Genomic DNA, 114938 nt, shown 5'->3' with positions numbered 1-114938 from the left:
GTGCAGCAGATCACCGGCGTCAACACGATCATGTACTACGGCACCCAGATCCTCACCGAGGCCGGCTTCGCCTCGGACAACGCACTCACGGCGAACATCGCCAACGGTGTGATCTCGGTGCTCGCCACCTTCGTCGGCATCTGGCTGCTGGGGCGCGTCAGCCGTCGCCCGATGCTGATGACCGGGCAGCTGGGAACCACCGCGGCGCTGCTGCTGATCGGTGTCTTCTCCCTGACCATGGAGTCCGGCGCCGGGCGTGCCTTCGCGGTGCTGGCCATGACCATCACCTTCCTGGCCTTCCAGCAGGGCGCGATCTCGCCGGTGACCTGGCTGATGCTCTCGGAGATCTTCCCGACGCGGATGCGGGGCTTCGGAATGGGCGTCGCGGCTGTGGTGCTGTGGCTGACCAACTTCGTCATCGGGCTGGTCTTTCCCTCCCTGGTCTCCGGGATCGGGGTCTCGAACACCTTCTTCCTGTTCGTGGTGTTGGGCCTGTTCTCCTTCGCCTTCGTGAAGCTCTACGTCCCCGAGACGAAGGGGCGCACCCTCGAACATCTCGAGGACGAGCTGCGCGCCCGCTTCTCCTGATCTCTTCTCCCCTCTTCTCTCCCACTCTCCCTCCCATCACCGTCCCCCGGGGCGCGGCCGAGACGGCGCCCCGGGGGACGTGGAAAGGAATCCCCATGACAGTGCGTGTAGGGGTCATCGGTGCCGGGATGATCGGCCAGGAGCACATCCGCCGGCTCAGCGATGCCGTCGCGGGCGCCCGGGTCACGGCGGTCACCGACATCGACGGCGCCCGGGCGGACGAGACGGCGGCCCAGGTCGGCGCGGTCACGTTTCCCGACGGCCCGGCGCTCATCGCGGCGGACGACATCGACGCCGTACTCGTCACCTCCTGGGGCCCCACCCACGCCGAGCATGTGCTGAACGCCGTCGCGGCGGGCAAGCCGGTCTTCTGCGAGAAGCCGCTCGCGACCAGCGCGGAGGACTGTCTGCGCATCGTCGAGGCCGAGCGCGCGCACGGCCGGCGGCTGGTCCAGGTCGGCTTCATGCGCCGCTACGACGCCGGATACCGGCAGCTGAAGGAGGTGCTGGACGGCGGCTCCATCGGTGCCCCGCTGATGGTGCACTGCGCCCACCGGAACCCCACCGTGCCGGACTCCTACCACTCCGCCATGGCCGCCCAGGACACGGCCGTGCACGAGATAGACGTACTGCGCTGGCTGCTGGAGGACGAGATCGTCTCGGCCCAGGTGGTCACCCCGCGCTCGACCAGCAAGCGGTTCGCGCACCTCAAGGACCCGCAGATCATGCTCTTCGAGACCGCGAAGGGCGTGCGCATCGACCTCGAGGTGTTCGTCAACTGCCAGTACGGCTACGACATCCAGTGCGAGACCGTCGGTGAGGACGGGCTGGTCCGGCTGCCCGACCCGGCAGCCGTCGGCGTTCGTACCGCCGGACGGCACGGCACCGCCGTGCTGCAAGACTGGAAGGGCCGGTTCGCCGACGCGTTCGACACCGAGTTCCGCGAGTGGGTCGCCTCGGTCGAGGCGGGCGACGAGCCCACCGGTCCGTCCGCCTGGGACGGTTACGCCGCCACCGTCATCACCGACGCCACGGTCCGGTCCCTCGAATCGGACCAGCAACCCGTCACCGTCGACATGAAGCCCCGCCCCGCTCTCTACGGAGGCCTCGCGTGAAGATCACCCTCGACCCCTACATGCTCCGCTCGCTGCCGCTCGACGAGATGGTGCGCACCGTCGCCGAACTCGGCTACGAGTACATCGAGTTGTCGCCGCGCGACGACTTCATGCCGTTCTTCCTGCACCCTCGCGCGGACGACGACCGCGTCGCCCAACTGAAGGACTCGCTACGGCGGCACGGCGTCAAGCTCTCCTCGGTGCTGCCGCTGTACAAGTGGTCCTCGCCCGACGAGACCGAGCGGCAGACCGCCGTGCGGCACTGGAAGCGGATGATCGAGATCACGGCCGAGCTCGAATGCCCGCTGATGAACTCCGAGTTCAACGGTCGCCCGGAGCGCGCCGCCGAGAGCGAGGCGGCCTTCTGGCGCTCGATGGAGGAGCTGCTGCCCGTCTTCGAACGCGAGGGCATCGCGCTGAATCTGGAGGCGCACCCTGACGACTTCTGCGAGGAGAACGCCCCCGCGGTCGACCTCGTCCGGGCGCTCAACAAGCCCTGGGTGGGCTACCTCTACTGCGCCCCTCACTCCTTCCACCTCTCGGGGCCCGCGCAGACCGGTGCGGACATCGCGGCGATGCTGCGCTACGCGGGCGAAAAGCTCCGCCATGTACACATCGCCGACACCTTCAACCACAAGGGCTCGTCCGGGCTGCGCTACATCCTCAACCCTCCGGGCACCCCCGCCCGTATCCACCAGCACCTCGACATCGGCCAGGGCGAGGTCGACTGGGACGCCTTCTTCGGCACCCTGCGCGAGCTGGGTTTCGACGGCGTCGCCACCGCCTGTGTCTTCGCCTGGGAGGAGCGCGCACGCGAGTCCTCGGCCCTGATGCTGGAGCGTATCTCGAAGGAACTCATCGGCTGAGCGGCGACCGGGCACCCGGTCCGATGAACGCCTGTCGTACCCGATCGAGTGGAAAACAGAAAGCGGCACGCAGGCCCGGCCGTGCCCTCGCTAATCTGCTGCCAAGAAGGGGACAGGGCCGCAGGGGGCGAGAGGGCACGGTGGGGGAAAAGCATGCGCCGCATGGGACAGGTATTTTGGCCGAATTCCGTCGCGGCGGAGTACGAATGCCGGGGGTATTGGCGCCGCCAATTGCTGGGGGACCTCCCGAAGAAGTGGGCGGCGCGGCACGGCGACCGGGTCGCGGTGGTGGACGATCACCGCTCACTGACCTACGCGGAACTGGCCGCGATCACGGAGAGGACGGCGGCAAGGCTGCTGCGGTCGGGCCTGCGTGACGGCGACAACCTGGTGCTGCAGCTCCCCAACAGCTGCGAGTTCGTCGCACTGCTGCTGGGCTGCATGCGCGCGGGGATCGCACCGGTCATGGCGCTCCCGCAGTACCGCGAACACGAACTGGTCCACCTGGTCCGCACCACGGACGCCGCCGCGATCGCGGTGGCGGGCCAGGACCGGGGGTGCGACTACGAACAACTCGCCCACCGGGTCGCCGAGATGAGCGATCGGCGCTGCCGGGTCCTCGTCGCGGGCGAGCCGGGGCTGCCCGCCTCCGTCTCCCTGCGCCCCGCTCTCGAACGCCGTCCCACCGCGGCGCGGGAGGAGGCCGACGGCACCGGCACGCCGCCGGACCTGCCGTCTCCGCTGCCCGACGATCTGGCGCTGCTGCTGCTGTCGGGCGGCACGACGAGTGGTGCGCCGAAACTGATCGGACGCACGCACAACGACTACGAGTACAACTTCCGCCGTATGGCCGAGCTGTGCGGCTTCGACGAGCGCACCGTGTATCTGGCGGTCCTGCCCGCCGGGCACAATTTCACGCTCGGCTGCCCCGGCGTGCTCGGCGCCCTGTCGGCCGGCGGCAAGGTGGTGCTGGTCTCCTCGCCCGCCCCCGAGGCCGCTTTCGCGGCGATCGACAGGCACGCGGTGACCGCCACCGCGCTGGTGCCCTCCCTCGCCCAGCGGTGGCTCGACAGCGTAGCGGGAACCCGCTCCGACGCCTTTGGCCTCGCCCTCGTCCAGGTGGGCGGGGCGCGGTGCCCGGAGTCCGTGGTCACCGGGCTCCAAGGGGCGTTCGGCTGCACCGTGCAGCAGGTGTTCGGCATGGCTGAGGGCCTGCTGAACTGCACTCGGCTCGACGACCCGGCCCGGATCGTGCGCGGCACCCAGGGCCGTCCCATCAGCCCCGGTGACGAGATCAGGGTCGTCGATGCCGAGGGCAGGCCGGCTGAGCGGGGCGAGTTGCTGACCCGGGGGCCCTACACACCGCGCGGATACTTCCGCGGGGGCACGCACAACAGCCGCAGCTTCACGGCCGACGGCTGGTACCGCACCGGTGACATCGTGCGCCGGCACCCGAGCGGCAATCTGGTGGTCGAGGGCCGCACCAAGGATCTGATCAACCGGAACGGGGAGAAGATCTCCGCGGCGGAGGTCGAGGACCTGGCGTGCCTCATCCCCGGCGTGCGCGCGGCCGTCGCCGTACCGGTGCCCGACCCGGCCACCGGGGAACGCCTCGGACTCGGCGTCGTACTGCGGCACGGCAACGGGCTCGACCTGGACCAGGTGAGAACCTTCCTCACCGGAAAGGGCGTCGCCAGGTTCAAACTCCCGGAATATCTGCATGTTCTGCCGGAGATCCCGCTGACACCCCTCGGCAAGCCCGACAAGAAAAAGGTTCGGGACTTTCTCCTCGCCGACCGGTCCGTCGAAACGGTGTGAGCCCGACCAACAAGGAAAGAGAGACGGACTTGGCCGCAAGGTCTCGTTACGAGGAATTTGGTGCCGAGTTGTCGGCGGACCCGTTGTCGGCCGCCGTGGGCCTGGTCCGGTCGAATCTTTTCGACCGGTACCTGGTGTACGAGAAGAACGGCGTCTTCACCGTGGCCGGAGGAATCGCCGGTCAAGTGGTCGCCGACCCCACCCGGATCCGGGCCGTGTGGCAGGACACCGAGACCTCGCTCCCCTGGGACGCCAAGGATCTGCGTCCGTTGGCGGGACTCCTCGACTCGCTGCCGGTGGCGGACTGGCGGGTCTACGGGTGGGCCGCCTTCGAGCTCTCCTACCCGCGTGCGGGCATTCCCGTGCCCCCTTCCGCCGACCCGCTCCTGCACCTGGTGCTGCCCAGGGTCGAGGTGTCCTTCGGCCCTGGGCGGGTGCGGGGGCGGGCGTTGGACGCCGTGGAGCGGGAGAAGGTGCTGGAGCAGCTTCTGGAGTGCTCCGGCGCGCCGCCCGGTGGGGACGACGGCGCCGAAGCGGTGCAGCCCCGCCGCCTGGGGGTCGAGGGAGACGACGCGGCCGCCTACCAGGAGGCGGTACGTCAGGCGGTGGAGCACATCGAGCAGCGCCGGCTGCAGAAGGTCATTCTCTCCCGCGTGCTGCCCGTGGACTTCGAGGTGGACCTCGTCGGCACATACGCCGCCGGGCGGCGCCGCAACACACCCGCACGGTCCTTCCTCTTCGACTTCGGGCAGCTGCGGGGCGCCGGATTCAGCCCCGAGACGGTGGCCGAGGTCTCCCCCGAGGGCGTGGTGACCACCCAGCCGCTGGCGGGTACGCGGGCCCGCTCCGACGTCAGAGAGATCAACGAGCGCCTGCGGTCGGACCTGCTGCGCAACGCCAAGGAGATCTACGAGCACGCGATCTCGGTCAAGGCGTCCTTCGAGGAGCTGCAGCACGTGTGCGACCCGGCCAGTGTGCGGGTGAACGACTTCATGTCCGTCAAGCAGCGGGGCAGCGTCCAGCACCTGGGCTCCCGCGTCACCGGCGACCTGGCGGCGGAACGCACCGCCTGGGACGCGTTCGCCGCGCTCTTCCCCGGCATCACGGCGTCCGGCATCCCGAAACCCGCCGCCTACCGGGAGATCCGGCAGCACGAGCCGTCCATGCGCGGACCCTACGCGGGCGCGGTGCTCACAGCCGGGGCGGACGGCGGCCTGGATGCCGCGCTCGTGCTGCGCAGCATCTTCCAGCGCGACGGGCGCACCTGGCTGCGGGCCGGCGCCGGAATCGTGGAGCAGTCCGATCCGGCCCGGGAGTACGAGGAGACCTGCGAGAAGTTGCGGAGCGTGGCGGGCTGCCTGGTGCCGCAGCCCTCCTCCGCCGTACTGCTCGGCTGAGCTGCCCCGTTCCGGGCGGAAGCCCGTACCCGGCGGGAGGTCGCCGCCGGGTACGGGTCTCAGGCGTAGACCTGCTCGACGAACTCGGCGAGTTGGTCGTCGCTGAGGTGGTGGGCGAGATCGGTCTCGCTGATCACGCCGACCAGGCGCTTGTTCTCGTCGATGACCGGCAGGCGCCGGATCTGGTGGGTCTCCATCTCGCGGAGGACCTCGTTCACATCCGCGTCCGCGCTGACCCAGCGCGGGGTGCCCTCGCACAGGTCCCCTGCCGTGACACGTGAGGGATCGCGTCCCGCCGCGACACAGCCGACGACGATGTCACGGTCGGTGATGATGCCGCACATCCGCTCGTTGGGGTCGTTGGGGTCGCTCACCGGCAGGGCACCCACATCGAGTTCACGCATGAGCTGGGCGGCCCGGTCGAGGGTCTCGGTGGCGGGCACCCACCGGGCGCCGGGGTGCATGATGTCGGCTGCGGTGGTCATGGCGTTCTCCTGTCGACGCAGTTCAGCCCTTCGATTCCGCCCCTCGTCCATCGTGGCCGCCGTGGCCGGATTACGCCATTCGGTCTCCGTGTGCCGTGCTCAGCCGTCGGTGCGCGCGGCGCCCGGCGCCCCCGCGCGCAGGCCGTCCATCACCAGGTCGAGGAGGCGGTCGGCGCGCGCCTGCCAGTCGTCGTGGGGGCCGATCTGCCACAGTCCGGCGATGGCGAGGAGGAAGTCCTGCGGTGTCACTCCGGGGCGGATGGTGCCGGCCCGCTCGTTCGCCTCCAGGAGGCTGGTGACCGCCTGGGTCACCGGTGCGTGCCCGAGTCCGGCCAGTGAACCGCATGTGCTGGTGGCCGCGCGCAGCGCGTCGGCGAGGCCCGCCTTGGCCAGGGCGTACTGGGCGAGCCGGTCCATCCACTCGCGCAGCGCGCGGTCCGGCGGCCGGGTGCGCAGCAACTGCTCCGCCGCCTCGGCCACTTGCTGGACCTCGTAGCGGTACACCTCCAGCACCAGCGCCTCCCGGCTGGGGAAGTTGCGATAGAAGGTGCCCTGGCCGACGCCTGCCTTCTTGGCGATGGCGCTCAGGGGGGCGTCCGCCGCGCGGGTCAGCTCCGTCAGTGCCACTTCGAGGATGCGTTCGCGGTTGCGTTGCGCGTCCGAGCGCAGCGGGGTGTCGGACCTTTGGTGCCGCACTCGTCCTCCTCCTTCCGCCCCGGCGCGGAACTGGGTGCGCTGCGGCGTGTACGGGAACTCTTGCGAACCGGACAACTGTCCGCTACGTTCGTGCCCCGTAGAGTGGACTGTTGTCCGGTTTTCTTGCACCCAACCATAGCGGCGGACGTCCGATCGGCGGGCCGCCGCTCGCCCAGCTTTTCCGTACGCGCCGATTTCCTCCCCCGCATTTGCGAAAGAGGCTGCTCATGGCCCCAGCCACCGCCAGCGCGATCACTTTGACCATCAACGGAGAGCACCACACGCTGACCGTCGATCACCGCACCAGCCTGCTCGACGCCCTGCGCGAGCGCCTCGACCTGACCGGCACGAAGAAGGGCTGCGACCAGGGGCAGTGCGGAGCCTGCACCGTCCTGGTCGACGGACGCCGCATCGTCTCCTGTCTGCAACTGGCGGTCGCGGCGGAGGGCCGCGCCGTCACCACCATCGAAGGGGTCGCGGACGGTGAAGGGCTGCACCCGGTGCAGCAGGCGTTCCTCGACCTCGACGGGTTCCAGTGCGGCTACTGCACTCCCGGCCAGATCTGTTCGGCGCTCGCCGTACTCGACGAGCACGCGGCGGGCTGGCCGAGCGCCGCCACCGACGACATACGTCCCGAGGCGGGACCCCCGGAACTGACGCCCGAGGAGATAGGAGAGCGGATGAGCGGCAACCTGTGCCGCTGCGGCGCCTACGTCTCGATCGTCCAAGCGGTGGCCCGGGCCGCCGAGAACACGACGGGGTCCGCCGCGGGCGGGACCACGAAGGAGCCTGCCGCGTGAGGGAGTTCAGCTACCAGCGCGCCACCGACGTCGACGGTGCCGTCGCCCTGCTCGACGCCGACCCGGACGCGCGCTATCTGGGCGGCGGTACCAACCTCGTCGACCTGATGAGGACCGGGGTCGAGCGCCCGGGCCGTCTCGTCGACGTACGCGAACTGCCGCTGGACAGCATCGAGTCCACCGACGACGGCGGACTGCGCATCGGCGCCACGGTCACCAACAGCGAGCTGGCCGCCCATCCTCAGGTTCGCCGCCGCTACCCGGCGCTGGCGCAGGCCGTGCTGGCCGGGGCCTCCGGGCAGCTGCGCAACATGGCCACCGTGGGCGGCAACCTCCTCCAGCGCACCCGCTGCGCCTATTTCACCGACACCTCCCTCCCCTGCAACAAGCGCGCCCCCGGCACCGGCTGCTCGGCCGCCACCGGCGAGCACCGCAACCACGCGATCCTCGGGGCCTCCGCGCACTGCGTGGCCGTGCACCCCTCCGACATGGGTGTCGCACTGGCCGCGTTCGACGCCGTCGTCTCGTACGAGACCGCCGAGGGCAGCGGGCAGGTGGCTCTCGCCGACTTCTATCTGCCGGTGGGCGACACACCGCACCGGGAGACCGCGCTGCCGCCCGGCGCGCTGATCACCGCCGTCACGCTGCCGCCTGCTCCGGTCGCCGCGCACTCGCGCTACCGCAAGGTCCGCGAGCGAGCCTCCTACGCCTTCGCCATCGGCTCCGCAGCCGCCGCGCTGGAGGTGGCCGACGGTGTGGTCCGCGAGGTGCGGCTGGCCTTCGGCGCCGTCGCCTCCCGGCCGTGGCGGGCCGGCACCGCCGAGCGGGTGCTGAGCGGGCGGCCGCCCGTCGCCTCCGTGTTCGCCGAGGCCGCCGACGCGGAGCTGGCTGCCGCCCAGGTGCTGGAGCAGAACGCCTACAAGGTGCCCCTGATACGCAACCTCGTCGTCGCCCTGCTCACCGAACTGGCCGAGGAGACCACCCGATGACCACCACGGCACAGCCCACGGCCACCACCGCGCGGCACCGCTCCGTGGGTGTCGCCCACACCCGCGTCGAGGGCCGGGACAAGGTGACCGGTGCCGCTCGCTACGCGAGCGAACAGCCCTTCGCCGACCTGGCACACGGCTGGCTGGTGCTGTCGACCGCGGCACGTGGCCGTATCCGCGCGATCGGCGAGGAAGCGGTGCGCGCCATGCCCGGCGTCCTGGCCGTCCTCCACTCCGGCAACGCGCCACGCGTGATGACCGACTACGTCTCCCTGCTCGGCCCGCCCGACCCCACCAACGCGCTGTTCCAGCACGACCGGGTACCGCACATCGGCTGGCCGGTGGCGCTGGTGGTCGCCGAGACGCCCGAGCAGGCCCGGGAAGCCGCCGAAGCGCTCGTGGTCGAGTACGAGGTGGAACCCCACGACGTGGCCTTCCACGCCGACCGGCCCGACAGCTACGTGCCCGACGACGGCAACGCGGTGCTGACCAAGGGGGACCTGGAGGCCGAACTCGCCGCCTCCGCCGTGGTGCTGGACGCCACTTACACCACCCCCGAGCAGCACCACAGCGCCATGGAGCCGCACGCCGCCACCGCCCGGTGGGACGGTGGACGACTCGATGTGCTCGACGCCAATCAGGGCGCCATGTGGGTCGCGGACGAACTCGCGAAGATGTTCTCCCTGGACCCGTCGTCGGTCCGGGTGCGCTCGGAACACATCGGCGGCGCCTTCGGCTCCAAGGGCCTGCGGCCGCACCAGGTGGCCGCGGTGATGGCGGCGACGGTGCTGCAGCGTCCCGTGCGCGTCGCACTGACCCGGCGCCAGACGTTCGCGGTCACCGGCTATCGCAGCCCCACCGCGCAGCGGATGCGGCTCGGCGCCGACCCGGACGGGCGGCTGCGCGCGTTCGGCCACGAGGCCCTCAACCTCACCTCGACGCTGCGCCCCTTCGTCGAGACGAGCGCCGCGCTCGGACGCGTGCTGTACGACGCCCGGGCGCACCACACCGCGCACCGGCTCGTCGATGTGGACATGCCCACGCCGACCTGGATGCGGGCGCCCGGCGAGGCACCGGGTTCGTTCGCGGTGGAGTCGGCCCTGGACGAGCTGGCCGAACGGCTCGGTATGGACCCGATCGCACTGCGCGCCCGCAACGAGCCGACCGTCGGCCCGCTGTCCGGGCTGCCGTTCAGCAGCCGCGATCTGCTGGGCTGCTTCGAGGAGGGAGCCCGCCGGTTCGGCTGGGCCGAGCGCGATCCGCGCCCCCGCCTGCGCCGCGAGGGACGATGGCTGCTGGGCACCGGGACGGCCGCCGCCACCTACCCGTCGGGGGCCGCGCCCTCCACGGCGTCCGTGACGGCCGAGGCGGACGGCACCTTCACCGTGCGGATCTCCGCGGCGGACGTGGGCACCGGCGCCCGTACCGCCCTCACCCTGATCGCCGCGGAGGCGCTGGAGGTCGAGCCCGAACGCGTGGCGGTGCGGATCGGCGACAGCGACTTCGGGCCCGCCTGGGTCGCCGGGGGCTCGATGGGCACCCGCTCCTGGGCGCTGGCCGTCACCTCCGCCGCCGCTGAGCTGCGTGGCCGACTGGCCCTGGGCGACGGGGAGATCCCGCCGGAGGGCATCACGGCGCACACGGACACCGCGGGGCTGCTCGCCGAGCTCGCCAAGAAGGAGCGGCACTCCTTCGGCGCGCAGTTCGCCGAGGTCGCCGTCGACCCGGCCACGGGTGAGATCCGGGTACGCCGCATGCTGGGCATCTTCGCGGCGGGTCGCATCATCAACCCGCTCACCGCCCGCAGCCAGCTCGTCGGCGGTATGGTCTGGGGCCTGTCCATGGCCCTGCACGAGGAGGCGGTCCGGGACCCGGCCTCGGGCAGCCACATCGGCGCGGACCTCGCGGGCTACCACGTCGCCGCCAACGCCGATGTCCCCGTGATCGAGGCGGACTGGATCGAGGACCCGGTCCCCGACGACCCCGTGGGGCTCAAGGGCATCGGGGAAATCGGCATCGTGGGGGTCGCGGCGGCGATCTCCAACGCGGTCTGGCACGCCACCGGCGTCCGCCACCGGGACCTGCCGCTGCGACCGGATCGCGTACTGCGCGCCGAGGAGGCCCGGACCGGCGCCTGAGGACGGCGCCGAATCGCACGCCGCCTCCCGTCCGCAGCAGTGCGGACGGGAGGCGGCCGCATCCCGCTCCCGGTCAGCGGGACCGCTCGGCCCCGCTCGGCTTCCCGGTCCGGGCGAAGGCCGCCGACCGGAGCACCTCCACCAGGGCCGCCACCGTCGGACGATGCTCCGCGGCCGACCGGACGACCACGACGATGTGACGCTCCATGGCCTCGCGCAGCCCGATGACATCGAGCCGCGAGGCCCGCAGCCGCAGCATCAGGTCGGTCACCACGCTCACCCCCACACCCGTCTCGACCAGGGCCAGGGTCGCGGCGGTGTCGGTCACCTCGTGCAGCACCCGTGGCTCGAAGCCCGCCCGGCGGCAGGCGGTGAGCACGGCGCGCCCGTAGTAGCTGTCGGCGGACGGCAGGATCCACCCCTCTTCCCGCATCTCCGCCAGGGAGGCCGTCTTCCGGCCGGGCATGGCGCCGGCCGGAACCGCGAGGGAGAACCGCTCCCGGGACAGCGGCAGTACGCACAAGGACGGATCACGGGGAATGGGAACGTCGGGGTAGTCCAACCCGAGCGCCAGATCCACCGCGCCGCCGGCCACCGCGTCGTACACGTCGTCCACATCCATGTCCCGGCTGCGCACGGTCAGCCCGGGATGCACCTCCCGGGCACGGCGCAGCGCCGGGGGGAGGATCTCGGCGGCGGCCGTGGTGAACAGCCCGATCCGCAAGGTCCCCGAGATCTCGGTACGGGTGCGCTCCAGCGCCTCGACGGCCTCGGCCTCCGTGGCCAGGATGCGCTCGGCGTGCGCGGCGAGGGTCAGCCCCGCGTCGGTCAACTCGACCCGGCGTCCCACTCTCCGCAGCAGTTCCATGCCCGTGGACTTCTCCAGGGCGGCGATCTGCTGGGACACCCCGCCCGGCGTGTATCCCAGGGCCTTCGCCACCGCGGTGACCGTTCCCTGCCGGGTCAGCTCCACCAGCGATCGCAGTTGCGCGCTCGTCCACTCCATATAGAGACCGTAAACGGATCGGCGCAGGAACTGTTCATGGACGTCAACGTTCGGGCTGCTGCACGATGTGGGGCAGACAGCTGATCAGCACCGCCTCGCACTGACAGCCACGCCGCGTCCGGGCCCCGCCACGCGTCCGCCCGTCGCCGGCCGTCGGAAGGGATCGGCCCATGCCCTCCTCCGCTCTCCGCACCGTTCCGCACTCCGCCGATGTCGTGATCATCGGCGGCGGTGTGATGGGTGCAAGCACCGCCTTCCACCTCGCCGAGGCCGGGGTACGCGACATCGTCGTACTCGAACGCGGCGAGGTGGGCTGCGGCAGCTCGGGCAAGCCGATCGGTGGCGTACGCGCCCAGTTCTCCGACCCGCTCAACATCGAGCTGGGCCACCGCAGCCTGCACGCCTACCGGAACTTCCGCGCCCGCCCCGGCGCCGACATCCGGCTCGACACCGTCGGCTATCTGTTCCTGCTCACGACGGAGGAACAGGTGGCCGACTTCGAGTCCGGGGTCGGCGTCCAGAACGGTCTCGGCGTGCCCAGCCGTATGATCGGCCCGCGGGAGGCGCAGCAGTTGTGCCCCTGGCTGAGCACTGACGGCCTGGTGGCCGCCGCGTACTCCCCCACCGACGGCCACGCCCGTCCGGGGCTCGTCGTTCGGGGCTACGCGAAGGCCGCCGCCGACACCGGCGTCACCTTCGCCACGCACACCGAGGTCACCGGTATCGACACCGCCGGCACCCGGGTGGCCCGGGTGCACACCAGCAACGGGGCCATCGCCTGCGGCACCGTCATCTGTGCAGCGGGGGCGTGGTCCCGGCAGATCGGCGACATGGTCGGCGTCAGCCTCCCCGTACGGCCGGTGCGACGGCAGCTGGCGTTCAGCGCGCCGCTCGTCCCGCCCGCGCCGCGCATCCCCTTCACCATCGACTTCTCCTCCACCGCCTACTTCCACAACAGCGACGACGGACTGCTGTTCGGGCTCGCCGACCCCGATCAGCCCGAGGGCTTCGACACCACCTGGACCCCGGAGTGGCTGGAGCTGTTCCGCGCCGCCGTCCGCCGCCGCGCCCCCGCACTGGCCGACCTGGGGACCGTCGGCGGATGGGCCGGTCTGTACGAGAACACCCCGGACCACAACGCGCTGATCGGCCGCTCCGGCGAGCTCGACAACTTCCTGTACGCCACCGGCTTCTCCGGACACGGCTTCCTGCAGGCGCCCGCGGTGGGAGAAGTCGTGCGGGACCTGTATCTGGAACGCCGGCCGTTCGCCGACATCGGCCCGTTCAGCGCAGACCGCTTCCGTTCCGGCGCCGAGGCCCGTCCCGAAGCCCATGTGGTGTGAACCCGGTGCCCCCTCCCTCCGCGGCGCCCAGCGCGTTGTGCGATGCGAAAGGCCGAACAATGTCAACGCTCAGCCAGTGGCGGCTCCGGGCCGCCTTCGCCGACCGGCTCTCAAAGATGTACGGGCGGGAGGTGCCCGCCTACACCACGCTCGTGGACGTCTCGCGCGAGGTCAACGAAGACGTGCTGCGCGCACAGGGTGCCGACGCCGAACGCCTGGGGTCCATCAGTCGGGTGACCGCCGAGCGCCACGGCGCGATCCGCGTCGGCACGCCCCGGGAACTGCAGCAGGTCGGCCGGGTGTTCGCGGCGCTCGGTATGCACCCTGTCGGCTTCTACGATCTGCGCGAGGCCGCCACCAGTGCCGTCCCCGTCGTCTCCACCGCCTTCCGGCCGGTCGAGCGCGAGGAGTTGGCCCGCAACCCCTTCCGGGTCTTCACCTCCATGCTCACCCCGGCCGACCCCCGCTTCTTCGACCCCGACCTGCGCGCCCGGCTGGAGGCCTTCCTCGCGGGTCGTGAGCTCTTCCCACCGGAACTGCTCGCGCTGGCGGACCGCGCCGCCGCCGAACGGGAACTCCCCCAGGAGGACGCCGAGCGCTTCCTCCAACTCGCCGTCGAGGCCTTCGAACTGTCCCCGGAGCCGGTCGACAGGTCGTGGTACCGGGCCCTGGAGCGCATCTCCGCGGTCGCCGCGGACATCGGCGGAGTGCGCAGTACCCACATCAACCACCTCACTCCGCGCGTCCTCGACATCGACGAGCTGTACCGCCGGATGACCGAGCGCGGTATCGAGATGATCGACACCATCCAGGGGCCGCCCGCGTGGCGCGGGCCGGACGTCCTGCTGCGGCAGACCTCCTTCAGGGCCCTGGCCGAACCCCGCGCGATGCGTACCCCGGACGGCAGCGTCATCAGCGGCGCCCTGCGCGTGCGCTTCGGGGAGGTGGAGGCACGCGGCATCGCCCTCACCCGCGAGGGCCGCGCCCGCTACGACAACCTGCTCGGACTGGTCGACGAGCGGAGCGCCCAGTCGCCCGGAGAAGCACGCGCGGACATCGCCCGCACCGTGTGGGAACAGCACATGCCCGACACCGAACAGGAGCTCGCCGCCCAGGGGCTGGCCTACTTCACCTACCGGGTGGCCGCCGACCGGCCCCGCGACGGCAGCCCTCCCCCGAACAGCGTCAGCGAACTGGTGCGGCAGGGCCGGGTCCGCGCCGAGCCCATCGTCTACGAGGACTTCCTGCCCCGCTCGGCCGCCGGCATCTTCCAGTCCAACCTCGGTTCGGAAGGCACCCGGGACAACGAGCAGCAGGGAGCAGCCTACGACGCCGACTGGCTCTCCGGGGCCGTCGGACGCGACGTTCTCGATCCCTACGCGCTCTACGAGCAGCAGCAGAACCGCTCCCTCGCCCAGGTGGCGAGCGAGTTGGGGCACGACGGTGCCCTCCTTCGCCCTGTCCCTCCCCTCCACCCCCAAGGATGACCATGACCAGCGACAGCCCCGCCCTGCCCACCACGCACGAACTGCGGGCCCGCGCGCTCGCCGGCCTCGGCAACCTCGGCGTCACCGTTCCGGAAGGCGGTGACTTCCACGCGCGCACCCCCCTCACCGGGGAGAATCTCTTCGGGCTGCAGGCCGCCACCGCGGGCGACGCCGAAGCCGCCGTGGCCGATGCCCACGCCGCGTTCCTCACCTGGCGCTCCACGCCCGCCCCGCGCCGCGGTGAACTGGTGCGCCGACTGGGCGAGCTGCTGCGCGAGCACAAGAGCGACCTCGCCGACCTCGTCACCATCGAGGCGGGCAAGATCCGGTCCGAAGCCCTCGGCGAGGTCCAGGAGATGATCGACATCTGCGACTTCGCCGTCGGCCTGTCCCGGCAGCTGTACGGCCGCACCATCGCCTCCGAGCGGCCCGGCCACCGCTTGGCCGAGACCTGGCACCCGCTCGGCGTGGTCGGTGTCGTCTCCGCCTTCAACTTCCCCGCCGCCGTGTGGTCGTGGAACACCGCCGTCGCCCTCGCCTGCGGTGACACCGTCGTGTGGAAGCCCTCCGAACTCACCCCGCTGATCTCGCTGGCCTGCGACCATCTGCTGTGCCGTGCGGCCGACGAGGTCGGCGCTCCCCGCGATGTGCACCGGCTGCTGCTCGGCGACCGGGCCGTCGGCGAGCGGCTGGTCGACGATCCGCGCGTCGCCCTCGTCAGCGCCACCGGCTCGACGCGGATGGGCCGCGAGGTCGGCCCCCGGGTCGCGGCCCGCTTCGGCCGCAGTCTGCTGGAGCTCGGCGGCAACAACGCGGCGATCGTCGCCCCGTCCGCCGATCTCGATCTCGCCGTCCAGGGCATCGTGTTCGCCGCGGCGGGCACCGCCGGCCAGCGCTGCACGACGCTGCGCCGCCTCATCGTCCACCGCGACATCGCCGAAACACTCGTCGAACGTCTGGTCGCCGCCTACCGCAGGCTTCCCATCGGTGACCCGTTCGACGAGAACACCCTGGTGGGGCCGCTCATCTCCACCGCGTCGCTGGACGCGATGAACAGCGCCCTCGCCCGCGTCCAGGCGCAGGGCGGCAAGGTCCTCGCGGGCGGCAACCGGCGGCTGTCCCAGGCAGCGCCCCGTGCGGCCTACGCCGAACCGGTCCTCGTCCGCGTCGACGAACAGACCGATGTCGTACGGGAGGAGACCTTCGCACCGATCCTCTACGTCCTCACCTACGACACCCTGGAGGAGGCGATCGAGCTGCACAACGACGTCCCCCAGGGCCTGTCGTCCAGCATCTTCACCCGCGACCAGCAGGAGGCCGAGATCTTCCTCTCCGCGGCGGGCTCCGACTGCGGCATCGCCAATGTCAACATCGGCACCTCAGGCGCGGAGATCGGCGGCGCCTTCGGCGGAGAGAAGGAGACCGGCGGCGGACGGGAGTCGGGCTCCGACGCCTGGAAGGCCTATATGCGCTCGGCCACCAACACCATCAACTACTCCAGCGAACTCTCCCTCGCCCAGAATGTCAGCTTCCTGTGAGCACCCGTGCGCAGCAGCCGCGCCTCGAGATGGCAGGCTGAGCGGCGGACGGCACCGGGGAAGCGGACGGCACCGAGGGGGAAGAGTTGCCCGCACTGCGCCAGGCCCAGGTCGGCGACCACGGCACGATCGTCGATTGCGTACAGCGGTGGTGGGGAGACTCACGCACCCCGCAGCAGGCCCGCGAACTGTCGCTGCTGCTCCCCAAGCTGTTCTTGCAGTTCTTCTCCCGCACCAGCCTGGTGCTGGAGGACGACACGGGTATCCGGGGCTTCCTCGTCGGCTTCCATGCCGCCGACAACGACGAGGAGGCCTACATCCACTTCGTGGGTGTGGATCCGCAGCTGCGGGGTCAGGGCATGGCCCGCACGCTCTACACGGCGTTCTTCCACCGCGCCGCCGAGGCAGGCAGGACTCAGGTGCGGGCCATCACCTCGCCCGCGAACACCGGGTCCATCGCTTTCCACCGCGCACTGGGCTTCACCGTGGAAAGCGGGGACCGCGAGGTCGACGGTCTGCCCGTGCACAGCGACTACGACGGCCCCGGGCAGGACCGGGTGTGCTTCCGCAGGACGCTCGGTTCCTGACCGCCCCGACCGCTGCCCCTGTCCGCGGGCTCGGCGGTGCCGGATCGGCGCCGCCGAGCAGCCCCTCGGGCCGGTCGGTACGGCAGCGCCGGGGCGGCTGCCCACCGCAGCGACCTGCGCGCATACCCTGGCGGCAGCCCACCGCACCTCCAGGACGTCAGGAGCGTTCATGAGCGCCACCCCGCACGCCACTTCGTCCCGTACCGCTGTTGTCACCGGCGCGAGCAGCGGTATCGGCGCCGCCACCGCGCGCCGGCTGGCGGCGTCCGGCTACCGGGTGGTGCTCACAGCACGCCGCGCGGACCGCATCGAGGCGCTGGCGGCGGAGCTCGACGACGCGGGTCACCAGGCGGAGGCGTACGCCCTGGATGTGACGGACCGGGCGGCGGTCGACGAGTTCGCCGGGCGGTTCAGCACGCTGCACGTCCTGGTGAACAACGCGGGCGGCGCGCTGGGGGCCGACCCTGTGGCCTCCGGCGACCCGGACGACTGGCGGGCGATGTACGAGACGAACGTCCTGGGCACGCTGCACGCCACCCAGGCGCTGCTGCCCGCACTGACCGCGAGCGGCGACGGCACGGTCGTGGTGCTCTCCTCCACCGCCGGGCACGCGACGTACGAGGGCGGGGCCGGTTATGTCGCGGCCAAGCACGGGCAGCATGTGCTCGCGGAGACGCTGCGGCTGGAGATCGTCGGCGATCCGGTACGGGTGATCGAGATCGCGCCCGGCATGGTCAGGACCGACGAGTTCGCGCTGACCCGCTTCCGCGGGGACGAGGAGAAGGCAGCGAAGGTGTACGCGGGCGTGGCCGAGCCGCTGACCGCCGACGACGTCGCCGACACGATCGTCTGGTCCGTCACACGCCCCAGCCACGTCAACGTCGACCTGCTGGTGGTCCGCCCGCGCGCCCAGGCGTCCAACACGAAGGTGCACCGGGAGCCGTGACACCCGGGGCGGAACCGGCCCGGGTCACGCGATCCCGCTCAGCGCGGCGCCCCGAGCCCGTCCGGTCCTTGCAGCCGATCCGGTCCTCCGAGCCGCAGCATCACCTTTCCGCAGCCCGCCGCGGGGTCGGCCGCGACGGCCAGGGCCCGGGCGCCCTCCGCCAGATCGAAGCGGTGGCTGATGACCGGGGTGACGTCGAGACCGTCCCGCATGGCCGCCAGGGCGTCGTCGATCTCCTCCACGAAGCGGTAGGAACCGCTCCAGGTGATCTCACGGGTCACCAGATCGCCGAGCACGGCGGGCGCCGGAGTGCCGGGCAGATTGCCGACCTGGATCAGATGTCCGCCCCGCGCGGTTGCCCGCAGCACCGCTCCGAGCGCCCCGGGCGCGCCGGACGCCTCGAAGACGACCTCCACGTCCTCGGGGAGCTCCTGGCCCTCGGACAGATCGCGGGTGTCGTGGGCGCCCATCGCACGGGCGACCTCCAGCGCGCCCTGGGCCACATCGGCGGCGGTCACATGGGCGGCTCCGGCGTGCCGTAGCGCGGCGACCAGCAGGGAGCCGATCGGCCCCGCCCCGTTGACCAGCACGGCGCGGTCCCGCAGCGCGGGAGCCCGGCGGACGGCGTGCACGGCGACGGCCAGCGGTTCAGCGAGGGCGCCGTGTTCGGTGGAGACGCCCTCGGGCAGCGGTCGCAGCTGTGCGGCGGGCACGGTGCGGTATTCGCTGAAGCCGCCGTCGGTGTGCGGGTCGAAGGCGGCGGAGCCGAAGTACCGCACGTGGGGCAGCAGGTTGGTGCGGCCCGCCAGCCGCTCGGGGAGACTGGTGTCGCCGACCGGCTGGGCGGGGTGCACGGTGACGGGAGTCCCCTCGGTGATCCGGGCACCGCCGGTGACCCCGGGTCCGACGGCGGCGATCCGGCCGGCTACCTCGTGCCCGAGTACCAGGGGATGGACGAGCGTGGCGGTGCCGGAGGCCCCGTGTCTCCAGTAGGCGATGTCGGAGCCGCAGATGCCGCCCCACTCCAGTGCGAGCAGTACTTCGCCGGGGCCGGGAGCGGGCACGGGCCGCTCGTCGACCCGTACGTCACCGGGTCCGTGGACCACGACGGCTTTCATACGGCGTCCTCCGCGCGGACCAGGTCGCGACCGCGGGTCTCGGGGGCGAGCAGGGCGGACAGCAGGGTGATGAGGGAGTAGACGACGAGCATGACGGCGATCGGCCACCAGCTCCCGGTCGCCGCGGTCAGCGCGGCGGCGAGCACCGGGCCGATCGCGGTCGCCAGGACGCCGCCTATCTCCTTGGCCACCGCCAGCTGGGTGAAGCGGGTGCGGGAGCCGAAGAGTTCGGCCATGGTGACGCTCTCCAGCGAGAACAGGCCCAGGACGCCGATGTTCAGCGCGAGGATCATGCCGAGTGTCAGCGCGACGGTGTTCCCATGGGCGATCATCAGCATGAGCGGGAACGCCAGCACGATGGTCAGGCCGGACAGCGCGACGTAGACGGGCCGGCGGCCCCAGCGGTCTCCGGCCATGCCGATCAGCGGCACGGTGACGAAGCCGAGCAGCGAGCCGTAGAGGATGGCGTCGGTGGGCACGGAGCGGTCGACGGCCAGGGTCCCGGCGATATAGCCCACCAGGAAGGTCTGTATCAGACCGGAGTTGCCGGCCTGGCCGAAGCGCAGGCCGAGCGTCAGGAAGAAGGCCCGGCCCTTGCGCTGCCGCAGCCCCGCCTCCAGCGTGGCCGCCGCGCCACCGGCGGGCTGTCCGGCGTACGCGGGCTGCGGGCTCTCGTCCCTGCCGGCGGGCTGCTCATCGCGGCTCGTGGGCTGCTCGGCGGCTGCGGAGCGCGATCCGCCGCTGTCGAGGGCCACTCCGTCGACGACGTCGGGGCGCTCCTCGAAGACCGGGCTCTCCTTGAGGTTGCGGCGCAGCCACAGGGCGAACAGCAGCGGGAGGAAGCTCAGCAGGAACGGCAGCCGCCAGCCCCAGGAGAGCAGTTGGTCCTCGGACAGCACGGCCAGCAGCACGGCCCACAGCCCGGACGCCGCCAGAGTGCCGGTGTTGGTGCCCAGCGACGCCAGCGAGGCGACCAGACCACGGCGGCGGACCGGGGCGTACTCGGCGAGCATGACGGTGGCACCGGCGATCTCGGCACCGGCGCCGAACCCCTGGACCAGGCGCAGGGCCACCAGCAGGGAGGGAGCCAGCAGTCCGATCTCGGCGTAGGTGGGCAGCGCGCCGATCAGCGTCGTGGAGGCGCCCATCATGAGGATGGTGAGGACCAGGACCTTCTTGCGGCCGACCCGGTCGCCCATCCGGCCGAAGTAGACGGCGCCGACCAGGCGGGCCACGTAGCCGACGCCGTAGGTGGCCATGGCGGCCAGGAGGCCGAACGCCGGGCCGGCGCCCGGGAAGAAGATCTTGTTGAAGACGATCGCCGCGGCCAGCGAGTAGAGCTGGAAGTCCATGAACTCCATCGCTGTGCCCAGCCATCCGGAGACGGCGGCTCTGGTCAGATCGCGGGTCGTTCGCTGCACACGACCGGTGCCCGCCGGCTCGGTTGCGGCGCTGTGCGTCATCGGAACTCCGTCGTTCGTCGAGGCAAGTGGGGAGGGGGACGTATGTCCGGCGTTCGGGTCAGACCTCGATCCGGCCGACCCGCAGCGCGGGCAGCCGGGCCGCGACGGCGCCGGTGAGCGCGGTGTCGTCGGCGAGGTCGGCGGCGCCGAGCGCGGTGAGCAGGGCGCGGACGGTGCCGGTGGGCTCCGGGTGGCCGCGCCAGCAGTCGGCGAGGGTTTCGGCCGCGGGGTCGGCGGCCTGCCGGTCCGGGTGGGTGGCGTACACCCAGCCCGCGAGGGCGACTTCGAGGAGGGGGGTGGGGGTGCCGGCCGCACGCAGTGTGCGCAGCGCGGGCAGCCAGCGTTCGGGGAGCTTGAGCGAACCGTCGGTGGCGATCTGCCGCAGTTGGTGGTCCATGGCCGGGTTGCGGAAGCGGGTCACGAGTTCGGCGGCGTAGGCCACCGGATCGGGCCCGCCCGGCGGCAGGGTGGGGGCCAGTTCGGCGCACAGGCCGCGCACCAGCGGGGCGCCCCAGTCGGTGTCCAGCGCTTCGGCGACGGTGGTCCGGCCGGCCGCGGACCCGAGGTAGGCGAGTGCGGAGTGGCAGCCGTTGAGCAGCCGGAGTTTGGTGAGCTGGTAGGGGGTGGTGTCGGGGACGAACAGCGCGCCGTCCAGCTCCCAGGGGGGCCGGGGTGCGGCGAAGGAGTCCTCCAGTACCCAGCTGCGGTACGGCTCACCGGTCACGGCGGCCGTGTCCCGCTGTCCGAGCGCCTTGGCCGCGCGTGCCAGGTCGGTGTCGGTGGTGGCGGGGACGATCCGGTCGACGACCGTGCCGGGGAAGGCGACGGCGGTGGCCATCCTGTCGAGTACGGTCCGCCGGTCGGGCCAGCCGCTCGCGGCGATGAAGTCCCGTACGGCGGCGCCCAGTACGGCGCCGTTGTCCGCCATGTTGTCGCAGGAGACGACGGTCAGGGGCGCCGCACCGGACCGCATCCTGGCGGCCAGCCCGGCGGCCAGCCGCCCGACCACGGTGGACAGCCGCTCCGCAGAGCTCCCGGCCCCGATCCCGGCTCCGGCTCCGGCCGCGGTGCGTTCCAGGTCCGCGGCGATTGCCGGTGCCGCCCGGTCCAGGACGGGCCCCTCGCGGGGGTCCCGTCCGGCCAGGCGGTGATAGCCCTTCTCGGTGACGGTGAGGGTGACGACCGTGACCTCGGGATCGGCGAGCAGCGCGTCGACCCGCGCGGCGTCCTCGGTCATCACCAGTGCGCCGGTCAGCGCGGCGACGACCCGGGTGGCGGCGCCGTCCGGGCGGCGCTCGGTGAACGAGTACAGGAGGTCCTGTTCGCGCAGTGCCCCGGCCGCCGCGGGCGAGCGGGGCGCGACCGCGGTGATCCCCCAGGGCTCCCCTGAGCGGGCGGCCGCCTGCTCGGTCCATACGGCCTGGTGCGCCCGGTGGAAGGCACCGAGCCCGAAGTGGACGACGCGGGTGCGCAGCGCGTCCGGGTCGATGGCGGGACGGCACTCGTGCGGAAGCCGGTGCAGGGTCGCCCGGCCGAGACGGGGCGGCGCCGCCCGGTCGGTGCGGTCGGAGGCGGTCACCAGTCGTGGACCGATCCGTCGAGGCGGCGGGCCACCGGTAGATAGCGCTGTTCGTACGGGAAGCGGGCCGCGGCGGTCTCGTCGTACTCCACTCCCAGGCCCGGTTCCTCGGAGGGGTGCAGCATGCCGTCGGAGAAGGTGACGCCGCCCGGGAAGACCTCGGCCGCCTCCTCGGGGTGGCCCATGTACTCCTGGATGCCGAAGTTGGGCACGGCCAGGTCGAGGTGGACGTTGGCGCTGAGACTGACCGGGGACAGGTCGGTGGCCCCGTGCGACCCGGTGCGTACCTGGTAGAGGGCGGCGAGGTCGAAGATCCGGCGCAGATGGGTGATGCCTCCGGCGTGCACGACGGTGGTGCGTACGTAGTCGATGAGCTGCTCGGTGATCAGCTGCTGGACGTCCCAGATCGAAGTGAGCACCTCCCCGACCGCGACCGGCGTTGTGGTGTGCTGCCGGATGAGGCGGAAGGCTTCCTGGTTCTCGGCCGGTGTCGGGTCCTCCATCCACATCAGCCCGACGTCCTCGACGCGCTTGCCGAAGCGGGCGGCTTCCATCGGGGTGAGCCGGTGGTGGACGTCGTGCAGGAGGTGGAAGCCGAGGCCGAAGCGTTCGCGTACCGCCTCCAGATAGGTGGGGGCGAAGCGCAGATACGCCTCGGTGTCCCAGGGCTGCTCCTGGGGCAGCGCGGTGGCGGCCGGCTCGTAGAGCCTGCCCTTGCGCACCCCGTAGGTGCCGCCGACGTCGGGGACGGCGGCCTGGGCCCGGACCGCCTTGTAGCCGAGTTCGAGGAAGCGTTCGACATCGTCGAGGAGGGCGGGGACGTCGGTGCCGCTGGCGTGCGAGTAGACGAGGACGCCGTCGCGGGAGCGGCCACCGAGCAGCTGGTAGACGGGGAGCCCCGCGGTCTTGCCCTTGATGTCCCACAGGGCCGTGTCGACGGCGGAGACGGCGGTCATGGTGACCGGTCCGCGCCGCCAGTAGGCGCCCTTGTACAGGTACTGCCAGATGTCCTCGATACGGGCCGGGTCCTTGCCGATCAGCAGGGGGGCGACATGGTCGCGCAGATACGCGGCGACGGCCAGCTCCCGTCCGTTGAGGGTGGCGTCGCCGAGGCCGGTGACCCCGTCGGTGGTGGTGATGCGCAGGGTCACGAACGTGCGTCCCGGGGAAGCGACGAACACCTCGGCGTGCTCGATCTTGCTCACGGCGTCCCTTCTCCTTCAAACGGCCGGGTGAAGCGGCCAATGGTCGGGCAGGACTTGTATACAAGCACTTGTCGGCCAGATGGACAAGAGGTGCACCCCGCTCACCTGTGCTTCTGTCCGGGCCCGACGGGCGCACCCTCCCGATACGATGGGCCGCATGGCTGACTCGAACCGGCGGACGACCAGCCGGCGCGCCCTCTACAACCGGCTGCGCCGGATGGTCCTGACCCTGGAGCTCCCCCCGGGCGCCGCCCTCTCCGAGAACGAGTTGGCGGCCTCCCTCGGGGTGAGCCGCACCCCGGTCCGGGAGAGCTTGATCATGCTGGCCCAGGACGGGCTGGTGCAGATCTTCCCCAAGATCGGCTCCTTCGTCTCCCGGGTCGACCCGGCCCAGGTCGCGGACGCCCAGTTCCTGCGCGAGGCGGTCGAACTGGCCGCGCTGGAGGACCTGCCCGCGGAACTCGACCCCGGCGTCGTCGCCGAACTGCGGGACAACCTGGAGCACCAGCGCGGCCCCGAGCTGGATCTGGAGGAGTTCTTCACCCTGGACGAGGCGTTCCACCAGGGCCTGCTGCGGTTGAGCGGCCACGCCAACGCCTGGACGACCGTCGCCGCCGCCAAGGGGCACCTGGACCGCGCCCGTCGGCTCGGGCTCCACGAGCACGCCTCCTCGGCCGCGTTCGCCGACCAGCACACTCAGATCTTCGAGGCGGTCCTCAGCGGCGACACGGACGGCGCCCGCACGGCCATGCGCACCCATCTGCGCGCGGTCTTCAGCGACATCGAACGCATCCGCGCCCACTCCCCCCAGCTGTTCGCCAGCGACCCGGGAGCCGTCCCGGTCCGGCGCAGCGTCGCCGTCTGGGAGTGAGCGGCCCGCCGGGCGGGGAGCACCGGCACCGCAGGCCGCTCGCGCCGCGGCGGGCCGCAGCGCGCCGAGCAGACCTCAGCAGTGCCGTGCCGCCTCGCAGAAGGCCGGCGGGATGCTGCGCGTCTCGATGGTGACGCCTCCGCGCAGGCGTCCCCCGGCGATGGCGGCGGCACCGAGGGCGACGTGCACCCACATGTTGAACTGGATCTCCTTGGCCACCCGCAGCCGGCTGTAGAGCAGGTCGGCCCACCAGTCACCGGCGCGGGACCACGCTTCGACCTCGAACCGCAGCTCGTCCCCGGCCTCGCGGGCCGCGAACTGGATCTGTCCCGCCTCCAGGTGTCCGCGCAGCGTGCCCAGCCGGATGGTGACCGGGTCGCGGTGGAGCACCCGGACGGGCCCGTCCCAGGGGCCCGGCATCTGCACCCGATACTCGTCGCCGGGGCGCGCGGGCCCCTCCTCGCCCCGCGTCTTGTGGAAGACCGCCACGGTCGAGGGGGCGGGCCGGTTCAGGTCCGCGGCCATGGCGCCGATCAGCGCCTCGGGCCCCAGCCGGGCACCGTGGATGCGGACGCTGAAGCGGCGGTGGAACATCGGGCCCACGCCGTCGACGAGGCGCTTGGTGAGCTCGTCGACGAATGCGCTCGGCAGCGGCGGCGGCAGATCGTCGGCGTCCCCCTCCACCTCGCTGCGGTGCAGCGCGGTCACCCGCCACATGTACTCCCAGGAGACCAGCAGGACACCCACCGGGAAGCGCAGGAGCGTGCCGATCCGCCGTCGCGGTGACGGCTTGCCCGGCAGCCTGGCCGGAGGCCCGTCCGAGCCGTTCCGGACGGGGCCGCCGGCTCCCAGCCGCATCCGACCCTGTAGGGACATAACACCTATGACACCATGAATGGGGCATAGGTGCGTACTGGTGATGCCCGCACTCCCAGCTCAGGAGGTCGGCGTGCTCTTCGAAAAGCTGATGTACCGGACCGGGCTGCGCAGCGCGCATCTGCAACTGCTGTCGATGGGATCCGTCGGGCTCTGCATCGTCTTTTGGATGCGCGCCGCCAGCTTCGACCAGGACGAGCGCGGCAACGCCGAGCGCCGCGCCCTGTTCGTCGGCCTGTGGGCACCCACGCTGTGGAACATGAGCCAGTCCATGGCGGAGCTGGAGCAGGGGCTCCTCACACAGCCGGACGGCCGCCCCCGACGGGGCAGCGGGCATGCTGCGTGAACGACGGCTGTACCGCGCGTCGGCTGTCGCCGCACTGCACACGCTGTCCGACCGCAAGGTCAACTACGGCCCGCTGACCGGGAACCGGGTGCCCACCTGGGACTCGGGCTGGCACGTCGACTCGCTCTGCCGGCTGTTGGCCCACGAACCGGCCGGTGACCCCGTGCGGGGCGGCCCCTGGGAGATCGCCTGCCGCCTGGTGCGCGACTACCAGTTCGCGGAACCGGCGATCCTGCGCGCCCTGTACCGCACCGACTCCGCACTGCTCGGCCGCGACATGCTCCTGGAAGGCCGGTTCGCCGGGCTCCGGTTCGACATGGGCGTACGGGTGACGTCCGTGATCGACGAGACGCACGGCAGCGGCGAGGCCGCGTCGCGGGTGTGGGGGTGGGCCTACCGGACCCTCCAGGGCCACCTGGAGCAGGGTGAACTCACCTACAAGGTCGTCAAACACCTGCGGACAGGAGCCGTGGAGTTCCGCATCTCCGGCTACTCACGGCGCGCGCCGATGGCGAACCCCGTCGTCCGGGCCGGCTTCGCGGTGTTCGGACGCGGGACGCAGCTTCGCTTCTACCGCGCCAGCGCCCGGCGGCTGCGGCGGCTGCTGCACGCGGAACTCCACGGCGCGCCACCGCTGACGGCCGAGATCCTTCCCGGATACGACAACATCGCCCTCGCGCCCACCCCCCGGCCGCACCTGTCCCCCGGCACCTGACGGGGACGCCGCCGGGTGACGGCCGGAGCTTCTTACTGAGGGGTAGGCACGGCATTTCGCTTGTTATACAGTCCGTCTAACAAGAGGCGTGCGGCGTCTCGGGACGCCGCATCACGCCCGTGGCCAGTCGGGAACGGCCCGCTATCCGAACCGAGGAGTCGCAGCATGGCAAGCAGCACCACCCGGCCGGACATTCCGCACCTCGCCGAGGAAGACGGCGTCGCCCGACGGCTGTTGGACTCCTCGGCGACGCTGTCGTACGACCCGCAGACCGAAGTCGACTGGGACACGCCGTTGGATGAGGACTTCCACGGCACCAGCCCGGAGTGGAGCACCCTGTTCGGCACCGCCTACTGGGCGGAGCTGACCGACGCGCAGCGCAAGGAGCTCACCCGGCAGGAGGCCGCGTCGGTCGCCGGTACCGGCATCTGGTTCGAGATGATCCTGCAGCAGATGATCCTGCGGGACATCTACGCCAAGGACCCGTCCGACGAGACGGTGCAGTGGGCGCTGACCGAGATCGCCGACGAGTGCCGGCACTCGATCATGTTCGCCCGTGGAGCCAAAAAGCTCCGGGCGCCCGCCTATCAGCCGCGCCGCGTCGCCCGTGAGCTCGGCCGGGCCTTCAAGACCCTCGCGTTCGGGGAGGCCGCCTACGCCGCGATCCTCGTCGCCGAGGAAGTCCTCGATGTCATGCAGCGGGACTGGATGCGGGACCAGCGGGTCGTGCCGTTCGTCCGCACCATCAACAACATCCATGTCGTCGAGGAGTCGCGGCACATGAAGTTCGCCCGCGACGAGACCCGCAAGCGGCTGGCGAAAGCAGGGTGGCTGCGCCGTCAGATCAACGCCTTCGTGATCGCCGTCGCCTCCTACGTCATCGTCACCAGCATGGTGAACAAGAAGGTGTACGCCCACGCCGGGCTGGACGAGAAGCGCGCGCTCGCCGAGGCGCAGGCGAACGAGCACCACAAGTCCATGCTGCGCTCCAGCTGCGCGGGGCTGATGGAGTTCCTGGCCTCGGCCCGGCTGCTGACCAGGCCGGCGCTGGTCTTCTACAAGCGCGCCCATCTGATCTGACCCGGCCCGCCGCAGCCCGCCCGGGCACCGCCACCGCGCGCCCCGACACCGCCCGCCCACCACTGCACGCCGCCCACAGAACTGGTCCCATGACGTACGCCATCAGTCAGAACTGCTGCAACGACGCCACCTGCGTGTCCGTCTGTCCGGTCAACTGCATCCACCCCGCCCCCGGCGAGCCGGGCTTCGGCAGCACCGAGATGCTCTACATCGACCCCGCCACCTGCATCGACTGCGGCGCCTGCGCGGACGCCTGCCCGGTGGACGCGGTCTTCCCCGTCGAGAGCCTCACCGGTCCGCAGCAGGCGTACGCCGAGATCAACGCCGCCTACTACGCGGACGCCCCGACACCGCAACCGGCGGCCGACAGCCCCATCTTCCACTCCTGGGACGAGCCGGCCTTTCCCCGTACCCTGCCCGCCGACTTCACCGCGCCCCGGGTCGCGATCGTCGGTACCGGTCCGGCCGGCATGTACGCCGCGGAGGATCTGCTGCTGCACACCGCCGCCGAGGTCACGCTCCTGGACCGGCTCCCGGTGGCCGGTGGGCTGGTGCGGTACGGCGTGGCGCCCGACCACCCGGCGACCAAGCGGATCGGGGACGCCTTCGCCCGGTTCCACGACCATCCGCGGGTGCGGATGCTGCTGGGCGTGGACGTGGGCAAGGACATCACCGCGGACGAGCTGTCCGCCCACCACGACGCCGTCGTCTACGCGGTGGGCGCCCCCGGCGACCGGCGGCTGGGCATCCCCGGCGAGGAGGCGACCGGCTCCCTGCCCGCCACCACCTTCGTCGCCTGGTACAACGCCCACCCCGACGTCCCCGCCGACGCGGTCGACCTGTCCACCGAGCGCGTCGTCGTCGTCGGAACCGGCAATGTCGCCCTGGACGTGGCACGCATCCTGCTCACCGACCCGGAGGAGCTGGCCGGCACGGACATCGCCGACCACGCGCTCGACGCGCTGCGGGCAAGCGCCGTGCGGGAAGTCGTGCTGCTGGCGCGCCGAGGCCCCGAGGACGCCGCCTGCACCCGGCCCGAACTCCTCGCCCTCACCCAACTGCCCGGTATCGAGTTGGTCGTCGACGACCACGACCCGCGTACCGGCCCGGCGATCGACGCAGCAGGTCCACGGGACAAGGCCGCCCTGCTGCGGGAACTCCCGCGCGAGCAGGTGGACTTGTCCGGGCCGGTGCCGACGGGCGGCCGCCGGCTGATCTTCCGCTTCCACTCCGCGCCGCTGGCGGTGCAGCACGACGGCGGCACGGACCGGACGAGTCCGGGCGTGGTCGGCGTTCGCGTCACCGGAAGCGCCGGTGGGACCGGCATCCGCACAGGGATGCTGCTGCGAGCCATCGGCTACCGCGGCGCGCCGCTGCCCGGGCTGCCGTTCGACGAGGACAGCGGCACGGTCCCGCACGACAAGGGCCGGGTGACCGGCCGGACCGGCAGCTATGTCGTGGGATGGATCAAACGCGGCCCCACCGGGGGCATAGGTACCAACCGCGCCTGCGCCGCCGAGACCGTCACCACCCTGCTCGGTGACGCGGCCGACGGTCTTCTTCCGGCACCCGCCCACTCGGGAAAGGCGTTCCGGCGCCTGGCGCGCCGCCGCAGCCGCCATGTCGTCGACGCACGCGGGCTGGCCGCCATCGACCGCGCCGAGCAGGCCCGCGGCAGCCGGACCGGCAGACCGCGCAGCAAGCTGGCCACCGTCCCCGAACTCGTGGCCGCCTCGAAGACCCGCCTGCCCCTTTCCCGCTGACCGCATCAGGACGGCCGCCTTCAGGGCCGCCGAGTTCCGCAGCGGAGCCCACGGGGCACCGACTGAGCCGTAGGCTGGCGAACCGTGACCGCAGAGATGGATCTCTCCGCCCTCCCCCGGGAGGAGTTCGCCTTCCCCGGCCCGCTCCGCGACCGGCTGGTAGCGGCGATTCTCGCCGGCCGGAAGACGGCCACGACAGGGCTTCTGCGGGCGTACGAGGCTGCGGACGAACCGCTGCCCGAGGTGGGCCGCCGCGCCGTCGTGGTCGACTCCGACGAGCGGCCTGTCGCCCTCATCGAGGTGACGGCGGTACGTGTCGTGGGCCTCGGCGACGTCGACACCGCACACGCCCTCGCCGAGGGCGAGGGCCACGGCACCCTCGCGGAGTGGCGCGCAGCCCACGAGAGGTTCTGGCACGGGAAGGAGATGCGCCGTGAGCTGAACGACCCGTCGTTCACCGTGGACGAGAGCACGCCGGTGGTACTGGAGCGGTTCCGGCTGGAGCGGGACCTCAGGCTCGCCACCTCGGACGGAGAACGTCGAAAGAGCACATCGGGATGACAGCGGGCCCGCTTCCGGCCTTTGGCGACAGTGTGCGGCGACGAAGGTCGGAGCCGGTGGGAGCCGCTTCGCCGACCGTCACTCGATCGGCAGAGGCACACGAAACGGCGACCGGCGGCTGCGTGGCGAGCCGAGCCGCGCGCAGGTGGTCTGAAGCAGACTGGTGCCATGGGCAACCTCAGCTCGCCGGAACCATCCGGAACACCGGGAACACCGGAGGCGCCCGCGCGGCGCTTCCCCCCACGACCGGAGAGCGTGACGGCGGCCCGGCACTTCGCACGGGCCGCCTTGGACGGTCTGGCGTCCCAGGTGGTGGACACCGCTGAGCTGCTGCTGAGCGAACTGGTGACCAATGCCGTACTGCACGCCCGCACCGAAGTGGAGGTGTCGGTCTCCCGCTCCGCCGATCGGGTCCTGGTGCGGGTCGGTGATCACCTGCCGTCCCGGGGAGTGGTGCCGCAGGAGCACCGGCCGTATCCCAGCACGGGGCTGGGGCTGGTCGTGGTGGAGGAGCTGGCGTCACGCTACGGGGTCGACACCGGTGAGGGGCGCAAGACGGTGTGGTGCGAGCTGGGCCCCACCGACCTGTCCGCACCGCCCTCCAGCTGGCAGGCCGCGACGCCGCCCGCCGGCCCCCACGACACAGTGACGCTGGTCGACCTGCCGGACGCCCTGTTCATGGCGTCCCGATATCGCCGCCACGCCCTGCTGCGCGAGCTGACCCTCGCCGTCTTCGCCGGAGCGGATCTCGGCGTACGGCCGCAGGAGCTGGAGACGGCGCACGACATGAGCAATGTGCTCAGCGCCTGTGTGACGGCCGCCCGGGAGAACCAGCCCTCCGACGCGGACATCCGCTCCCTGCAGGTGTCGGTGCCGGCGGACGCCACGCCCGCGCTGTTCACACTGCGGCGGGTACTCGGGCTGGCCGAGGAGGCGGCCCGCGACGAGCGGCTTCTCACCCGGCCGCCCCTCCCGCAGAATCGCATCTTCCACCAGTGGCTGTTCGACCAGATCACCAGTCAGCTCGCCGGTGGGCAGCCCACCGCCTGGACGGTGGTACCCCGCGAGCCGGGCGCCAGCCCCTCCGAGCTGGCGTCGTGGGACCCCCGCCAGGTGCGGGACAGCAGGGTCCCGACCGTCGCCGCCGACGAGGAGGACCGGATCCTGGCGGCGAACGACCCGGTGGCGGACATGCTCGGCTGGCAGCCCGACGAGCTCGTCGGGCAGCAGCTGACGGTGCTCATTCCCGAGCACCTGCGGGAGCGCCACCTGGCGGCGTTCACATCACTGCAGCTCACCGGCCAGCCCCGTATCCTCGGCCGCTCCGTACCCCTGCCCGCCCTGCACCACGACGGCAGCCTGGTCCCCGTGCGGCTGCTCATCCAGACCCAGGAGACGGTCGACGGGCGCACCGTGTTCGTCGCCCAGCTCTCGCCGCGCGCGGCCGGCCCCTCCGGTCCCGCTCCCCGCAAGGAACGGACGCCCGCGCCCTCGGAGTCGGCCGACCAGTACGAGCAGGCCGACCAGTACGAGCAGGCAGCCGCGGAGCCGGTGGCGGTGGGGAGCGGCGAGGGCGACGTCTCGGCGCTGGAGCGGCTCTCCCTGCTGTCCGGCACCCGCAGCGCGCTGAGTGGTACCTCGGATCTGTTCGAGGGGCTGCGGAAGGCGTGCCGCATCCTGACCCAGCGGCTGGCCGACTGGTGTGCCCTGGATCTGCTGGACGAGCGCGGCCTCGTGGACCGCGTCTGTGTCGCCCATCGCGACCCCCGGCGGGTGACTCCCGATGTCCGGGAGGGCCGGCTGCCTCCGGTGACGGAGGCGGCGCGGGGAGCGCTGGCCCGGGTGTTGCGGGGTGCGGGGCCGTTGCTGTTCACCGAGATCCCGGCGGCACATCAGGCACAGAACCCGTTGGACGCCCGCCACCTGGAGCTGTTCGAACAACTTGGCGGAAGCAGTGCTGTGGTCGCCCCGCTACGGACCCGGCGGGAGATCCTCGGCGCCCTGACCGTCGCCCGTGGCGAGGGCAGAAGGCCGTTCACCGAGGAGGATCTGCCCCTGGTCGACGACCTGGTCCGCAATCTCGCCCTCGGTGTGGACAACGTCCGCCTCTATCAGGAAACCCGGGACATCGCCGAACGCCTCCAGCACTCCCTCCTGCCCGCGCTGCCGGACATCCAGGACCTCCAGCTGGCCGCCCGCTACGCCCCCTCCTCCAGCACCGCCCAGGTCGGTGGCGACTGGTACGACTGCTTCGTCGTCCCCAACGGCGAGACGGCGCTGGTCATCGGGGACGTCGCCGGACACGACCTCGACGCGGCCATCACCATGAGCCAGCTGCGCAGCATGCTCCGCGGGATCGCCGTCGACCGCCAGGAGCCGCCCGAAGCGGTGCTCCGCCGGTTGGACCTGGCCAACCACAGCCTGTACCGCGAGGCCACCGCGACCTGCGTCTATGCTCTCGTCAAGAGGTCCGAGCGCGGATCCTGGGAGCTGAAGCACTCCTCCGCCGGGCATCTGCCGCCGCTGCTGACCACCGCGGACGGGGAGACCCGCTACCTGGAGAACGGGGCGGGCCTGCTGCTCGGTATGGACCCCGAGCAGCGCCGCCCCACCGCCGTCGATCCGCTCCCCGCGCATTCGACGGTGCTGCTCTACACCGACGGTCTGATCGAGCGACGCGGCGAATCCCTCGGCGACGCCATGGCCGTGCTGCGGCAGCACACGGCCGCTCTGGCACACGAACCCCTCGATGTCTTCTGCGACGAGCTGCTCATCGGGCTCGGCGCCGACAGCACCGACGACATCGCGGTCCTCGCCGTCCGCCCCACCCCGCGGGACTGAGGACTACGGCAGATAGCGGGGAGGCCGCCAGGCGTCGAGCCGCCGCTCCACCGCGGCGCCCAGCGCCAGGAGTTCGGCGTCCTGATGGTCACCGGCCATCAGCAGCAGGCCGACGGGCAACTTGTCCACGGACCCGGCGGGCACCGACAGAGAGGGGTATCCGGCCACCGCCGCCGGGGTGGAGGACGGGATCACATCGTTGTCGCCCCGCGCGCAGTCGGTCGTCCAGGCGGGCGGGTTCGTCGGGGCGGCGATGGCGTCGAGGCCGTGGTCGGCCATGGTCTCGTCCACGGAGCGCCGGGACAGGTCGGTCAGTTCGGCGCGCATGGCCCGGTACTCCGGGTCGGTGGTGCCGGGCGCTGCGAGGGCCTGCTCGAACAGCTCCTGACCGGCGAAGCAGGTCTGCTCGGCCGGGTGGTCGCGGTTGAACTCGATCAGTTCCGCGAGGTTGCGCGGCCCCTGGCGCGTGGCCAGATAGGCGTTGATGTCGCGGTGGAACTCGCTCAACAGCGCCGGGAATTCGAGCTCCGCGAGCCGCTTCTGGTACGGCGGCGTCACCTCGACGACCTCGGCCCCCGCGCGGCGCAGCTTCTTGGCCGTACGGGTCATCAGAGCGTCCACCTCGGCCCCGAGCCGCGGCAGCCGCCACAGCCCGATCCGTTTGCCGTGCAGCCCGCCGGGGCGCGTCGGCTCCGCTTGGAGACCGCGAAGGCCGGCGTGGCGTGCGGTGTCGTCCTCGCTGAGCACGGCAAGGGTGAGGGCGGTGTCGATCACGTTGCGGGCCATGGGTCCCGCGGTGTCCTGCTCCGCGGAGATGGGGACCACCCCCGCCTGGCTGACCACTCCGAGGCTGGGCTTGTGACCGACCACCCCGTTCATCCCGGCCGGACACACGATCGAGCCGTCCGTCTCGGTGCCGATCGCCACCTGTGACAGCGAGGCCGCGAGCGCGGCGGCCGAACCGGAGGACGACCCGCACGGGTTACGGTGCAGCGCGTACGGGTTGCGGGTCTGGCCTCCCACCGCGGACCAGCCGGATGTCGGCTTCGCCGCCCGGAAGTTCGCCCACTCCGACAGATTGGTCTTGCCGAGGACGACCGCCCCCGCCTTGCGCAGCCGGGTCACCAGCGCGGCATCGCGGTCCGGGGGAGCGCCGGCCAGCGCCAGCGACCCCGCCGTGGTCGGCATGTCGCGGGTGTTCACGTTGTCCTTGAGCAGCACGGGTATACCGTCGAGCGGACCGCGCGTGCTGCCGCGGCGATGTCTGGCGTCACTGGCAGCCGCCTGCCGCATGGCTGCGGGATTGGTGTGCAGCACCGCGTCGATCTTCGGGTCGACGGCCTTGATCCGGCGCAGATAGGCGCTGGTCAACGCGGAGGAGGTCAGCGAACCGTCCGCCATGCGGGCCTGCAGCTGCGGGATGGTCACCGTGTCGAGGTCGACTCCGGGCAGCCGAGGCGAGCCGGTCGCCGCCGGTGCCCCGCCGCCATCGGGCGCGGCGGCCTCCGCCCGCGGATTCGGCGCGCCGGTCAGCGTGGAGCCCGCGAGCAGGGCGGCGATCAGCGTGGCAACGCTCCTCTTCCTCATGGAAATCAGCCGACTACATCCCAAGGCCCCGCGCAAGGAGGCCGTACCGGCCACAACGGCCCGCCGGGTCCCTCCAGTTGCGTCCTGTCAGCCGGCGTGCCAGCCGGACCAGCGGCCGACCGCGATGGCCACGACCGGCCCTGCGGGTGGACGCGAACCGTACTGCTGCGGGTACTTCTCCCCCAGCAGGCGCACGTACCGCGCGGAGGCCGACGATACGTCGGCGGTCGGCAGCACCTCGGCCGTGCCGTCGGCGCGTGCCCACCACAGGAGGTCCCAGTCCTCGTCGTAGTGGTCGGCGAGGAGGCACACCTGGGGGTGGGCTTCGATGTTGGCCAGCCGCTTCAGCCGGGCCGTGCGCTTCGGTTTGTGGTCGACGGCGAACACCACCGTGTCACCGGTCACGGCGAACACCACGGGAACCAGGTGCGGACGGGTGGAGCCGTCGATCGTCGCGAGGTGGGCGACCCGGGCCCCGGCGAACCGCTCCCGGGCCCGGCTGTCCGTCATCCCGGGCACGAGTGCTCCGGCCGGCTCAACGGAAACGCCCGGCGACGTCGGCGAGCTGGTCGAGGTAGGAGAGCGTGTCGGCTTCCGGCTTCGTCGGCAGGTAGAACAACACACGCTCCACATCGAGCCGGGTGTACTTCTCGATGACCTCCGGCTTCTTCGACACCGCGTAGACGGTCACCGGAACGTCGCGGCCGGCGATGTTCCGCATCCGGTCGATCTGCGGCCCCAGTTCCTCGGGCGGCACGCTGTTGGCCAGCCAGGCGTCGCCGAGGGCGGCCACCCGTTGGAAGGCGCCCTCGCCGCCGCCCACATAGATGGGCGGGTGGGGCCGCTGGACGGGCTTCGGCCAGGAGTAGACGGGCTCGAAGTCGACGAACTCGCCGTGGAACTCCGCCTTGTCCGCCGTCCACAGCTCGCGGATGGCCCGCAGCCGCTCGTCCACGAGACGGCCCCGGGTGCGCGGGTCCGTGCCGTGGTTCTCCATCTCCTCCCGGTTCCAGCCGACGCCGACCCCGAAGACGGCCCGCCCGCCGGACACCAGGTCCAGGGAGGCCACCGCCTTGGCCGTGGTGATCGGGTCCCGCTGGGCCACCAGCGCAACGCCGGTGCCCACGAGGAGCCGTCGCGTCACCGCCGCGACCGCGCTGAGCGCGACGAAGGGATCCAGCGTGCGGTAGTAGATCTCCGGCAGATCGCCGCCGCCGGGATACGGCGTGCGGCGAGCCACCGGGATGTGTGTGTGCTCGGCGATGAGCAGGGACTCCAGCCCCCGCTCCTCGACGGCGCGTCCCAACGCGGCCGGCGCGATGCCCTGGTCGGTGAGGAAGGTCGAGACACCGAACTTCACTGCGGCTCCTTCGGTTCCGGGAACGTGCAGGGACTCTTCCGGGAGGCGGTTGCACGGCCCCGGCCGAGATACCCCGCTCGGGCCCTGTGCAACATCCCGTGCGTCCGAACGGCGTACCGATCGGGCCCGCCCGGGCGGCGCCGCCCCGCTGCGGCACCGGACGACGCCTCGGCAGTCGGGACCGCGACCGTACGCGCTGCTAGGCGAAGCGCGCGGTGTCGCCCGCGCCGGCCCGTACGATCTGGGCAGCGCCCTCGGAGAAATCGACCACGGTGGTCGGCTCGGTGCCACAGTCACCCGAGTCGACCACGGCGTCCACCACATGGTCGAGCCGTTCCTTGATCTCCCAGCCCTGGGTCATCGGCTCCTCCTCGTCCGGCAGCAGAAGGGTGCTGGACAGCAGCGGCTCGCCGAGTTCGGACAGCAGCGCCTGGGCCACGACGTGGTCGGGGATGCGGACTCCGACCGTCTTCTTCTTCGGGTGCAGCAGCTTGCGGGGCACCTCCTTCGTCGCGGGGAGGATGAAGGTGTAGCGGCCCGGGGTGGCCGCCTTGATCGCGCGGAACACGTCGTTGTCCACGTGCACGAACTGGCCGAGCTGCGCGAAGTTCTGGCACACGAGGGTGAAGTGGTGCCTCTCGTCGAGGTTGCGGATGGAGCGGATGCGGGACATGCCGTCGCGGCTGCCCAGCCGGCACCCCAGAGCGAAACAGGAGTCCGTCGGATACGCGATGAGCGCGTCGGCCCGGACGCTGTCGACCACGGTGCTGATGGTGCGCCGCTGCGGGTTGTCGGGGTGCACGTCGAAGTACTTCGCCATCCGCCGAGCCTAAACCGAAGCCGCGCCGGACAGGTCCCGGGTCAGCTCTGGGCGGTGGGACGGACGACGATCTCGTTCACATCGACGGTGTGCGGCTGCTCGACGGCGAACGCCAGGGTCCGGGCGACGGCCTCGGGTGGGATGGCGATCCGGTCCCGGGCCTGCGAGATCTCGGCACGGATGTGTGGGTTCGTCGACGCTTCGGCGAACTCGGTGTCCACCATGCCCGGCGAGACCGTCGTCACCCGCAGCGCGTCGCCGGCTTCCTGCCGCAGCCCCTCGCAGATGGCGCGCACCGCGACCTTCGTGCCCGCGTAGACGGCCATGGCGGGAACGACGCGGAACGCCGCCGTGGACGCGGTGGTGATGAAGTGTCCGGAGCCCTGCGCGCGGAAGACCGGCAGTGCGGCGCCGATACCGTGCAGCACACCCTTGATGTTGACGTCCACCATCCGGTCCCATTCGTCGACGCGCAGATCGTCCAGCGGGGAGACCGTCCCGATCCCCGCGTTGCTGATCAGTACGTCGAGCCGGCCGAAGCGCTCCGCGGCCAGGGCGACCAGGGCCTGCAGATCAGCACGCCGGGTGACGTCCGTGCGGAGCTGCACGGCGCTGCCGCCCGCCTTCTCGATCCGGGTCACCAGGTCCCCGAGGCGCTCGGACCTGCGGGCGCCCAGCACGAGCCGGGCGCCCCGTTCGGCCAGCAGCAGTGCGGTGGCCTCACCGATACCGCTGCCGGCTCCCGTGATCGCCACGACCTTGCCGTCGATTCCCGTCATGATGCCTTCCCTCTCGCTTCCTCGCGGGGCGCCGCCGCCCCGCTTCGGCATCAGTCTGCGGAGGGCCCACCCTGGTATACAGAGCCCGTTCGTTCTGGAACCAGGAGTGCCACCCACCATGTCGAAGAATCCCGGTCAACGCCGTGAGCTGGGCACTTTCCTGCGCAGCCGGAGAGAGCGGGTCACGCCCGAACAGGTCGGCCTGCCGCGGAGCGCCCGGCGCCGGACGCCGGGGCTGCGCCGGGAGGAGCTTGCGCTGCTCGCCGGGATCAGCGCCACCTGGTACACGTATCTGGAGCAGGGCCGGGAGATCCACGCCTCGGACCAGGTACTCGCCTCGCTGGCCTCGGTGCTGCGGTTGAACCGGCACGAGCGCGGACATCTCTTCCAGCTCGCCGGTCGTACCCCGGCGGCGGAGGCTGCTGCGGCCGAGGCGGGGGGATCCGAGCCGCTCGCGGCCGAGGTGGCGGCCGTTCCGCTGCTGCTCCAACCGCACCCGGCCTACATCATCGATGGCGTCTACGACCTGCTCAGCCACAATCCGGCAGCCGAGGAGCTGTTCCCCTCGCTCACCGCGGAGGCGGACCGCCCGCCGAACTTCGCCCGCTGGGTCTTCCTGGCACCCGTGGCGCGGGAGGTGCTGGTCGACTGGGAGCGGGAGGCGCGGGGGCTGCTCGCCCGGTTGCGCACGCTGTCCGGGCGGCATCCCGGTGATCCGCGCCATGCGAGGCTGATCGACGAGTTGCACGCCGGAAGCGCGCAGGTGCGCGCCTGGTGGCCCCGGTACGACGTGGAGCCACGGCGCGGTGGACGCAAACGGCTGCGGCGTGCGGGCCACGGGGTGACCAGTTTCGCGTACACCGCTTTCCACCTGGCCGGACAGCCGGAGCAGACGCTGGTGATCTACTCCGACGAAAGACAGGCAGCCGAAGAGGGTTGACGACGGGACGCAGGACGGGCGGCGGTGGTTGCAGGGCGGGGCGTCCGTGCGGTCAGGGGCGGTCGTCCTCGCGGGGGCGGCGGTCGAGCACCAGGTCGGCGGCGGCGGCGCGCACCTCGGCCCGGGTGCGGGGGCCGTGGTCGGCAGCGATGAAGTGCGCGCCGATCGCCACGCAGAAGGCGAGCAGGCTGCGGGCCTCGACCTCGATCTCGTCGGAGCAGAAGGTGCCGATCATCTCCCGCAGCAGCGCCATACGCCGGTTGTCCACCCGCCGCAGCCGCTCGGCGACCGCCTCGTCGCGCCGGGCCCAGTCGCGGACCGCCAGGTCGAGCGGGAGCAGGCGGTCGCTGGAGAAGGTGAGCATCCCGGCGCGCTGGATCTTGGTCTTCGGGTCGCCGCCCTCGCGCTCGACGCGGTCGATCACCTCGTCGGTGCTCTCCCGCTCCCAGGTGTCGAGCATCGCCTCCAGCAGCGCGTCGCGGTCCGCGAAGTACCCGTAGAAGCCGCCTTTGGTGACGCCGAGTTGTTTGGCCAGTGCCTCGACGCGGACGGCGTCCGGCCCGCCGACGGCCAGCGCCCGCAGCCCCTCCTCGATCCACCGGTCACGGGGTGTGCGTACAGCGCCCATGGTGTGTTCCACCTCACTTCTCCGCTATGTATACGCCATCGTACAAGCGGATTAGCCTCGCATTTATACGCCATCGTATAACCGATCGGAGCCAGAGATGACCGTGGGTTTCGCCGCCTTCCACTACCCGCGCGCCGAGCACTTCGAGGAATTCGTCGACCGTGCCCACCAAGTGGGCGCGTTCCTGCGGGCGAAGCCCGGGTGCCTGTCCGCGGAGATCTGGGCCACCGCCGACGGCGACTCCGTCGTCACATGCGGGCGGTTCGAGTCCCAGGAGGCCCTCGGCGCGGCACTCACGGCCGCCCGCGACCTGGGCGCCGTCACCGCGTTCGACGACCGCGAGCACAAGCCCCGCCAGATCTTCAACCTCCTCGCGCGCTAGCGAGCGCGGAGCCGGGCACGGACGACGAGCGGCGGCGGGAGCCGGGCCGTCGTCGACCGCAACAGGCCCCCCGGGCCCCGGAGTTCCTGGTACCCTCACCGCCGCACGGGGGTGTGCGGGATAGCGGCAGGTGGCCGGGATATCGAACAGGAGGGGGCTCCGTGCATTCCCCGACGGGCGGGTTCGACGCCTTTTTCGAGCGGCACCACGCTGAACTCGCCCGACTGGCCTACTTGTTGCTCGGCGACGCGGAGGAAGCCGACGACCTCGCCGCGGACGCGTTCGTCGCGATCTGGAACCAGTGGGACCGGGTGTGCACGGCCGACCATCCCCTCGCGTACGCCCGCGGAGTCGTCACCAACCTCGCACGCGGCCATATACGCAGCCGCGCCCGCGAACGCCGCAGGATCGCGCTGTTCTGGTCCCGGCACCAGGAACCCGCCGAGGGCCCGGACGTCCCCGCCGTCCTGGACGTCCGCGAGGCCCTCGCCCGGCTGCCGTTCCGCCGACGCGCCTGTGTGGTGCTGCGGCACGCCTTCGACGTCCCGGAACGCGAAACGGCCCGCATCCTGGGGATATCGACCGGCACCGTGAAGAGCCAGGCGTCGCGCGGCATGGCTCAGTTGGCACAGCTGCTGGCATCCGCCGAGCAGGGCGCGGGCCGTAGCGTGGGCACCGTTCTGGCGCTACGCGGAAGGAAGGCAGGACGGTACACCTGATGAACGTGCGCGAGGAGTGGGAGGAGACCGAGGCGGGGCAGCGGCTCGACGCCCGGTTGCGTGCCGCGGCCGACGCTCACCAGCCGGACCGCGCACGGATGCTCGCCCGGATCGCGCGAGCCACCCAGGAGCCCGGCGCCCGGAAGCAGTCGCCCCGCCCCTCGCCGCCCCGCTCCTGGCCACGGGTGGCGGCCGTGGTCGGCGCCCTCGTCATGGTGCTCGGCACCGGTGGCGCCGTCGCGCTGTGGGCCCAGGGAGACCGGCACACCGCCGGGGACGGCCGGCCTGCGACGGTACGCACCTCGCCCTCCCCCGGTGGAGACGCCCGGACGGGCGGGGCCGGTGGACTCCCGGCAGTCGACGGCCCACTGCGGTCGAGCGGTGCGACGGCCCGCGACGACAACGACTACTGGTCGCAGACCGAGGTCACCGTCCGTACGAAGAAGCGGCTCACCACGCTGACCGTGGAGCTGCGCATCGCCGAACGGTCGCCGCTCACCTCCACCGGTTCCTGGCGCACCCGCCCGCCCCGGGACTTCGACGTCGATGTCCGGCACGCCCAGGGCGCACTCGTCTACCGCTGGACGCTCAAGGAGGGCCGTACGGTACCGCCCGGGCGCCATGTGTTCGCCGGGCAGTACGACCACGGCTCGGGCAGGCGGAGCGCGGCAAACGACACCTACACGGTCTCGGCCACTGCCGAGGGCCGCGGATACGCCGTCGGCGGCGCAATCGGCTAGGGCACCGCGCCGACGGACCCCAGGGGGAGGGTGCCCGGCAGCAGGGCACCTCGCCCGGGCGCCGTGTGTCAGCTCCCCAGCAGGGTGCGCAGCCCCGGCTGGAGGCGGTCCCCGTGGGCTTCCACCATGGCGTCGCACAGCTCCCAGATGCGGTCCGGCGACAGGGTGGCGGCAGTGGCCGGGTCGGTCATGGCGGCCTGCCGGACAAAGGTCGGCGCGTCCTCCCGGGCGGCGCGCACAACCAGGTCGGTGGTGCTCAGATAGGTGCGGTTGAGGGCGGCCAACTGGGCGGGGAGCGGTCCGGTGCGGGTGGGCTGGACCCCCGAGTCGTCCACCAGGCAGGGCACTTCCACGGTGCCCTCGCTGGGCAGATTGCCGATCAGTCCGCGGTTGGGGACGTTTCCGTAGACGGTGCGCGGTGTGCCGGTGACGATGCTGTGGATGATCTGCGGCGCGTACTCCATCGTCCCCTCGACCTGCAGCGTGCGCCCGGCGGCGAGGGCGTCCCGGGTCCTTTCGTACTCGGCGACGTTCTCGGCCACGATGTCGAGATAGGCGCCGACGGGCAGCCTGAGGCGGTCGATCTCGCTGTCGTGGTGCAGATACCAGGGCACGTACTCGGCGGAGTGCTCGCTGGTCTCGGTCGGGTAATAGCCCAGCCTGCGGTACATGTCGACGCGGGTGCGGCGACGCAGCTGCGCGTCCTGTTCGATCAGCGCGTCCAGCTTGGCGTACAGATCGGTGCCGCCGTGGCGGAACTCCAGCACCCACGCCTGGTGGTTGACGCCCGCAGCCCGGTAGGTCACCTCCTCGAAGGGGACGCCCACCAGCTCCGACAGGCCGTGCATGGTCCAGTGGACCGAGTGGCACAGGCCCACCACCCGGGTCAGCCCGGTGGCCTGGACGAGGTACTGCACATTCATGGCCATCGGGTTGGTGTAGTTGAGCAGCCAGGCGTCGGGGCAGACCTCGGCGATGTCCTCACCGAGTGCCTTGAGCAGCGGGAAGGTGCGCAGTCCCCGGAAGATCCCGCCGATGCCGAGGGTGTCGCCGATGGTCTGCCGCACCCCGAAGCGTGCGGGTACCTCGAAGTCGGTGCGGGTGGCCTCGCCCATACCGACCTGGACGCTGTTGATGACGAAGTCGGCGCCGGTGAGCGCTGCGCGGCGGTCGGCGTGTGCGGTGATGTGCGGGTCGGCGCCACGCGCCTGCGCGATCTGCCGGGCGGCGGCCACGGCCGTCTCCAGCCGCTCGGGGTCGATGTCGTGCAGGGCGATGCGCGCGCCGCGCAGCTCGGGGAAGGCGAACAGGTCGGCGAGCAGCCCCTGGGTGAAGACGACGCTGCCGGCGCCGATGAAGCTGATCTTGGGGGTGGTGCTGGTGGTCATGATGCTCTCTCAGTCGGTGGTGGCGAGAGGGGCCGCCGTATGGGCGCGGGCTTCCTCCCAGGTGGGCTGGGCCGGGGTGCCGCCGTGCGCGCGGGTCGACAGCGCGCCGCACACGGAGGCGAGTTCGAGTGCTTCGGGGAGCGGGAGGCCGGCGAGGTTCGCGGCGATGAACCCGGCATCGAAGCTGTCGCCCGCGCCGACGGTGTCGCGCGGGGTGACGGTGATACCGCCGGTGTGCACCAGACCGCGGCCGTCGTGCGCGAGGGCGCCGTCCGCGCCGTTCTTGACGACGGTCACCGGCCCGCGTGCGGCCAGCCGCGCCGCGGCCTCGGCGGGCGAGCCGCCGCTGCCGGTACCGGCAAGGGCGAGGGCCTCGGCGGCGTTGGGCAGCAGGAAGTCGGTGACGGGGAGCAGCGCGGCCATCCCGTCCGGGTCCCAACGGCCGGCGGGGTCGTCGTTGGTGTCCAGCGAGGTGGTGGCGCCGTGACAGCGGGCGGTACGCAGCAGCGCCGGCAGCGTCCGCGCCAGCCGGGGCATGAGGAAGTAGGAGGCGGCGTGGACGTGCCGGGCGGCGGTCAGCAGCCCGGGCGGCACATCGGAGCTGCTGGTGGAGGCCAGGGTGCCCGGGCTGGTGAGGATGGCCCGGTCGCTGCCGGGCCCGTCGCCGCGGGTGACGACGACGGTCAGCGGCGTGGGCAGTTCGGGGTCCACGCCGAGCGCCGCGGTGTCGACGCCTCGTGCGGCGAGCGCGTCCCGTACGAAGTGTCCGGCCTCGTCGTCGCCGACACGGCCGACGAGTGCGACCGACAGCCCCAGCCGGGCCGCCCCGCAGGCCGTGATCGCGGCGGAGCCGCCGAGAGTGAGGGCCCCGGAGCCGACGAGTTGTTCGCGCTGCCCGAAGGCGAGGGGTTCGTCCAGCGGTCCGACGACGACATCCGGGTTGGCGTCGCCGAGAACGACCAGATCGTGGCTGTGCGGCATGGTTGCTGTTACCCCTTGAGGCCGGTGGAGGTGAGGGAGCGGATGAACGACTTCTGCGCGCCGAGGAAGGCCAGCAGCACGGGCAGCACGGTGAGCACGTTCCCGGCCATCACGGCGGACCACCGGGTGTGGTGCTGTCCCTGGAAGGTGGTGAGGCCGAGCTGAAGGGTGTACTGGGTGTCGTGGTTGAGGGCGATCAGCGGCCAGGTGAGGTCGTTCCAGGTGGTCAGGAACGTCAGTACGGCCACGGTGCTCAGCGCGGGGCGGGACAGCGGCAGCACGATGGTGAACAGCACGCGCAGCCGCGAGCAGCCGTCGAGCCAGGCCGCCTCCTCCAGTTCGCGGGGCAGCGAGAGGAAGAATTGCCGCAGCAGGAAGACGGCGAACGGGGTGACCAGTGACGGCACGATCAGCGCACCGAGCGTGTCGATGAGGCCGAGCCGCTTCATCACCAGGAATGTCGGGATCATCGTCAGCTGGAACGGCACGGCCATCGTCGCCAGCATCAGAACCAGCAACACCTTGGAGCCGGCGAACCGCATACGGGCGAAGGCGTAGCCGCCCAGCGATCCGAACAGCAGGTTGGCGGCGACCGCGACGGCCGAGACGATCAGCGAGTTGAGGAACCAGCGTGGGAACAGCGCGTTGCCCAGCACGTACCGGTAGCCGCCCAGGTCGATGCCGGAGGGCCACAGGGCCGGGGGGAACCGGTTGATCTCGGCGTCGCTCATCACCGAGCTGAGCAGCAGCCACGCCAGCGGCAGTGCGAACAGCAGGGCCAGCGGCGCCAGCAGCAGATGCCACGCGCTGAAGGGCAACCGCGGGCGCCGCCGCCCGACGCCCGGTGCCGCGTCGGATGTCGCGTTGCGCGGCTGTGTGCCGGGACGGGGCGCTGCGAGGGTCATCGTGCGGCTCCTTGCGGGTGCGTACGGCCACGGACGACCCGCGTCACGACACCGATCAGACACAGCGCGAAGGCCAGTACATAGGCGGCTGCCGCGCCGTATCCGGCGGTGAAGCTCTTGAACGCCTGCTCCCAGATGAAGTAGACGATCACCGTGGTGGAGCCGAGGGGCCCGCCCTTGGTCGTGACGTACACCAGGTCGAACACTTGGAGGGACTGGATGGTCTGCCACAGCACCAGGAAGACGGTGACGGGCGTGAGCGCGGGCAGGGTGACGTGCCGCAGCACATGCCGGCGGCCCGCGCCGTCCAGCCGTGCCGCCTCGATCAGCGACTCGGGGACGTCCTGGAGCGCGGCGAGGTAGACGACGACGCAGAATCCGGTACCGCTCCACAGCGTGATGCCCACCAGCACGGCGAGCGCCTGCCCGGGGTCGGTGAGGAAGCCCTGCGGGGACAGGCCCAGCCGGGACAGCACCGAGTTGGCGGCGCCGAACTCGGGGTCGAGGATGAAGGAGAACAGCACCCCCTGGGCCGTCGCCGAGACCACGAACGGTACGAAGATCAGTGTGCGGTAGAGGCCGACAAGGCGTATCCGCCGGTTCAGCGCGAGGGCCAGCGCCAAACCGCCGACCAGGCTCAGCGGCACGAACAGCACGGTGAACAGCAGGGTGTTGCGGATCGCCTGGCTGAAGTGCGGATCGGCGGCGAGCGCCCGGTAGTTGTCGAGCCCCACCCAACGGCTCGGGGTGACCAGGTCGTTGGCCTGGAACGACAGCAGCAGCGACCAGACCACGGGCAGCACGCTGAGCCCCAGGATGATCAGCACCGCGGGCGAGACGAAGGCCCATGCGGTGGCTGCTTCCCTGCGGTGGGCGTCCCGCAGACGGCCGCTGGGCCATCTGCGGTGTGCGGTCCCCGGTCGGGGTGCGGGGGCTCCGGGACCGGGGTCGGACCGGTCGGCGGGTGGGTCCGCCAGTGTCAGCGGCGCGGGATGGTGTGGCATCGGGGCTCCTCAGCGGGGAATCAGGAGGGCGGCGTCGGCCTCGTCGGCGCAGGCGCGCATCGCGGCGCGCGGGCTGCTCCGGCCGAGCAGTACGGAGATGAGGGCCTGCCCCAGCGCCTGGGAGATCTCGGGGTAGGCAGGGTGGTTCGGGCGTACCCTGGCGCCCTCCAGCGCCTTGGTGAAGGTGGCGAGGCCCTCGCTGCGGCGGGTCTCGCGCTGCCAGCGCGGCAGTTCCTGCGCATGCCTGCTCAGCGGCAGACTGCCTGCCTCCGCACCCCAGCGCACGTCCTGGGCCGGACGCATCAGCCAGTCCACGAAGGTGCGGGCGGCACGCACCCGTGCGGACCCGTTGTCGAAGACGGTCCAGGTGTCGGGTCCGGAGATGGTCGCGGGCCGGCCCGAGAAGCTGGGCAGCGGGACCACATGGTGGTCGATCCCCGCCTTCCGGATGTCGGGGAGCTGCCAGGGGCCGGTGATCGCCATGGCCATCCGGCCGCCCTGGAAGACCTGGTACATCTGCTCGCCGCCGGGTTTCGGGTCGACGTAGACGCTCTTGTGCCTGACCAGGTCCTCGACGACCTCCAGCGCCCGCACCCCCTCCTTCGCGAAGCCGATGCTGCGCCCGTCGTCCGCGATCACGTCCCCGCCCAGGTCCCAGACCATGGGCCACAGCCGCCAGACGGTGTCCTCGTCACCGGCGCCGGGCCAGCCGGTACCGAAGTGGCCGGCCCCCTTGTCGGTCAGCTTCCGGGCGACGGAGACGAAGTCGTGCCACCGCCAGCCGGCCCGGGGCAGCGGCACGCCCGCCCGCGCGAACAGCTTCTTGTTGCAGACCACGGCCAGCGCATCCAGCAGCGCCGGCGCCGCCCGGACCCGGCCGTTGAGGGAGACGGCCTCCCGGGCGGGGGCCCAGTAGCTCTTCCACGGCGTATCGGCGGAGCCCACGGTGTCGGTCAGATCGACGACCTGCGGGCTGCGGGCGACGTTGGCCAGATCGGAGCCGAAGACGTAGGCGATGTCGGGGTAGGCGCCCGAGGCGAGAGCCGCGGTGATCTTCTGCAGCATCGAGTCGGCCAGCACCCCGCCCCCCATGTCCACCCGGATGTGCGGATGGCTGCGCTCGAAGTCGGCGACCAGGCGGCGCAGCGCGGCCCGTGCCGTATCGGCCTGGCCGTGCCACAGCTCGATGGTGACCCGGCCGTCGGCACCGACGCCGTCGCCCGGACCGGTGCCGCAGCCGGGCACAGCGGCCCCGGCCAGCGCCGTGAGCGCCAGCGCGCCACCTCGGCGCAGCACCCGGCGACGGGAGGGCGACGGGGCGGGGACGCTGAGGGGTACGGCCATCTGTACCTCCGGATGAAGGGGTGCGGGCGGCGGCTGGGCCGCGGGACATGCGAGCAAGTGCGGGGCCGCGTCGGGAACGCGAAGGGGAGCGCGTTCCCGACGCGGGAGCCGGGACCACGCGGTGCGGGGCGCGGGCCCCGGGGTACTCGGGCACTACCGCCCGGCAGGGGTGCGGGCGCTGCCCGGCGCGGTTCGCCGGACGGTCCATCGGCGGGTGCGGGCGGCGTGGCCGGCCCTCGGCTCACCGGGCCCCGGCCGCCCGTCATCGGCTCCCAACCGCCCGCCGCCTCAGCGGGAGCAGGGTCGCGGCGAGGCCGTGGGCGGGGCGCTGTCGGGGCGGGGGCCGGGGCCGGGAGCAGGTGCGCGACGGTGCCGACCGGCAGCCGTCAGCAGGTCTCCCGGACGTAGTCGTCGTGCGACGGGGGGCGGACGTCCAGGTCCCGGCGGACGATACTGAGCTGGTCGCTCCAGCCCTCGCACGCGGTCGCCAGGCCGTCGGCGGTGTACTCGATGACGAAGACCTCGTCGCCGAACGCCTTGGTGTAGGTGCCGCACTCCTTCCATTCGCCGCACTGCTCGGCGATGGCGAAGTCCAGCCCGTTGTCCTTGCGGGACGTGGCCAGTTCGGCGGCGTTCTTCTGGCCGATCGCCAGTCCCTTGCTGTGCGCGTGGCCGGACAGCCTGCGGATGAGGTCCTGGGCCTGATCGGTCGTCAGCAGCCCCTCGGACCGGTCGTAGCTGTCGTAGTTGTCCGGCTCGACGGCCTGGAAGCCCTTGGCGGCGCAGGAGTCGATCCAGGCGTTGACCTTCTTGGCGATCCGCTTGCGCTTGTCCGCTGTCCGGATGTCGAGGAGGGCCTCACCCTTCCATTCGCCGTCGTAGACGACATCGCCGGACTTGTCGCGCAGCAGCAGGTCGGAGTCCCAGCTGTCCTCGGCACCGGGCTGCGTCTGGAAGGCGTTGACGTAGCAGATGTTGTACAGCCCCTCGGCGGGCTGCACGGAGTGGTCGCGGCTGACCACCCGCACGCCGTCGGGGGGCGTGTACGGGCCGCCGATCTGGTAGTCGAACCCGGCGTGTGCCGGAGGAAGTGTCACGTCCTGCGCCGCCCGGGGCTCGGCCACGGGCTCGGTTTCGGCCGAGGCCGAGGAGCTGTTCGCCTGCGCGGCCGCCAGCAGCAAGGTCGCGGCAGCGGCGGCGGCGCCGAGAGCCCGGTACGGACGTCGACGGTCGGAATGCATCGTCGAACTCCAGGGGGTGGAGGGCACGTCCCCGCCTCGGACACACAGGGGTCCTGGCGACTCAGTCCGGGCTCACGGCGCACCGCATACCGGCTGGGCGTACCTCTGACGTCGAGAACTCGCCTACGACGTGCAACGGAGTAAACCGACCTCCAACACCCGGTGTCAAGAGCTCGAAACTGCTCGAAACAGCGCCACTTGACGCAACTTCGCGCAGAATCCGGGAGAGTCCCGTACCCGTTGCGCCCCTCAGCGGTCGGGTCGGCAGCGCCGGCGGGATCCGGCGTTCAGCCGTGCCGGAGATGGTCCCGCAGTTCGCGGGCGACCTGGGCCATCAGGGCTTCGGCACCGGGCTGCGCCGCCGCGGCCACCTGGGACTCGGTCAGCGCCGCGACGGCGAAGACGGCACCGTCGGCGTGCTGCACCACGCCGACCTCGTGCCGGAGGTTGAGGAGCGTACCCGTCTTGGACGCCCAGGTGGCGAAGTCGGAGCTGAAGTCGGGGGCGAGCCGCTGGCGCACCACGTTGTCGGCCATGAGGGAGCGTATGCGTGCGGCCACGTCCGGGTGGACGGCCGAGGGGGTCCACAGGGCCTGGAGCAGGTCCACGAACGCCCGCGCCGTACCGGCGTTGGTGCGGGTGACATCGAGCTGCGGCAGCTGGTGGCCGTGGCCGCTGGTACCGGCGGCGATGGCGAGGGAGTGCGCCAGATGTGTGGCGTCCGCCCGCAGCTGCTCGGCGGCGGTGTCCGTCAGCTCGTCGAGGGCGTGCCGCACGGTGATGCCTTTGACGCCGATCCCGCGCAGCACGGCGTCCACGGCGGCGGGCGGGGTGAGGCCGAACAGGGCGTTGGCGGCGGCGTTGTCACTGAGCGAGGTGCTCAGATAGATCAGGTCCTCCAGGGCGACCCGGGCGGGGTGCCGGAACCGGGTGATCCCGATGGGGCCGGGCCTGGTGGCGCCGCCCGGCGGCACCTCCAGCTGCCGCGCCCCGTCGAGTTCGCCGCGCCGGATACGGTCGAGTGTGGCGACCGCGAGGGGGACCTTGACGAGGGAGGCGACGGGCAGCTCGGTGTCCGGGTCGATGCCCAGTTCCTGTCCCGTGCGCAGGTCGCGGACCAGGAACGAGCCGGTCAGACCGCCGTCGCGCAGGTCCTGGCGCAGTTCGCGCAGCAGCTGGTCGGCCCTCATACGTTCTCCGTCCCCGCTGTCTGCGCCGTCCCCGCTTCTGCGCCCGCCCCCAAGCAGTGCGCGAGGTCGTCGCCCAGCCGGGTGCCGAGGCGTTCGGCGTCGCCCTCTTCCGCCGCGAGGAGACCGAACGTCCGCTCCAGGCTTTCGAACTCGCCCAGCGGGCGCCAGTGCAGGGTGAATTCCCGGGCCTGCAGGGGCGAACACAGCAGCAGGTCCGCCGAGGAGAACACCTCGGCGGCCGCCTGGGTGAGGCTGGTGGCGACGGAGAGCTGCGCGGGGCGCAGCCCGACGGCGTCCCGCAGCCGCGTCACCCGGTCCCGGATGTGCGGCACGTCGTCCTCGGGCTGCAGCCAGACACGGCGCGGTGGGCCCTGGTCGGTGCGCCGGGGGCGGAGGGTCTCCAGGTAGAGGCGCCGGGCCCGGGGCCGGGCGACACCGGCGAGCCCGAGCGGTACGCGCCAGCGCGCCTGGTCCGGCGGCACCGCGACGAGCGCGGCCCGCACCTGCTGGGAGCGCACCAGGTGGGGGCGCACCGCGGGGGCCGCGGTACGCAGGTCCAGGGTGATGCCGTGGTCCAGCGCCGCCGCCGCGAGCCGGGCGAGGGCGGGCGCGGGGCAGGTGTCGGGGACGGCGAGCCGGACCGGCCTGCGCTGCGCCGTCGCCGCCTCGTGCTCCAGCTCCTCGGCGGCGAGCACCAGCCGTCGCGCCGCGGGGAGCAGCTCGCGCCCGAACGGGGTGAGGCGGGCCCGGCGCGAGCTCCGCTCGAACAGTCGCTCGCCGAGGCGCCGCTCCAGTGCGGCGACGCGGCGGCTGGCGACCGACTGCGACATGTGCGCTGCCGCCGCGCCCACCGTGAAGCTGCCGCGCTCACTGACATGTACGAACGCACGACAGGCACCCACAAGATCCACGACACCACCCTATGTCCCGGCCTCCGGTATGCGGATCCCGCATCAACCGGCGCGATCCGGTCTTGGACGGCATGACGTACGAGGCGGCAGGCTGCGGGGGCCGGGGCGGGCGACCGGCAGGGCGCAGCGCCACCCGACCGCGCTGCTCGCCGTGCCGCGCCGCGCCCCGAGGCAGACCGGTTTCGGACAGTCGGAGGTATCGACCACCATGCGCACCACCACAGCCCGGCGCACCGCCCTGGGCGCACTCGGCAGCCTCGCGCTCCTGCTGCCACTGGCGGCCTGCGGCAGCGACGACCCGGCCGGCTCCTCCGCCAAGTCGTCCGCCGAGTCGTCGGCCGGGTCCTCGAAGTCCGGGGCGCCCGACAAGGCACGGGGCGAGGTGGCTGCGGCCTTCAAGAAGCTGGAGCGGAAGTACGACGCGCGGCTCGGCGTCCACGCCGTCGACACCGGGTCGGACCAGGAGATCTCCTACCACGCGGACGAGCGCTTCGCCTACGCCTCGACACACAAGGCGTTCACCGCCGCCGCCATCTTGGACAAGCACTCGCTCAGCGGCCTCGACAAGGTGATCACCTACAAGAAGAAGGACCTGCTCCCGCACTCCCCCGTCACCAGCAAGCATGTGGACGAGGGGATGACCCTGCGGGCGTTGTGCGCGGCCACCGTCCGGTACAGCGACAACGCCGCTGACAACCTGCTGCTGCGCGAGCTGGGCGGGCCCAAGGCACTCGACGCCTTCCTCGAAGATCTCGGCGACGACGTCACCCACGCCAGCCGCTACGAGCGGGAGCTCAACGAGGCGACACCGGGCGACAAGCGGGACACCACCACGCCCCGCGCCTTCGCCGAGGATCTGCGCGCCGTCGCACTCGGTGACGCCCTCGACAAGAAGGAGCGCGCCCAGCTCAACACGTGGATGCGCGAGAGCCCCACCGGGAAGACGCTGATCAACGCCGGCTTTCCGAATGACTGGACCGTCGCCGACAAGAGTGGCGCGGGCCGGTACGCGAGCCGCAACGACATCGCCGTCGTCCGTCCGCCCGGCAAGGCTCCGCTCGTGGTGACGGTCATGTCCAAGCGTTCGGAGCGGGACGCCGACTACGACGACAAGCTGGTGTCCGAGGCCGCCTCCGTGGTCGCCACCCAGCTGAAGTAGTTCCCCGCGCCCCAAAGGGGCGCGGGGAACTGCGCAGGGCCGCCGGTCTCTAAGCCTTGTCGGCGGCCTTCGCCTCCGCGGGAGCGGACCAGCATTCGATCTCACCCGGCAGCTCCGGCAGCCGGTCCCGGAAGAAGGCGGGGTCGAGGCCCTGGCGCCGCTGGGTGAGGTAGTCGTCCAGCAGCTTCCAGGCGATGGCCGACAGGGGCAGGATCGCCACCAGGTTGACCAGCGCCATACCGCCCATGAAGACGTCGGCGAGGTTCCACACCACGTCCACCGAGCCGAGCGCCCCGGCGAAGACGGCGCCCAGTACCAGTACGCGGTAGCCGGGCAGCACCCAGCGGCTGGCCGTCCCCGTCATGAACTGGATGTTGGACTCGCCGTAGTAGTAGTTGCCGATCAGCGTGGAGAAGGCGAGCAGGAAGACGACCAGCGTCAGCACGTGCCCCGCCCAGCCACCGAGCGTGTCCTCCAGTGCCGACTGCGTCAGATCGGCGCCGCCGCGCTCGGAGAGCGAGGGGTTCGTGGTGAGGATGATGAAGGCGGTCATCGAGCAGATCAGCAGCGTGTCGAAGAAGACACCGAGCGTCTGCACGAGTCCCTGCTTGACGGGGTGCGACACCTCGGCGGTCGCCGCCGCGTTGGGCGCCGAGCCCAGACCGGCCTCGTTGGAGAACATCCCGCGCCGGATGCCCTGCTGGATCGCCGCGCCGACGGCACCGCCCGCGACCTCGCGGAAGCCGAAGGCACCGCCCACGATGTCCCCGAAGACGCGCGGCACGTCGGTGATGTTGAGGATGACGACGGCGAGGCCGAGCAGCAGATAGATCACGGCCATCACCGGCACGACGAGCTGGGTGACCGTCGCGATCCGCCGGACGCCTCCGAAGATCACCAGGGCCAGCAGCACCACGACGGCCACGCCCGCGCCCGCCACGGGGAAGTCGTCCCCGAAGGAGCCCTGGGCGACCGAGGCGATGGTGTTGGACTGCACGGCGTTGAAGACGAAGCCGAAGGTCAGGGTGATGACGACCGCGAAGACCAGGCCCAGCCAGCGCTTTCCGAGGCCGCGCTGCATGTAGTACGCGGGCCCGCCGCGGTAGGTACCGGACTCCTTGCCGTCGCTGTCCCGGTTGCGGACCTTGTACAGCTGGGCGAGGGAGGCCTCCACGAACGCGGACGAGGCACCCAGCAGGGCCATCACCCACATCCAGAAGACGGCGCCCGCACCGCCCGCGGTGATCGCGGCGGCCACGCCGGCGACATTGCCGGTGCCGACCCGGGCGGCGGCGGAGATGGTGAAGGCGCCGAAGGACGACACCTGCTTGCGGCCGTCGGGGGCCGGCTGACTCTTGTCGCCGAGCACCCGCACCATCTCGGGCAGCAGCCGCAACTGCACCCCTCGTGAACGGAGCGTGAAGTACAGCGCGGCACCTACCACCAGGGGGATGAGGAGGTAGGTCCAGAAGACGTCGTTGACGTCCAGAATGAACGAGTTGAGCGAATCCACGCGGCGTCCTCGGGAAGATCACAGCTGGTGCACGCAGCACCAACCGAGGGACAAGGTTCCGAAAATCTTCCGTAGACTACTCGGCCGTCCGGACAGCCTGCACCGCTGAGCGGTATGCCCTATCTCACAGGTCCCACGAGCCACGTGAGCCCCATCCATCACATGGGCCCCATGGACGTGGAGGACGTGGAGCCCGGCCCTGCTGAACGACTTCCCACACAGAGATCGACACCCTTTCGTCGAGTGCAAATTCTTGTAGTTGCTCGGGCACTTCTCCGCCCCTGAGCACACACAACAACCCGTCGACGCCCACACGACGACCGGCCGCTGCGCTCTGCATCGTGCCGCTTGGACAGGCCTCCAAGGTGAGATGTGGTGACCGACATCGATGTTCGCGATGGCACATTCATCATAGCTGCGTAACTGGTCGTGTCCGAAGCGTTGACGTCGCCCGGACCCCCTTCTACCTTCGGACCGTCGTACTTCGTACGTCATATATGAGACGTGATATGTGAGATCCGAGGGCCCATGACGACCGTCCCGACCCCCATCCCCTCGCGCACGCAATATGTGCTGGAGGCGATCAAACACCGCATCCTCACAGGCCAGTTGTCGCCGGGCCAGACGCTGGTCGAGACCGAGCTCGCGGCACAGTTCGGGGTATCCAAGACGCCCGTGCGCGAGGCGCTCAAGACGCTGGCCGGGACCGGGCTGGTGGTGATGAGCCAGTACAAGGGCGTCACGGTGCGCACGGTGGACGCATCGATGGCACGGGAGGTCTACGACGTACGGCTGCTGCTGGAGCCGGAAGCGGTACGCCGCGCGGTGCGAAGGAGCGCCGCGCTCGATACGGCCCGCGAAGCTCTCGACCGCGCGGACGCGGCCACCGACGCCGCCGAACGCTCCCTGGCCAACCGGGAGTTCCACCGCGCCCTGTACCAGCCCTGCGGCAACCCGCTGCTCACCCGGATGCTCGACGAGGTCCGCGACCAGGCGGCCCTGGTCTCGGCCGTGGCCTGGGCGGCCGACCCGTCCTGGCAGCGGGAGGCCGACGAGCACCGGGAGATCCTGCGACTCGCCGTCGAGGGCGACGCGGAGGGCGCGGCACAGGCCGTCCACGCACATATCGCCTCGTTCGTACGGCGCGCCTTCCCGGCGGCAGCCGACACCACGGCGGCCGACGCCACGACGGCGAACACCATGGCGGCGAGCACCGCGGCGGGCCGTCCCACGGCGGCCCGTGCCACCACCGACGGCAGCGCAGCAGACGAGACCGCGGCCGACGACGCCGCGGCCCAGGACGGAGGGGCCGGACATGGCCATGGATCATGAGGCCCAGCGGGCCGCGCTCGCCGATGTGGTCGCGATCCCCGTGACCCCGTTCGCCGAGGACGGCACCGTGGACGAGCGGGCGCACCGCGCACTGCTGCGCCGGCTCGTGGACAACGGCATCCGGAGCCTCACCCCGAACGGCAACACCGGTGAGTTCTACGCACTGACCCCGGCGGAACGGCGGGCTGTCACCGAGCTGACGGTCGAGGTGGCCGCGGACCGCGCCGCGGTGCTGGCCGGAGTGGGGCACGATGTGCCGACCGCGGTCGCCGCCGCCCGGCACGCCCGCGAGGTGGGCGCGGGAATGGTGATGGTGCACCAGCCGGCGCACCCCTATGTCTCCGAGAGCGGCTGGGTCGACTACCACCGGGCGATCGCCCAGGAGGTGCCCGAGTTAGGTGTCGTGCCCTATGTCCGCGATCCCCGGCTGAGCGGGGCGCGCCTCGCCGAGCTCGGCGACAGCTGCCCCAACGTCATCGGCGTCAAGTACGCGGTACCGGACGCGGTGCGCTTCGCCGCCTTCGCACGCGACGCGGGGCTGGAGCGCTTCGTGTGGGTGGCCGGACTCGCGGAGCCGTACGCTCCCCCGTACTTCGCCATGGGCGCCACCGGATTCACCTCCGGCCTGGTCAACGTCGCGCCCGCCCTCTCCTTGACCCTGCTCGAAGCGCTGCGCTGCGGCGACTACCGGGCCGCGATGAAGGGGTGGGAGCAGATCCGCCGCTTCGAGGAGCTGCGTGCGGCGCACGGCGCGGCGAACAACGTCACCGTCGTCAAGGAGGCGCTGGCCTCGCTCGGACTGTGCCGCCGGGACGTCCGCCCGCCCAGCAAGATGCTGCCCGAGGCGGAGCGCGCCGAGGTCGCGGCCATCGCCGCGGGGTGGTCCGTATGACGGCGCCGGGCTCCCCGCGCAGATCCTCCCCCGGCGCCCCTCCCGGACCCGGGCGGCGCGCGCCCGAGGAGCTGCGCAGCCACCAGTGGTACGGCACCGACGGGCTGCGCTCCTTCAGCCATCGGGCCCGCACCCGTCAGCTCGGTTATCTGCCCGAGGAACATCTGGGCAAGCCGGTGATCGCCGTGCTCAACACCTGGTCCGACATCAACCCCTGCCACGCGCACCTGCGGGAGCGGGCACAGGCCGTGAAGCGGGGAGTGTGGCAGGCGGGCGGGTTCCCGCTGGAGTTCCCCGTAGCCACGCTCTCGGAGACCTTCCAGAAGCCCACCCCGATGCTCTACCGCAATCTGCTGGCGATGGAGACCGAGGAGCTGCTGCGCTCGTACCCGGTGGACGGGGCGGTGTTGCTGGGCGGCTGCGACAAGACCACGCCGGCGCTGCTGATGGGGGCGGCGAGCGTCGGGCTGCCGACCGTGTTCGTGCCCGCCGGGCCGATGCTGCCGGGGCACTGGCGGGGCGAGGTGCTGGGTTCGGGCACCGACATGTGGAAGTACTGGGACGACAAGCGGGCCGGGCTCATCGGGGACTGCGAACTGAGCGAGCTGGAGAGCGGGCTGGCCCGCTCCCCCGGGCACTGTATGACCATGGGCACGGCCGCGACCCTGACGGCGGCGGCCGAGGCCCTGGGCGTGACGCTGCCGGGCGCCTCCTCCGTACCCGCCGTCGACTCCGGTCACGAGCGGATGGCCGCCGCCGCCGGGCTGCGCAGCGTCGAGCTGGTCCACCGGGGGCGCGGGCTGGCCCAGCTGTTGACCGGGGAGGCGTTCGAGGACGCCGTGACCACCGTGCTGGGGCTCGGCGGCTCCAGCAATGCCGTCATCCATCTGATCGCGATGGCCGGGCGCGCCGGCGTCCGGCTCACCCTCGACGACTTCGACCGCATCGCCCGCCGGGTCCCGGTACTGGCCAACGTCCGCCCCGGCGGAGGCCCTCATCTGATGGAGGACTTCCACTTCGCCGGCGGGCTGCCCGGCTTCCTCTCCCGGATCACCGACCTGCTCCACCTGGACCGGCCCACGGTCGCCCACGACAGCCTGCGCGAACAACTGGCCGGTGCGGGAGTCCACAACGACGAGGTGATACGCACCCGCGACAACCCGGTCGCCGCCGAGGGCGGACTGGCCGTGCTGCGCGGCAACCTGTGCCCGAACGGCGCCGTCATCAAGCACATCGCCGCCGAGCCGCACCTGCTGGAGCACACCGGGCCCGCCGTCGTCTTCGACGACTACCGCACGATGCAGCGCACCATCAACGATCCGGAGCTGGGCATCACGCCCGACCATGTGCTGGTGCTGCGCAACGCGGGCCCCAAGGGCGGTCCCGGCATGCCGGAGTACGGCATGCTGCCGCTTCCCGAGTACCTGCTGAAGCAGGGGGTGCGGGACATGGTGCGGATCTCCGACGCACGGATGAGCGGCACCTCCTACGGCACCTGCGTGCTGCACGTGGCCCCCGAGTCGTACGTCGGCGGGCCGCTGGCGCTGGTCCGTACCGGGGACCGGATCACGCTGGACGTCCCGGCGCGCACCCTGCGGCTCGAGGTGAGCGAGGAGGAGCTGGCGCGGCGTGCGGCCGGGTGGGAACCGCCGCCCGAGCGGTACGAGCGCGGCTACGGAGCGCTCTACAACGAGCAGATCACCCAGGCCGACACCGGCTGCGACTTCGCCTTCCTCGCCAGGCCGGGAACGGTGCCCGATCCGTACGCCGGCTGACGGCTGACGGCTGCCCGCCTCGGCCGACGGCCTCCCGCCGGCCACGCCCCACCTACGCCCCGCCCGAACCACCTCCGATCCGCATATTCGATATCTCGAACAGCGTCCGAGGGTGCTTTCCGCACGCTCACCCACCCAGAACGGAGCACAGGCATGGCCCAAGGCGCAGCCGTGGCGAAACCACCGCCCGGGCGAACGCGGGCGCCCCGACGGCACGGTACGGGAGCGACGCCGCGCAGGCTCCCGTATCTGCTCATCGCACCGGCCGTCCTGCTGATGCTGGGCTTCATCGCCTATCCGGTGCTCAGCGTCTTCTACTACAGCCTGCAGCACCACAACCCCACCAAGCCCTGGCGCAACGGCTTCGCGGGCTTCGACAACTTCGTCACCGCCTTCACCGACGACCCCCAGTTCTGGTCCACCCTCGGCTTCAGCTTCCAGTGGGTGGCCGTCGAGGTGGTGCTGCAGCTGCTGTTCGGCCTCGCACTGGCGCTGCTGGTCAACCAGACCTTCGTCGGCCGCGCCATGGCCCGCGCGCTGGTCTTCTCCCCGTGGGCCGTCTCCGGCGTGCTCACCTCGGTGATCTGGGTCCTGCTCTACAACTCCCAGACGGGCATCGCCCGTTACCTCGCCGACCTCGGGCTCGGCTCGTACGGCACCTCCTGGCTGTCCGACACCGGAACCGTCTTCCCCGCCGTCGTGGTCGCCGAACTGTGGCGCGGGGTGCCGTTCTTCGCCATCCTCATCCTCGCCGACCTGCAGTCCATACCGAAGGACCTGTACGAGGCGGCCGAGGTGGACGGCGCCGGCCGACTGCGGCAGTTCCTGCACATCACGCTGCCGCACCTGAAGGACGCCATCATCCTGTCCACGCTGCTGCGGGCGGTCTGGGAGTTCAACAACGTCGACCTGCTCTACACCCTCACGGGCGGCGGTCCCGCGGGCGAGACGACCACCCTGCCGCTGCGTATCGCCTCCATCGCCGTCGACTCGCACGACTTCGGCTACGCCTCGGCGCTCACCTCCGTCGCCTTCGTGCTGCTGCTGTTCTGTTCGGTCATCTATCTGCGGCTCAGCAAGTTCGGAGGCGAGGACAAGTGAGCACCAAGGAAGCCCCCGCAGCCGTGGCCGCCCGGACCCGGGCCGCTCCCCCGTCCGGGGCGCAGCCGGCGCCCCCGCACAGCGGGCGGCGGCGCCGACGCGCCTGGGACGAGGCGCCCCGCTGGCAGATCTATCTCCCGCTCACCCTCTATCTGCTGTTCACCATCATCCCGTTCTACTGGATGCTGCTGTTCGCGTTCCGGCCCTCGGGCTCCACCTCGCTCGTCCCGTGGCCGCTGACCTTCGAGCACTTCGACAAGGTGTGGACCGAGCGCAGCTTCGCCCTCTACTTCCGAAACAGCGTGCTGGTCGGGGTCTTCTCGCTGCTGATGACCACCGTGGTCGCGCTCGCCGGCGGCTACGCACTCGCCCGCTTCCGGTTCCGCTTCCGGCGCGCCTTCCTGCTGGCGTTGCTGTGCTCGCAGTTCATCCCCGGTGCGCTGATGCTGGTGCCGCTCTTCCAGATCTTCGCCGAACTGCAGATGATCAACTCGCTGGGCAGTGTCATCATCGCGGAGACGGTCTTCCAACTGCCGCTGTCGATGATCCTCATCAGCGGGTTCATCAAGAATGTGCCCTACTCGCTGGAGGAGTCGGCCTGGGTGGATGGCTGCGGGCGCTTCCGCGCCTTCCGTGCCGTCGTACTGCCGCTGCTGCGCCCCGGACTGATCGCCGTCGGCTCGTTCGCCTTCGTCCACAGCTGGAACCACTTCCTGTTCGCGCTGATGTTCCTCAGCAACCAGGAGAAGCAGACCATCCCCGTCGGTCTGAACACCCTGATGAGCGCGGACAGCGTGGACCTGGGGGCGCTCGCAGCGGGCGGTGTCGTCGCCGCGGTGCCGGTCGTCATCGTCTTCGCCTTCATCCAGAAGTGGCTGATCACCGGATTCAGCGCCGGGGCGGTGAAGGGATGAGCGAACACGAAGCCGGACCCGGCGCGGCCCGGCCCGCACACCCTCCCTACGACGTGGTGCTCGCGGGGGCCCGCGGGCACGGCCGATGGCATCTGCGCAACATCCGCCGACTCCAGGATCGCGGGCTCGTCAGGCTCGTCGGGATCTGCGAACTGCGGCCGCTCACCGGGCAGGAGCTCGACGGTCTGGGACGGCCCGAGCAGTCCGCCGACTTCGCCGCGCTGCTGGCGTCCACCCGGGCCCACCTCGCCGTCGTCTGCACCCCCATCCCCACCCACGCCGACATGGCGCTGACCGCCGCCGAGCAGGGGGTGCACCTGCTGCTGGAGAAACCCCCCGCGCCGTCCTGGGCCGAGTTCCGCAGGATCGCCGACGGAGTGGCCGCCGCCGGGGTGAGCTGCCAGATCGGCTTCCAGTCGCTGGGCTCGGCCGCCGTCCCGGCCGTACGCGCACTGGTCACCGAGGGGGCGATCGGAAAGCCGCTGGGCATCGGCGGGGCCGGGGCCTGGACCCGGGACGAGTCCTACTACCGCCGCGCCCCCTGGGCAGGCCGCCGCCGACTGAACGGCGTTGACGTACTCGACGGCGCCCTCACCAACCCGCTCGCACACGCCGTCGCCACCGCACTGGCACTCGACGGCGGCACCCGGGGTGAGGACGTGGCGTCGGTGGAGACGGAACTGTTCCGCGCCAACGCCATCGAGGCCGACGACACCTCCTGCGTACGGATCACCACCACGCGCGGCACCACCGTCACCGTCGCGGCGACGCTGTGCGCGGAGCAACCGGGCGAGCCGTACATAGTCGTCCACGGCAGCGGCGGACGGATCACCTACTGGTACAAGCGGGACCGCGTACGGCTGCACCGCGCCGGACACGAGCCCACCGAGCTCGGCTACGGCCGGACCGACCTGCTGGAGAATCTGGTCGCCCAGCTGGCCGGACGGGCGCGGCTGCTGGTCCCGCCCGACCGGACGGGCGCGTTCATGCGGGTGGCCGAAGCCGTCCGGCAGGCGCCGGCGCCGACCGAGCTGCCGCCGGAGGCCTGGCGGAGCCTGCCGGGCGAGTCGGCACCGCGCCGGGCCGTACGGGGTGTCGACGGGCTGGTCGCGGCCTCGGCCGACACTCTCTCCCTCTACTCCGAGCTGGGCGCTTCCTGGGCGCTCGGCTCCTCCCCGTCCTCCGCGAGGTGACCGCGCCGTGCCCAGATCACGTACGCCCGAGACGAGTACAGCCGCCGACACCGACCTGGTGCTGCGGAGCGGGGGCCGGTCCGTCGGCCGCTACGTCACCCGGCCCCGGCAGGACCGGCGGCTCTCCCCGCGGCCCTACCTCCACCCGGTGACCACGCGAGCCGGCACCCTCGTCACCGAGCTGGGTCCTGCCGACCATCCACACCACCTCGGCGTCGGTGTCGTGGTTCCCGACGTCGAGGGGCACAACTTCTGGGGCGGGCGCACCTTCGTCCCCGGCCGCGGCCCCACCGAGCTGGACAACCACGGAGTCCAGCTGCACGAGGAGTTCGCGGCGCACGGCGAGGGCGGCTTCGAGGAACGGCTGAGCTGGGTCGCGGACGGTCGCGAGCTGCTGCGGGAGCGCCGCACCGCGGCCGTCGTCGGGCTCGGTGCGGACGCCTGGGCCCTGGACTTCGGCTTCGCGCTCACCAATGCGACCGCTCTGCCGCTGTCGATCGGCAGCCCCGCGACCAACGGCCGGCCCGGCGCGGCCTACGGCGGTTTCTTCCGGCGCGCCCCGGCGGAAGGGAAGGCGCCGCGAGTGTTCACCGCCGCTGCCGAGGGGGAGGGCGCGGTGCACGGCAGCTGTGCCCCGTGGCTCGCGCTGGCCTCGGCGAGCTGGACGCTGGTGTTCGCCGGGGCCACCGCACGCACGCGCGAGGATCCGTGGTTCGTCCGGGCGGCCGACTACCCGGGCGTCGGCTCCTCACTGGCACATCGGGCGCGGCTGCGCCTCGCTGCGGGCGGCACGGTCGAACGCCGCCTCGTCACGGTGGTGGCGGACGGACGGCTCGGCACCGACGAGGCCGCTGCGCTCATGAGCCGAGCGCTCGGCGGGGTGGTGGACGCATGAGCACCCGACTGCCCTGGACGGCCGACCTGGGGAACGGCACCTACCGCAATCCGGTGCTCAATGCCGACTGGTCCGACCCGGACGTGGTCCGGGTCGATGACGACTTCTACCTCACCGCCTCCAGCTTCGGACGCGTCCCGGGACTCCCCCTGCTGCACTCCCGCGACCTGGTCAACTGGACCCTGCTCGGGCATGCGCTGGAGCGGCTGGAGCCCGTCACCGCGTTCAGCGCGCCGCGCCACGACTGCGGTGTGTGGGCGCCGTCCATCCGTCATCACGACGGCCGGTTGTGGATCTTCTGGGGCGACCCCGACCACGGCATCTTCCAGGTCAACGCCCCGCGTGCGACCGGGCCGTGGACGCGCCCCCACCTGGTCAAGGAGGGCAGGGGACTCATCGACGCCTGCCCGCTGTGGGACGAGGAGACCGGCGACGCCTACCTCGTGCACGGCTGGGCCAAGTCCCGCTCCGGGATCAAGAACCGGCTCACCGGCCACCGGATGCGGCCCGACGGGACCGGGCTGCTCGACGCGGGCAAGGTGATCGTCGACGGCGACCGCATTCCCGGCTGGTTCACCCTCGAAGGCCCCAAGCTCTACCGGCACGAGGGCTGGTACGTCATCCTCGCCCCGGCCGGGGGCGTGGCGACCGGCTGGCAAGGTGCCCTGCGCGCACGGAACTTCTTCGGCCCGTACGAGGAGCGCATCGTCCTCTCCCAGGGGAGCACCGACGTCAACGGCCCGCACCAGGGCGGCTGGGTGCGCACCCCCACCGGTGAGGACTGGTTCCTGCACTTCCAACAGCGCGGCGCCTACGGGCGGGTCGTCCACCTGCAGCCGATGCGCTGGCGGGACGACGGCTGGCCGGAGCTGGGCGCGAGGGGCGAGCCCGTCGCGGTGCACCGCAAACCCGAGCTGCCCGAGCAGCCGGTGTCGGCCCCCGCCACCGACGACTCCTTCCCACGGGGCCGGTTCGGTCCCCAGTGGCAGTGGACCGCCAACCCGCGCGACGGCTGGACGGTGCAGGGCGGCGGTGACGGGCTGCGGCTCACCTGCGTTCCCGGCGAGGCCGTACCGGATCTGCGGCGGCTGCCGCATGTGCTGACCCAGCGGCTGCCCGCCCCGGCCTTCACCGCCGAGGTGGACCTGGCCCTGCACGGCGAGGAACCGGGCGCGCGCGCCGGGCTGACGGTGCTGGGTGACGCGTACGCGTGGATCGGGCTGGAGCGGGGCGAGGACGGCACGGTCCGCGTGGTGCACAGGTTCGCCGAGCAGACCGCGGACGCGGAACGGGACGCCGCTCATCCCCGGCCGGCGCCGAAGGGCACCGCCCGGCTGCGGATCGAGGTGTCCCAGGGCGCCCGCTGCCGGTTCGGCGCCGACACGGGCGACGGCTTCCGGCCCTCCGGGCCGGTCTTCGCGGCGACCCCATGGCGCTGGGTCGGCGCCCTGCTCGGGCTGTTCGCCGCCGCACCGTCCGGTGCGGGGCACGCCTCGGCAGCTGTGTTCACCCGGTTCCGCACCATCGGCTGACCTCGGCCCCGCCCTGGGGCGGGGCCCTTTCACAACTCTCGGCGGAGGAGCAGCAATGACGCAGCCGCGTAGCAAGCGCTTACGAACACGAGGGTGGGTCCTCGCCTGCCTCACCGCGCTGGTGGCCGCCCTCGGGCTGACACCGGCGAACACGCCACCGGTGGCCGCGGCCACCGCACGGCCCGCGACAGTGCCCGCCGCGCCGGTCGGCAGCACCGCGACCGAGGCACCGAAGGGCGAGGCGACAGCAGCAGCGGGCCGCCTCTCCCCCACTCCGCACGGCTTCGCCTCCCTCGCCGGCGGCACCACCGGCGGCGCCGGGGGCGAGGTCGTCACCGTCACCGACCAGGCGTCGCTGGCCAAGTACGCCGCGGCCGACGGGCGTTACATCATCCGCATCAAGGGCACCATCGACGTCGAGCCCTTCGGCTCCGAGATCGAGGTGACCTCCGACAAGACACTCGTCGGCGTCGGCACCCTGGGCGAGATCGTGCACGGCGAACTGCATCTGAACCCGGGCACCCGCAACGTCATCATCCGTAACCTGACCATCCGCGACAGCTATGTCGAGGGCGACTGGGACGGCAAGACGCAGGATTTCGACGGTATCCAGATGGACTCCGTCGACCATGTGTGGATCGACCACAACAGGTTGACGCACATGGGCGACGGGCTGCTGGACATCCGCAAGGACAGCCAGTACGTGACCGTCTCCTACAACCGCTTCGACCACCACAACAAGGCGTTCGGCATCGGCTGGACCGACAACGTCACCACACAGATCACCATCGACCACAACTGGTTCAACGGCACCAAGCAGCGCAACCCATCGGCTGACAACTGCGCCTACGCGCATCTGTACAACAACTACCTCTCCGCCCAGGTCGACGACGGCGATCCGGTCTGGTCGTACGGCAACTGGGCGCGCGGCCGCACCGAGATGGTGATCGAGAACAGCTACTACGCGGACGTCCAGCACCCCTACCAGGCGGACGAGACCGCCGAACTCGTCCAGCGCGGTTCGATCCTCAAGCGCACCTTTGGCCGCCACGACGCCCGGGGCGAGGCGTTCGATCCGCGCGACTTCTACGACTACCGGCTGGACCGTGCGGCGGCCGTCCCCGCCCTGGTCAAGCGGTTCTCCGGCCCTCAGCGGGCGATCGGCACGCAGACCGTGCTGAACGTACCGGCCGACTACCCCACCGTGCAGGCCGCCGTGGACGCGGTACCGGAGGGCAACGACGGCGAGGTCACGCTGCGGATCGCACCGGGCAGCTACCGCGAGCAGGTCCGTATTCCCGCCTCGAAGCCGCACCTGGCCCTGCGCGGCACAGGTGACGACCGCTCACACACCCGGATCGTGCACGACACCCCGGCGGAGTACGGCGGCTCGTCGGGCAGCGCCACCGTGCTGATCGCCGCGGACGACGTCACGGCGGACAACCTCACCTTCGTCAACGACTTCGACGAGGCCGCACACGACCTGGACGGCGAGCAGGCCCTGGCGATGAAGACCACCGGCGACCGGATCGTCTTCGAGAACACCGCCTTCGAGGGCAACCAGGACACCCTGATGACCAACAGCCCGGACCTGCGCAGCCTCAGCCGGGTCTATGTCCACGACTCCTCCGTCGAGGGCGACGTCGACTTCCTCTACGGGCGGGCCACCACGGTCTTCGACGACTGCGTCATCAAGGCCCTCAGTCGCGGCTCCTCCAGCAACAACGGCTACATCACGGCCGCCTCGACCTGGAAGGAGAACCCATATGGATTCCTGATCACCGACTCGCGGATCGTCAGCGACGCGCCCGCCGGCACCTTCCATCTGGGCCGCCCCTGGCACCCGGGCGGTGAACCTGACGCAATCGGTCAGGTCCTGATCCGGGACACCGAACTGCCCGCGGCGATCAAGGACTCGCCGTGGACGGACATGAGCGGCTTCCCGTGGCAGGAGGCGCGCTTCACCGAGTACCGCAACTACGGGCCGGGCGCGACCGTGACGGCCGACCGGCCCCAGATGAGCGCCGACGAGGCCGCACGGCACACGGTCACCGACTACCTCGCCGGACCGGACGGCTGGGCCCCGCACCGCTGATTCCCCTGTCTCCACCGCTTCCGTCTCCACAGCCCCATCTCTCCGTCCCACCAGCAGAAGAGAGCCGACCATGATCAGACTTGGCAGCAGCACGGCACGCGGCAGAATCCGCCGCAGCACGGTACGCCGTCGTACCAGCGCGGCCCTCGCCCTGGGCACCGCCCTCGCGCTGTCCGTCACCGCCTGCGGTGACGACGGCAGCGGGGCCGCGGGCGACAAGGGCGCCGAGGGCTCGGGCAAGGGCGAGATCACCTTCTGGGACAACAACGGTGGCGTCCGCACCGAGGTCTGGAAGAAGATCATCAAGGACTTCGAGCGCAAGAACCCCGATATCCAGGTGAAGTACGTCGGGATCCCCGCCGAGAGCGTTCAGTCGAAGTACGACACCGCCATTCAGGGCGGCGGCCTGCCCGACGTCGGCGGGGTGGGCATGGCGATGCTCTCCGGGATCTCTGCGCAGGGGGCGCTGGAACCGCTCGACAAGCGCCTCAAAGGCAGCTCGCTGCAGGGCAAGCTGAACACCGGCATGGTCGACAGTGTCCGCGCCTCGGGCGACGGCAAGCGGCTCTACACGGTGCCGACCTCGGCCAACAACGGCACGCTGTGGTACCGCACGGACATGTTCAAGGCCGCCGGTCTCGACGCGCCCACGACTTGGCCGAAGTTCTACAAGGCGGCCAAGGAGCTGACCGACAAGTCCAAGAACACCTTCGGCTACACCATCCGCGGCGGTGAGGGCTCCATCGCGCAGGCGCTGGACGCGATGTACGGCCAGTCCGGCATCACCTCGTTCTGGAACGGCGACAAGACGACCGTCAACGACCCGAAGAACGTCAAGGCGCTGGAGAAGTACGTCGGCCTGTTCAAAAGGACCACCCCCTCGGCCGACGTCAACAACGACTTCAAGAAGATGGTGGCCCAGTGGGACAGCGGCCGGATCGGGATGCTGAGCCACAACCTGGGCTCCTACCAGGACCACGTCAAAGCGCTCGGCAAGGACAAGTTCCGGGGCATACCGAACCCGACGCTCGCTGACGGCACCCGGGTGCAGGTCTCCAACCCGGTGGACGGTCTCGGCCTGTTCAAGAGCAGCAAGAACAAGGCGGCGGCCTGGAAGTTCATCGAGTTCGCCGTCTCGCACGAGGCCAACAGCCGGTGGAACGAGTCGGCCGGGGCCATCCCCTCGAACACGGAGGCCGCCAAGGACGAGTGGGTGCAGCAGGCCGAGCCCACCAAGCTCGCCGCACAGGCCCTCAACGACGGCTCCATCAAGATCGTCCAGCTGCCCTACCACCTGCCCGACTGGAACACCATCAGCAAGGCCGACAACGAGCCCAATCTGCAGAAGGTCATGCTCGGCAAGATGACGGCGAAGCAGTTCCTGGACACCCTCGCCGAGCAGCTCAACAAGGCTCAGGCCGAGTGGAAGGAGCAGCGGGGATGACAACCGGCCGGCCACTGGGCCGTCGGCAGGCGGTGGCGGCCCTCGCGGGACTTCCCCTCGCGGTGGCCGCCACCCCGGCCGCCCTCGCGCACTCCCCCGCAGCCGCCGACGCGGCTGCCCAGGCTTCACCAGCACCGATCCAAGCTCCCACCGGAGGTCACCGCAGCATGCGCACCCTCTACATCGCCGGCGACTCCACCGCGGCGCAGAAGTACGCCGCCGCGGCGCCCGAGACCGGCTGGGGCATGGCGCTCCCGTTCTTTCTGCACAAGACGGTCCCGGTCGCCAACCACGCGGTGAACGGGCGCAGTTCGAAGAGCTTTCTGGACGAGGGGCGACTGGCCGCCGTCCTCAAGCAGATCGGCCCCGGCGACCTCCTCCTCGTCCAGTTCGGTCACAACGACGAGAAGGTGGAGGACCCGAGCCGCTACACCGAGCCCTGGACGACCTACCAGCAGTGCCTGCGCCAGTACGTGACAGGAGCGCGGGACCGTGGCGCCCGCCCGGTACTGGCCACATCGGTGGAGCGCAGACGCTTCGACAGCGCGGGCGACGCCCGGCCCACCCACGGTGACTACCCGGCGGCGATGCGCGCCCTGGCCGAGGAGGAGGGCGTGGCGCTGCTCGACATCCAGGCGCTGTCCCTCGCTCTGTGGCAGCGACTCGGCCCCGAAGAGACGAAGAAGTACTTCAACTGGACAGCGACCGAGCAGGACAACACGCACTTCAACCCGCCGGGCGCCATCGAGGTGGCCCGGCTGGTGGCCCGGCAGCTCGCGGTCCGCGGGGTCCTCGCTGCCGGGGAGGTGCGCCGCCTGGACGACGAGATCCCCGAGTCCTGGATCACCTGGCCCACAGCGTGAGCACGGTCATAGAGCAGCCGCACCCACCACACCGTAAGGAGCCGCTCCATGCGCAGAGTTGTCCGCCACCGGTGCGCGGCACGACTGACCGTCGCCGGCTGCACCGCCCTGGCGCTGGCCGTCACGGGAACGGTGGCTGCCGGCGGCGCGGCCGCGGCGGGGGAAGCAGCAGCCGGGAAGAGCGCCGGAAGAGGGGCCGGTGAGGCCACCGGCAAGCACCTGGGCAGGCAGACCCTGCCTGCTCAGGACGGCTGGGCCTCGTCCGGCAGCGGCACCACAGGAGGCGCCGCCGCCGACTCCGCACACGTCCACACGGTCGGCAGCTGGAGGGAGTTCAAGGCCGCGCTGGCGAAGGGCGGCTCGGCCCCGAAGATCATCAAGGTACGGGGCACGATCGCTGCCGGTTCCGGCGGCGACTGCGCCGCCTACGAGGCCGACGGCTACGACTTCGACCAGTACCTCGCCGACTACTCCCCCGAGGTCTGGGGCCGGGACAAGGACCTGTCCGACGAGCCCGACGACAGCCAGGAGGGGCTGCGCCGCGCCTCCGCGGCACGGCAGGCGGCAGCCATCACCGCGCGCGTCCCCGCCAACACCACCATCGTGGGCATCGGCCGGCGCGCCGGCTTCACCGGTGCCGGCCTCCGGATCCAGGGAGTGGACAACGTCATCATCCGCAACCTCCGCTTCGAGAGCCCCCTCGACTGCTTCCCGCAGTGGGACCCCACCGACGGCGACTCGGGCAACTGGAACTCCGAGTACGACAGCGCCGTGGTGCACGGCGCCACCCATGTGTGGCTCGACCACAACACGTTCACCGACGGCCGCCACCCCGACAGCTCCCTGCCGTTCTACTACGGCCGCCTCTACCAGCAGCACGACGGCGAGTTGGACATCGTCCGGGGTGCCGACCAGGTCACCGTCTCGTGGAACGTCTTCGCCGACCACGACAAGACGCTGATGATCGGCAACAGCGACAGCGCCGCCGACACCGATCGGGGCCGCCTGCGGGTGACACTGCACCACAATCTGTTCTCCGGCCTGGTCGAGCGGGCACCCCGGGTACGCTTCGGCAAGGTCGACGTGTACAACAACCACTATGTGATCGACGCGAGACGCGCGTCCTACAGCTACAGCCTGGGAATCGGCAAGGAGTCGCGGCTCGTCGCCGAGAAGAACGCCTTCACCCTGGCGGGCGGCGTCAGTGCCGGGCGCCTCCTCAAGAAGTGGAGCGAGGCGCCGCTCACTGCCGAGTGCAATGTCGTCAACAGCCGCCCCGTGGATCTGATCGCCGCGCACAACGCGGAGTTCCCCGGGCAGCAGCTGGAGTCCCCGGCCGGCTGGAAGCCCCGGCTGCGCACCCGCGTCGATACGCCGAACGCCGTGCCCCGTCTGGTGGACCGGTGGGCGGGCGCCGGAGTCCTCGACCGACTGCTCGACCGGTAGCCGGACCCACCGGGCCGGGACTTCGCCGGGCGCCAGGGGGCGGCGCACGCGACGAGCTGTTCGGCGTCGCCACTAGAGACCCGTCACCGTGCGAGGTCGCCCCCGGTGCCCGGCGTGCTCGGCACCACCACCGGGGTCCAGTCCCGAATGCTCAGGACCTGGACGCCCGGTGTGGTGTAGTAGGGATCGGCCGCCATGATCGCTTCCAGTTCGGCGCGGGTCGCATCGAAGACCAGCAGTGCTCCGCTGTCGTCCGCCCACGGCCCGGCGGCCAGGAGCTGTCCTTGCGCGTGCAGTTCCGTCAGGCGCTGCCGGTGGGCGGGGCGTGCGGCCAGTCGTACCGCGCTGTCGGTGAAGGCCAGTTCGAGAATCACCATGCCGCTGACGGTACGGTCGGGACGTGACCTTGTATGTATCGACTGATACACCCGAGCAGTGGCGCTCGCTGAGCCGTATCCCCCTGCTCGCCTCCCTCCCGGACACCACGCTGCGGCAGGTGTGGGCCGGCTCCGTACCGCACACCGCACCGGCGGGGCAGACGCTGCGCCGGGCAGGCGATCCCGCCACTCATCTCCTCCTGCTGTTGCGCGGCCGGGTGGCCGCCACGGCCACGACGGGCACCGGACGCGTGCTCCGCTTCGGGGAGTGGGCGGGGCCCTGCGCGTTGGACAAGGTCGCCGTGATCGACGGAGCGGGGCACACCGCCACCCTCGACACGCTCACGCCGTGCGCCGTACGGAGCCTGCCGCGCGACCGGTTCCTGGGCCTGGTGGACGACGCGGCCTCGGTACGGGCTCATGTACTGCGCGTCCTGGCCGGGCACGCCCGAGCGCAGCAGCGACAGCTGGCGGCGACCGCCACCCTGCCCGCCCAGGCCCGGCTGTCGGCCTGGCTGCTGGAGCAGGCCGCCGCCCTGCCCGGCGGGCGGGTACCGCTGCCCGGCACCCAGCAGGCCCTCGCCGATCTGCTGGGGGTCACCCGGGTCACCGTGAACCGCGCGCTGGCCCGCCTCCGACGGGACGGGCTGATCGAGCTGAGGGGAGGCACCGTCACCGTACTCGCCCCGGAACTGCTCGAACGCCGCGCCGAGGGCTGACCCTGCCCGGACAAGCGTCACCGTGCCGTTCGGCTCGACGGCCGTTGTTCGAAATTCTGGTCAAACGAAGACGCCCGGGGGCGGCGCGCAGCTGTTCCGTTCCACGAGCCGGGTGGGCAGCTCGGTCGTGGTGCCCGGTGACATCTCCCCCTCGCGCACCCGCAGCAGTCGCCGCAGCGCGGTGGCCGCCATCTCACCGAGCGGCTGCCGAACGGTCGTCAGAGCGGGCGTCACCCACTCCCCCTCCGGCAGATCGTCGAAGCCGACGACACTGACATCCTGTGGAACCCGCAACCCCAACTCGGCCAGGGCCTGGTAGACGCCGAGGGCCATCGGGTCCGAGCAGGCGAAGACCGCTGTGGGTGGCTGCTCCAGCGCGAACAGCTCGCGGGTCCGCCGACGCGCGAGGCCGGTGTCGAAGTCGGCGTAGCGGATGTACTCGGGACGCGGGCCCACCCCGGCAGCGACCAGCGCCGTGCGGTAGCCCGCCACGCGTGCACGGCCGCACCGCGTACGGCGATGGCCGCCGATCACGGCGATTCTGACGTGTCCGAGCGCCAGCAGGTGCTCGACCGCACCGAGCGCACCTCGTTCGTCGGCCGCTCCGACGGCGAGCACACCGGGCGGCGGGTCGGCCACCGGGTCGACCATGGCGTAGGCGATCCGGTGCTGTTCCAGCCAGGCGTGGTGGGTCGGGGCCGGCTCGGCAAGGTGGAAGAGCACACCCGAAGTACCGCGCAGTGCCAGTCTGTCGAGCCAGCCGCGCTCCGGTCTGCCGCCCCGGGTACGGGCCGGACCCGCGGAGACCAGCACCTCCAGGCCCGCCTCGTGCGCCGCCTCCTCCACCCCGCGCAGCACGGCACCCGACCGGGCGTTGTCCAAGGAGTGCACGACCAGGTCGACGACCGGCGGCGGCTGGCGCGGGGTGAGGCGCGGGCGGCGTACATAACCCAGCGCATGCAGTGCTTCGGTGACACGGCGGCGGGTGTCGGGAGCCACGTCCTCGCGGCCGTTGACCACCTTGGAGGCCGTCGGTATGGAGACGGCCGCCGCGCGCGCCACCACGGCGAGAGTGGGTCCCGCCGAGCGGGGCTCGGTGCGCGTCATTCTCGCTCTCCTCTCTTTTCTTTCCGCCCCTAATGGGCGCAGCGCTGTGCGACGCACTCGATGGTGCGCGCGGAAAGCGGACAGCTGGGCGAACGCACCACACATTACGGCTGCTTCGGTATGCGTTGTAGTCCTGGAAACCGGCCAGAAATTCTTTGTGACCGGTATTTCGAACCGCTCGGCCGGTATTTCGAACCGCTCGAAATACCGGCCGACATCAGTGGACAACCCGGTCGACCCGCCATGTCCGGCGCTCGTGAGCCAGGTGTCCGGGAGCGCTGCGGGCGAGGGCTCGACCGGAGGTGAGGACCTGGCCGGCAAAGGCCGGAAAGGTCAGTTTCCTTTGCGGCGTTGCGCATCGAACCGACGGAGCACCCGCACCAGACGCCACACTCCGACCGCTGCCCCCACCAGCGTGCCTCCCGTCAGCACGCCTTGCCGCGTCGAGCCGGAGAGGCCGAGGAGCAGCGCGAGAGCCAATGCCGCAGCCCATACCACCGCGGCCAGCAAAGCGGCCGTCACCAGGGCGAACACGATCTCCACCGTCATCGCGTCCTTCTCCCACCGCGCCTCACGCCCCCTGTCCATGCTGCAAGTCTTCCAGCACGGTCAAGCCGCTGCTCTTCGCGGGGCGGGAGGAGCGGTGGAAGGGCGGGATCACCGCTTCACGACACTGCCACGGGCGCGACGGCGGTCCCTTCGAGCTCGACCATCAAGGTGGGGATCGCCAGCCGTGTCACTCCGAGCATCGTGGTGGCCGGCGCCACCTTGGCGGCGCCCAGCCGCGACGCCAGCCCGGCGTAGTGCTGGAAGAGCAGATCGACGTCGGTGGTGTAGACATTGAGCCGGACGAGATGCGCGAGGGTCATGTCCGCCTCGGCGAGAACCGCCTCCAGATTGTCGAGGCTCAGCGTCAACTGCGCCGCCATGTCGCCGGGGTGACAAGGTTCGCCGTCACCGCTCATCGCCGTCTGTCCGGCGCAGTACAGGGTCCGGGTCTGCCCGGAGACGATCTCACCCTGGTTGTACCCCATCTCCACCGACCACGCCCACGGGTTGACCGCCGTTCGCTCCACAGCCACATCAGCTCCATTCGATACCTCGACAGTGCGTACGCCCATCGGTGCGGTGACCGCCCCTGTTGACGTCGTGCTGTGAGCCTTTCAGCGAACCGTGACGCCCTGTGTCATGTATTCCGATAGGTTTGCCGCATGCGCGCCGACCGGTTGGTTTCACTGGTGCTGCTGCTGCGCCAGCGCGGTCAGTTGTCCGCGGCCACGCTCGCCCGCGAGCTGGAGGTGTCCACCCGCACCGTGCTGCGCGACATCGAGGCGCTGTCCGCAGCCGGCGTCCCGGTCTACGCCGAACGCGGTCGGCACGGCGGTTTCGGGTTGCTGCCCGGTTTCCGGACCGAACTGACGGGACTGAGCAACGACGAGGCCCTCGCCCTGGTGATCGCCGGATCGCGGCGCGGCGCGCAGGCGTTCGGCCTCGGCTCGGCGCTCGCTTCGGCCATGCTCAAGGTGGTCGACGCGCTGCCGGAAACCCACCGGGACACCGCGGCGGGTGTGGCCGAGCGGTTGCTCATCGACCCGGAGACCGACCTCCTCTCGCGCCGCGTGGTCACGGAGGAGGTGCCCGACACGATGCTGGCCGAGGTCCGGCGCGCCGTGCTCGACGGGCACAAGCTGCGCATCCACTACGCGGCCATGGGCCGGACACCGCAGTGGCGCACGGTGGACCCGATCGGTCTGGTCACCGTGCGCGACCGGGGCTATCTGCTGGCCATGAGAGCCGGCGCGGACCGGACCTACCGGCTGTCCCGGATTCTGGCCGCCGAGGAGCTCGACGAACCAGCGCAGCGACCGGACCGGATCGATCTGGACCGCGCCTGGCAGGAACGCAGCACGCGGTTCCGCGCCGGCGGCGACCAGGTCACCGTGCTGATACGGATGGACCCGGCGCGGCGGGAGGAACTGCTGGAGACCGCACTGGCCGTCCGCGCCGAAGAAACCGACCCGGACGGCCGGCTGCGGCTGGAGGTGGCCTTCCAGGATGCGAGACACGCCGAATGGGCGCTGTGGCAGCTCGCCATGGACGCGGAGGCCCTGGCCCCGCAGTGGTTGCGCACCGCGCTGCGCGACCGTGCCGAGGCGATGGCCACCCGCTACCGAACGCCGTCCTGAGAGTTGCCGTCCGCTGCGGCAGTCGGTCACGGTCCGTCCGCCCGTCGGCGGCCTGGATCGGGCGGAGCACGTCAACGGCCGGGCCGGGACCCGGCGTCATCTGCGCCCCGCCCGGTGACTCCTAGGCCTTCAGTACGTAGGTGAGGGTGCCGAAGCCGAGTTCGTCGTAGCCGCCGCTGTTGGGCCCGTGGTCGCCACCACCGCCCTCGGGACTCTGTTCGCGCGCCATCAGCGACAGATACGGCGTTCGGTATCCCTTGCGGTAGTGGTAGTGGTGGTAGACCCGCTCCCAGACGGGGCGGGTCTGGCCCCGGCTGTTTTCGGAGATGACGGTCTGCTCGCGGTGGGCGCAGTTCTGCCCGGTGCCCCAGGAGTAGGTACGGAACGGCACGCTCTCGCCGTGGTTGTACTTGGCGACGTATTCGCACGCTTTCATGAAGCGGTTGTCGTCGGCGCCGTACAGATCGATGCCCTGCTTGAGCGCCATTTCGCAGACGGTGCCCATCAGACCGATGCCCATGAGGGAGTGGCCCTGGTCGCGGCCGCTCTCCTGCCACTGGGCGAGCCCGCCCTCGTGCAGGAAGGGTACGGCGTGTGCGAGGGAGCCGTTGCCCTCGCCGTGGTGGAAGTAGTCCACCGCCTGGTCGAACTTGGCCCGGTCGTCGTTGAGGATGCCGATGGCCATGACGGCGGCCATGTTGCACAGGTCCCAGTTCGCCCAGTAGTTGGTGATGCAGGCGCCGTTGTGGTTCTTGAGGAAGTCGTCGCACAGCGGGTAGAAGACGTCGGCCAGCATCTCCTGGCAGCGGGCCAGGTCGAAGCCGTCGTAGCCACGCATGATCTCGGCGGCGTTGGCGAACTGGTAGCCGTAGATACCGGAGGCGAGGAAGCGATCGGCGTTGCCCGTGACGGTCCTCAGCTTCGCGGACCAGGCGTTGAGGATGTCGCGCGCGGTGTCGCCGTGTGCCCTTTCGCCGGTGACCTTCCAGCGCAGGGCGTTCTGATAGGCGGCGTGGATGTCCTTGTACAGCTGGGGGTAGTTCTGGCCGTCGCCGCCTCGCACGACGGTCTCCAACGGTCGTGGCGTCCATCCGGCCGCCGAGTGCGGGTTGGCCGTCAGCCGCTCCCATCCGCTCTTCCAGGGTTCCGCGCCCGCCCGGACCTTCTCGGCCATCCGTGCGAAGTCGTCAGCGCTGTGCAGCATGCCGGGGTGGGTGAGTGCGGCGGCCCCGGCCCGGGTCCGGGCCGGGGTGCCGGTCTTGCTGGTCCCGCTGTCCGCGGTGGTGGCGTAGGCGACACCGGGCACGGCGAGTGCGCCCGCGCCGAGTGCCGTGCCCTTGAGGAGACGGCGACGGCTCAGCTCGTTGCGGCGGTGTGTGTTGTCTTTACGGCTCATGGGGGGTGCCCTCTTTCCGGGAGGGGTGGGGGGTGACCGGCGCGCTCACCCTCGCTCGGGGCGCCGCGTTGCCGGGTGGTCGGCGACCGGGATGCCGAAGTGGGGGGTGCCGTCGGCGTTCCAGCCCAGGGTCTGGACGCGGGTGTGCCGGTTGGGGTCGTCGAGCGGGTCGCCCTCGATCTCCTTGTACTGCCGGGCGTGGTAGACGAGGACGTCGGTCCGTCCGTTCTCGGCGACGGTGAAGGAGTTGTGGCCGGGTCCGTACTGGCCGGTGCTGTCGTTGCTGGTGAAGACGGGCTGCCGGCTCTTGGTCCAGGAGCCGGGGTCGAGCAGGTCCGCGGTGTCGGGCGCGGTGAGCAGGCCCATGCAGTAGTTCGCGTCGGTGGCGCTGGCGGAGTAGGTCATGAAGACGCGCCCGTTGCGTCGGAGCACGGCGGGCCCCTCGTTGACGGAGAAGCCGATGGTCTCCCAGGGCAACTCCGGGCGGGAGAGCCGCACCTGCGGGCCCGTGACGCTCCAGGGGCTGTCCATCGCGGAGAGGTAGAGGTCGGTGTTGTTGTTCTGGGAGGGGTCGTGCTGCGCCCAGGCGAGGTAGCGGGTGCCCCGGTGCACGAAGGTGGTGGCGTCCAGCGAGAAGCTCTCCCACCGGGTGGCGATCCGGCCCCGCTCGCGCCACCGGCCCTGGAGCGGGTTGCGGGCGGTGTTCTCCAGCACGTACATCCGGATCGCCCACACGTCGTCGGAGCGGCCGGCGGCTAGGTAGATGTACCAGGCCCCGTCGATGAAGTGGATCTCCGGCGCCCAGATGTGGGCGGCCATCTCGCCGCTGCCGTGCTTCTCCCAGATCACCGTCTCGGGGGCCTGGGCGAGCCCGCCCAGGGTCCTGGCGCGGCGCAGCACGATCCGGTCGTACTCGGGAACGGTCGCCGTGAAGTAGTAGTAGCCGTCGCTGTGCCGCACGATGTGCGGGTCGGCACGCTGCCGCACCAGGGGATTGCGGTACGCGGGTGCGGCGCCACCGCCGGCCGCGCCTGCCGCGCGGGCCTCCTGGGCCGTACCGAGCGCGGTGAGCCCGATCCCGGCGGCCGTACCGGCCGCTCCCTTCAGTACGGTTCTGCGGCTCTTCACGTAAGTCACTCCTCGGGGGAGGCGGCGTGGTCGGTGGGGAGACTACGGTCCACGTGGTGCCAGGTCAGCGGAGCGGGACGGAACCGAAATTTTCGGGCCGTCCAGAACCCCCGCCCTCCTGTCCCGTCCCGCTCACGCCCACCGCCCCGACGAGGGGTCAGACGGGGCGCTCCGCGTCGGAAGCGCCCAGCGCTTCGGCCAGTGCGCTCGGCAGTGGAGCCCGGTGCAGAACGCCGAGGCCCTGGGTGGCCCGGGTGAGGGCGACGTACAGGTCGCTGGTGCCGAACTCGGCGGGCTCGACGACCAGGACGCGGTCGAATTCGAGGCCCTTCGCCTGGCGCGGGTCCAGCAGGACGAGCTGCCGGGTGAGGTCCGGCTCGGCGCCCGCGACGACACCGGGCAGCCGGTCGGCCAGCGCCTGGTGCAGGCGGCGGGGTGCGATGACACCGAGGCGGCCCTCGTCGGGGGTCTGCGCGGTCGCCGCCTCGGCGACGGCGGCCGGCAGGTCGTCCGACGACTGCCGGGCCCACGGCCGCTCGCCCGTGGTGCGGACCGAGGAAGGCGGCTCGAATCCGGGGCGTTCGGCCCGTACGACGGCTGCGGCGAGGTCCATCACCTCGGAGGGGGTGCGGTAGTTGACACCGAGCCGGGTGTGCTCCCAGCGGTCACCGACGTAGTCGGCGAGGATGTCCTCCCAGGAGCCGACCCCGGCCTCGTCGCCGGTCTGGACCGGGTCACCGACCAGGGTCATGGAGCGGGACGGGCAGCGCCGCATCAGCAGCCGCCAGGCCATCGGGGACAGCTCCTGCGCCTCGTCGACGATGATGTGGCCGAAGGCCCAGGAGCGGTCGGCGGCGGCACGTTCGGCCGCCGTCCGGTGGTCGGCCTCCTCGTGGCGCTCGGCCATCCGCTCCGCGTCGATGATGTCGTGCGCGGCGAGGATCTCCGATTCGCCGTCCTCGAACTCGAACGACTCCGAACCGCGGGCGACCTCCAGTACTCCCTGCGCGTACTGGATGCGCTCCTGGCGCTCGGCCTCGGCCGCCGCCTGCTGAGCGCTGTCGTCCTCGCCCAGCAGCTCGGCTGCCTCGTCGAGCAGCGGCACGTCCGCCGGCGTCCAGTCCACGGGCGAGGTGACCGGGCGACGGATCGCGGCGGCGTCCTGGTCGGACAGATGGGTGGGCTCGGCCAGATAGTCGGCGACGAACTCCGTCGGCGTCAGCTCGGGCCACAGCTGCGCGATGGCCTCGTGCACGTCGGGGTTGGCGGCGACGGCCTTGCCGAGCTGCGCGACGTCGTCCGGGCCCAGCAGATTGGGTCCGCCGTAGGGGTCGGTACCGATACGTTCGACGAGCTGCGCAGTGAGCGCGTCGAGGATGCGGAAGACGAAGTGCGGGCGGGCCAGGTTGTGCGGGAGCCGGGTCGCGCGGGCCGCCTCGCGCGCCTCGTCGACGAGATGCCAGTCGAGAAGGAGGTCGCCGTCGTCGTGCGGCACCACGACGGGTTCGCCCGGTTCCGGTACCTGCTGCCGGTCGCGTACGGCCAGTCGCAGGGCCTCGGCCATCTCGGTGCGGCCCTTGACAGCGGCGGCGCGCGGAGTGTCGGAACCGCGTGCCTCGACGCCCGGATACAGCTCGCCGGGAGTGGACAGCAGCACTCCGGTCTCACCGAGCGAGGGCAGCACCTCGCCGATGTAGGAGAGGAAGGCCGGGTTCGGGCCGACGATCAACACGGCCCGCCTGGCCAGCAACTCGCGGTGCTCGTAGAGGAGGAACGCGGCCCGGTGCAGCGCGACGGCGGTCTTGCCGGTGCCGGGTCCGCCCTCCACGACCAGGACACCGCGGTGCGGGGCGCGGATGATGCGGTCCTGTTCGGCCTGGATGGTGCGCACGATGTCGTTCATCCGGCCGGTGCGGGCCGCGTTCAAGGAGGCGAGCAGGACGGCGTCACCGCTGGGGTCCTCGTGTCCGGTGCGCTCCTGGTCGCCCAGGTCGAGCAATTCGTCGTGCAGCTCGGTGACGGTGCGGCCGTGCGTGGAGATGTGCCGCCGCCGACGCAGACCCATGGGGGTGTGTCCGGTGGCGAGATAGAAGGGGCGGGCCACCGGAGCACGCCAGTCGATGAGGACCGGCGTGCGCTCGGCGTCGTCCTCGCGGATGCCGATGCGGCCGATGTGGTGCGAGGCGCCGTCGGTCAGGTCGATACGGCCGAAGCACAGCGAGCCGTCCACGGCGTTCAGCGCGGCGAGCAGCCCCGAGCGCTCGGCGACGCGTACGTCCCGCTCGACGCGCGCCTGCTGGGTGCTGCCGTCCGGCCGCTGCGCCTCTTCGACGGCCGAAGCAGCCTGCCCACGCAGTGCATCGACCCGCGCGTAAAGGTGATCGATGTACTCCTGCTCGTGCTGCAGCTCGGCGCTTCCCCGGTTTGACAAAACGGCTCCCTGCCCGGTACGGTGCTTCTATTGGTCGCCCCTATCAGGGGCTTTTTCTGTGTGGACACACAGAAAGACCGAGCATAGCCAAGGAAATCCCCGGCCCGCAATTCGCCGCCGGGGTTGGTGTGTGCCCCCGCTCCGCCCTGCCCGCCGCCCCGGCCTGAGCGCGGCGTGGCGCCCGGCATTCCCGGCGGGAACCGCCGTCAACGGCGCCGCACATGCGGCCCACCTGTCGGCAAACGGCCGCTACGGCCGGTTCGCGCTGGAGACGAACGGCCGCCTGGAACCGGACGACCTGACCGCCCCGGCGGGCCCCGGGGATCTCAGTCCGGCCGGGCCGCGCGGTACCGGGGAGCGAATTCTTCCTCGATGAACCGTTCGATGGAGGTGGGGGTGGACGTGAGGGCGGTACGCGGCTGCTCCGTCCGCATGTACCGGGAGTTCACGGCTTCGCCAACCTCGGCCATCATGTCCGCGACGTTGACGGACACCCCTTTACCGCGGAGTTCCGCATGGAAGTCGGCGATGCTGGTCTGTTCATAGATGAAGTCGTCCGCACGCACAGCGTTCGCGATCACGCCCACGGCTTCCCGCATGCTCACGTCGCGCTCCCCGTGGAGCTCCAGGACCTCCGTGCCGTGCCAGGACCCGGTGGCGAGTTCCTCCCCGGCTCGGGTCCCGACATCGGGGGTGGTGACGAAGGGCAAGGGAATGTCGGGATCGAAGGGAGCGCTGATGCGGTGCTGGCCCCTGGCGGTGTCGATGTGGTCGAGCAGGTTCTCCATGAAGTAGCCGGCCCGCAGCCACAGCGTGTCGACCCCGGGGACGGCAGAGAGGCGCTGCTCGAAGCGGTGGAGTCCCATGACCGGTCCGGTGCCTCGGGGGTGCCGGGCCCCCCAGCTGCTGAGCCCGACGACGCGGGTCACGCCGGATTCGGCGACTGCCTTCGTCAGGGAGGCCGCCACGTGGTCCTGGAAGGCGCCGAAGTCGGGATGGTCGGGAATGTAGTTGGGCTGGAGCACCGCGTAGACGCCCTCCGCGCCACGGAAGGCATCGGTCAGCGTGGCCGGGTCGAGCGGGTCGGCTTCCCACACCTCGGCGCCCCGTGCGGCGAGGTCGGCGAGCCGCTGGGCCGACCGGCCGACGGCTCGGACGCGGTATCCGGCTGCGAGCAGGTGCACAGCGGCAGCCCGTCCGGTGCGGCCGCCGGCACCGGTGATGACGAACATCGGCGTATCTCTTTTCCTAGGCGTTCTGTACTGGTACCGGGAGGCCACCTGCGACACACGGCGCCCCGACGCTTTCCCGGGGCGGGCAGGGGAATCGAGGCCGTATCTCGGCCGGGCCCCCGGACCTTTCGGTAAGCGTTCGGCACGCTAGCCACCCGGCGAACCGGGCGGGTAGGAGCGATACACCCACCCCGGCGGGCCGGCGGTTCCGGGTTGCATCGATGCGCTGCGCGTCTTGATCTCCGCGACGTCGCGCAGCTGGGCCGAGCGGCCGCGACCACGCACGGCGGTCTTCGCACGCCGGAGAATGCCTCGTCCTTACGCTGGTGGCATGAAGGGTTCAAAGGGGCGCAGCAGCGACGAACCACTGGCGGCATTTCTGCGCGCCAGACGGCATCGGGTGCGGCCTGAACATCACCGGCTGGCCCCGGGGGCACCGCGCCAGGTGCCCGGTCTTCGGCGGGACGAAGTGGCGTTCCTGGCCGGGATCAGCACCGACTACTACGTGCGTCTCGAACAGGGGAGGGAGCGCCGGCCGTCCCGCGCAGTGGTGGAGGGCCTGAGTGAGGCATTGCTGCTGGACGACGTGGCAACACGTTATCTGCGCGAGCTCTCCGACCCAGGGGCTGCCTTCGGCGGAGAAGCGCCCTGCATGGACACGGATCGTCTGGACGCCGTGCACCAGTTGCTCGACTCCATGACGGTGCCGGCCCTGCTGGTGAACCGATGGCTCGACGTCGTGGACAGCAACACACTCGGCGATCTTCTCCACGAAGGGTTGGACCCCCGGGACAATTACGCCCGGCTGGTCTTCCTCGCTCCCGGAGCACCGGCGTTCTTCACCGAGTGGCCCGAACTCGCCCGCTGCATGGTGGCGGCCCTACGCGCACAGGCCGGCCCCGAAGCCGGATCGGCCCGCCTGACACAGCTTTTGAAGGAACTGACCGCGCACAGCGAGGGCTTCGAAGCCGCCTGGCGCGAGCACCACCTCTACGAGAAGACGATCGACCGTAAACGGTTCCGACACCCGAGGGTCGGATCGCTCGTACTCGACCAGCACGTCCTGGAACTGCCGGGAAGCGAAGGCCACCGGATCTGGGCCTTTCACCCGGCCGACGACGCGACCTCGAACGCCCTGCTCCGTCTGGCATCCCCGGCGCCGCCGTCCGGCCGTCCGAACCCGCAAACAGTGGAGGCCGCGATGTGAAGAGGAGCCGCGGGCGAGGGACGGCGGACCTCACCCTTGAGCGTCCCTCGGGTCGGGCGGCCGCTCAGCCCTCCGGCCGCAGCAGGCCGCGTTCGTAGGCCTTGACCAGCCGCTGAGGCACCCGGTGGACCTTGCCGTCGACCACGACGGGGACGAGCTGAGGCGCCTCGGCCTTCCACTGGGACCTGCGGTGCCGGGTGTTGCTGCGGGACATCTTCCGCTTGGGTACAGCCACGAGAGCCCTCCTGAGGCGTTGACGACCCCGGGAAGGTTAATGGAAATGACTTTCATGAGCAATTCTTGTCGACGCCGACGCCGACGCCGACGCCGACGCCGACACCGCTGCCGCGCTGTGCCCCGGAGGCGCGCCCGTCGACAGCCCTACGAGCTGAGAACTTGAAGCTTGAACGAATGAGTCGGGTGCGGACGTGGTAGACGCCGAATGCCGGCCGCCGCACGGCGGAAGCGCACACAGAGCGGAGAGAACTGGATGGAGTACAGGCAGTTGGGCCGTTCCGGCCTGCGGGTGTCGGTCCTGACGATGGGGACGATGACGTTCGGTGGCCGGGACTTCTTCGGGAACGTCGGTTCCACGGATGTCGCCGGGGCGCGCCGCCAGGTCGACATGTGTCTGGACGCGGGTGTCAACCTCTTCGACACGGCCAATATGTACTCCGCGGGGCTCAGCGAAGAGATCCTCGGGGAGGTGATCTCGGGCCGCCGTGAGCGCCTGCTGCTCTCCTCGAAGGTGCGCATGCCCGTGGGAGACGGCCCCAACGACCAGGGGCTGTCGCGCCATCACATCCTCAGCCAGGTCGAAGGCAGCCTGCGCCGGCTGGGCACGGACCACCTGGACATCTACCACGTCCACGAGTGGGACGGGCTCACTCCGCCGGAAGAGACCATGGAGGCGCTCGATTCCCTGGTCCGCGCCGGGAAGGTCCGCTATCTGGGGGTGTCGAACTACTCCGGCTGGCAGCTGATGAAGGCGCTCGGCGCCGCGGACACTCACGGCTACCAGCGCTTCGTCAGCAACCAGATCTACTACTCGCTCGAATCCCGGGACGCCGAGTACGAGTTGGTGCCGCTCTCGCTCGACCAGGGGCTCGGCATCATGGTGTGGAGCCCGCTGGCCGGCGGGCTGCTGTCCGGCAAGTACCGGCGCGGACAGCAGGCCGACAGCGGCAGGCATCTGACCGAGTGGTCGGAGCCGCCGGTGCGCAACGAGGAGAAGCTGTACGACACCATCGAGACGGTCGTCGACATCGCCGCGGCGCACGGTGTCTCACCCGCCCAGGTCTCCCTCGCGTATCTGCTCGCGCAGCCCGGCGTGACCACCCTCGTCATCGGAGCCCGCAAGGACGAGCAGCTGCGGGACAACCTGGGCGCGGTGGATGTGCGTCTCGACCCCGCCGACCTCGAACGCCTCGACAAGGTGAGCGCCCCCGACCTCATCTACCCGCACTGGCACCAGGCGGCCCTGGCCGCCGACAGGTTCGGCCACCCCGACCGCGCACTGCACCGCCGGAGCCGTTGAACGGCGGGGGGGGGACCGCCGGCGCACGGCTTCCCCCCGCCGGCGAGCGGACAGCCTTCACCGTCGGGAACGGAACACCGCTCCCGACGGCGGACCGACCGGGTCAGGGGCGGCGTGCGAAGACGTGCAGCATTCTGTCCGTCACCGCGGGGGCCGCGCTCAGCGTACGGCCGTGGGTGCGCGCCGACTCCTGTGCCGAGCGGCTGTCGTACGCCCAGCCGAGGGCGGTCAACTGCTCCTCCAGAGCGCGCCTTTCCCCGCGGGGCAGCAGCGCGGCCAGGTCGATACCGAGGGCGGCACTGCCGTCCTGCAGCAGTTCGTCCCGCACGGCGAGATCGGCGTCGAGGACGTACTCGACCGCGACACGGCTGCCGGCGGCGGAGAGCCGGTCGATCTCCTTGAACAGCCGCTCCTCGGCCTCCGGCGGCAGATAGGGCAGCAGGCCTTCCGCCAGCCAGGCGGTGGGCAAGGCCGCGTCGAAGCCCGCCGCCTCCAGCGCCGCGGGCCAGTCCTCGCGCAGGTCCGCGGGGACCGGGGTGTGCGCGCACTCCGCCCGGGCGTCCTGTTGGGCCAGGACACGCAGCTTGAAGTCGAGTACCAGCGGCTGGTCCAACTCGAAGCAGCGGGTGCCGGCGGGCCACTCCAGACGGAAGGGCCGGGTGTCCAGACCGGAGGCGAGGATGACCACCTGGCGTATGCCGTCGCGCGCCGCGCCGGTGAGGAAGTCGTCGAAGACCCGGGACCGCACACCCAGGTAGGCGTTCATCAGTGCCCACAGCTCCTCCTGCCCCGAACGCTCCCGCAGTTCCTGCGGGGTGACGGGGAGCGCGAGGGACGCCGGGGCCGCCGCCACGAAGGCGGCCGCGTACGGATCCTGGATCAGGGCGTCGGACCGGGCGGTCTCGATCGCTCTCCCGGCCGCGACCGCCAGGGCCGTCACGCCGACTCCGGTGACGATGTCCCACTGCTGATCCGAGCTCACGGATGTACCTCCATATGCGCCGAGGCAGGTGACTCACGGGCGGTTCGCACAGGTGCACGGGAGGGCACCTCGGAGGGACGCTACAAGATGGTAGCCGCAGGCAACCAGCCCCGAAGGGTCGTCAAGATCCTTGTCGGCCAACGCCGCAACTCCGCGAAGGGCGCCGCCGCTCACGGCAACCGTCGGTTGACCCCGCACCGGTCGCCGGTTAGCGTGCCCGATGCGTAGGGCCCGGCGCACTCCGAACAGCTGCCCGAGCCACGACCGTAAGCGTTAACGTCAGCCAACGCATCTCTTCAGCCTGCTCGAACGGCCGGGGTGGTGCGGCGGCGTACCCTGACGGGACTTCCCGGCCGAGAACGGAGATCGGCCGGTGACCACCGACACACCGCGTCAGGACCAGCCCGGTTCCCCTTCACCCGGCCCGGACGAGCCCCCCACCCGGAACCCGGAGCGCAAAGCGGGCGCGGGCCGAAGAACCGGCCTGCGACGGTTGCGCAGGTTCGCCATGGACACGGAACCACTGCGCGCCGCGCCCTTCCGACGGCTGTGGACATCGACCGTGGTCACCGCGACAGGCAGCCAGTTGACGGCTGTCGCCGTACCCCTGCAGATCTACGACGACACCGGCTCCTCGGCCCTCGTCGGCCTCGCCGGAGCGGCCGCCCTCGTACCGCTGGTCGTCTTCGCACTCTGGGGCGGGGCCGTCGCCGACCTGATGGACCGGCGCAGACTCCTGCTCGTCAGCAACGCCGGCATCGCGGTGACCTCCCTGCTGTTCTGGGCCCAGGCCGCCACCGGGGTGCGCTCCGTCACCGTGCTGCTGGTACTGCTCGCCGTTCAGCAGGCCCTGTTCGGCATCAACCAGCCGACACGTACCGCATCGGTGGCCCGTCTGGTGCCTGCCGGACAACTGCCCTCCGCGACAGCGCTCATCTCCACCGTCGGCCAGTTCGGACAGATCGCCGGTCCGCTGCTGGCCGGTGCGCTAGTGCCGGTCCTCGGTCTGTCGGTGCTCTACCTGTGCGACTCGCTGGCCCTCGTAGCGGCGCTGTGGGCCGTCTGGCGGCTGCCCTCGATACCACCGCTCAAGGTCGCGGCCCGGCGCGCCGGACTCGCCGACATCGTCGCCGGGTTCCGCTACATGATGCGCATGCGGCTGCTGCTCGTCTCGTTCCTCGTGGACATCATCGCCATGGTCCTGGGGATGCCCCGCGCCCTCTTCCCGGAGATGGCACAGCTCGACTTCGGCGGTCCGGAGGGCGGCGGCAGCGCACTCGGCGTGCTGTACGCGGCCATCCCCGCCGGCGCGCTGCTGTGCGGACTGCTGTCCGGGCTGTACTCCCGCGTGCACCGGCACGGCGTGATGGTCGTCCTCGCGATATCCGTGTGGGGACTGTCCATCGCCGGGTTCGGACTCTCCGGCCCGCTGTGGCTCGCTGCCGTGCTGCTCGCCGTGGCGGGCGCCGCCGACATGGTCTCGATGGTCTTCCGCGGCGCGATCTTGCAGTCCGCGGCGACCGACGAGATGCGGGGCCGTATGCAGGGCGTCTTCACGGTGGTGGTGGCCGGCGGTCCCCGCCTCGCCGACCTGCTGCACGGCACCGTCGGCGCCGTCGCGGGAACCCGGCCCACGGTGGTGGGCGGCGGCCTGCTGGTGGCCGTCGCCATGCCGGTGCTGGTCGCCATCGTTCCCGCCTTCTGGCGCTACACGGCCGCTCGCTAGCACCCCGCCGGGCCCCGTGGCTGCCCCCCGGGGGCTCGGGCCTGCCCCTCCTGCGCGCTCGGTGTCCTCTCACGTCCTGGCGGCCGCCTTGTGGGCCGTGCTGGGGCGGGCGGCGTGGTGGGCGAGGGAGGCGTGCGGGTCGCTGCCGAGGGGGGTGTGGTCGGTGTGCACGGTCGCGGCGGTCAGCCGGGGCACCGCGTGGATCAGGGCGTGCTCGGCCTCGACAGCCAGCCGGTGGGCGGCCACCACCGTCAGGTGCGCGTCGACGACGATGTCGGCCTCGGCGCGCAGCGCGTGGCCGACCCACCGCATCCGCACCTGTCCCACGCCCCGCACCCCGGGCACCGCGCCCAGGGCCGTCTCGGCGGTGGCGACCAAGGCGGGGTCGACCGAGTCCATCAGCCGCCGGTAGACCTCCCGGGCGGCGTCCCGCAGCACGAACAGGATCGCGGCCGTGATCAGCAGTCCGACCAGCGGGTCGGCGAACCGCCAGCCGACCGCGGCGCCACCCGCGCCCAGCAGTACGGCCAGCGAGGTGAAACCGTCGGTGCGGGCGTGCAGTCCGTCGGCGACCAGGGCGGCAGAGCCGATGCGCCGGCCGGTGCGGATGCGGTAGCGGGCGACCCACTCGTTGCCCACGAACCCGACCAGTGCCGCGGCGGAGACAGCCCACAGGTGCGTGATCTGCCGGGGGTCCAGCAGCCGGTCCACCGCTGCCCACGCCGCCAGGGCCGCCGAGGCGGCGATGGTGGCGACGATGAGGATGCCGGCCAGGTCCTCCGCCCGGCCGTAGCCGTAGGTGTAGCGGCGGTTGGCCGCCCGCCGCCCCAGTACGAACGCGATTCCCAGCGGTACGGCGGTCAGGGCGTCGGCGGCGTTGTGGATCGTGTCCCCGAGCAGCGCCACCGACCCGGACAAGACGACGATCACCGCCTGCACGACGGTGGTGACGCCGAGGGCTGCCAACGAGATCCACAGCGTGCGCATCCCGTCCCGAGAGGTCTCCATGGCCGCGTCCACCTTGTCCGCCGCCTCATGGCTGTGCGGCCTGCCGAGATGGGCCAACTGGTGGCGCAACCGGGCCGCTCGGGGCCTCCGGCAGGCGTCCGGCCCGTGGTGGTGCCCCGGAGTGTGGTGGTGCTCCATCCCCTCCATGACCGCCACGGTGGCACAGAAAGCCGATTGCGGCTACAGCTGTCTTACCGGCTCTGACCAGGTGCGATGCCTTCGCAATTACCCCTGGTGCGCACCCGGCTCGCGGGCGGGGAGGACAAGAGGGGCGCCCGAGGTGGGATGCGGGTGCACCTCGACCGGGTGGCGGTAGACCGATGTGAGCGCTTCGGGGGTGAGCACACGGGCGGGCGGGCCGACACCGGTCAGCCGGCCGGCGTCGAGCAGGGCGACGCGGTCGGCGTAGGCAGCCGCCAGGTTCAGATCGTGCAGGACGACGGCGACGGCATCACCCGCTGCGGCGCGGGCTCGGCACAGGGCCAGGACCAGTTCCTGATGGCGCAGGTCCAGCGCCGCCGTCGGCTCGTCCAGCAGAAGCAGCGGGGTGCGTTGGGCGAGGACCCGGGCCAGGGCGACGCGGGCCCGCTCACCACCGGAGAGCGCGGAGAACGGCCGGTCGGCGAACGCGGTGACCTCCGTTTGGGCCATCGCTTCGGTGACGGCCGCCTCGTCCTCGTCCTCCTGCGGGGTGCCGGCCCAGGGTGCGCGGCCCATCTGGACGACCTCCGCGACGGTGAACGGAAAGGCCAGTGTGGCGGCCTGGGGCAGTACGGCGCGGCGGACGGCGAGTTGGCGCGGGGAGAACTCACCCAGTTCGCGCCCGCCCAACCGAACGGTGCCCGACTCCAGCGGCAGGTCGCCGGCGAGTGCGGAGAGCAGGGTGGACTTGCCCGCGCCGTTGGGGCCGACGAGGGCCAGCACCTCACCGGCCGTCAGGCAGAGGTCGACGCCGTCCAGCACGCGCCTGCCGCCCAGCCGTACAGCGGCTGCGCATGCTTCGGCGGCGGCTTCTCCGTGGGCCGGGCGGATCCGGGTCAGGTCCTGTCGGCGCCGTGAGCTGAGGGGCAGTCGGGGCATGAAATTCCTCGGGTCGGCCGTGGAGCAGGTCTCGTCGGGGGCGTCGGCGGGGGCGTCGTCCGAAGGGGCGTCGGCGGGGTCGGTGAAAGAGGCGGACAGGAGGGGCAGTTGGTCGGCCGGGTCACGCCCAGCCGCCCTGTCTGCGGCGGGTCCTGCGCAGCAGCCAGAAGAAGAACGGGCTGCCCAGCAGTGCCGTGAGGACGCCGAGCGGGAGTTCGGCGGGCTGGGCCACGGTGCGTGCCGCCAGGTCGGCACCGACCAGGACCACGGCGCCGCCCAGCGCGCTGCCCGGCACCAGAAAGCGGTGCCCCGGACCGGCGGCCATCCGCAGCAGATGCGGGACCAGCAGCCCGACGAAGGTGATGATGCCGGCCACCGCGACGGCCGCCGCCGTCAGCAGCGCCACGACCAGCACGAGGGTCAGCCGCAGCCGCTCGACGTCCACCCCCAGGTGCCGTGCCGGCCGTTCGCCCAGCGCCAGCAGGTCGAGGCGGCGGGAGCAGAGCGGTGCGACCAGGAGTCCGGCCAGTGCGCAGGGCAGTACGGCCAGCACTTTGGGCCAGGTGGCCTGGGCGAGCGAACCGAGCTGCCAGAAGGTGATCTGGGTGAGCTGTGCGTTGTCGGCGAAGAAGATGCTCAGACCGATGAGCGCCCCCGCGAACGCGTTGACGGCGATTCCGGTCAGGAGGAGGGTGACGACCTCCGTACGGCCGCCGGAGCGGGAGAGCAGGTACACCAGCAGCACCGTGGCCAGGCCCGCGACGAACGCGCAGGCGGTCACCGTCCAGTTGCCGAGGAAGGTCAGACCGAGGGCGATGGAGGCAACGGCGCCGACTGCGGCGCCGGACGAGATCCCGATGACGCCGGGCTCGGCGAGCGGGTTGCCGAACACCCCCTGCATCAGCGCACCGGCGCAGCCGAGGGAGGCCCCGACGAGTACGGCGAGCACGACACGGGGCAACCGGACGTTCCACAGCACGCTTTCGGCAACGCGGTCGAGCGGGGCACCGCCCGCCCCGGCCCGGTGCAGAAGGGATCCGAGGACGTCGCTGACGGGGATGGTGTAGGCGCCGATGCCCGCCGAGAGCAGCGCCAGGAGCAGGAGGGCAGCGACGAGTGCGGCGGTCACCGTGGTGGCCGCAGCGCGCCGGGTGCGCGGCGGGGCACCCGGCGCGGCGACGCTCGACGCCGGCACGCCCGCCCCTGCGGCACCCGACCCCGCGGCGCCCGTCCCGTCGGCGCTCGGCCCGGTCGACTTCGCTGCCCCACCTGCGGCCCGCGCCCGGGGCGGCGCGGTCATGGCCGGCCGCCCTTCGCGTGGATCTGGGCGGCGAGGTCCCTCAGCACCTGGTCGGTGCGCGGGCCGTAGTTGAGCAGCACTCCGTCGTCGATGGTGGCGATACGCCGGTGCCGGCCCGCGGGGGTCTGCGCGACGCCGGGGATCTTCAGCAGGCCGTCGACGCCGTGCACGGAGTCCAGGCCCTTGGTCATCACCAGGATCACATCGGGGGCGGCCTTGGCGAGAGCTTCGCTGGTGATGGCGGTGAAGTCCTTCTTCAGGCCGGACTCCTTGCCCGCGTCTACGCCACCCGCCGCCTCGATGAGGGAGGAGGCACCGGAGCGGGAACCGCCCAGGAGGTAGACGGAGGCCGAGCCACGCAGATAGAGGAAGGCCACCCGTGGTCGGTCGCCGCCCTGCTCCTCGGCGCCGCGTGCGCCGCCGCCTTGGGCAATGTCGTTGCGGACGGCGTCGATCCGCTTGTCCGTCCGCTTCCGCAGCCGCTCACCCGCCGCACCGACCCCCAGGGCGCGGGCGACGTCGTCGATCCGGGTGTCCACGTCGGCGAGTTCGCGTGCCGGCTCGACGACGACGAGGGGAATGCCCGCGTCCCGTATCTGGTCGACGGCCTCATCCGGCCCGGTCGTGGTTTCGGCGAGCACGACGGTCGGCTTGAGGGAGAGCACGCCCTCGGCGGACACATCGTGTGCGCGGGTGATCACCGGAAGCTTTCTGGCCTGCGCGAACGTCGCCGTGATGTCCCGGGCCACCACCCGGTCGCCGAGCCCGAGGGTGTACACGATCTCCGAGAGGGAGCCGGTGAGCGGCACGATCCTGGCGGCGCTGCGGACGGTGACGGTGCGTCCGTCGGCGGACTCGACGCGTACCGGCAGCTCCGGAGCGGGCGGCGGACCGGAGAGCGGTTCCACACGGTCGGCGTGTGTGTCCCCGGCGGAGCCGTGCTTGCCTGCGGAGTCGGTCCCGTCGGACTGCCGGCCGAGGCCGTCGCCGCAGCCGCTGAGGGAGAGCGCCAGAGCGAGGGCGGCGACGAACACGCCCGGCACTCGGGTTCGTTGGGGCACTTGTGCGCCTTTCACCGGTCGGGGCCCGCCGGGGCCGTACGGAAGTCGGAAGTGGGGACTTCCAGGCGAGCCCGATATAGCTTAGGTTAGCCTTACCTAAGACGCTAGCCCGCCTTTTCTGGACCACCGGGCCCCGACGCCCAGTCGCGTCGCCCGCCCGCCCCATCCCCTCCGGTCTCCTGGAGACGTACCGATGCATTCCAGACCCCGGCCCGGCACCCGAGTGCGCCGCGCCCGGCCCCGAGCCCTCGCGGTGGCCCTGTTGCTGAGCGCGCTGCCAGTCGCCGTACCGACGAGCGCGACCGCCTCCACGGCCCCTGCGGCGGCCACGAAGCCGAACGCGCCAAGCGCCCGGTCCGCGCCGAACAACGCACTGAACGCGCCGAACGCACCGGCCGCCGAACGCACCGTCTCCGGAGGACGGTTGGACTGGGGCATCAAATCCTCGTTCCAGAGTTACGTCACCGGGCCGATCGCCCAGGGCCGCTGGTCCCTGACCGGCGGGGCCGCCACCGTGGGCGAGAGCCGGTTCCGCTTCCATTCGGCGCGGGGCGACTACGACCCGGGGTCCGGCGCCTTCGACGCCTCCTTCTCCGGTGGAGTGCACTTCACCGGACACCGCAAGCCCGGCGGCGGCAACCAGCTCGACCTGACCATCAGTCGACCCGCCGTGCGTGTCACCGGCAGGACCGGCACCCTGTACGCCGACATCCGCAGCAAGGCGAAGAGCACCGGAAAGGTCACCGACTCCGCCCGGGTGCCGCTCGCCTCGCTCGACCTCGGCAAGGTCGACATGCGCGGCGGCACCGGACCGATCGCTCTCACCCAGGTCCCCGCGCGTCTGACCACTCAAGGCGCCACCGCCTTCGCCGGTTACTACAAGGCGGGCACCCCGCTCGATCCCGTCAGCCTCTCCGTGGACCTCGCGCCGCGCGACGACAAGGGCGACACCTCCGGCGCGGAGAAGGGGAAGAAAGGGAAGAGGGAAAAGAAGGATGAAAAGGCCGGTGCGCCCCAGCGGGGCCGGTTCGCCGAAGCGGCCATCGACTGGGGTGTACGCCGCACGTTCCGCGAGTACGTCACCGGTTCGGTCACCAGGGGCCGTTGGAAGCTGACCGCCGGGGCACAGGACGGCGGGGCGCTCTTCCGCTTCCCCGCCGGGAAGGGCCACTACGACCGGGACGAGGCAACCCTCGACGCGGAATTCGACGGTGCGGTCCGCTTCACCGGCAAGCGTCTCGACCTGCGACTGGCCTCCGTCTCCGTACGGGTCGCCGACGGCAAGGGCACCCTGAGCGCCGATGTGACCCGCGACGGACGCACTGCTCGCGACCAGCCCCTGGTCACCTTCCCCGCCGGGAAGAAGGCGCTGAAGCCCGACGACGGACTGGTGCGGCTCACCGAGGTGCGGTCCGAACTCACCGCCCAGGGCGCCAAGGCGTTCGACGGCATGTACGCCAAGGGCACCCGGATGGACCCGGTGTCGCTGGCGGTCGCCCTCGACGAGGAGGCGGACCTGCCCGCCCTGCCCGATCTGGGCAGCGGCAGCACCTCCGCACACGGTGCGGATCCGCAGCGGGCCGAGGACGGCGAATCCACCGGCACCACGTCCGCCTCCGCCGCATCCTCCGCGACACCGCTGGTCGCGGGCGGCGGCGCGGCGGCCGTACTCCTGGCCGCCGCGGGCGTGTTCGTCGTCGTGCGCAAACGGCGTGCCCGGCAGCAGAGCCAAGGCTGACAGCGGCACGCCGCCCGTAGGGGCCGGACCCACCCGGGCCGCCCCCTTGCGTCCAGGTCCCGCCGCGCCCCGCCCCGTGTCGCGCCTCAGACACCTCCCGCACCACTCGAACCGTTCCCCGGGCCACCCCGGAAACACCTCGACACACTCCTGGAGACAGCAGTCATGACCGTCACCACCCCTCCCCCGCACCGTCGGCCGCGTACCGGCGCCCTCCTCCTGGCGACCGCGACGGCGACCGTCGCCGCGGTCACCACCTGCGCGCTGCCCGCCTTCGCGGCCTCCGGCACCGCGCGGACGGCCGCACCGGAGGCCGCCCCCGCGATCCCGCTGACGGACGGCACGTTGGACTGGGGCATCAAGAAGTCGTTCCGCGACTACCTGAACGGACCGATAGCCAAGGGCAAGATCACTGTCGCGGACGGCGCCAGGACCAACGCGGACGGCTCGTTCCGCTTCACCGACGGTACGGGCAGCTACGACATGACCACCCACGCCGTCACCACCTCCTTCCACGGCAGCGTCCATCTGTACGGCCATCACGGCGCACTCGACATCAAGCTCTCCGACTTCTCCATGGAGACGAAGGGCAAGAGCGGCACTCTGAGCGCCGATGTCGCCACGGGGACGGGCGAGGACGGGGACGGAAAGCCGGACAGGACCCAGGACGACGTGCAACTGGCCACGCTCGACCTCTCCGAGGTCACACCCGGTTCGGGCCAGGGCGGCACGATGACCTTCGCCGACATCCCGGCGACGCTCACCGAGGCGGGGTCCGGCGCGTTCGAGGGCTACTACCAGAAGGGGGAGAAACTCGATCCGGTGACGTTGAAGGTCACCCCGGGCGGGGGTGGCGGAAGCGCCGGGTCCGGTTCGGGCTCGGGTTCGGCGGGATCCGGAGCCGGGGGGTCGACCTCCGGATCGGGCGGCTCCGGGTCGGGGTCCGGGTCCGGGTCCGGGTCCGGCGGCAGCACCGCGAGTGGAGGCTCCGGAGGTGACGGCAACGGCGGTACGGGTACCGGCTCGGGTTCGGGTTCGGCTTCCGGAGGAGCAAGCGGCGGTACGAAGCAGCCTGCCTCGGGCGCCATCGCCGACGGGAACCTCGACTGGGGCGTCAAGGCGTCGTTCCGCAAGTACGTCACGGGCCCCATCGCCAACGGCAAGGTGGAGACGTCCGACGGCGCCAGGAGCACCGACGGCGGCTACCGCTTCCCCAAGGGCAGCGGCACATTCGCGGACGGCGACCTGAACGCCTCGTTCGACGGTGGAGTGCGCTTCCTCGGCCACAAGGAAGGCAGCGCCTACAGCCTGGATCTGACCTTCTCCCACCTCAAGGTGCAGGCGAAGGGCACCAAGGGCAGCCTGGTCGCCGACGTCCGCTCCAAGGACCGCGCGAGCGGCAAGGTCTCGACGGACAAGGCCGTCACCGTCGCCTCGCTGAAGCTCGACAGCGGCGCACTGACCCCGCGCGAGGACATCGTCTCCGTGCAGAAGGCGCCCGCCACGCTCACGGCGGCCGGAGCCGAGGCGTTCGGCGGCTTCTACCAGGCCGGTGACGCGCTGGATCCGGTCACGGTGGCCGTCTCCCTGGACGAGGACGCCGAACTGCCCGGGGCCGGCGGGGGCGGCGGGACCGGAAGCGGCGGTACCGACGGCGGCACGGACGGTGGCTCCGAGCCGGCCGCGGCAGGCGGCGCCGGCAGCGTGGGCGGCGGCGCGGCCTCCCTGGCCTCGACCGGCACCGGGCTGCCTTCGGGCACGCTGGCGGGCTCGGCCGCCGCACTGACCGTTCTCGGCGGTGCCGCCGTCTGGACCGCACGCCGCCGTACCGTGGGCCGCACCTTCCCCGCGGCGCCCACGGCGCCCGGCGCGGGGAACGGCAGCTGAGGTCCCGCTGCCGGTTCGTCCGTGTCGAGCGTGCCGTGTCCGCCGGGGGGCGGACACGGCACGCCTCGTCAGGGGGTCACCACGATCTTCCCGTGCACATGGCCCGACCGGCTCAGTTCGAATGCGTCGGCCAGCCGGGTGAGCGGGAACGTCTCGGCCACCCGGACCGTCAGCTTGCCCGCGTCTGCCAGCTCGGCCAGTGCGGTCAGGTCACTGCCGCTGGGGCGCACCCACATCCACTGGCCGCCGGACTCGGTGACCGTGTTGTCCGCGATGGAGGCATGCCGTCCGCCGTCGGCCAGGACGCCCAATGTGGCGTCCAGGACGCCGCCGACGAAGTCGGCGACCACGTCGACCCCCTTCGGTGCCAGCTCGCGCACCCGGTCGGTGAGGCCGTCGCCGTATGCGACCGGTTCGGCTCCCAGTTCCCGCAGCCGGTCGTGGTTGGCGGGTGAGGCGGTGCCGATGACACGGGCCCCGAGGGCGCGGGCGATCTGCACCCCCAGTGAGCCGACTCCCCCGGCCGCGTTGTGGATCAGCACCGTCTCGCCCTCGCGGGTGCCGAGGCGGGTGAGCGTCTGATACGCGGTGAGACCTGCCAGCGGCAGACCCGCCGCCTGCTCCCACCCGAGCGAGGAAGGACGGCGGGCCAGGCACCGTACGGGCACGGTGACGAACTCGGCGAACGTTCCGCCGTGCACATAGTCCTTGCGGGCGTAGGCCATCACCTCGTCGCCGACGGAGAACTCGGGCACGTCGATGCCGACCCGCTCGACGACGCCGGCCACGTCCCAGCCGGGCACGACGGGGAAGACGGTGTCCATCAGCGGCTCCAGCCCGCCCGCCATGATCTTCCAGTCGACCGGATTGACCGCCGCGCACCGCACCCGGACCAGCACTTCCCCCGGCCCCACCTTGGGCAGCGGCTGCCGCGTCGCGGACAGCACCTCCGGGCCGCCGAACCGGTCGTAGGTCATCGCCTGCATCGTCTCGCCGTCGGAGTTCCCGTTGGCCATGGTCGTCGCTCCCTCTCGGTCGATTCCTGCCGGTCTCACTCAACAGGGCGGGTCACAGGAGTGCGCACCCGTCCCGCACCCCACGTAACCCACTGCGGTGACACCTAACACCGTTCCCCCGTCGAAACTCCGTGGTCACGGGCGTGTCGGCGCAGGCCGACGACCCGGTGCCCCGCCGTGGCCCGGAATCGGCCGGGGTGGCGCAAGCCGCGGTCCGCGTTCTCGGCGAAGGCCGAAGGTGCCCTCGCCGAGAGGGCGGACGACCTCAATCGGCGTCGCGGCGCAGCCCGTTCAGCAACCGGTCCAACGCCCGCTCCGTCTGCGCCGCCGCCTCCGGCCCCGCCGACCGGGCCAACCACAGTGCGGCCTCGTTCATCGCCCCGGACAGCAGGCGTGCCAGCGGTTCCAGCGGCTGTTGGGCGATGGTTCCGGTCCGCACAAGGTCTTCCAGCGCCTCCGCCAGATGCCGGGCGGAGCTGTCCTCGTCCATGGCCCGCCATTCGTCCCAGCCGAGCACGGCCGGCGCGTCCACCAGCACGATCCGGCGCACCACCGGGTCGCAGCCGGCGGCGAGGAAGGTCCGGCAGCCGGCCCGCAACCGCTCCCATGGGTCGTCGTGCTGCTCGGCTGCGTCCGCGACCCGCTCACCGAGTTCGTGTTGCACCTCGGCGACCACGGCCCGGAAGAGCCCCGCCTTGCTCTCGAAATGGTGATAGGCCGCCCCCTTGGTGACCCCTGCCGCCTTCGCCACCTCGGCGAGAACCACCTCGTGGTAGCCGTCGGCGGCGAATCGCCGCCGCCCCTCGGCCAGCAGTGCCCGCCGAGTCGCCGCTCGCTGCTCGGCCCTGGTGACAGCCATCCGTGGTCCCCTTCCCATTTCACATACCCCAGGTATGTTAACCTCCCGTTTCACATACCCGAGGTATGTGAAACGAGTCCACGGACAACTGGAGACAGGTCATGCAGGTCCAGCTCGGCAGCTTCTACCCGGTCATCGCCACCCGCGATGTCGCCGCGGCGCGCCACTTCTACATCCACCACTTCGGGTTCGAGGTGACCTTCGAGGCGGACTGGTACGTGAGCCTCCACCGCCCGGACGCCCCGCAGTACGAACTCGCCCTGCTCGACCACTCCCATCCGACGCTCCCCGAGGGCCACCGCACTCCGCTCGACGGCGGCCTGCTGCTCAACTTCGAGGTCGACGACGTCGACGCCGAACACCTCAGGCTGGTCGGACAAGCGGGCCTGCCCGAACTGCTCACCCTGCGCACCGAGGCGTTCGGGCAGCGGCACTTCATCGTCGCGGCGCCGGACGGCGTCATGATCGACGTCATCACCGTCGTTCCGGCGACCGGTGAGTACGCCGGTCAGTACGCCTCAGGCCACGCTCCCCGTCCCTAGGACGTGCGGCGAGTGGTCCCCGGCCGCTCGCCGACGTCCGCGGGAGCCACGCGTGCGGGATCAGGCGCCGGGCCGGCCCCGCCGCGGGGCGTCCGGGTGCGATAGGAGTGGCCGAGTTCCGGGCCGAGGCCGAAGTAGTGGCGGAAGTTGTAGATGAGCGGACTCCAGGCGGCCGGATCGATGTGATCGGTACCGGCCACGACGATCCGGGGATCGGCATGGACCTTCTCCACGACGGCCTCCGCGATGACGCACTCCCCGGAGACATCCGGCCGCAGCCGCCGGATGCGGGCCTCGAACTGGAGGGGGCACTCGGCGACACGGGGCGGCCGTACGGTCTCGGACGGCGCCGCGCGCAGTCCTGCCGCGGCGAACTTGTCCGGCTCGTAACGGCAGCCGGCCGGCTTCGTCGCCGGTACCGGGTACCTGCCGGTCAGCGGCGCCAGCCGTTCCACCGCGGGCCACAGCGCCGGTGCCGGCAGGTTGATCACAAGGTCCGGCCGGTCGCCCAGGTTCCGCGCGGTCTGCCCCTCCCGGCCCAGACCGAGTACGACCGTGCGCCCGAGCGCCCACGCGGAGGACATGGGCGCGAGGTTGTACGAGCCGTCCTGGTTCTCCGTCGAGAGGAGGACGACCGGGGTACCGAAGTAGAGAATGCTCGGCTCGACCACCGCGTGGGAGGCGGACACGGAAGAGGCGGACACGGGAGAGGCGGCGTCCGCCGCGGAGCCGGTGTCGGTCGGTGCGCTGTTCATGGCCCGGAGCCTAGGAACCGGACGCTTCGGCGGGCGCCGAAGCGCCGCGGGCGATAATCTTGCCCATGAGCACTCGACACACCCGTGCTTCCGGCCCCGACCTGGCCTGCGTCGCCAGGCTCCTGGCCGACGGCACCCGTGCGGGTTTCTGTCTGGCCCTGCTCGACGGCCGGGCGTGGACGGCGACCGAGCTGGCACGCCACATGGGCGTGGCGGCCTCCACCGCGACCGAGCATCTGAACGCACTCGTGAGCGGAAGCCTGCTCGTCGAGGAACGCCAGGGGCGGCACCGCTATGTGCGGCTGGCCGACCCCCATGTCGCCGAACTGATCGAGAACCTCGCCGCGATGGCGCCCGCCCGTCCCACGCCGCCCCGTTCGCTGTCGGCGGCCGGTCGCCGCCGCGCCCTGGCCCACGCCCGCACCTGCTACGACCACCTCGCCGGAGCCGTCGGCGTCGCCATCAGCGACGCGCTGACCGCCCGGGGCCTGCTGGACTGGGACGGCGGACTCAGGCTGACCGCCCAGGGCGAGGCCTGGCTCCAGGACCTGGACATCGCCCCGACGACCGGGACCCGTCGGCCGGCGGTGCGGTCGTGTCTCGACTGGACCGAACGCCGCCCCCACCTGGCGGGCGCCGTCGGCGCAGCGCTGTGCCGGCACGCGTTCACCGCCGGGTGGATCACCCGCATCGGCACCACCCGCGCCGTGACCGTCACCGCTGTCGGCCGACAAGCCCTCCACGACCACCTCGGCCTCCCGGACGAGGTGCTCCAGCAGCAACTGTGAGCCCTCCGGTCCACCTCACGGCTCGGGAACCCGCAGCGGGAGGAGGTCGGGGCGTTTGGCCTGGATGTGGTCGCCGGAGGACTCGCCACGCAGTCGGCGGCCGATCCACGGCAGGAGGTACTGGCGGGCCCAGTACAGGTCGTCCCGGCGGGAGGCGGTGGGGCCCGGTGTGCCCGGCCAGGGTTCGTCCGGGCTCGTGGGCGGCTCCATGCCCAGCACTTCGGCACACCGCATGGCGACGCGCCGGTGCCCCTCGGGGGACAGATGGAGACGGTCCTCGTCCCACGCCCTGCGGTCCTGGACCGCCCGTAGCGACCACAGGTCGAGCACCGGGCAGCCATGGCGGTCGGCGACCGCGCGCAGATGGCCGTTGTAGGTGGCGATCCTGCCCCTGAGATGGCGCAGCAAGGGGAAGTTGCGGGTGTCGAAGCCGGTGCACACCACCACGGTGCCGACGGTCGTGCGGAGTTCGGTCAGCGCCGCCTCGTAGCGATCGGCGAGGGCGTCCGGGTCGGAGCCGGGCCGCAGGATGTCGTTGCCTCCCGCGCAGAACGTCACCAGATCGGGGGCGAGTTCCTTGGCACGCGGCACCTGCTCGGCGATGATCTGGTCCAGCAGACGCCCACGTACGGCCAGATTGGCGTAGCGGAAGTCCTCTCCGGCCGCCTCCGCCAGCAACTGGGCGAGCCGGTCGGCCCAGCCGACGAAGACTCCACCGGGACCCGGGTCCCCGACACCCTCGGTGAAACTGTCCCCGATCGCCGTGTACGAGGCGATAGGGGGTGCCGTTTCCGATGACCACTTACCTGTCGCGCCTGTCACGATACGCATTTCATCAGGACGGACCGACACGTGCGAAAGCGGGGTCCGGGCCGACCGCACTGCCGACCGGGCTGCCGACCGCGTTCCGGGCCGTGCCGCCTCGTTGTGCCGGGAGGCCCCGCGGGCGGGGTAGGTTTGCGGAGTGAGCGCACGATTCCAAGAGCTCGACTGGCGGCCGACCGAGATGGGAGCCATCAGTCTGCGGCGCCGCCGGGACCCTTCCTCCGGGGCGGACGTGTACGAGGTCAAACTCGATGACGACTTCCTCATGTCCAGCCTCTTCACGGAGGGGGAGGTCGCACTGGCGCGGCTCGGTCTGGCCGCGGCGCCGGAAGGGACCGGGCTGGATGTCGTCGTGGGCGGTCTCGGCCTCGGCTGCACGGCGGAAGCGGCGTTGCGGGACCAGCGGGTGCGCTCGCTGCTGGTCGTCGAGGCGCTCGGTGAAGTGATCGAGTGGCATGAGCGACAGCTGATTCCGGCGGGTGCCCTGCTGCTCGGCGACTCGCGATGCCGTCTGGTGCACGGCGACTTCTTCGCCCTCGCCGCCGATGAGCGGGGCTTCGACCCGCAGACGCCACGGCGGCGCTTCCACGCGATCCTGCTGGACATCGACCACTCGCCGCGGCACGTACTGCGGCCGGGCAACGCCGCCCTCTACGAGCCCGCAGGTCTGCGGCGCCTGGCCGGGAACCTGCACCCCGGCGGTGTCTTCGCCCTGTGGTCCGACGATCCCCCGGACGAGCGTTTCACCGCCGCTCTGCACGAGGTGTTCCAGGAGGCCGAAGCGCAGACGGTCACCTTCGACAACCCGATCCAGGGCGGCACTTCGGCCAACACCGTCTATGTGGCCCGCACTCCGGTGTAGCAGCGCGTGGCGCGACAGCCCGCAGCATCACGGGCATTCGTCGGCGGCGCCATCTCGCTCTGGTCGGTGACACCGCCCCTGCGACCTCGGTCGTCACCGGCCGGGGGTCGGGCATCTCCCTCCTCGGCTCGTGCGTCTTGGCCGTGGAGCCGGCCACGCACACCGGCCACACCGCCGTCCGCTCCGCCGTCGCCGCATCCGCTCCGGCCCTCTGACGTGGGGCGACGAGCCGGTCGCGGCCGCGACCGGCAGGTCCCGATGCGGCGTTTGCCTGGCGGAGCCCGCCGCGCGATCCTGAAAAAGGAGGTACCTGTCAGCCAAGGGAAGAAGGTGCCCTCGATGCGCAAGGTAGCGGACTGCAGGGATTACCCGAGCGAGTCGAACTGCACGCTCACCATCGCCGGTGAGGAGGACGAGGTGGTCCGGGCCGCGGCCGAACACGCTGCCTCCGTCCACGGTCACGCGGACACTCCTGAGCTGCGCGAGGATGTGCGCAAGATGCTGAAGGACGAGAAGTCGCCGCAGGCTGCCTGATCACCGGCGCTCGATCGTTCGGTCCCGGTCGGCCCGGTCGGAACGGCCGTCGGGCCACTCCCCGCCGGGCCCGGCCCCGCGCCTCCGGAGTGCCGGGGCTCCCGCTCACAGCGTCCTGGTCATGAAGACACTGTGCGGGTCTCGCTGGTAGTCGGCGAACGGCTCGCAGTAGGCGAATCCGAATTTCTCGTAGAGCCTGCGTGCCGGCAGGAAGAAGTCCGCCGACCCCGTCTCCAGACTCAGCCGGGCGAACCCCATGGCCCGGGCCTCGGCGAGGATGTGCTGGAGCAGCCGGGACGCCACCCCGCTCCTTCGCCGCACCGGTTTGGTCCGCATCGATTTCAGTTCCGCGTGGAGCGGGTCCAGCGTCTTGAGCGCGCCGCACCCGACCAGAACCTCGCCGTCCAGGGCCGACCAGAACGTTGTTCCGGGCTTGCGCAGACCGTCGAGATCCAGTGCGTGCTTGCTCTCCGGAGGCGTGAGGGACCGCATCTGCTGGACGTGTTCTTCAAGGAACGCGGCCGTCTTCGGGCCGGAAAGATCGTCCACCACGATCTTCAGCTGACTCACCTCGGGCTGCCCCTCCTCGCTCACCTGACGGGACCGGCGGGGCCAAGCGGGGCGCCGCGTCTCACCGGCTCTCCGCTCTTCCCGACTCTTCACGTCGAAGTCCTCGAAGCCGAGGCTATGTCGAGCACGACGAGCGCCACCAGGCGCACCCCTCGACGTACTCTCCACCCCCACCCGCAACCACGCCGCTGCTCCGCCACTGTCCGGGACACCGGCTCCGGGCGCCGCTGACCTGCCCGGACAGCGGGCCGGCCGTCCGGGACAGCGGATTCCTCTTTTCCTGGCGCCGACCGCGCCCAAGGATGCGGGGCATGCGGGCGACTTCCCCGGCGGCGGCGCTGCAGACCACCGTTTCCGCCGGTGACCGGCCGTCCCTCGGCCACGGGGGGCGAGGGACGGCCGGTCACCGGCGGGCGGTCACCCGCGCGCGGACTCGATACGGAACATCTGGTGACGGGCGGTGGTGCAGCGCTGGGCGACGGCCTCCGACCCCTCGGCGGTGACGGGGCGCGCGATGCCGACACAGCCGCCGGCCTCCGTCCGCAGGGTGTACACGTCCTCGTGTCCCCGTACGGGCACGAGACGGAAGAGGTCGGTGCGCTCGCACGCGTCCCAGGGCTCCAGGAGGTCCTTTCCGGGTCCCGTGGTGAGGACCTTGAGGCAGCCGGTGCCGAACTCGGGGTGGTGCCACTGGATACGGTGGCTGCCGCTGCCGGGCTCCGGGCGCAGCTCGGTCGTCTGCGGCCCGGTCCGGTCGCAGGGGCGTTGCACCGCCACCTGCGAGTGATAGCGCTGGTCGCGGACCCGGCCGTCTGTCAGGCACAGCTCCGGTGCGGAGAGGGGACGCAACCGGACGGCGCCGCGCGGCACGTCGGCGGCCGCCGCTCCGGCGCCGGCCTTCGTCTTCCGCGTGGCGTCCGCCGCGGCGGCCGAGTCGGGGTGCCGCTCGCCGCCGCCTGAGTCGCCGCGGGTGCCGAGCACTCCGGCCGTGGCGGCGAGCAGTACGGCGACCGCGAGCGGGACCAGCAGACGGGGCCGCAGCAAGCGACGCGGCAGCGGCGTGCGGGAGTTCTCGGCGACCGACGCGGTGCCGGCGGATCCGGCGGGGGCGCCGGTGGCGGCGGCAGCCCGGGCAGCGGAGGCGCCGGTCGAACCGGCGGCGGGGGCGCCACCGGGGTCGGCACCCTCGCGCTCGGCGAGGCTGTCCCGCAACCGGAGCCAGGTCGCCAGCCGTCGCTCGTGGCCGCAGGCTTTGACGAACGCGGCCAGCAGTTCGGGACGAGGGAGTCTCCTGCCGCTGAGCATGGAAGAGAGCGTGCTGCGTGGGAGGTAGTCGCCGGACGCGGCAGCACGCTCCTCCAGCTGCCGCAGCGTGAGGCCCGACGCCTCCTTGAGCTGTCGCAGGCACTCCAGGAACTCGGAGATGTCCTGAGCATGCGGTAACCCGGTCTTCTCCTGGGAATCCATGCCGTACCCCTATCAGACCGGTACACGCCTGACTACTGGTGTGCGCTGCGCTTCCACCGCAGGACAGGGCGGCTCCACGGCCGTTGATCGTCGCACTTTGCGATCTTCGACGGGGCCGGCGGCCGTCGTTCGGTCAGGTGTCGTCCGTGCAATTGGGCGAAGTCCGAACGCCGGAGCGCCGGCAACCGTGGCCGAGCGCATGCCAAGATTCACGACGCGTACGCTGGACGCATGGCTGACCCGAAACAATCCGAGCTCGACGCCCTGTACGAGGACGCGAACGCGGGCGTGATGGAAGCACGGAAACGCGTCCGCGACGCAGCGGCCGGAGAGGACAGTGCCGGGCTCGACACCGCCTTGGACGAGTTGGAGGCCGCGCTGGCCCATCGGGAGGCGGCGCGGCTGCGGACCCGCGAGGACGCGTGGATCCTCACCGCGCTCGGAGCGGCGAACGCGATCGACCCCGAGTTCCACGGCGGTGATCCGACACAGTCGTCCGACACCGACGACGCCGACGACGGCACTCCGCTGGCCAGCTGAACCACACGCGCGCGCTGCCGACGGCCGACGCGTCGGCGACGACCGGCGGGTCAGCCGGGCAACGAGCGCAGGCGCATCGGTCGCTTTCGTGCCGCCGTCGCCCGTCGGTACACCGCCCCCTGGGTGCGTACACGACCCGGCGATGAAGATCCGCCGTACGCGGCTCCAGCCGTGCCGGTGTGCCGGCACCGGCCGACTAGCCGGATCGTCGGCCGGACGCCCCCGGCCGACGTTGCTCGTCCCATCGGTGGGGGTCGTCCTCCAGTTCGGCGCGGTTCCAGCCGCCGTGCTCGGCTGCTGCCTCGTAGGTGGTCTGCAGGAAGTCGGTCAGTACCCGGTCCGGTTCGGGGGCGGTGCGCACCGCTTCGTACGGCAGCAGGAACTGACCGTTCTGCTCGCTGTAGTAGGCGCTGTCGGGGAGGACGGGGTGGTCCCGGAAGCCGGCCGGTTCGGGGTAGGCGTAGGCGTAGAAGGCGCCCTCCTCGCCGCCACCGGGCCAGAATCCGCAGCTGCTCAGCTCCCGGGAGTAGCCCTCCACCATCACCCAGTCCCCGCAGTGCGGCGCGCCGCCCGGGTGGGTCGGCGCCCGGCGGCCGGAGAACCTGGTGCAGGCCAGGTCCATGGCGCCCCAGAAGAAGTGCACCGGGCTGACCTTGCCGACGAAGCGGGACCGGAACCCGCCCAGTACCCGGTCGGCCTGCAGGAGTTGACGCCAGAACAGATGGGCGGCGTGCGGGTCGTAGGAGGCGTGGACGGTGTCCTCCGGGAAGGGGATCGCCTGCTCCACCTCGTTGGGCCGGTCCTGGATGGGCGTGTCGATACCCAGCTCGTGCAGCGCCTGTGTCACCTCGCCGTAGAACCGGGCGACGGGTTTGGGCTCCAGGGCCACCTGGCGCACGGTGCGGTCGCTGGTGCGGATGCGGAGCCGGTGCTCGACGAAGTCGAACTCGATGTCGAAAGCGCCTGTCGCGTACGGGATCGTCGAGGTGGTGAGGCCGCGCGGGGTGACGTAGAGCGTCACCTGCCACCAGTGGTTGACCAGTGGCGCGTGTGCCAGCCGGATCTTGCCGATGATCTGGGTCCACATATGGAGGGTGTCGCGGGTCCCGGTCCAGTCCGCCACCCGCAGCGCGGGCCACGCGCCGTGCGTGTGCGCCGTCCTCAGCTCCGTCACCGCCGTCCTCCTTCGCCGCCCCTCCCCCGATGGTGGGCCGGGTGCGCCCGGGCGACAACTCGGGCGGCGGCCGACGACCGGGGCGGTTCCGCGCGATCGGCGCCTCGCATCCACTCGTGGACACAGCGTGACACGGGTCGGCTCGTGGGCCTCAGTACGCCGGGGTGAGATCGCCGGTCAGCGGAACCTCGGGGGCCCGGGTGTTGTCGACCAGCGTGAGGCGGGGGCCGAACGCACCCTGGTGCCACTGGCCTCCTGCCAGCGGGATCAGGGCGATGTTGGGGGTGGGGCCCCGGGTCCAGTCGAGGGTGCCGACGACGGTCTCCGTGCGGGTCTTGGCAAGGGTCCGGGCGACGGCCGGGCGGTCGGAGGGGTCGGGGGCGGTGGCCAGCGCGTGGTGGGCGACCTCGAAGAGGGCGTGGGCCAACCCCAGGGGCTGGAGCCAGGACTGTCCGGTCTCCTCCCGGTAGGCGCGGGCGAGATCGGCGCAGCCGGTTCCGTCCAGGCTGGAGCGGTAGGGGTGCTCCGGGCTCCAGTAGACGAGTGTGGCCACCTTCGCCGCGGCCAGTTCGTCGTGCACCTCCCGCGTGCGCGTGGTGTGGGTGTGCGGATAGGTCAGCCAGCGTGAACAGGTGACCAGCCGAGGTGCCGGGCCCACGGTGCGGCTCTGCCGGAGGCACTGGGCCAGATCGGCGGCGGTGGCGGCGCTGGTGATCACCTCGGCGCCGCCCTCGCGCAGCCGGGCGAGATGGGAGCCGAAGTCGGTCGCCGGTTCGCGGTAGCCGCCGGGGTCGATGAGAGTGTGTCCGCGATCGACGGCCACCGGGGCGAAGCCGAACCGCTCGTGGCGCAGCAGCTGTCCTTGGAGGTCGTCGTTCCACAGGCACCCGACGGTCTGCCGGCCCCCGAGCTGTTCCCACAGGTCCGCGAAGACGGCGGCGATGTCGTCCAGCCCCCAGGCGAAGTGGTACGTCCACCGGAAGGTGCGCAGCGGGTCGCCGCCGCGGGCGTATCCGTAGGCCTGCCAGGGAAAGGTCGTCGACACGCACGGCACACCGAGCTCTTCGCAGGCGTCGGCCGCGGCGGGCAGTACCTGCGTGCCGGCCATGGTCACTACGATGCTCGCCCGCTCGTCGTCGGCCAGTTCGCGTACCGCCCGGCGCGCGCCCTCCGGCTGCGAGTGGCTGTCGCGTACCGCGATACGTACGTCATAGGTGCGCCCGCTGTTGTGGAGACGCAGCAGTCGCCGTGTCAGCGTCCGTACGGCGAACGACAGAGGTTCACCGAGCGGCGCGAGCCTCCCGGTCAGTGGTGCCACCACACCGATGCACACCTGCGTCGCCGCCCCGGCCATCGCCACCACCGCTCCCCTACTGCCCCAGGACTCCTCGGTCCGCCGTCGGCCCAGTACTCGGGCGCCGTAGGGATCAACGCTCCACAGGGCGCCGAGTGCGGCCCCTGGAGGAGTGAATCTCGACAAGACGCGTCCGCCTGCGTGTTGCCGAGCAGGCACCGGAGTCGGGGCATCTGTTGTGGGGCGCTCCAGGGGCGGACATACTGCCCGGCAGACGGCAGGCGTGGGGAAACGGGGGCGCCCATGGTCGCGTGGACTGTTTTCGGAGTGTTCCTCTTGGTGGCCCTCGTGCTCATCACCCGATGGACCGTCAAGCCGCCCAATCTCCGTCCCCGCCGGGGCAGGCGCAAAGCGGGCACCGGCGATACCCGACAGGCCTGGACGGCCGGTGAGAACACGGGCTCCGGGGACAGCTGCGGCGGTGGGAGCGGCGGCGGCCCATGACGGGCGCCGCCACACCGGCGCGCCGCCCCTCTGTCACGACGAGCGGCGGCGGATCAGTTCCGTGGGGAGCACCAGCCGCGGCTGGTCGTCGTCCGTCATCTCCCGGCCCTCGGCACGGTGCTGCCCCTGGGGATCGTCCTGGGCGCGGGCCATCAGGTCGAGCAGCATCCGGACCATGGCCCGCCCCATCTCCTCGATCGGCTGCCGTACGGTCGTCAGCGGTGGGTCCATGTGCCGGGCGACGGCCGAGTCGTCGAACCCGACGAGCGCCACGTCGTCCGGCACTCTCCGGCCGGTTTCGCGCAGCGCCAGCCGGGCGCCGGCGGCCATCACGTCCGAAGCGCAGAAGACCGCGTCCACCTCCGGATCCCTGCGCAGCAGTTCGAGCATGCCGCGTCGGCCGCCCTCCTCGGTGAAGTCGCCCTCCGCGACCAGGCGTCCGTCCGGTGGGGTGCGGGTCCTGCCGGCCGCGCGGAGTGCTTCGTGGTACCCCTCCAGCCGGCAGCGGGCCACATACATGTCGAGCGGGCCGGTGATGGTGGCGACCTTCCGCCGCCCTCTGCCCAGCAGATGCTCGACGGCGATCTGGGCGCCGAGGAGGTTGTCGGAGTCGACGTAGGGCAGTTGCTCGGCGTGTGACCGGCGACCGCTGAGGACCGCCGGCATACCGGCGTCCCGCAGCAGGTCGGGCAGCGGATCGTCGCCGTGTATGGACACCAGCAGCACCCCGTCCACCCGGTGTGCCGCGGCGTACTGGGCGAAGCGTTCGCGCCCCCGCTGGTCGCGGATGAGGGTCAGCAGCAGCTGCATGTCCGTGTCGCCGAGCTCCGTGCTGACGCCGCGCAGGATCTCCGAGAAGTAGGGCTCGGCGAAGAGCCGGTTCTCCTGTTCGGGGACGACGAGGGCGATGGCGTCCATGCTGCCGGCGGCCAGCGCCCGCGCGGCGCGGTTGGGGACGTAGCCCAGCTCCGCGACGGCGGCCTGGACCGCGGCACGGGTGCGCTCGCTGACCCGCGGGGAGCCGTTGATGACCCGGGAGGCCGTCCCCCTGCCGACCCCTGCGCGCGCGGCGACCTGTTCCAGGGTCGGCCCGGACTTCCCGGCGCCTTCCGCGCGAGCTGCTGGCATGGACGCGTCCTCCCTTGTCCCGTGCCCTGGCGGGCCCCTTCGTTCCACCGCCCGGCCGGGCGGCTGCTTGCTGCCCTGGTGGGCGCTGTTGTCGGCGCGTCGATCTCGCGTGCCGGGCCCATTCAACTACATCCGGGCCGTCGCAGCTTCGGGAGCGCTCCCTCGGCATACGTCTTGACGGCGCACGGTGACTCGCGCATGCTGCAACGCATCGATGGGAGCGCTCCCACTGCTTGCGCTTCGGACGCTCCCTGCTTTTCGCGGGTCCGGGAGGGACGGCACAGCCATGCGTACGACCAGGAAGAGAACCATGCGGCACCCACTCCGCAGCCGGCCCGCCGCCTACGGCCTCGTGGCCGTACTGGGGGCGGGATTGCTGGCCGGGTGCGCCGAGGACGGCGGCGGCTCGGACAGCGGCGACGGAAAGACGACCATCTCGGTCGGGGTGTTCGGCGTCTTCGGCTACAAGCAGGCCGGCCTCTACGACGAGTACGAGAAGCTCCACCCCGACATCCGGATCAAGGAGAACTCCACAGAGCGCAACGAGGACTACTACCCGGCCCTGCTGAACCACCTGACCGCCAACAGCGGACTGAGCGACATCCAGGCCGTCGAGGTCGACAACATCAACGAGGTCGCCGGCCTGCACTCGGACAAGCTGGTCGACATGTCCAAGGTCGACGGAGTGCGCAAGTCCGACTGGCTCGAGTGGAAGTGGAACCAGGCGAAGGCCGAGAACGGCCAGGTCGTCGGCCTCGGCACGGACATCGGCCCGATGGGCGTGTGCTACCGCAAGGACCTGTTCGAGAAGGCCGGGCTGCCCACCGACCGGGACGAGGTGGGCAAGCTGTGGGAGGGCGACTGGTCGAAGTACGTCGAGGCCGGTGAGAAGTACATGAAGTCGGCGCCCAAGGGCACCGCGTTCATGGACGGAGCGGCCGGTCTCTACAACGGAGCCGTCTCCAGCTACCCGGTCAAGTACTACAACGCCGCCGGCGAGCTGGTCTACAAGAAGAGCGAGGCCGTCCAGGAGTCCTGGGACCTGTCCATGCGGGCCATCAAGGGCGAGATGACCGGCAAGCTCAAGCAGTTCGACAAGGAGTGGGACCAGGCGTACGCCAACGGCGACTTCGCCAGCGTGGTCTGCCCGCCCTGGATGCTCGGCTACATCAAGGAGAAGGCCGGCGACAAGGGCGCCGGCAAGTGGGATGTGGCAGCGGCGCCGAAGCCCGCCAACTGGGGCGGCTCGTTCCTGACCGTCCCCAAGGGCGGCAAGAACGAGAAGGAAGCCGTCAAGCTCGCCAAGTGGCTCACCGCACCCGAGCAGCAGGCCAAGCTCTTCGAGAAGCAGGCCAGCTTCCCCAGTTCGAAGGCCGCGTACCCGCTGCCCGAGGTGAAGGACGCCAAGCACCCGTACTTCGACAACGCGCCCATCGGGAAGATCTTCTCCGCTGCGGCCGAGGGCATTCCCACCACCCCGCTCGGCCCGAAGGACCAGGTCATCAAGACGACCATCTCCGACATCGGCATCCTCCAGGTGGAACAGCAGGGCAAGAAGCCCGAGGAGGGCTGGAACGCCGCGGTGAAGAAGATCGATGACGTCGTCGAGGACTGAGCCACTCCCCGGCGTCCGGGAAGCCGGGCGTCCCGCTCCGGCGGACGGCGACCGCGAGCGCTCCCCGGAGCGCCGCGGCCGCCGCCGCCACCGGTGGGACGCCCGGTGGAGCCCCTACGCCTTCATCGCACCGTTCTTCGTCTTCTTCGCCGCCTTCGGGCTGTTCCCGCTGCTGTACACGGGCTGGGCCTCGCTGCACAAGGTGTCGTTGCACGACCCCACCCACATGGAATGGGTCGGGATGCGCAACTTCTCCCGGCTGCTGGAGGACGACTTCTTCTGGAACGCGCTGCAGAACACCTTCACCATCGGCGTGATGTCCACCGTCCCGCAGCTGCTGATGGCCCTGGGACTGGCCCATCTGCTCAACTACAAGCTGCGCGGGTCGACGTTCTTCCGCGTCGCCATGCTCACCCCGTACGCCACCTCCGTCGCCGCGGCGACGCTGGTGTTCACGATGCTGTACGGCCGCGACTACGGCATGATCAACTGGGGTCTCGGACTGGTCGGCATCGACAACATCGACTGGGAGAACGGCACCTGGACATCGCAGCTGGCCGTCTCGTCCATCGTCATCTGGCGGTGGACCGGTTACAACACGCTGATCTACCTCGCCGCCATGCAGGCCGTCCCCGACGATCTGTACGAGTCCGCGGCGCTGGACGGGGCCAACCGCTGGCAGCAGTTCCTGCACGTGACCATTCCCTCGCTGCGGCCGACGATCCTGTTCACCGTGGTCGTCTCCACCATCGGCGCCACCCAGCTCTTCGGTGAGCCGCTGCTGTTCGGCGGCTCGCAGACCGGCGGCGGCTCGCACCAGTACCAGACGCTTGGGCTCTATCTGTACGAACAGGGCTGGTTCGACTTCCAGCTCGGCCGGGCCTCCGCCATCGCCTGGACGATGTTCCTGATCCTCATCGTGATCGGCCTGGTCAACTGGCTGATCGCCCGACGTCTCAACAAGACCCACTGAAGGGGGCGGGACATGCTGCCAACCACGGCCCAGCGCCGCACCCGTACGGCCGCCGGGGCAACTGACGGGCCGAGCACCGCCACCACCGGCGGGAAGACCCCGAAGGCGGATCCCCGCAGGTCCACGCGGAAGGCCGGAAGCGCCGGCCGGCACCTGCACGCGGGACGGATCACCTACGGCATCCTGCTGCTCTTCACCGCCGGATCGCTCTTCCCGTTGATCTGGACCGCCATCGCGGCCTCCCGGAACAACCAGCGGCTGGCCGAGACCCCGCCACCGTTCTGGTTCGGCGGAAACCTGTTCAGCAACATGACCACCGCGTGGCAGGACGCGAACATGGGCAAGGCGCTGCTGAACACCACGTTCGTGGCCGGCAGCATCGCACTGAGCACCGTGCTGTTCGCGACGCTCGCCGGGTACGCCTTCGCCAAGCTGCGGTTCCGGGCGAAGAATCTGCTGCTGATGATGGTCATCGGCACGATGATGGTGCCGCCGCAGCTGAGTGTCGTACCGCTGTTCATGGCGATTGCCGAACTGGAGTGGACCAACCAGCTGCAGGCGGTGATCCTGCCGATGATGGTCAACGCGTTCGGCGTCTTCTTCATGCGTCAGTACCTGGTCAACGCGCTGCCGACCGAACTGATCGAGGCCGCGCGGGTGGACGGGGCGCACAGTCTGCGGATCGTGTGGCACGTCGTCTTCCCCGTCGCCCGGCCGGCGATGGCCGTGCTGGGGATGCTGACGTTCGTGCTGGCCTGGAACGAGTTCTTCTGGCCGATCATCGCGCTCACCCAGGACAACCCGACCGTCCAGGTCGCTCTGACCGGTCTCGGCCGCGGCTACATCCCCGACGAGTCCGTCATCATGGCGGGCGCCCTGCTGGGCACCCTGCCGCTGCTGCTCGCCTTCACCCTGTTCGGCAAGCAGATCGTCGGCGGAGTCATGCAGGGAGCCGTCAAGGGGTGACCACGACCCCGCACGGCCCCGGGGTCGTGGGACCCGGGCCCGTGCGGCCGGGAGCCGTGGGGGAGGCCGTGTGGGGCGGCTTCCCTCCGGCTCCCCCTCCTCCGTCCCCAGCCGCCGTCTTCCCGCCGTCCCCGCCGCCCGACTCCGCCCACCCCCGTTCCCTCCGTTCTTCCCCGCTCTCGCCATCCTTCGCTGTTCTCCCTGTTCTCCCTGTTCTCGCTGTTCCCTCTTCTCCTCCCCCTCCCCGTTCCACTGCACCACGACGAACCAGGGCACGGCTGTGCCCGCACACCTTGGGAGCGTTCCTATGACATCCGTGCAGGCTGATACCGCGGTGGACACCGCCGCCCCCCTCCGCTTCCCCACCGGCTTCCTGTGGGGCGCTTCCACCGCCGCCTACCAGATCGAGGGCGCGGTGGAGGAGGACGGTCGCACCCCGTCCATCTGGGACACCTTCTCCCACACCCCGGGCAAGGTGGCCGGTGGTGACACCGGGGACGTGGCCTGCGACCACTACCACCGCTACCGGGACGACGTGGCGCTGATGGCGGAACTGGGCCTGGGCGCCTACCGCTTCTCCGTCTCCTGGTCCCGCGTCCAGCCCACCGGGCGCGGACCGGCCCACCAGCGCGGCCTCGACTTCTACCGCGCGCTGACCGACGAACTCCTCACCGCGGGCATCACCCCGGTCCTCACCCTCTACCACTGGGACCTCCCCCAGGAGCTGGAGGAGGCCGGAGGCTGGCCGGCGCGGGAGACCGCCTACCGCTTCGCGGAGTACGCCGGGATCGTCGCCGAAGCGCTCGGCGACCGCGTCGAGCTGTGGACGACCCTGAACGAGCCGTGGTGCAGCGCCTTCCTCGGCTACGGCTCCGGCGTGCACGCGCCCGGCCGCACCGACCCCGTCGCCGCCCTGCGCGCGGCACACCACCTCAACCTCGGCCACGGCCTGGCCGTACAGGTGCTGCGTGCTGCGCTCCCGGACCGGGCACGCCTGAGTGTCAGCCTCAACCCGGCCGCCGTACGCCCCCGTACCGAGAGCCCTGCCGACCAGGACGCGGCTCGCCGTATCGACGCACTCGCCACCCGTGTCTTCACCGGGCCCATGCTGCACGGCAGGTACGACGAGGACCTGCTGACCGACACGGCCCACCTCACCGACTGGTCCTTCGTCCGGGACGGCGACCCGGCCCTCGCCCACCAGCCGCTCGACGGGGTCTGCCTGAACTACTACACCCCGACCGTCGTGTCCGCCGCGCCGGAGGGCACCGTGCCCGAGCGCAACGACGGACACGGTGGCGGCGCCCACTCACCCTGGCCGGGTGCGGACCGGGTCGCCTTCCACCAGCCGCCCGGCAACCGCACAGCCATGGGCTGGAGCATCGACCCCAGCGGCTTGACCGAACTCCTCCTGCGCTTCCACCGCGAGGCACCCGGAACCTCTCTCTACGTGACCGAGAACGGCGCCTCCTACCCCGACGTGCCGGACGCCGAGGGCCGGTTCCACGACCCGGAGCGCATCGCGTACGTCCACCGCCATCTGCAGGCAGTGCACCAGGCGATCCGGGAAGGCGCCGATGTGCGGGGCTACTTCATGTGGTCGCTGCTGGACAACTTCGAGTGGGCGTGGGGCTACGACAAGCGCTTCGGCCTGGTGCACGTCGACTACCAGACCCAGCGGCGCACCCCGAAGTCCAGCGCTTCCTGGTACTCGCGAATCGCCCGCTCCGGGGAGCTGCCGGCGGAGTGACCTTTGACGGTGTGCGCGCCCGGGAGCGGGGCCGCCGCGTCACTCGCCGTCGTAGACCAGCAGCCCGTCCTTGCGCAGCCGCGCCCCGGCAGTGGGCGGGTGCTCGGTGAGGCGGCCGTCGTGGGCGAGGTGCAGCACGGGCCGCCCGCGGGCCAGTAGCGCGAAGTCGGCGATGATCCGGCGGTGGCAGCGCCACCACACCGACTCACCGCACAGCACAGCCGTACGGGTGCCTTCGGCGTCGCGCAGCAGCTCCTCCATGGCGGCGAGGAAGTCGGGGCTGCGGGTGTGCCCGGCATAGCCCCGGAAGGAAGCGTTGCGCCAGAAGGTGTCGGGCGAGTCCGGCGCGGCCCGGCGGAAGCCGCCGAGCCGCTGCTCCCAGCGGTAGTCGACGCCCTCGGCGGGCAGCCACTCGCGCAGCGCTTCGCGGTGCACGTCGGGGTTGCGTCGGCTGCCGGGCGCTGTCCGTACGTCCACGACGGACCTGACCTCGGCCCCGTGCAGCAGACGGGCGAGTTCCTGGCGGCCGGCTGTGCCGTGGCCGAGGGTCAGCAGCGGCTGGGCGCTCTCCTCCACCCGCCCAGGATGGCACCGGCCCGACGACATCGGCGTGACCTGGACTGTCGCGGCAGTGGCGGCAAGTTTCGTTGCCGGGCTGGCAAACTGGTGGCATGGACGACGACCTTGACCAAGCCCTCGACGCAGTCGGACCCCGGCTCCGCGCGCTGCGGCGGCAGCGCGACACCACGCTGGTCGAGCTGTCGGCGACGACCGGCATCTCGGTGAGCACGCTCTCCCGGCTGGAGTCGGGCACCCGCCGCCCGACCCTGGAACTCCTGCTCCCGCTGGCCAAGGCCCACGGTGTCACGCTCGACGAGCTCGTCGACGCACCACCCACCGGGGACCCCCGCATCCATCTGCGCCCGGTCACGGCACACGGCATGACCATGCTGCCCCTCACCCGCCGGGCCGGCGGCATCCAGGCCTACAAGCTCGTCATCCCGCCCAGCACCGCCCGGCAGGAACCCGAGCTGCAGACCCACGACGGCTACGACTGGGTCTACGTCCTCAACGGGCGGCTGCGGCTCGTCCTGGGCGAACACGATCTGGAGCTCGCGCCGGGCGAAGCGGCCGAATTCGACACCCGGGTACCGCACTGGTTCGGTGCCGCGGCCGCCGAGCCTGTCGAAATCCTCAGCCTCTTCGGCAGACAGGGCGAACGCACCCACCTGCGCGCCCGCCCCAGCACGGCACGCTCGGAGGAAACCGCCACCTCCTGAGACCGCGTACGCCCGCCCCGGTCGCCGCTGCCCGTTATGGCAGCGGCGGCTGTACCCGAACCGGTGGGCACGGCGGTGCAGCCCGACCCTCACTTGGCGGCCGACCGTCACCGAGGGGTGCTGTGGTGCTCGACACGGTCGGGCGGCCGCGTGGTCCGCGCAGTGCGCTGCAGACCCGCCGGGCTGTCAGGAGCGTTCGCCCGGTCCGCGCCGATCGGCAGCAGCCGCCCTCCGAGCAGTACCGCGCAGGCCGCGACGGCCCGCAGTCCGCCGGCCAGGAAGGTGGCCCGCACGTCGGCGAGGTGCAGGACCAGTCCGCCGAGCGCGGCACCCGCCGCGATACCGGCGTTGTAGGCACCGGAATTCGCCGCGAGCGCGATGTCCGTGCGGCCCGGGGCGCAGTGCAGCATCTCGTTCTGAGTGGTCATGAACACCGGCCCGAGCGCGCCACCCACCAGCACCAGGAACACCACCGCCGCCATCGGACGACTGCCGGCCGTGTACAGCCCGAGCATGCCCACTGCCTGCGTGGCCACGGCCGTGGGCAGCGCGGAGTGCGGGAAGCGATCCAGCAGTGCCCCCGTGATGCTCACTCCGGCCAGACACGCGACTCCGAACACCACGAGCAGTCCACTGACCGTGTCGGTGGCGAACCCGCTCACGTCTCCGAGGGACTTCACGATGTAGGTGTAGCTCGCGAAAGCCCCGGTGGCGGACAGGGTTCCGGCCGCCAGCACGGTTCCGAAGCGGCGGACGTCGGGGCTGCTGCCGTAGGCGGCGTGCTCCTCCTCCGGACGCGTGGCCGGCAGCAGCCGAGTCCCAACCCCGCCAGGACGGCGATCGGCACCGGCCAGTCGCTGTGTTGGCCCAGCCAGGTTCCGGCGGGGACACCGAGCACGAGGGCGAGCGAACCGGCCACGGACAGGGCACCGATCACCCGCCCGCGCACCCCGGGCGCGAACAGGCCCACCGCGACCGTCACGGCGTACCCGGTGACCAGCAGGCCGACCGCTGACACCGGCACCCGCAGACTCGCGGCGATGAGTTCCAGGAGGCCGACCGGCAGGTTCTCCGCGGTGTTGAAGGTGAAGGCGGCCAGCATCAGGGCCCCGAGCACCGCCCACCTGTGCCATGGGGCCGCCCGCGTCGTGGCCATACGGTCTCCCGGTCTGTGCCCGCCTCGCCGGTCGCGCCCGTTGCGGCGCGCCGTCCATGGGAGTACCTCACCGGGCCGACCGGTCCGGCCGCAAACGGATTGTCCGCCGCGGGGCGAGGCCACGCCCAGGTGGTCGGGCATGGGCTGCAGGGCCGCCCTCCGCCCGGATGTGGACGCGTCCGGGAGCGGCGAGGGGCTGTCCCGGGAGCGGCGAGGGCTATTGCTGGCCCGCGAAGCGGGCCGGGGTGAGCGGGGCCAGTGAGTCCTTGTCCACGCCGCTGAACCGTGCGGGGCGGAACTGCGCCAGCAGTGCGCTCTCCTTCCCCGCGACGATCTCCTCGGCCGCGAGCCGGCCGAGGAGGGGGCCGAGGGTGATGCCGCTGTGCGTGGCGATCGCGTACACCGCACCGGAGGCGCTGAAGCCCGCGGCGGTCCTACCGTCGGCGGGCATCGACCGCCGGCCGACGCGCAGGGACTCCAGATACGCCCCCTCGGTGCCGGCCAGCAGGTTCCGCAGCCGCGTGCACAGCTCCCGGGCGTGGGTGCCGTCGGCGGGCGGGACATCGGCCGGGTCCGCGTCGCCGTCCAGGTCGAGGCCCTGCACCACGAGCCGCCCCCCGCCCTCGGGCCGTACGTTCAACTCGGGTGTCGTGAGGACCCGGCCCACACGGGAGGGCAGCGGTGCGGTGTAGCCGAGCAGGCCGACGGTGGCCGAACCCGCCGCGTCCGGGTCGGCCATCGGCAGCGCCATGCCGGATCGCCCTGCCAGCGCCTCCGTCCAGCGGCCGGTCGCCAGTACGGCGGTGTCGAAGTGCTCGGCGGCACCGGAGGCCAGGGCCACGCGGGCGCCGCCGCCGTCCTCCGTGATGCCGGTGACCTCCTCGGGGCAGCGCAGCTTCGCACCGTGGTCCCGTGCCTCGCCCCACAGCCGGGCCAGCAGCGCCACGGGCAGCACGTACCCCTCCTGCGGGTACCAGGCCACCTCGGACACCTCCGGCGGTGTCCGCAGGTCCGGGACCAGTTCACGGGCGCGCGCCGCGGTGATCCACTCGACGGGGTAGGCGCGGTCGCGCAGTTCGTCGACGGCGGCGGACAGGCGCTCCCGGCCCGCGCCGTGTGCCCATTCGAGGTTGCCGCTGGGGAAGAACCACTGACCTCCGGCCTCCTGGAGCGCCTGGTGTTCGGCGATGCCGGCGACGTTCAGCTCGTGGTAGGCCAGCGGGTTCTTCTGGTGGGAGTTGATCCAGGCGAACGAGGTGCCGGTGGTGCCCGCGGCGGGCGCCGTACGCTCGAAGACCGTCACCTCCGCGCCTGCCAGCGCCAGTGACCTGGCGACGCTCGCCCCGATGACTCCCAGTCCCACGACAGCGGTACGCATGGGTGGTGCTCCTCTCAGTTCTCCACAGTGGACAGGCTCTCGCCGGTGCCCTCGGCGCCGTCGTCGGCGTCACCGGCGCCGCCCGTACCGGCCGGCGCGCCGGGTCGCCTGCCGACTCCGGGGAGGAGGAGCAGGACGAGCAGCGCGAGTGCGGATGCCCCGATCCCGTAGACGGCGTACGGCACCGTGGTGTCGGCGAGTTGGGCTGCCGCGCAGCCCGCGATACCGGCGAGCATGCTGCTCAGTGCGGCGGCGGGCCGCAGGGCGAAGCGCTTGCGCAGCAGGTAGCCGCCGAACACCGGGACCGCCAAGGTGGCCGCCGAGTAGGCGTAGCTGGCGACCAGCCAGTCCAGCGCGCTGGGGAAGGCGATGGCCAGCGCGGCGGCGAGCCCGGCGACGAGCACCGTGATGAGCCGGGACAGCGACACCGTCTCCCGGTCGCCGCGGTTGCTGCCGAACACGTTCTGGCACAGGTCGCGGATGACGTTGGCGACGACGGACTGCAGCGCCGCGCCGGTCGTCGAGATGATGGTCGCGACCAGGAAGGCGCCGTAGACGACGAGCAGCGCTGCGGGCAGCCGTGTGATCAGCCAGCCCGCCGCGTTCTCCGCGTTGCCCAGCCCGGGGTTCATCGCACGTACGGCGAGGCCGATGCACCCCGCGTACAGCCCGCCCACCAGGATCGTCAGCCCGGACAGCACCAGGCCCCGGCGGGCGTCGGAGACCTTCTTGGTGGCGAACACCCGCTGGAAGTACAGCTGATTGGTCAGAGTGCCGGGCACGATTGCCGCCACCCACAGCCAGATCTGCTCGCCGCCGACGGCGAACACCGCCTGGGGCCGCCACAGTTCGTCCGGCACCTCGGCGGTCACCTCGCCCCAGCCACCGGCCAGATGGATCGCGTAGCCGGCCACGCCCAGCGACATCAGTATCGCGAAGACCCCGAAGACGAAGTCCGTCCACACCACGGATGTCAGACCGCCGGGGAGTACGAAGATGAGCGAGCCCACCATGATCGTGAGGACGAGTGTGGTCGCGGGGATGCCGGTGAGCTGCCCGAAGAGCTTGGCGAAGGCCACGAACTGGGTGGCCAGCCAGCCGAAGGGCACGATCAGCGCGGCCAGGCCGGCCATCGCGGTGACCGGTCTGCTGGCTCCGAACAGCCTGCTGATGATGTCCGGCACGGTCGTGAAGCGCTGTTCGCGCAGCCAGCGGGCGATCAGGGTCAGGCCGAGGAAGCCCAGCAGCACACAGCCCTCGTAGGCGAACACGGACCAGCCCGCCGCATAGGCGATGCCGACGTGGGCGATGAGTACCCCACCGCCGACGGCAGTGGCGAACTGGGTGATGACGACGACCCCGAGGGGAAGCGACTCGGGGGCCGCGAGCCAGTCGCGGGAATTCTTCGCGCGTCTGCCGAAGTACATCGACAGCAGGGCGCCCAACGCGATGATCAGCAGACTGGCGAGGACGATGGCGGTGATCTGGCCGGTCGACTTTCCGGGCATGGCCTGCCTCCGTGGGCATGACGGGACCAGCACACGTGCTGTGGCTTCGCACGTGTGGCGGG

The 114938-nt window shown here is 71.5% G+C and carries 102 protein-coding genes and 2 pseudogenes (1 of these 104 running past the window's edge); 54 read left to right on the top strand and 50 right to left on the bottom strand.

Annotated elements, in window-relative coordinates; all coding sequences use genetic code 11:
• From JW613_RS20480 to JW613_RS20460, 5 genes are all read left to right on the top strand, one after another.
• Positions 1–588, top strand: partial view of a sugar porter family MFS transporter gene (locus tag JW613_RS20480; protein ID WP_209212284.1) — the 3' portion only. It extends 867 nt beyond the left edge of the window; the window shows 588 of its 1455 coding nt (coding positions 868–1455); its start codon lies off the left edge, out of view; the stop codon is at positions 586–588.
• A 95-nt stretch (positions 589–683) separates the two neighbouring features.
• Entirely contained in the window at positions 684–1703 is a 1020-nt protein-coding gene (locus JW613_RS20475; RefSeq protein ID WP_209212283.1) for a Gfo/Idh/MocA family protein, read from the top strand.
• Positions 1700–2569 carry a sugar phosphate isomerase/epimerase family protein gene (locus tag JW613_RS20470; RefSeq protein ID WP_209212282.1) on the top strand — a complete coding sequence of 290 codons (870 nt, stop codon included), beginning with the start codon at positions 1700–1702 and terminating at the stop codon, positions 2567–2569. Before JW613_RS20475 ends, JW613_RS20470 begins: the two co-directional genes overlap by 4 nt.
• 162 nt (positions 2570–2731) lie before the next feature.
• Entirely contained in the window at positions 2732–4387 is a 1656-nt protein-coding gene (locus JW613_RS20465; protein WP_209212281.1) for a (2,3-dihydroxybenzoyl)adenylate synthase, read from the top strand.
• 29 nt (positions 4388–4416) lie between these two features.
• Positions 4417–5784, top strand: a complete 1368-nt coding sequence (locus JW613_RS20460; protein ID WP_209212280.1) for a salicylate synthase — start codon at positions 4417–4419, stop codon at positions 5782–5784.
• A gap of 59 nt (positions 5785–5843) precedes the next feature.
• Here the strand turns inward: JW613_RS20460 and JW613_RS20455 are convergent, their stop codons facing one another.
• Together JW613_RS20455 and JW613_RS20450 are read right to left on the bottom strand one after the other, a co-directional pair.
• Positions 5844–6269 (bottom strand): CBS domain-containing protein, encoded by a 426-nt coding sequence (locus JW613_RS20455; RefSeq protein WP_209212279.1) that lies wholly within the window; start codon positions 6267–6269, stop codon positions 5844–5846.
• 99 nt (positions 6270–6368) lie between these two features.
• A complete protein-coding gene (locus JW613_RS20450) occupies positions 6369–6965 on the bottom strand; it encodes a TetR/AcrR family transcriptional regulator (RefSeq protein ID WP_209212278.1) in 597 nt (198 codons plus the stop codon).
• Positions 6966–7192: 227 nt separating this feature from the next.
• Between JW613_RS20450 and JW613_RS20445 the strand changes: the two genes are divergently transcribed.
• Genes JW613_RS20445 through JW613_RS20435 form a run of 3 tightly spaced genes read left to right on the top strand, consistent with a single transcriptional unit; the run spans position 7193 to position 10892 of the window.
• Positions 7193–7765 carry a (2Fe-2S)-binding protein gene (locus JW613_RS20445; RefSeq protein ID WP_209212277.1) on the top strand — a complete coding sequence of 191 codons (573 nt, stop codon included), beginning with the start codon at positions 7193–7195 and terminating at the stop codon, positions 7763–7765.
• Positions 7762–8754, top strand: a complete 993-nt coding sequence (locus JW613_RS20440) for an FAD binding domain-containing protein (protein WP_209212276.1) — start codon at positions 7762–7764, stop codon at positions 8752–8754. Before JW613_RS20445 ends, JW613_RS20440 begins: the two co-directional genes overlap by 4 nt.
• Positions 8751–10892, top strand: coding sequence for a xanthine dehydrogenase family protein molybdopterin-binding subunit (locus tag JW613_RS20435; RefSeq protein ID WP_209212275.1), 2142 nt, complete (start codon positions 8751–8753; stop codon positions 10890–10892). The genes JW613_RS20440 and JW613_RS20435 overlap by 4 nt, the downstream gene beginning before the upstream one ends.
• Before the next feature lie 73 nt (positions 10893–10965).
• Here the strand turns inward: JW613_RS20435 and JW613_RS20430 are convergent, their stop codons facing one another.
• Positions 10966–11898 (bottom strand): LysR family transcriptional regulator, encoded by a 933-nt coding sequence (locus JW613_RS20430; RefSeq protein ID WP_209212274.1) that lies wholly within the window; start codon positions 11896–11898, stop codon positions 10966–10968.
• 170 nt (positions 11899–12068) lie between these two features.
• Between JW613_RS20430 and JW613_RS20425 the strand changes: the two genes are divergently transcribed.
• The 5 genes from JW613_RS20425 (at position 12069) to JW613_RS20405 (ending at position 17799) form a co-directional block, all read left to right on the top strand.
• Complete coding sequence (locus JW613_RS20425; protein ID WP_209212273.1) at positions 12069–13241, top strand: NAD(P)/FAD-dependent oxidoreductase; 1173 nt, start codon at positions 12069–12071, stop codon at positions 13239–13241.
• 59 nt (positions 13242–13300) lie between these two features.
• Positions 13301–14728, top strand: coding sequence for a 2-oxoadipate dioxygenase/decarboxylase (gene hglS / locus JW613_RS20420; protein ID WP_209212272.1), 1428 nt, complete (start codon positions 13301–13303; stop codon positions 14726–14728).
• A gap of 2 nt (positions 14729–14730) precedes the next feature.
• Entirely contained in the window at positions 14731–16266 is a 1536-nt protein-coding gene (amaB, locus tag JW613_RS20415; RefSeq protein ID WP_372447968.1) for an L-piperidine-6-carboxylate dehydrogenase, read from the top strand.
• An 86-nt stretch (positions 16267–16352) separates the two neighbouring features.
• Positions 16353–16853 carry a GNAT family N-acetyltransferase gene (locus JW613_RS20410; RefSeq protein WP_209212270.1) on the top strand — a complete coding sequence of 167 codons (501 nt, stop codon included), beginning with the start codon at positions 16353–16355 and terminating at the stop codon, positions 16851–16853.
• 169 nt (positions 16854–17022) lie between these two features.
• On the top strand, positions 17023–17799 hold the full coding sequence (locus JW613_RS20405) for an SDR family NAD(P)-dependent oxidoreductase (protein ID WP_209212269.1): 777 nt from the start codon (positions 17023–17025) through the stop codon (positions 17797–17799).
• A gap of 38 nt (positions 17800–17837) precedes the next feature.
• Here the strand turns inward: JW613_RS20405 and JW613_RS20400 are convergent, their stop codons facing one another.
• The 4 genes from JW613_RS20400 to manD are packed head-to-tail and all read right to left on the bottom strand — an operon-like array spanning position 17838 to position 23164.
• Entirely contained in the window at positions 17838–18917 is a 1080-nt protein-coding gene (locus JW613_RS20400; RefSeq protein WP_245226006.1) for an L-idonate 5-dehydrogenase, read from the bottom strand.
• Positions 18914–20380, bottom strand: coding sequence for an MFS transporter (locus JW613_RS20395; RefSeq protein WP_209212268.1), 1467 nt, complete (start codon positions 20378–20380; stop codon positions 18914–18916). The genes JW613_RS20400 and JW613_RS20395 overlap by 4 nt, the downstream gene beginning before the upstream one ends.
• Positions 20381–20438: 58 nt before the next feature.
• The gene (locus JW613_RS20390; RefSeq protein WP_209212267.1) at positions 20439–21959 is read right to left on the bottom strand and encodes a mannitol dehydrogenase family protein; all 1521 of its coding nucleotides are present in this window, start codon (positions 21957–21959) and stop codon (positions 20439–20441) included.
• Positions 21956–23164, bottom strand: coding sequence for a D-mannonate dehydratase ManD (gene manD / locus JW613_RS20385; protein WP_209212266.1), 1209 nt, complete (start codon positions 23162–23164; stop codon positions 21956–21958). Before manD ends, JW613_RS20390 begins: the two co-directional genes overlap by 4 nt.
• Before the next feature lie 157 nt (positions 23165–23321).
• Here manD and JW613_RS20380 point away from each other — a divergent pair, with 157 nt between their 5' ends.
• Positions 23322–24035, top strand: coding sequence for a GntR family transcriptional regulator (locus tag JW613_RS20380; protein WP_209212265.1), 714 nt, complete (start codon positions 23322–23324; stop codon positions 24033–24035).
• Between the two features lie 75 nt (positions 24036–24110).
• On the opposite strand, the gene JW613_RS20375 is transcribed toward JW613_RS20380, so the two are convergent.
• Positions 24111–24911 carry a DUF1990 family protein gene (locus tag JW613_RS20375; protein ID WP_245226005.1) on the bottom strand — a complete coding sequence of 267 codons (801 nt, stop codon included), beginning with the start codon at positions 24909–24911 and terminating at the stop codon, positions 24111–24113.
• 43 nt (positions 24912–24954) lie between these two features.
• On the opposite strand from JW613_RS20375, the gene JW613_RS20370 reads away from it, so the two are divergent.
• The 6 genes from JW613_RS20370 to JW613_RS20345 all read left to right on the top strand — a co-directional run bounded on the left by JW613_RS20370 (position 24955) and on the right by JW613_RS20345 (position 32217).
• Positions 24955–25257, top strand: a complete 303-nt coding sequence (locus JW613_RS20370) for a hypothetical protein (protein ID WP_209212264.1) — start codon at positions 24955–24957, stop codon at positions 25255–25257.
• Positions 25247–25972 (top strand): DUF1990 family protein, encoded by a 726-nt coding sequence (locus JW613_RS20365; RefSeq protein WP_209212263.1) that lies wholly within the window; start codon positions 25247–25249, stop codon positions 25970–25972. Before JW613_RS20370 ends, JW613_RS20365 begins: the two co-directional genes overlap by 11 nt.
• 165 nt (positions 25973–26137) lie before the next feature.
• Positions 26138–27052, top strand: a complete 915-nt coding sequence (locus tag JW613_RS20360) for an AurF N-oxygenase family protein (protein ID WP_209212262.1) — start codon at positions 26138–26140, stop codon at positions 27050–27052.
• Positions 27053–27141: 89 nt separating this feature from the next.
• Positions 27142–28815 (top strand): FAD-dependent oxidoreductase, encoded by a 1674-nt coding sequence (locus JW613_RS20355; protein WP_209212261.1) that lies wholly within the window; start codon positions 27142–27144, stop codon positions 28813–28815.
• 96 nt (positions 28816–28911) lie between these two features.
• A complete protein-coding gene (locus JW613_RS20350; protein WP_209212394.1) occupies positions 28912–29376 on the top strand; it encodes an ASCH domain-containing protein in 465 nt (154 codons plus the stop codon).
• 168 nt (positions 29377–29544) lie between these two features.
• Positions 29545–32217 carry a SpoIIE family protein phosphatase gene (locus JW613_RS20345; protein WP_209212260.1) on the top strand — a complete coding sequence of 891 codons (2673 nt, stop codon included), beginning with the start codon at positions 29545–29547 and terminating at the stop codon, positions 32215–32217.
• A gap of 3 nt (positions 32218–32220) precedes the next feature.
• On the opposite strand, the gene JW613_RS20340 is transcribed toward JW613_RS20345, so the two are convergent.
• From JW613_RS20340 to JW613_RS20320, 5 genes are all read right to left on the bottom strand, one after another.
• Positions 32221–33804, bottom strand: coding sequence for an amidase (locus JW613_RS20340; RefSeq protein WP_209212259.1), 1584 nt, complete (start codon positions 33802–33804; stop codon positions 32221–32223).
• An 87-nt stretch (positions 33805–33891) separates the two neighbouring features.
• Entirely contained in the window at positions 33892–34314 is a 423-nt protein-coding gene (locus JW613_RS20335; RefSeq protein ID WP_209212393.1) for a TIGR03668 family PPOX class F420-dependent oxidoreductase, read from the bottom strand.
• Positions 34315–34339: 25 nt separating this feature from the next.
• Complete coding sequence (locus JW613_RS20330) at positions 34340–35164, bottom strand: LLM class F420-dependent oxidoreductase (RefSeq protein ID WP_209212258.1); 825 nt, start codon at positions 35162–35164, stop codon at positions 34340–34342.
• A gap of 199 nt (positions 35165–35363) precedes the next feature.
• The gene (locus JW613_RS20325) at positions 35364–35984 is read right to left on the bottom strand and encodes an L-threonylcarbamoyladenylate synthase (protein WP_099877709.1); all 621 of its coding nucleotides are present in this window, start codon (positions 35982–35984) and stop codon (positions 35364–35366) included.
• Between the two features lie 41 nt (positions 35985–36025).
• Positions 36026–36763, bottom strand: coding sequence for an SDR family oxidoreductase (locus tag JW613_RS20320; protein ID WP_209212257.1), 738 nt, complete (start codon positions 36761–36763; stop codon positions 36026–36028).
• A gap of 118 nt (positions 36764–36881) precedes the next feature.
• On the opposite strand from JW613_RS20320, the gene JW613_RS20315 reads away from it, so the two are divergent.
• Complete coding sequence (locus JW613_RS20315) at positions 36882–37703, top strand: helix-turn-helix transcriptional regulator (protein ID WP_209212256.1); 822 nt, start codon at positions 36882–36884, stop codon at positions 37701–37703.
• 52 nt (positions 37704–37755) lie between these two features.
• Here JW613_RS20315 and JW613_RS20310 read toward each other — a convergent pair whose 3' ends face one another.
• Entirely contained in the window at positions 37756–38331 is a 576-nt protein-coding gene (locus JW613_RS20310) for a TetR/AcrR family transcriptional regulator (protein WP_209212255.1), read from the bottom strand.
• Between the two features lie 97 nt (positions 38332–38428).
• On the opposite strand from JW613_RS20310, the gene JW613_RS20305 reads away from it, so the two are divergent.
• The 3 genes from JW613_RS20305 (at position 38429) to JW613_RS20295 (ending at position 40172) form a co-directional block, all read left to right on the top strand.
• A complete protein-coding gene (locus tag JW613_RS20305) occupies positions 38429–38713 on the top strand; it encodes an antibiotic biosynthesis monooxygenase (protein WP_209212254.1) in 285 nt (94 codons plus the stop codon).
• Positions 38714–38874: 161 nt separating this feature from the next.
• Positions 38875–39432, top strand: a complete 558-nt coding sequence (locus tag JW613_RS20300) for a SigE family RNA polymerase sigma factor (protein ID WP_209212253.1) — start codon at positions 38875–38877, stop codon at positions 39430–39432.
• Positions 39432–40172, top strand: a complete 741-nt coding sequence (locus JW613_RS20295) for a hypothetical protein (RefSeq protein WP_209212252.1) — start codon at positions 39432–39434, stop codon at positions 40170–40172. The genes JW613_RS20300 and JW613_RS20295 overlap by 1 nt, the downstream gene beginning before the upstream one ends.
• Positions 40173–40240: 68 nt before the next feature.
• Here the strand turns inward: JW613_RS20295 and JW613_RS20290 are convergent, their stop codons facing one another.
• From JW613_RS20290 to JW613_RS20255, 8 genes are all read right to left on the bottom strand, one after another.
• Positions 40241–41560 (bottom strand): alpha-glucosidase/alpha-galactosidase, encoded by a 1320-nt coding sequence (locus JW613_RS20290; protein ID WP_209212251.1) that lies wholly within the window; start codon positions 41558–41560, stop codon positions 40241–40243.
• 9 nt (positions 41561–41569) lie between these two features.
• Entirely contained in the window at positions 41570–42541 is a 972-nt protein-coding gene (locus JW613_RS20285; protein ID WP_209212250.1) for a carbohydrate kinase family protein, read from the bottom strand.
• Between the two features lie 8 nt (positions 42542–42549).
• Positions 42550–43446, bottom strand: coding sequence for a carbohydrate ABC transporter permease (locus JW613_RS20280; protein WP_209212249.1), 897 nt, complete (start codon positions 43444–43446; stop codon positions 42550–42552).
• On the bottom strand, positions 43443–44450 hold the full coding sequence (locus JW613_RS20275; RefSeq protein ID WP_209212248.1) for a carbohydrate ABC transporter permease: 1008 nt from the start codon (positions 44448–44450) through the stop codon (positions 43443–43445). Before JW613_RS20275 ends, JW613_RS20280 begins: the two co-directional genes overlap by 4 nt.
• Before the next feature lie 9 nt (positions 44451–44459).
• Complete coding sequence (locus JW613_RS20270) at positions 44460–45794, bottom strand: extracellular solute-binding protein (protein ID WP_209212247.1); 1335 nt, start codon at positions 45792–45794, stop codon at positions 44460–44462.
• 386 nt (positions 45795–46180) lie between these two features.
• Positions 46181–47035 carry an endo alpha-1,4 polygalactosaminidase gene (locus tag JW613_RS20265; RefSeq protein WP_209212246.1) on the bottom strand — a complete coding sequence of 285 codons (855 nt, stop codon included), beginning with the start codon at positions 47033–47035 and terminating at the stop codon, positions 46181–46183.
• Between the two features lie 287 nt (positions 47036–47322).
• Positions 47323–48225: a serine hydrolase gene (locus tag JW613_RS20260; protein WP_209212245.1), complete on the bottom strand. Its 903-nt coding sequence runs from the start codon at positions 48223–48225 to the stop codon at positions 47323–47325.
• Positions 48222–49136, bottom strand: coding sequence for a LysR family transcriptional regulator (locus tag JW613_RS20255; RefSeq protein WP_209212244.1), 915 nt, complete (start codon positions 49134–49136; stop codon positions 48222–48224). The genes JW613_RS20260 and JW613_RS20255 overlap by 4 nt, the downstream gene beginning before the upstream one ends.
• 208 nt (positions 49137–49344) lie before the next feature.
• Here JW613_RS20255 and bla point away from each other — a divergent pair, with 208 nt between their 5' ends.
• Positions 49345–50295, top strand: coding sequence for a class A beta-lactamase (bla, locus tag JW613_RS20250; RefSeq protein WP_209212243.1), 951 nt, complete (start codon positions 49345–49347; stop codon positions 50293–50295).
• A gap of 49 nt (positions 50296–50344) precedes the next feature.
• Here the strand turns inward: bla and JW613_RS20245 are convergent, their stop codons facing one another.
• The gene (locus JW613_RS20245) at positions 50345–51808 is read right to left on the bottom strand and encodes an alanine/glycine:cation symporter family protein (protein ID WP_209212242.1); all 1464 of its coding nucleotides are present in this window, start codon (positions 51806–51808) and stop codon (positions 50345–50347) included.
• Between the two features lie 528 nt (positions 51809–52336).
• Here JW613_RS20245 and JW613_RS20240 point away from each other — a divergent pair.
• From JW613_RS20240 to JW613_RS20185, 12 genes and pseudogenes are all read left to right on the top strand, one after another.
• Positions 52337–52975 (top strand): annotated as a pseudogene (locus JW613_RS20240) (GntR family transcriptional regulator); the annotation flags it as partial.
• Positions 52976–53123: 148 nt separating this feature from the next.
• A complete protein-coding gene (locus tag JW613_RS20235; protein WP_209212240.1) occupies positions 53124–54032 on the top strand; it encodes a dihydrodipicolinate synthase family protein in 909 nt (302 codons plus the stop codon).
• Entirely contained in the window at positions 54029–55807 is a 1779-nt protein-coding gene (gene araD / locus JW613_RS20230) for an L-arabinonate dehydratase (RefSeq protein WP_209212239.1), read from the top strand. Before JW613_RS20235 ends, araD begins: the two co-directional genes overlap by 4 nt.
• 153 nt (positions 55808–55960) lie before the next feature.
• Entirely contained in the window at positions 55961–56908 is a 948-nt protein-coding gene (locus JW613_RS20225) for a carbohydrate ABC transporter permease (protein ID WP_209212238.1), read from the top strand.
• Entirely contained in the window at positions 56905–57822 is a 918-nt protein-coding gene (locus JW613_RS20220; protein WP_209212237.1) for a carbohydrate ABC transporter permease, read from the top strand. The genes JW613_RS20225 and JW613_RS20220 overlap by 4 nt, the downstream gene beginning before the upstream one ends.
• Positions 57819–59015 carry a Gfo/Idh/MocA family protein gene (locus JW613_RS20215; protein WP_209212236.1) on the top strand — a complete coding sequence of 399 codons (1197 nt, stop codon included), beginning with the start codon at positions 57819–57821 and terminating at the stop codon, positions 59013–59015. Before JW613_RS20220 ends, JW613_RS20215 begins: the two co-directional genes overlap by 4 nt.
• 7 nt (positions 59016–59022) lie before the next feature.
• Positions 59023–59910, top strand: coding sequence for a DUF6807 domain-containing protein (locus JW613_RS20210; RefSeq protein WP_209212235.1), 888 nt, complete (start codon positions 59023–59025; stop codon positions 59908–59910).
• Entirely contained in the window at positions 59907–61442 is a 1536-nt protein-coding gene (locus tag JW613_RS20205; protein WP_209212234.1) for a glycoside hydrolase family 43 protein, read from the top strand. The genes JW613_RS20210 and JW613_RS20205 overlap by 4 nt, the downstream gene beginning before the upstream one ends.
• A gap of 55 nt (positions 61443–61497) precedes the next feature.
• Entirely contained in the window at positions 61498–63537 is a 2040-nt protein-coding gene (locus tag JW613_RS20200) for a pectinesterase family protein (protein ID WP_209212233.1), read from the top strand.
• A 70-nt stretch (positions 63538–63607) separates the two neighbouring features.
• Complete coding sequence (locus JW613_RS20195) at positions 63608–64981, top strand: ABC transporter substrate-binding protein (protein ID WP_209212232.1); 1374 nt, start codon at positions 63608–63610, stop codon at positions 64979–64981.
• Entirely contained in the window at positions 64978–65844 is an 867-nt protein-coding gene (locus JW613_RS20190) for a rhamnogalacturonan acetylesterase (protein WP_209212231.1), read from the top strand. The genes JW613_RS20195 and JW613_RS20190 overlap by 4 nt, the downstream gene beginning before the upstream one ends.
• Positions 65845–65892: 48 nt before the next feature.
• Entirely contained in the window at positions 65893–67290 is a 1398-nt protein-coding gene (locus JW613_RS20185) for a pectate lyase family protein (protein ID WP_209212230.1), read from the top strand.
• An 83-nt stretch (positions 67291–67373) separates the two neighbouring features.
• On the opposite strand, the gene JW613_RS20180 is transcribed toward JW613_RS20185, so the two are convergent.
• Positions 67374–67667 (bottom strand): YciI family protein, encoded by a 294-nt coding sequence (locus JW613_RS20180; protein ID WP_209212229.1) that lies wholly within the window; start codon positions 67665–67667, stop codon positions 67374–67376.
• Positions 67668–67690: 23 nt separating this feature from the next.
• On the opposite strand from JW613_RS20180, the gene JW613_RS20175 reads away from it, so the two are divergent.
• Positions 67691–68386 carry a Crp/Fnr family transcriptional regulator gene (locus JW613_RS20175; RefSeq protein ID WP_307865966.1) on the top strand — a complete coding sequence of 232 codons (696 nt, stop codon included), beginning with the start codon at positions 67691–67693 and terminating at the stop codon, positions 68384–68386.
• A gap of 60 nt (positions 68387–68446) precedes the next feature.
• Here JW613_RS20175 and JW613_RS20170 read toward each other — a convergent pair whose 3' ends face one another.
• The 3 genes from JW613_RS20170 to JW613_RS20160 form a co-directional block, all read right to left on the bottom strand.
• Positions 68447–69493, bottom strand: a complete 1047-nt coding sequence (locus tag JW613_RS20170; RefSeq protein WP_209212228.1) for a LacI family DNA-binding transcriptional regulator — start codon at positions 69491–69493, stop codon at positions 68447–68449.
• Between the two features lie 333 nt (positions 69494–69826).
• Complete coding sequence (locus tag JW613_RS20165) at positions 69827–70081, bottom strand: DUF6332 family protein (RefSeq protein WP_209212227.1); 255 nt, start codon at positions 70079–70081, stop codon at positions 69827–69829.
• Positions 70082–70158: 77 nt separating this feature from the next.
• Positions 70159–70569, bottom strand: coding sequence for a RidA family protein (locus JW613_RS20160; protein ID WP_209212391.1), 411 nt, complete (start codon positions 70567–70569; stop codon positions 70159–70161).
• Between the two features lie 135 nt (positions 70570–70704).
• On the opposite strand from JW613_RS20160, the gene JW613_RS20155 reads away from it, so the two are divergent.
• Positions 70705–71679, top strand: a complete 975-nt coding sequence (locus tag JW613_RS20155) for a helix-turn-helix transcriptional regulator (RefSeq protein WP_209212226.1) — start codon at positions 70705–70707, stop codon at positions 71677–71679.
• Positions 71680–71800: 121 nt separating this feature from the next.
• Here JW613_RS20155 and JW613_RS20150 read toward each other — a convergent pair whose 3' ends face one another.
• The 4 genes from JW613_RS20150 to JW613_RS20135 form a co-directional block, all read right to left on the bottom strand.
• Positions 71801–73075 carry an alginate lyase family protein gene (locus JW613_RS20150; RefSeq protein WP_209212225.1) on the bottom strand — a complete coding sequence of 425 codons (1275 nt, stop codon included), beginning with the start codon at positions 73073–73075 and terminating at the stop codon, positions 71801–71803.
• A gap of 45 nt (positions 73076–73120) precedes the next feature.
• A complete protein-coding gene (locus JW613_RS20145; RefSeq protein ID WP_307865965.1) occupies positions 73121–74203 on the bottom strand; it encodes a glycoside hydrolase family 43 protein in 1083 nt (360 codons plus the stop codon).
• Between the two features lie 157 nt (positions 74204–74360).
• A complete protein-coding gene (locus JW613_RS20140) occupies positions 74361–76610 on the bottom strand; it encodes a HelD family protein (protein WP_209212390.1) in 2250 nt (749 codons plus the stop codon).
• A 350-nt stretch (positions 76611–76960) separates the two neighbouring features.
• A complete protein-coding gene (locus JW613_RS20135) occupies positions 76961–77866 on the bottom strand; it encodes an NAD(P)H-binding protein (protein ID WP_209212223.1) in 906 nt (301 codons plus the stop codon).
• Positions 77867–78173: 307 nt separating this feature from the next.
• Here JW613_RS20135 and JW613_RS20130 point away from each other — a divergent pair, with 307 nt between their 5' ends.
• Entirely contained in the window at positions 78174–79073 is a 900-nt protein-coding gene (locus tag JW613_RS20130; RefSeq protein ID WP_307865976.1) for a helix-turn-helix transcriptional regulator, read from the top strand.
• A 64-nt stretch (positions 79074–79137) separates the two neighbouring features.
• Here JW613_RS20130 and rpmF read toward each other — a convergent pair whose 3' ends face one another.
• On the bottom strand, positions 79138–79308 hold the full coding sequence (gene rpmF / locus JW613_RS20125) for a 50S ribosomal protein L32 (RefSeq protein ID WP_209212221.1): 171 nt from the start codon (positions 79306–79308) through the stop codon (positions 79138–79140).
• 255 nt (positions 79309–79563) lie between these two features.
• Here rpmF and JW613_RS20120 point away from each other — a divergent pair, with 255 nt between their 5' ends.
• A complete protein-coding gene (locus JW613_RS20120; RefSeq protein WP_209212220.1) occupies positions 79564–80610 on the top strand; it encodes an aldo/keto reductase in 1047 nt (348 codons plus the stop codon).
• A 103-nt stretch (positions 80611–80713) separates the two neighbouring features.
• On the opposite strand, the gene JW613_RS20115 is transcribed toward JW613_RS20120, so the two are convergent.
• Positions 80714–81592, bottom strand: coding sequence for an SAM-dependent methyltransferase (locus JW613_RS20115; RefSeq protein ID WP_209212219.1), 879 nt, complete (start codon positions 81590–81592; stop codon positions 80714–80716).
• A gap of 373 nt (positions 81593–81965) precedes the next feature.
• On the opposite strand from JW613_RS20115, the gene JW613_RS20110 reads away from it, so the two are divergent.
• Positions 81966–83318, top strand: coding sequence for an MFS transporter (locus JW613_RS20110; RefSeq protein ID WP_307865964.1), 1353 nt, complete (start codon positions 81966–81968; stop codon positions 83316–83318).
• Positions 83319–83387: 69 nt separating this feature from the next.
• Here the strand turns inward: JW613_RS20110 and JW613_RS20105 are convergent, their stop codons facing one another.
• The 4 genes from JW613_RS20105 to JW613_RS20090 all read right to left on the bottom strand — a co-directional run bounded on the left by JW613_RS20105 (position 83388) and on the right by JW613_RS20090 (position 87767).
• A complete protein-coding gene (locus tag JW613_RS20105; RefSeq protein ID WP_209212217.1) occupies positions 83388–84473 on the bottom strand; it encodes a cation diffusion facilitator family transporter in 1086 nt (361 codons plus the stop codon).
• A gap of 78 nt (positions 84474–84551) precedes the next feature.
• Complete coding sequence (locus JW613_RS20100) at positions 84552–85406, bottom strand: heme ABC transporter ATP-binding protein (protein WP_209212216.1); 855 nt, start codon at positions 85404–85406, stop codon at positions 84552–84554.
• A 121-nt stretch (positions 85407–85527) separates the two neighbouring features.
• On the bottom strand, positions 85528–86706 hold the full coding sequence (locus JW613_RS20095; protein ID WP_209212215.1) for a FecCD family ABC transporter permease: 1179 nt from the start codon (positions 86704–86706) through the stop codon (positions 85528–85530).
• Positions 86703–87767, bottom strand: a complete 1065-nt coding sequence (locus tag JW613_RS20090; protein WP_307865962.1) for a heme/hemin ABC transporter substrate-binding protein — start codon at positions 87765–87767, stop codon at positions 86703–86705. Before JW613_RS20090 ends, JW613_RS20095 begins: the two co-directional genes overlap by 4 nt.
• Before the next feature lie 193 nt (positions 87768–87960).
• Here JW613_RS20090 and JW613_RS20085 point away from each other — a divergent pair, with 193 nt between their 5' ends.
• Both JW613_RS20085 and JW613_RS20080 read left to right on the top strand, forming a co-directional pair.
• Positions 87961–89505, top strand: coding sequence for an HtaA domain-containing protein (locus tag JW613_RS20085; RefSeq protein ID WP_209212213.1), 1545 nt, complete (start codon positions 87961–87963; stop codon positions 89503–89505).
• Between the two features lie 165 nt (positions 89506–89670).
• Complete coding sequence (locus tag JW613_RS20080; protein ID WP_209212212.1) at positions 89671–91392, top strand: HtaA domain-containing protein; 1722 nt, start codon at positions 89671–89673, stop codon at positions 91390–91392.
• 68 nt (positions 91393–91460) lie between these two features.
• Here the strand turns inward: JW613_RS20080 and JW613_RS20075 are convergent, their stop codons facing one another.
• Positions 91461–92378 carry an NADP-dependent oxidoreductase gene (locus tag JW613_RS20075; protein WP_209212389.1) on the bottom strand — a complete coding sequence of 306 codons (918 nt, stop codon included), beginning with the start codon at positions 92376–92378 and terminating at the stop codon, positions 91461–91463.
• Positions 92379–92673: 295 nt separating this feature from the next.
• Positions 92674–93267 (bottom strand): TetR/AcrR family transcriptional regulator, encoded by a 594-nt coding sequence (locus tag JW613_RS20070; RefSeq protein ID WP_209212211.1) that lies wholly within the window; start codon positions 93265–93267, stop codon positions 92674–92676.
• Between the two features lie 101 nt (positions 93268–93368).
• Here JW613_RS20070 and JW613_RS20065 point away from each other — a divergent pair, with 101 nt between their 5' ends.
• Positions 93369–93809, top strand: a complete 441-nt coding sequence (locus JW613_RS20065) for a VOC family protein (RefSeq protein ID WP_209212210.1) — start codon at positions 93369–93371, stop codon at positions 93807–93809.
• Here JW613_RS20065 and JW613_RS20060 read toward each other — a convergent pair.
• Positions 93806–94564, bottom strand: a complete 759-nt coding sequence (locus tag JW613_RS20060) for a flavin reductase family protein (RefSeq protein WP_209212209.1) — start codon at positions 94562–94564, stop codon at positions 93806–93808. The genes JW613_RS20065 and JW613_RS20060 overlap by 4 nt on opposite strands.
• Before the next feature lie 65 nt (positions 94565–94629).
• Here JW613_RS20060 and JW613_RS20055 point away from each other — a divergent pair, with 65 nt between their 5' ends.
• Positions 94630–95352 (top strand): ArsR/SmtB family transcription factor, encoded by a 723-nt coding sequence (locus JW613_RS20055; RefSeq protein WP_209212208.1) that lies wholly within the window; start codon positions 94630–94632, stop codon positions 95350–95352.
• Between the two features lie 15 nt (positions 95353–95367).
• Here JW613_RS20055 and JW613_RS20050 read toward each other — a convergent pair whose 3' ends face one another.
• Entirely contained in the window at positions 95368–96174 is an 807-nt protein-coding gene (locus tag JW613_RS20050) for an SGNH/GDSL hydrolase family protein (RefSeq protein ID WP_307865961.1), read from the bottom strand.
• A gap of 142 nt (positions 96175–96316) precedes the next feature.
• Here JW613_RS20050 and JW613_RS20045 point away from each other — a divergent pair, with 142 nt between their 5' ends.
• Together JW613_RS20045 and JW613_RS20040 are read left to right on the top strand one after the other, a co-directional pair.
• Complete coding sequence (locus JW613_RS20045; protein WP_209212206.1) at positions 96317–97039, top strand: polyamine aminopropyltransferase; 723 nt, start codon at positions 96317–96319, stop codon at positions 97037–97039.
• Positions 97040–97378: 339 nt separating this feature from the next.
• Positions 97379–97573, top strand: coding sequence for a DUF1059 domain-containing protein (locus JW613_RS20040; RefSeq protein ID WP_185016137.1), 195 nt, complete (start codon positions 97379–97381; stop codon positions 97571–97573).
• 105 nt (positions 97574–97678) lie between these two features.
• Here JW613_RS20040 and JW613_RS20035 read toward each other — a convergent pair whose 3' ends face one another.
• Complete coding sequence (locus JW613_RS20035) at positions 97679–98134, bottom strand: GNAT family N-acetyltransferase (protein WP_209212388.1); 456 nt, start codon at positions 98132–98134, stop codon at positions 97679–97681.
• Between the two features lie 426 nt (positions 98135–98560).
• On the bottom strand, positions 98561–99610 hold the full coding sequence (locus JW613_RS20030) for a helix-turn-helix domain-containing protein (RefSeq protein ID WP_209212205.1): 1050 nt from the start codon (positions 99608–99610) through the stop codon (positions 98561–98563).
• Positions 99611–99841: 231 nt separating this feature from the next.
• On the opposite strand from JW613_RS20030, the gene JW613_RS20025 reads away from it, so the two are divergent.
• Positions 99842–100150 (top strand): hypothetical protein, encoded by a 309-nt coding sequence (locus JW613_RS20025; RefSeq protein ID WP_245226002.1) that lies wholly within the window; start codon positions 99842–99844, stop codon positions 100148–100150.
• Between the two features lie 196 nt (positions 100151–100346).
• Here the strand turns inward: JW613_RS20025 and JW613_RS20020 are convergent, their stop codons facing one another.
• The 3 genes from JW613_RS20020 to JW613_RS20010 form a co-directional block, all read right to left on the bottom strand.
• Positions 100347–101324 carry a DUF5996 family protein gene (locus JW613_RS20020; protein WP_307865960.1) on the bottom strand — a complete coding sequence of 326 codons (978 nt, stop codon included), beginning with the start codon at positions 101322–101324 and terminating at the stop codon, positions 100347–100349.
• A gap of 151 nt (positions 101325–101475) precedes the next feature.
• A complete protein-coding gene (locus JW613_RS20015; protein ID WP_245226001.1) occupies positions 101476–102804 on the bottom strand; it encodes an ABC transporter substrate-binding protein in 1329 nt (442 codons plus the stop codon).
• Between the two features lie 351 nt (positions 102805–103155).
• Entirely contained in the window at positions 103156–104250 is a 1095-nt protein-coding gene (locus JW613_RS20010) for a LacI family DNA-binding transcriptional regulator (protein ID WP_209212204.1), read from the bottom strand.
• 286 nt (positions 104251–104536) lie between these two features.
• Between JW613_RS20010 and JW613_RS20005 the strand changes: the two genes are divergently transcribed.
• The 4 genes from JW613_RS20005 (at position 104537) to JW613_RS19990 (ending at position 109554) form a co-directional block, all read left to right on the top strand.
• Complete coding sequence (locus JW613_RS20005) at positions 104537–105865, top strand: ABC transporter substrate-binding protein (RefSeq protein WP_209212203.1); 1329 nt, start codon at positions 104537–104539, stop codon at positions 105863–105865.
• Entirely contained in the window at positions 105846–106838 is a 993-nt protein-coding gene (locus JW613_RS20000) for a carbohydrate ABC transporter permease (RefSeq protein WP_209212202.1), read from the top strand. The genes JW613_RS20005 and JW613_RS20000 overlap by 20 nt, the downstream gene beginning before the upstream one ends.
• A gap of 15 nt (positions 106839–106853) precedes the next feature.
• The gene (locus JW613_RS19995) at positions 106854–107804 is read left to right on the top strand and encodes a carbohydrate ABC transporter permease (protein WP_372447972.1); all 951 of its coding nucleotides are present in this window, start codon (positions 106854–106856) and stop codon (positions 107802–107804) included.
• Positions 107805–108111: 307 nt separating this feature from the next.
• The gene (locus JW613_RS19990) at positions 108112–109554 is read left to right on the top strand and encodes a GH1 family beta-glucosidase (protein ID WP_209212201.1); all 1443 of its coding nucleotides are present in this window, start codon (positions 108112–108114) and stop codon (positions 109552–109554) included.
• Positions 109555–109593: 39 nt separating this feature from the next.
• On the opposite strand, the gene JW613_RS19985 is transcribed toward JW613_RS19990, so the two are convergent.
• Positions 109594–110160 carry a DUF488 domain-containing protein gene (locus JW613_RS19985; RefSeq protein ID WP_209212200.1) on the bottom strand — a complete coding sequence of 189 codons (567 nt, stop codon included), beginning with the start codon at positions 110158–110160 and terminating at the stop codon, positions 109594–109596.
• A gap of 65 nt (positions 110161–110225) precedes the next feature.
• Here JW613_RS19985 and JW613_RS19980 point away from each other — a divergent pair, with 65 nt between their 5' ends.
• Positions 110226–110834: a helix-turn-helix domain-containing protein gene (locus JW613_RS19980; RefSeq protein WP_209212199.1), complete on the top strand. Its 609-nt coding sequence runs from the start codon at positions 110226–110228 to the stop codon at positions 110832–110834.
• Positions 110835–110941: 107 nt separating this feature from the next.
• On the opposite strand, the pseudogene JW613_RS19975 reads toward JW613_RS19980, so the two are convergent.
• The 3 genes and pseudogenes from JW613_RS19975 to JW613_RS19965 form a co-directional block, all read right to left on the bottom strand.
• Positions 110942–111990 (bottom strand): annotated as a pseudogene (locus JW613_RS19975) (MFS transporter).
• A gap of 217 nt (positions 111991–112207) precedes the next feature.
• Complete coding sequence (locus JW613_RS19970) at positions 112208–113368, bottom strand: NAD(P)/FAD-dependent oxidoreductase (RefSeq protein ID WP_209212198.1); 1161 nt, start codon at positions 113366–113368, stop codon at positions 112208–112210.
• Between the two features lie 14 nt (positions 113369–113382).
• On the bottom strand, positions 113383–114876 hold the full coding sequence (locus JW613_RS19965) for a sodium:solute symporter family protein (protein WP_209212197.1): 1494 nt from the start codon (positions 114874–114876) through the stop codon (positions 113383–113385).
• Positions 114877–114938 lie beyond the last annotated feature (62 nt).

The organism is Streptomyces smyrnaeus (assembly GCF_017676345.1).
Classification (GTDB): Bacteria; Actinomycetota; Actinomycetes; order Streptomycetales; family Streptomycetaceae; genus Streptomyces; species Streptomyces smyrnaeus.
Note: the sequence above shows the minus strand (reverse complement) of the source record. Positions and strands in the feature narration are given on the sequence as shown.

Bases quoted from the DNA above. Each gene is read 5' to 3' on its own strand.
- JW613_RS20475 (WP_209212283.1), top strand. From the start codon at position 684: ATGACAGTGCGTGTAGGGGTCATCGGTGCCGGGATGATCGGCCAGGAG.
- JW613_RS20465 (WP_209212281.1), top strand. From the start codon at position 2,732: ATGGGACAGGTATTTTGGCCGAATTCCGTCGCGGCGGAGTACGAATGC.
- JW613_RS20455 (WP_209212279.1), bottom strand. From the start codon at position 6,269: ATGACCACCGCAGCCGACATCATGCACCCCGGCGCCCGGTGGGTGCCC.
- JW613_RS20445 (WP_209212277.1), top strand. From the start codon at position 7,193: ATGGCCCCAGCCACCGCCAGCGCGATCACTTTGACCATCAACGGAGAG.
- JW613_RS20435 (WP_209212275.1), top strand. From the start codon at position 8,751: ATGACCACCACGGCACAGCCCACGGCCACCACCGCGCGGCACCGCTCC.
- JW613_RS20430 (WP_209212274.1), bottom strand. From the start codon at position 11,898: ATGGAGTGGACGAGCGCGCAACTGCGATCGCTGGTGGAGCTGACCCGG.
- JW613_RS20425 (WP_209212273.1), top strand. From the start codon at position 12,069: ATGCCCTCCTCCGCTCTCCGCACCGTTCCGCACTCCGCCGATGTCGTG.
- hglS (WP_209212272.1), top strand. From the start codon at position 13,301: ATGTCAACGCTCAGCCAGTGGCGGCTCCGGGCCGCCTTCGCCGACCGG.
- amaB (WP_372447968.1), top strand. From the start codon at position 14,731: ATGACCAGCGACAGCCCCGCCCTGCCCACCACGCACGAACTGCGGGCC.
- JW613_RS20405 (WP_209212269.1), top strand. From the start codon at position 17,023: ATGAGCGCCACCCCGCACGCCACTTCGTCCCGTACCGCTGTTGTCACC.
- JW613_RS20400 (WP_245226006.1), bottom strand. From the start codon at position 18,917: ATGAAAGCCGTCGTGGTCCACGGACCCGGTGACGTACGGGTCGACGAG.
- JW613_RS20395 (WP_209212268.1), bottom strand. From the start codon at position 20,380: ATGACGCACAGCGCCGCAACCGAGCCGGCGGGCACCGGTCGTGTGCAG.
- JW613_RS20380 (WP_209212265.1), top strand. From the start codon at position 23,322: ATGGCTGACTCGAACCGGCGGACGACCAGCCGGCGCGCCCTCTACAAC.
- JW613_RS20375 (WP_245226005.1), bottom strand. From the start codon at position 24,911: ATGTCCCTACAGGGTCGGATGCGGCTGGGAGCCGGCGGCCCCGTCCGG.
- JW613_RS20370 (WP_209212264.1), top strand. From the start codon at position 24,955: ATGCCCGCACTCCCAGCTCAGGAGGTCGGCGTGCTCTTCGAAAAGCTG.
- JW613_RS20365 (WP_209212263.1), top strand. From the start codon at position 25,247: ATGCTGCGTGAACGACGGCTGTACCGCGCGTCGGCTGTCGCCGCACTG.
- JW613_RS20360 (WP_209212262.1), top strand. From the start codon at position 26,138: ATGGCAAGCAGCACCACCCGGCCGGACATTCCGCACCTCGCCGAGGAA.
- JW613_RS20355 (WP_209212261.1), top strand. From the start codon at position 27,142: ATGACGTACGCCATCAGTCAGAACTGCTGCAACGACGCCACCTGCGTG.
- JW613_RS20350 (WP_209212394.1), top strand. From the start codon at position 28,912: ATGGATCTCTCCGCCCTCCCCCGGGAGGAGTTCGCCTTCCCCGGCCCG.
- JW613_RS20345 (WP_209212260.1), top strand. From the start codon at position 29,545: ATGGGCAACCTCAGCTCGCCGGAACCATCCGGAACACCGGGAACACCG.
- JW613_RS20340 (WP_209212259.1), bottom strand. From the start codon at position 33,804: ATGAGGAAGAGGAGCGTTGCCACGCTGATCGCCGCCCTGCTCGCGGGC.
- JW613_RS20335 (WP_209212393.1), bottom strand. From the start codon at position 34,314: ATGACGGACAGCCGGGCCCGGGAGCGGTTCGCCGGGGCCCGGGTCGCC.
- JW613_RS20325 (WP_099877709.1), bottom strand. From the start codon at position 35,984: ATGGCGAAGTACTTCGACGTGCACCCCGACAACCCGCAGCGGCGCACC.
- JW613_RS20320 (WP_209212257.1), bottom strand. From the start codon at position 36,763: ATGACGGGAATCGACGGCAAGGTCGTGGCGATCACGGGAGCCGGCAGC.
- JW613_RS20315 (WP_209212256.1), top strand. From the start codon at position 36,882: ATGTCGAAGAATCCCGGTCAACGCCGTGAGCTGGGCACTTTCCTGCGC.
- JW613_RS20310 (WP_209212255.1), bottom strand. From the start codon at position 38,331: ATGGGCGCTGTACGCACACCCCGTGACCGGTGGATCGAGGAGGGGCTG.
- JW613_RS20305 (WP_209212254.1), top strand. From the start codon at position 38,429: ATGACCGTGGGTTTCGCCGCCTTCCACTACCCGCGCGCCGAGCACTTC.
- JW613_RS20295 (WP_209212252.1), top strand. From the start codon at position 39,432: ATGAACGTGCGCGAGGAGTGGGAGGAGACCGAGGCGGGGCAGCGGCTC.
- JW613_RS20290 (WP_209212251.1), bottom strand. From the start codon at position 41,560: ATGACCACCAGCACCACCCCCAAGATCAGCTTCATCGGCGCCGGCAGC.
- JW613_RS20285 (WP_209212250.1), bottom strand. From the start codon at position 42,541: ATGCCGCACAGCCACGATCTGGTCGTTCTCGGCGACGCCAACCCGGAT.
- JW613_RS20280 (WP_209212249.1), bottom strand. From the start codon at position 43,446: ATGACCCTCGCAGCGCCCCGTCCCGGCACACAGCCGCGCAACGCGACA.
- JW613_RS20275 (WP_209212248.1), bottom strand. From the start codon at position 44,450: ATGCCACACCATCCCGCGCCGCTGACACTGGCGGACCCACCCGCCGAC.
- JW613_RS20270 (WP_209212247.1), bottom strand. From the start codon at position 45,794: ATGGCCGTACCCCTCAGCGTCCCCGCCCCGTCGCCCTCCCGTCGCCGG.
- JW613_RS20265 (WP_209212246.1), bottom strand. From the start codon at position 47,035: ATGCATTCCGACCGTCGACGTCCGTACCGGGCTCTCGGCGCCGCCGCC.
- JW613_RS20260 (WP_209212245.1), bottom strand. From the start codon at position 48,225: ATGAGGGCCGACCAGCTGCTGCGCGAACTGCGCCAGGACCTGCGCGAC.
- bla (WP_209212243.1), top strand. From the start codon at position 49,345: ATGCGCACCACCACAGCCCGGCGCACCGCCCTGGGCGCACTCGGCAGC.
- JW613_RS20235 (WP_209212240.1), top strand. From the start codon at position 53,124: ATGGCCATGGATCATGAGGCCCAGCGGGCCGCGCTCGCCGATGTGGTC.
- araD (WP_209212239.1), top strand. From the start codon at position 54,029: ATGACGGCGCCGGGCTCCCCGCGCAGATCCTCCCCCGGCGCCCCTCCC.
- JW613_RS20225 (WP_209212238.1), top strand. From the start codon at position 55,961: ATGGCCCAAGGCGCAGCCGTGGCGAAACCACCGCCCGGGCGAACGCGG.
- JW613_RS20215 (WP_209212236.1), top strand. From the start codon at position 57,819: ATGAGCGAACACGAAGCCGGACCCGGCGCGGCCCGGCCCGCACACCCT.
- JW613_RS20205 (WP_209212234.1), top strand. From the start codon at position 59,907: ATGAGCACCCGACTGCCCTGGACGGCCGACCTGGGGAACGGCACCTAC.
- JW613_RS20200 (WP_209212233.1), top strand. From the start codon at position 61,498: ATGACGCAGCCGCGTAGCAAGCGCTTACGAACACGAGGGTGGGTCCTC.
- JW613_RS20195 (WP_209212232.1), top strand. From the start codon at position 63,608: ATGATCAGACTTGGCAGCAGCACGGCACGCGGCAGAATCCGCCGCAGC.
- JW613_RS20190 (WP_209212231.1), top strand. From the start codon at position 64,978: ATGACAACCGGCCGGCCACTGGGCCGTCGGCAGGCGGTGGCGGCCCTC.
- JW613_RS20185 (WP_209212230.1), top strand. From the start codon at position 65,893: ATGCGCAGAGTTGTCCGCCACCGGTGCGCGGCACGACTGACCGTCGCC.
- JW613_RS20180 (WP_209212229.1), bottom strand. From the start codon at position 67,667: ATGGTGATTCTCGAACTGGCCTTCACCGACAGCGCGGTACGACTGGCC.
- JW613_RS20170 (WP_209212228.1), bottom strand. From the start codon at position 69,493: ATGACGCGCACCGAGCCCCGCTCGGCGGGACCCACTCTCGCCGTGGTG.
- JW613_RS20165 (WP_209212227.1), bottom strand. From the start codon at position 70,081: ATGGACAGGGGGCGTGAGGCGCGGTGGGAGAAGGACGCGATGACGGTG.
- JW613_RS20155 (WP_209212226.1), top strand. From the start codon at position 70,705: ATGCGCGCCGACCGGTTGGTTTCACTGGTGCTGCTGCTGCGCCAGCGC.
- JW613_RS20150 (WP_209212225.1), bottom strand. From the start codon at position 73,075: ATGAGCCGTAAAGACAACACACACCGCCGCAACGAGCTGAGCCGTCGC.
- JW613_RS20135 (WP_209212223.1), bottom strand. From the start codon at position 77,866: ATGTTCGTCATCACCGGTGCCGGCGGCCGCACCGGACGGGCTGCCGCT.
- JW613_RS20130 (WP_307865976.1), top strand. From the start codon at position 78,174: ATGCCTCGTCCTTACGCTGGTGGCATGAAGGGTTCAAAGGGGCGCAGC.
- JW613_RS20120 (WP_209212220.1), top strand. From the start codon at position 79,564: ATGGAGTACAGGCAGTTGGGCCGTTCCGGCCTGCGGGTGTCGGTCCTG.
- JW613_RS20105 (WP_209212217.1), bottom strand. From the start codon at position 84,473: ATGGAGGGGATGGAGCACCACCACACTCCGGGGCACCACCACGGGCCG.
- JW613_RS20100 (WP_209212216.1), bottom strand. From the start codon at position 85,406: ATGCCCCGACTGCCCCTCAGCTCACGGCGCCGACAGGACCTGACCCGG.
- JW613_RS20095 (WP_209212215.1), bottom strand. From the start codon at position 86,706: ATGACCGCGCCGCCCCGGGCGCGGGCCGCAGGTGGGGCAGCGAAGTCG.
- JW613_RS20085 (WP_209212213.1), top strand. From the start codon at position 87,961: ATGCATTCCAGACCCCGGCCCGGCACCCGAGTGCGCCGCGCCCGGCCC.
- JW613_RS20080 (WP_209212212.1), top strand. From the start codon at position 89,671: ATGACCGTCACCACCCCTCCCCCGCACCGTCGGCCGCGTACCGGCGCC.
- JW613_RS20075 (WP_209212389.1), bottom strand. From the start codon at position 92,378: ATGCAGGCGATGACCTACGACCGGTTCGGCGGCCCGGAGGTGCTGTCC.
- JW613_RS20070 (WP_209212211.1), bottom strand. From the start codon at position 93,267: ATGGCTGTCACCAGGGCCGAGCAGCGAGCGGCGACTCGGCGGGCACTG.
- JW613_RS20065 (WP_209212210.1), top strand. From the start codon at position 93,369: ATGCAGGTCCAGCTCGGCAGCTTCTACCCGGTCATCGCCACCCGCGAT.
- JW613_RS20060 (WP_209212209.1), bottom strand. From the start codon at position 94,564: ATGAACAGCGCACCGACCGACACCGGCTCCGCGGCGGACGCCGCCTCT.
- JW613_RS20055 (WP_209212208.1), top strand. From the start codon at position 94,630: ATGAGCACTCGACACACCCGTGCTTCCGGCCCCGACCTGGCCTGCGTC.
- JW613_RS20040 (WP_185016137.1), top strand. From the start codon at position 97,379: ATGCGCAAGGTAGCGGACTGCAGGGATTACCCGAGCGAGTCGAACTGC.
- JW613_RS20030 (WP_209212205.1), bottom strand. From the start codon at position 99,610: ATGGATTCCCAGGAGAAGACCGGGTTACCGCATGCTCAGGACATCTCC.
- JW613_RS20025 (WP_245226002.1), top strand. From the start codon at position 99,842: ATGGCTGACCCGAAACAATCCGAGCTCGACGCCCTGTACGAGGACGCG.
- JW613_RS20010 (WP_209212204.1), bottom strand. From the start codon at position 104,250: ATGCCAGCAGCTCGCGCGGAAGGCGCCGGGAAGTCCGGGCCGACCCTG.
- JW613_RS20005 (WP_209212203.1), top strand. From the start codon at position 104,537: ATGCGTACGACCAGGAAGAGAACCATGCGGCACCCACTCCGCAGCCGG.
- JW613_RS20000 (WP_209212202.1), top strand. From the start codon at position 105,846: ATGACGTCGTCGAGGACTGAGCCACTCCCCGGCGTCCGGGAAGCCGGG.
- JW613_RS19990 (WP_209212201.1), top strand. From the start codon at position 108,112: ATGACATCCGTGCAGGCTGATACCGCGGTGGACACCGCCGCCCCCCTC.
- JW613_RS19985 (WP_209212200.1), bottom strand. From the start codon at position 110,160: ATGTCGTCGGGCCGGTGCCATCCTGGGCGGGTGGAGGAGAGCGCCCAG.
- JW613_RS19980 (WP_209212199.1), top strand. From the start codon at position 110,226: ATGGACGACGACCTTGACCAAGCCCTCGACGCAGTCGGACCCCGGCTC.
- JW613_RS19970 (WP_209212198.1), bottom strand. From the start codon at position 113,368: ATGCGTACCGCTGTCGTGGGACTGGGAGTCATCGGGGCGAGCGTCGCC.
- JW613_RS19965 (WP_209212197.1), bottom strand. From the start codon at position 114,876: ATGCCCGGAAAGTCGACCGGCCAGATCACCGCCATCGTCCTCGCCAGT.